The sequence below is a fragment of the uncultured Pseudokineococcus sp. genome (assembly GCF_947499845.1).
GTDB lineage: Bacteria > Actinomycetota > Actinomycetes > Actinomycetales > Quadrisphaeraceae > Pseudokineococcus.
The window spans coordinates 1-115,343 of sequence record NZ_CANMPM010000010.1 but is presented as its reverse complement, the minus strand read 5'-3'; the positions used below and the strand labels follow the sequence as shown (position 1 = coordinate 115,343).

Genomic DNA, 115,343 nt, shown 5'->3' with positions numbered 1-115,343 from the left:
CGCCTCGGGCTCTTCGCGTCCTTCACGATGGCCGTGACGATCTCCTTCCTCGGCGGCCGGCCCGCGATGATCTCGGCGGCCACCGGGGCGACGGCGCTCGTCGTCGCGCCGCTCGTGCGCGAGCAGGGCGTGGAGTACCTCTTCGCCGCCGTCATCCTCGGCGGCGTCGTGCAGGTGGTCCTCGGCGTGCTCGGCGTCGCACGGCTCATGCGCTTCATCCCGCGCAGCGTCATGGTCGGCTTCGTCAACGCCCTGGCGATCCTCATCTTCATGTCGCAGGTGCCCCAGCTCGTCGACGTGCCGTGGGCCGTCTACCCGCTCGTGGCCGTGGGCATCGCCGTCATCGTGCTGCTGCCGCGGCTGACCACCGCGGTGCCCTCGCCCCTCGTCGCGATCGTCGCGCTCACCGGCTTCGTCGTCCTCGCGTCCGTGACCGTGCCGGACGTCGGCGACCAGGGCGAGCTGCCCCAGGACCTGCCCTCGCTCCTCTTCCCCGACGTGCCGCTCTCCTGGGAGACGCTGCAGCTCGTCGCCCCGTACGCGCTGGGCGTCGCCGTCGTCGGGCTCCTCGAGTCGCTCATGACGGCGAAGCTCGTCGACGACGTCACCGACACCGGCTCCTCGAAGACCCGCGAGGCCTGGGGCCAGGGCGGCGCCAACATCGTCACCGGCTTCTTCGGCGGCCTCGGCGGCTGCGCGATGATCGGCCAGACGATGATCAACGTGAAGTCCTCCGGGGCCCGCACGCGGATCTCGACCTTCCTGGCCGGGGTCTTCCTCCTGCTGCTCGTCGTCGTCCTCGGCGACGTCGTCGCGGTGATCCCCATGGCCGCGCTCGTCGCCGTCATGGTCATGGTCTCGGTGGGGACCTTCGACTGGCACAGCGTCCGCCCCGCCACGCTGCGCCGGATGCCGCTGTCGGAGACCGCGGTGATGCTCTCGACCGTCGCCGTCACCGTGGCCACGCACAACCTCGCCTACGGCGTCGTCGTCGGCGTGCTCGTGGCCATGACGCTCTTCGCGCGCCGCGTCGCCCACCTCACGGAGGTCGTCGAGGTCGCCCAGCCGGACGAGGGCACCCGCGTCTACGCCGTCACCGGCCAGCTCTTCTTCGCGTCCAGCAACGACCTGGTGCACCAGTTCGACTACGTCGGCGACCCGCACGACGTCGTCATCGACCTGTCGGGCGCCAACGTCTGGGACGCCTCGACGGTGGCCACCCTCGACGCCATCGAGACGAAGTACGCCGCCCGCGGCAAGACGGTGCGCATCACCGGGCTCGACGAGCACTCGGCCCGCCGCCGCGACCGCCTCGCCGGCCACCTCGGCGGGGGGCACTGACGGTGGTCGGCGCTGCCGGGGCCGGGGCCGGCGGGGACGAGGGCGCGCGGCCGCTGCAGATCGGGCGCGTCGCCGAGATCACCGGCCTCTCGCTGCACACGCTGCGGCACTACGACGAGGTGGACCTCCTGCGGCCCTCGGCGCGCAGCGAGGGCGGCTTCCGGCTCTACACCGCCGGCGACGTCGACCGCCTCCTCGTCATCCGCCGGATGAAGCCGCTCGGCTTCTCCCTCGAGCAGATGCGCGAGCTGCTCGAGGTGGTGGACGCGCTGCCCTCGGCCACCGGGGCGCGGGAGGCGGCGCTGCGGGAGCGGCTCGCCGGCTTCACCGCCCTCGCCGAGGACGCGCGGCGGCGCATGGTCGAGCGCGTGGCCATGGCCGACGAGCTGCTCGAGCGGCTGCGGGCGCGCTGACGCGGGCTGCGACCCGTCGGACGACGGACGCGCTCGCCGGGACCGACGGACGGCGACCCACCCGACGCGGGGAGCCGCCGTCCGTCGGTCTCGCCGTCAGCGCGTGCGGAGCAGCTCCCCGACGGGCGAGCCGTCGAGGTTCTCCAGCAGGTCGGCGGGGTCGCGGTACACCGCCGCGGCGCCGGCGCCGAGCAGCTCCTCGCGCGAGCTGCCGCCGCAGGTGAGGGCGATGCACGGCATGCCGGCGGAGCCGGCGGACTCGACGTCCCACACCGTGTCCCCCACCGCGACGCAGCGGCTCGGGTCGAGGCCGTGGGCCTCGGCGGCCCGGCCGAAGATGTCCGGGGCCGGCTTGGCCGCCTCGACGTCGCCGGACGTGAGCACGCCGGTGAGCTCGTCGCCCGCGCCGACGGCGGGCAGCATCCAGTCGAGGTCGCTCTTGTCGCCGCTCGTCGCGAGGACGACGGCGAGGTCGCGCTGCGCGAGGGCGTCGATGAGGTCGGCGGCCCGCGGGAACGGCTCGACCTCCTCGCGCATCCGCCCGTACTGCTCGGAGTGCCCGCTCGTCACGGCCTCGACGAGGTCGTCGTCGACGGCGTCCGAGCCCGGGGAGCCGAGGCCGTCGCCGAGGACGCGGCGCACGAGCTCGGAGCTGCCGAGCCCGATCGCGCGGTGCAGCACCGCCATCGGCACGCCGTGGACGTCCTCGGCGCGCAAGGCCCGGGACCACGCGACGACGTGGAGGAAGTTCGTGTCGAGCAGGGTGCCGTCGACGTCGAGCAGGACGCCGGCGCCCGGGGAGTCGGCGGCGTCGTCGGCGGGTCGGTCGTCGGGGGAGCTGGGCACGGGGGGACCTCCTGGCGGTGGCGGGGCGCTCGCGGCGCCGCGACGGGCGCGGGGGCGGGGAGCCGCGGGACCTGCCGACCGTAGGCGCGCCGCGCCGCCGCCACCCGTCGGCAGCGGTCGCGGGCGACGACGTCGCCCCCTACCTTCGGACGTCCCCTCCGCCGGGGTGCTCGTCGTCCGGGCGCCGCGGCGGTCCGCCCGCAGCACTCGCGGCTGCGCCCACCCCGAGGAGCCCCCGTGGCCCACGAGACCTCCCCCGGCGAGCGCCCCGCGCGCCGCCCCGACGACCACCACGACGACCGGCCCGCCGACGACGTCCGCGGGCACGCGCACCGCGGCGGCACCGAGCCGCTGCCCCGCACCGCGGGCTCCGCCTACGACCAGCCGGGCGACGACCGGCGTGGCTACGACCGGGGCTACGAGGAGGGGCGGGCCGCCGCTCTGGGTGCCGGCGCCGCGACCGGCGAGCGCGTCGCGCAGCGCGAGGGCACGCGGTCGCCCAAGCCCGCGAAGACGAGCGCGGCGGCGACCTTCGCCCTCGTCTTCGGCCTGTCGTCGCTGCTGTCGGCCCTGACCCTGCTGCTCACGCCGCTCGCGCTGGTGCTCGGCATCATCGGCCTCGTGCTCGGCGTCGTCGGCATCTCGATGACCAGGCGCGTCGGCGTCACCGGCCGCGGTCTCGCCGTCGGCGGCCTCGTGCTGTCGGTGCTCGGCCTGGTGGTCAGCCTCGTGCTCATCATCGGCATCACGACCGTCCTCAACGACGACCAGGCCGTCCAGCGGCTGCAGGAGCAGGTGCAGCAGCTGCAGAGCCAGCTGCCCGAGGACCTGCAGCCGACGACCGGGAGCTGAGCCGGTCCGCCGAGACGGAGGCTGTGGTCACGACGGGGGGTCGGGCGTGACCACAGCCTCCATCTCGGCGACGACGGGACGCCTGCGCGGCGTCGTCCCCGGGCTCAGCGACCGGCGGCGAGCAGCGCCGCCACCGCGGCGGCCGACGGGTCCTCGGCCTCGTCGCCCGTGACGACGGCGGCCCGCAGGAGCATCGCCATGGCGACGGCGCCCGGGTCGGGGGTGCCGACGACGCGGTCGCCGAGGTAGGCGGCCCGGCCGCGGCGGGCCCGGACCTGCGCCGTCGCCGTCGCGCCGTCGGCCGCGGCGGTGGCCGCGGCGCCCAGCGAGCCGCCGTCGGCGAGAGCCCGCACCGCGGGGTCGAGGGCGTCGACGAGGGTGCGGTCGCCCACCTGCGCGCCGCCGACCCGCTGCACGGCCGCGACGCCCTGGCGCAGCCCGTCGGCCCACGCCGCGTCGCCGGCCGAGGTCTCGCCGCCGGCCCGCTCGGCGGCCGCCGCGAGCTCGGCGAGGAGCAGGCCCACGAGCGGGCCGCTCGTGCCGCCGACCTCGTCGAGGAACACCTCGCCGGCCGCCGCGAGCGCCTCGGCTCCCGTGCGGCCCTCCGCGGGGCCGTCGGCGTCGAGGCGGGCGACGACGCGGCGCAGGCCGCCGCGCACGTTGTCGCCGAAGTCCCCGTCGCCGGCCAGGCGGTCCAGGCGCGTGAGGTCGTCGTGCGAGGCCTCGACGTCGCCCGCCCAGCGGCGCAGGGCCCGCTCGGGCGCGGAGGCGCCCTGCGGCAGCGACCCGTCGGCGGGGGCCGCGCCGTCCACCGGCGCCGCGGCCGCCGGGGGCTCACCACCGGCGCCCGACCACGGCGCGGGCACGACCTCGGGCCCGCCGGGGCCGCCGCCCGAGAGCGCCGCCGAGGACGACGGCGCCCGCCACAGGTCGAGCCAGCCCTCCTCGAGCGCCGTCAGCGTCACCGAGAAGCCGTGCATGTCGAGGGCCGCCACGTAGGTGCCGACGAGCGCGCCGGCGACGGCGACCCCGCGCCGGTCGAGCGCCTCGGCCACCTCCTCCATCACCGCGTAGAGCTCGAGCTGCGTCGTCGCGCCGAGGCCGTTGACGACGACGAGCACGCCGTCGCCGGCCGCGCCGGACGCCTCGCCCGGCTCCACCGGCAGGGCGGCGAGGACCTGGTCGACGAGCTGCTCGACGAGCTCGGGCAGGGGCGGGCGCGCGACGGTGCGCTCCGCGCGCTCGCCGTGGATGCCGACGCCGAGCTCGAGCTCGTCGGGGCCCAGCGCGAAGGCGGGCTCGCCCGTCGCCGGGTCGGTCTGCGCCCGGGACGCGACCGCGAGGCTGCGGCTCGCCGCGACGACGCGGGTGCCGAGGTCCGCGAGGGCGTCGACGTCGGCCCCGGCGTCCGCCGCCGCGCCGAGCAGCTTCTCGACGACGACGGTGGCCGCGGTGCCCCGGCGTCCGGCGGCGTTGTCGGCGGAGTCGGTGGCGACGTCGTCGTCCACGAGCACCTCGCCGACGCGGACCCCCTCGAGGCGCAGGCGCTCCGCGGCGATGCGGAAGTTGATGACGTCGCCCGTGTAGTTCTTCACGACGAGCACGACGCCGTCCGGCCCCGCCGCCGCCCGGCCGGCCTCGAGGACCTGCCGGTTGTGCGGGGAGGTGAAGACCATGCCGGGCGCGGCGCCGTCGAGCAGGCCGGGGCCGAGGAGGCCGACGTGCAGCGGCTCGTGGCCGGCGCCGCCGCCCGAGACGAGGCCGGTGCGCCGGCCGGCGTGCCGGGTGCGGGCCAGCAGGTGCAGCGGCTCGGGCCGCAGCGCGACGAGGTCGGCGTGGGTCCGCGCGAAGCCGGCGGCGGCGCGGGCGACGGGCTCGTGCTCGGGGTGGGCGAACGGGGCGGCCACGGCTCCTCCTCCGCTGCGCGGCGTCGGCACCGCGCAGCGGGGCCGATCCTCCGCGCCGCGACTGACCGGGGGCAACCCGCCCCTCGGGGCGGAGCGGCGACGACTCGCCCTCCGGTGGGCCGCTCGGAGGGCGAACCGGCGGCGACTCGCCCTCCGGTGGGCCGCTCGGAGGGCGAACCGGCGACGACTCGCCCCCGGGGGCCGTGCGGACGGCGAACCGGCGACGACTCGCCCCGGGGGGCCGGCGTCGTCACGTGCCGGCAACGCGGGGACACGTCGGGGCAACACGGGCGCAGGAGCGTGCACCCGCCGTCCCGCCCGGGGCCGGCGGACGAGGAGGACGACGTGGACGAGCTCACGACCCAGCGGCTCGACGGGGCCGTCCGGCTGACCGACGGGCCGACCGGCGGACCGGCGAGCGGGCCGACGCCGGAGCAGGCGGCGGAGGTGCTCGCGCGCGGCCCGGGTCGGCGGGGCTTCGTCCGCGCCGCGGCGGGCATGGGCGCGGCCGCCGCCGCGGTGGTCGGCGGGACGGCCGCCCCGGCGCTCGCCGGCCCGCCCGGCGCCGCGGGCGGACCGGTCCAGGTGCTGCAGCCGCTGCGGCGGCCGCCGGCGCGGGAGACCTACGTGCCCTGCGACCCGGCCACCGCGCTGTGGGGGCGGCTGCCCACGCGGAGCACCGACCCGGTGGCGCGGGTGACGTCGGGGACGGTCCTGACCATGGACACCGTGTCCCACGAGGGCGTCCTCGAGGACCAGGGCAAGGACCCCCTCGGCTACTTCACGGGCTTCGGGGTGAGTCCGGACGCCGTGCTCCAGGACGCGATCGGGGTGGCGGCGCGGACCCCGCACGACGGCCCGGGGCCGCACGTCGTCACCGGCCCGGTGCACGTGCGGGGCGCCCGGCCCGGCGACGTCCTCAAGATCGACGTCCTCGAGCTCACCCCGCGCGTGCCCTACGGCGTCATCTCCAACCGCCACGGCAAGGGCGCCCTGCCCGGGGAGTACCCGGAGGCCTGGCGCGGCGACCCGTCGCTCGCCGAGTGGTTCAACCAGGGCGGCAACGTCAGCGTCTTCACCGAGGTGCAGAGCCGGCAGGGCCGCCTGGTCGGCGCCATGCCCGGCCCCGTGCCGGCGCGCTTCCCGCTGCGGCCCTTCCTCGGGATGATGGGCGTGGCCCGCGACACGACGGCCGTCGTCGACTCCGTGCCGCCCACGGACGCCGGCGGCAACATCGACGTCGCGGACGTCGGCGTCGGCGCCACCCTCTACCTGCCGGTGCGCGTGCCGGGCGCCCTCTTCTTCGTCGGCGACCCGCACATGGCGCAGGGCGACGGCGAGGTGGCGCTCACGGCGATGGAGGGCTCGCTGCGCGCCCGGCTCCGCCTGTCCGTCGTCCGCCCGGGCGACGGCGCCCCCCTCATCACCGCGGAGCAGCCCTTCGCGGAGACGCCCGAGCACTGGATCCCCATCGGCCTGTCCGACCAGGACGGCCCCGAGGGCGGCGGCAACGTCACGGACCTCGACGTCGCCATGCGCCAGGCCGTGCGCCACGCCCTGGCCTTCCTCACCGAGGAGCTGGGGATGCCGGGCCCCGTGGCCTACACCTACCTCTCGGCGGCCACGGACTTCGCCGTCTCGCAGGTCGTCGACCGCACGACGGGCGTCCACGCCCTCATCCGCAAGGCCGACTTCGGCCGCTGACGCACCACGAGCGCCCCCGGCCCGCCGTCGGACGCCCTCCCCCGGACGGGTCGCCGGGATGGCGGAGCGGCGCCGGGGGTGCTGGTGTGGGCACGACGGGCCGCTGCGGAGCGGCCCCCCGCCCGAGAGGCACCCCCATGGCGACGACCGCCCGCACCACCACGTCCGGCTCGCACGGCGCCCTTCGCGCCCTGCAGGTCACCGCCGCCCTCAGCGTGCTCGCCGTCGTCTGGCAGTTCGTCACCGCGGGCAGCCTCGTCCAGGACCCCTCCTGGCTCGGGCTGCACGGCGGCGGCGCGATCGTCCTCCACGTCACCTCCGGCCTGGCGGCGCTGGCGGCGCTGTGGTGGTGGCGCACCGGCGCGTCGCTGCGCCTCGGCGTCCTCGCCGTCGTGACCTTCGCCATCACGTTCCTCCAGGCGTGGAGCGGCGACCACGCCCCGCTCTCGGTGCACGTGCCGCTCTCGCTCACCGTCGTCGCCACGACGGCGTGGCTCCTCGTCGCCGCGCTCGTCGCCGGGCGACGCCGGGCCTGACCCGGCGCGTCCCGGTCCGGCGCCCGCACCGCGGACGACGACGGGGTGTGGCGCCCCACGTCGGGGCGGGAGAGGCTGCCCCGGTGGGACGGACCCGGACGAGACGGACCCTCCCTGCCGCGACCACCGCGGGCGTGCTCGTCCTCTACGGGCCGCTGAGCGGCCTCGCCTACATCCCCGTCTCGGTGGGCCTCGGCGAGGAGGTGGGGCTCACCGGCTCGCAGGTCGGCCTGACGGTCGGTGCGCACGCCCTCGCCGCCGCAGTCGGGAGCCTCCTGCTCGGCCCCCTGCTCGACGTCGTCCCGGTCCGGCGCGTGCTGCCGGCGGCCGTCCTCGTCAACGCCCTGGCCTCCCTGGCGCTGTGCCTCCCGCCGACGTACGGGCTGCTCCTCGGGGGCCGCCGGGCAACTCCTCGGCCATCGCCGCGACGTTCGAGGGCCACCGGATGGCCCTCGACGGGCGCGCCGCGCAGGCGCTCGCGACGTCGGCCATCGGCGCCTTCACCGGCGGCCTCATCGCGACGACGGTCGTCGCCTTCGGGGCGCCGGCCTTCGCGGACCTGGCCTCGGCGTTCGGTCCGGAGGAGTTCTTCGCCCTCACCGTCTTCGCCTTCGTCGCCACGGCCTTCGTCGTCGCCGACTCGGCGCTCAAGGGGCTGGCGGCGCTCGTCATCGGGTTCACGGTCGGCGTCATGGGCATCGACACCCTGACGGGGACGGTGCGCTTCACGCTCGGGGTGCCGCAGCTCCTCGACGGCATCGGGATCGTCGTCATCACCGTCGGCCTGCTGGCGCTCGGCGAGGTGCTCCAGGTCGCGTCCCGCTCGCGCTGGCAGAGCGGCGACCGGCTCGTCACGGTGAGGGGCCGCCCCTTCCTCTCGCGGGCGGAGTTCCGGGAGGCGCTGCCGGCGTGGCTGCGCGGCACGGCCTTCGGCGTCCCCTTCGGCGTCATCCCCGTCGGCGGGTCCGAGGTGCCGACCTTCCTCGCCTACGGCACCGAGCGGCGGCTCGACGCCCGGCGCCGGCGCCCGATGTTCGGCCGCGGCGCCATCCGCGGCGTCGCCGGCCCGGAGGCCGCCGGCAACGCCACCGCCGGCACGGCCATGGGCGCGCTGCTGGCGCTCGGCCTGCCGACGTCCGCCACGGCCGCCGTGCTCCTCGGCGCCTTCCAGCAGTTCGGCTTCCAGACCGGGCCGCTGCTCTTCGCCCGCTCGGGCGACCTCGTCTGGGCGCTCATCGCGAGCCTCTTCATCGGGCTCGTCGTGCTGCTCGTGCTCAACCTGCCCTTCGCCCCGGTGTGGGCGCAGCTCCTGCGCATCCCCCGGCAGTACCTCTACGCCGGCATCGCCGTCTTCGCGGGGCTGGGCATCTACGCCTCGGCGGGCTCCGTCGTCGACCTCGTGCTGCTGCTCCTGCTGGGGCTGCTCGGCTTCGTCATGCGCCGCCACGACGTCCCGCTGGCCCCGGTGCTCATCGCCGTCATCCTCGGCCCCCTCGCGGAGCTGAACCTCCGCCGGAGCCTGACGATCAGCCAGGGCGACCCGACGGTGCTCGTCTCCACGCCCATCACCGTCGTCATCTACGCGCTCCTCGTCGTCGCGCTCGTCGCGCAGGTGCGGCGGCGCCGCAGCGCGGACGTCTGAGGCTCGGCCACCGGGGGTCTCGACCGGTCTCTGCCGCCGTCTAGGGCTCGTCCCAGACGGCGGCAGAGGCGGTGATCGAGCGGTCGACGCGGCCGCCCCGGCTCAGAGCCCGACGCCGGCGCGACCCGGTGCGGCGAGCTCCTGCAGGCGCGCCCACGTCGCGTCGTCGACCGGGTGGCGCGCCAGCTCGAGCGTGCGCGCCACGCGTCCGGGCGCGGACATGCCCACGACGGTCGAGGCGACGCGCTCGTCGCGCAGCGAGAACTGGAGGGCGGCGGCGGCGAGGGGGACGCCGGCCTCCTCGCAGACCCGCTGCATCTCGCGCACGCGGGCGAGGACGTCCTCACCCGCGGGCCGGTAGCAGTAGGTGGGGACCTCGTCAGGGCCGCGCACGAGCATCCCGCCGCCGTACGGCGCCGCGTTGACGACGGCGACGCCCGCGGCCGCGGCGTCCGCGACGAGCGGCTCCGCGGAGGAGTCGACGAGGGTGAGCCGGTTGTGGGTGAGGACGACCTCGAAGACGCCCGTGGCGACGTAGCGGCGCAGCAGGTCCACGGGCCCGCCGGCGACGCCGAGGTGGCCGACGAGCCCCTCCTCGCGCAGGGCGACGAGCGCCTCGACGGGGCCGCCGGGGGCCGTGGCGTCCTCGAAGGAGATCCGCTCGGGGTCGTGGAGGTGCACGAGGTCGAAGCGCTCCTGCCCGAGGCGCTCGAGGCTCTCCTGCACCGAGCGGCGCACCCGGGCGCCGGAGAAGTCGTCGCCGCCGGGCAGCGGGTCGACCTTCGTCGCGAGCAGGACGCCGTCGGGCAGACCGCCCGCGCGCCGCAGCCCGAGGCTGAGGCGCCGCTCGCTCTCGCCGTCGCCGTACTGGTTCGAGGTGTCGAGGTGGGTGATGCCGCGGCGGAGCACCTCCTCGACCGTCGCGAGCGCCTCCTCCTCCGGGACGTCGTGCGCGGGCGGGATCGTCGTCCCGCCGAGCGAGCTCGTCCCGAGGGCCAGGGCGGTGGTGGTCAGGCCCGTGCGGCCCAGCGGGCGGGTCGCGAGGGGGTCGGTGGTGGTGGTCGGCACAGGGGCTCCGCATCCGTCGGGTCGGTCGGTCGGGTGGTCGGGCTGGGCGGGTCGTGCGGCGGGTCAATTCGTGCGGCGGGTCAGGTCGTGCGGCGGGTCAGGCGCAGGGTCACCACCTGGAACGGCCGCAGCCGCAGCGCCGCGCCGCCCCCCTCGTCGGGGTCGCCGCTCGCCAGCGCGCCGCGGACGTCGTCGGGCGCGGGGCGCTCGAGCAGGTCGACCTCGTCGACGCCCGCGACGGGGAAGGACGGGAGGAGGCGGGCGCGGGCGCGGCCGCCGAGCGCCTCGTAGAGCCGGACGACGACGTCACCGGACCGGTCGTCGGCGAGCTTGACCGCCTCGACGACGACGGCGCCCGGGGCGCTCTCGTCCTCCAGGCGGACGACCGGGGCGACGGCGCAGCCCCCGGCGACGCGCCGCTCCGGCAGGTTGAGGGCGTAGCCCTCCCGGACGGCGTCGGCCGTCCCGGCGCCGACGACGAGGGACGCGCGCAGCACGTGGGTCCCCTGGTCGGTGTCGGGGTCCGGGAAGCGCGGCGCGCGCAGGAGCGACAGGCGGACGGTCGACGTCGTGCCGCCGCCCTCGCGGGGGTGCCGGGTGACGTCGTGCCCGTAGGTGGCGTCGTTGACGACGGCGACGCCGTAGCCCGGCTCGCCGACGTGGACGAACCGGTGGGCGCAGACCTCGAAGCGGGCGGCGTCCCACGTCGTGTTGACGTGGGTGGCGCGCCGCAGGTGGCCGAACTGCGTCTCGAAGGCGGCCGAGTCGGTGTGCACGTCGAGCGGGAAGGCGAGCTTGAGGACCTTCTCGCGCTCGGCCCACCCCACCTCGCAGCGGACGTCGACGCGGGCCGCGCCGGGGACGAGCACGAGGTCCTGCACCGCGGTCGAGGCGCCGAAGGAGCGGCGCACCCGCACGCCGGCGGCGCCGTCGCCGGCGTCCGGCAGCAGCTCGACGGCGTCGGCGCCGACGAGGTCGCTCACGCGGTGGCGGTAGGAGGCGTCGAGGTCCCAGGAGTCCCAGGCGTTCGGGGCGTCGGGGTGCAGCTGGAGCAGCGCGCCCGCGCCCCCCGGGGCGAGGACCTCGCGGTCGGCAGCGAGGTCGCGCACGGAGGTGAGCAGCCCGCGGGCGTCCACGACGGCGCGGACCAGGCCGTTGTCGAGCACCCACCCGTCGCCGTCCCGCTCGGCCCGCGCGGGCGCCGCGCCGTCGTCGGGGACGCCGGCGCCCAGCGCGGGGACGCCGCGACGGGCGTGCGGGGCGGCGTTGAGGACGACGTCGCCGTCGCTCCCGTCACCCGGGAGCGCGTCCAGGGCGGACGCGACGAGGCCCTCGAGCTCCTCGGCGACGCGGGCGTAGGTCGCGCGCGCCTCGCGGTGCACCCAGGCGATGGACGAGCCGGGGAGGATGTCGTGAAACTGGTGCAGGAGCACCGTCCTCCACAGCCGGTCGAGGTCGTCGTGGGGGTAGGCGAAGGTCTCGTCGGCGAGCGCGGCCGCCGTCGACCACAGCTCGGCCTCCCGCAGGAGGTGCTCGCTGCGGCGGTTGCCCCGCTTGGTGGCCGCCTGCGAGGTGTAGGTGCCCCGGTGCATCTCGAGGTACAGCTCGCCCACCCACACGGGTCCGTCGGCGTCCTCGTCCTCGACCGCGGCGAAGAAGGCCGACGGCGCCTCGACGGCGACGCGGGGCGAGCCCTCGAGGTCGGCGGTGCGCCGCGCTCGCTGGAGCATCTCGCGGGTGGGGCCGCCGCCGCCGTCGCCGTACCCGAACGGCACGAGGGACCGGTTCGACCAGGCCGTGTCGCGGTGGTTGCGCTGGGCGTGGGCGAGCTCCGCGCCCGTCAGCTCGGCGTTGTACGTGTCGACGGGCGGGAAGTGGGTGAGGACGCGGGTGCCGTCGAGGCCCTCCCACCAGAAGGTGTGGTGCGGGAAGACGTCCGTCGTGTTCCAGCTGATCTTCTGCGTGAGGAACCACCGGGAGCCCGAGAGGCGCACGAGCTGGGGCAGCGCCGCCGAGTAGCCGAAGGAGTCCGGCAGCCAGACCTCCTGCGAGTCGACGCCGAAGCGCTCGAGGAAGTACCGCTTGCCGTGGACGAGCTGGCGCGCCATGGCCTCCGAGCCCGGCATGTTCGTGTCGGACTCGACCCACATGCCGCCGACCGGCACGAAGCGCCCGTCGCGCACCTTCTCCGCGACGCGGGCGAAGACCTCGGGGCGGTGCTCCTCGAGCCACGCGTACTGCTGCGCGGAGCTCATGGCGTGGACGAGGTCGCGTCCCTCGGGCGCGTCCATGAGGTCGACGACGTTCGACGCCGTCCGCGCGACCTTGCGCACCGTCTCCCGCAGCGGCCAGAGCCACGCCGAGTCGATGTGCGCGTGCCCGACGGCGGTGACGCGGTGCGCGCTGGCCGTCGCCGGCGCAACGAGCACCTGCGTCAGCTCCGCGCGGGCCGCGGCGGCCGAGCCGGCGACGTCCTGCAGGTCGAGGGCGTCGAGGGCGCGCTCCAGCGCGCGCGCCACCTGCCAGCCGCGCGGGTCGCCGTCGGCCAGCTCGGCGAGGAGGCCGCCCAGGACCTCGAGGTCCGCGACGAGCTCGTGGACGTCGGTCTCGAGGACGGCGACGTCGGCGCGGTCGAGCCGGTACAGCGGGGCGAAGGGCGCGGTGGACCGGTCGCCCAGCGCGGTCGGGCCGAAGCGGTCGCCCTCGTCGGGCAGCACGAGGGGGTTGGCCGCGGCCTCGACGAAGAGGTCGACGCGCTCGCCGCCCGCGGCGGGGTCGGCCACGGGCACCCAGCCGTTGCGGGGGTTGAGGCCCTTCACGGGCGTCCCGTCGGGGCGGTAGGCGAGGCCCTCGGCCTGGAAGCCCGGCGTCGCGCCCCGCCAGCCGAGGTCGACGACGAGCTCGACCCGGCGCCCGGCCGCCTCGGGGGGCACGTCACCGGTGAGGTGGAGCCAGGTGGTGCCCCACGCCGGGCCCCACGCGTCGCCCACGGCCATCGGCTCGTAGAGGGCGTCGACGGCGCGCGCCGGGCCGGGCAGGGCGGCGGCGGGGGCCACGGGCTCCCCCCGGCCAGGGCGCCCCTCCTCGTCGGCCACGTGCCAGGCCTCGACGTGCAGGGGCGCCACCGTGCGGTGCACGGCGGGACGCAGGCGGTGCTCGAGGGTGCGCGCCAGCCGGGCGCGGAGGAGGTCGCGGTCGTCGTGCACGGGGTCTCCGCTCGGGTCAGCCGGTGGGCGCGGTCGGCGGTGGTCGCGGTCGGTGGGGCGGTCGGCGGGGCGGTGGTCGGCGGGTCTCGGGGCCGGGTCGGGGTGGGGGCCGGTCCCCGGTGGGTCCGGTCGTCGGTGGTTCCCGTCGTCGGTGGGTCCGGTCGTCGGGGGGTCCGGTCGTCGGGGGGTCCGGCTCGGACATCAAGGCACACGCTGCCGCCGTGCGGTGGTGAGCGCACCGGCGGGTCGTCGACCACTGCGGCGGTCACAGCGGCCTGGCCGTCGATCGAGGTCTCTCGCCCCGTCTAGCGCCGTGTCGAGACGGACGCAGACGACGGCATCGGGCGCCGTCGACCGGTCGTCCACAGGCGGCCGCCGTCGACGGGCCGCTGTCGGTGGGGCGCGCTACCTTGGTGGTTGTTCGAACACGTGTTCGACTGTCGAGGAGGGGGGTGCCGTGGAGGCCACGGACGGCGAGCGCGCCCCCTCGGAGGACGGCCCGCCAGGCGCCACCGACCCGGCGCGTGACCGCGCCCGCGCCCTCGTCGACGGCATGGTCGTCGGGCAGGCGGAGCGAGCGCGGTCCTGGGCCGGGACCCTGCGGGCGGTCGCGGACCTCGTCGACGCCCTCTCCGCCCCCGACGGGCTCGCCGGGCCGCTCAGCGGCGGAGCCGAGGTCACGTCGGCGCTCACGGCCACCGGAGGCGCGCGCGCCGGGTCGCCCGCGGCCGCCCGAGCCCGCCACCGGGCTCGTCAGCGGGCGCGGGCGCAGGTCGTGCGCGCGCACGCCACGGGCGACCCCGTGGAGGCCGCCGTCGCCGAGGTGGCCCTGGCGATGCGCCTGACGACGGCGGCCGCCGCCCACCTCGTCGACCAGGCGCTGGCGCTCACCACCGACCTCACGGCCACCTACGCCGCGCTGGCGGCCGGGACCACGGACGAGGCCCGCGCGAAGGTGGTCGTCGACGGGACGGCGCACCTGCCCGCGGCGTCGGCGCGGCGGGTCGACGCGCTGCTGCAGCCCGCCGAGCTCGCCGGGCTGACGACGGCCGAGCTCCGCGCGCGGGTCCGGCACCTCGCCGCCGTGGTGGAGCCCGCCGAGCAGGCCGCCCGGAGCCGGGAGGGAGTCTGCGCCCGCGGCGTCCGCCTGCTGCCCCTGGGTGACGGGCTGGCCGAGCTGCGCGCCACCGGTCCCGCCCTCGACCTCGCCTGCGCCTTCGACGCCCTCACCGGTGCCGCCCGGAACCGTTCCGGCCCTCACGGGCGCACCGACCCGCACGCCGCCCAGGCCGCCGGGGTCGACCCGCTCGTCGTCGACCCGGCGTCGCTGCCCGACCGTCGCGGCGTGGACGCGCGGCGCTTCGACGCGCTCGTCGACGTCCTCGTGCGGCCGCCGGCGGGGGTCGCGGAGCCCGGTGCGACCGCCGGGCGCGCGACCGACGAGGACGCCGGCGCGGCGGGAGGTCGGCCGGCCGCTGACGACGACGCCGACGACCACTCCGCCGAGCGCACCGGCGCGCACGGCGGTCGCTGCCACGGGCCGCAGGTGGTCGTCGCGATGACGAGCCTGCTCGGCCTCGACGACGAGCCCGCGCAGCTGGCGGGCGTCGGGCCCGTCCCCGCCGCCCACCTCGCCGAGCACCTGCGCCACCACCCGTTCCGTCGGGCCTTCACCGACCCCGCCACCGGGCGTCTGGTCGCCCTGGACGGGCACCTCCTGCGCGTCTCCGGCGGGGCGGGCCGCCGGACCACGGCGACGGTGCCGCTGCCGGGACTGCAGAGGCTCCTCGCGGAGGGCTCGCCCGCGGACGCCGGCGCGGCCAGCGGCGGACCTGCGCCGAGCGGACCTGCGTCCATCGGGCCGAGCGACGGAGGCGCGCGTGACTGCGGGCCGGCCGCGAGCGACCCCCCGCCCGACACCTCACCGCCGGACGTCCCCGAGCCGTCGACTCCCCCGACCACCTCCGGTCCTCCCGGGCGTCGTCGCGGCGCACCGGCGCGTCCTCGCCCGGCCTGCCCCGTCGCCGCCGCCGGAGGCGGCCCGTACACGCCGAGCGCGGCCACGCAGCGGCACCTGCGTGCCACGCGGACCCGGTGCGCCTTCCCCGGCTGCCGCGTGCCGGCCGAGCGCTGCGACCTCGACCACGTGGAGCCCTACGCGACCGGCGGCCCCACGTGCCCGTGCAACCTCCACCCGCTGTGCCGACGCCACCACCTGGCCAAGCACCGCTTCGGTTGGCGGGTCCAGCGCCCTGCCGGTGGCGGCGGCCCGACCCGCTGGACGAGCCCGCTGGGGCAGACCGCCACCACGCGCGCCGAGCCGCTGCTGCCGCCCGCCATCCCTGCCGCCTCCGGTGCTCCTGCTGCCGGTGGGTCCTCGGGGAGCGAGACAGCCCGTCCGACCGAGGCGACCTACCCGGCGCACGACGCGGGCGCCGACGACGCGCGGTGGGCCCGCAGCTGCGTCGCCCGCGACCGAGAGGAGCTCGAGGAAGGTGAGCGCCGGCAGGAGGAGCGGCGGCAGGGTGAGCGCCAGCAGGAGGACGGCGGCGACCCGCGCCCCGACGGCCTCCGCGCCGAGCCGGCGCCACCGGACTCCTGGGGCGGCGGGGATCCGCCCTTCTGAGGCCGAAGCGCTCGACCCACCCGAGTGGACACGGCAGGTCCACCGCTCCGGACGAGGTCACCGGGCAGGACAAAGGTTATCCGGCAAGACGGAGGTCACCGGACAGGACAGAAGTCACCGGACAGGACGGAGGTCACCGGCGCGGCGGCCCGCCGCCTCACCCGTCGACGACGGCCTTGCCCGGGTTGAGGATGCCGAGGGGGTCGAAGGCGGCCTTCACGGCGGCGTGGACGTCCATCGACACGTCGCCGAGCTCCTCGCGCAGCCAGGCCCGCTTGAGCAGCCCGACGCCGTGCTCGCCCGTGAGCGTGCCGCCGAGACGCTGCGCCAGCGCGAAGACCTGGCAGGCGGCGTCCCAGGGCGCCCCGGACAGGACGTCCTCGCCCTCGGGCACGACGAGCACGGGGTGGAGGTTCCCGTCGCCGGCGTGCGCGAAGACGGCGATGCGCACGCCTGTCCGGCGGGAGACCTCCTCGACCCCCGTCACGGCGTCGGCGAGCCGGGAGCGCGGCACCGCGACGTCCTCGATGACGGCCTGGCCGAGCCGCTGCAACGACGGCAGGGCCTCGCGGCGCGCCGTCATGAGCTCGGCGGCGCGAGAGGGGTCGGTCGTCGTCTCCGCCTCGAGCGCCTCACCGGAGACGGCGGCGAGCACGGCCTCGGCCTCGGCGGCCGCACCGTCGCCGTCGGTCTGCGCGAGGAGCAGGGCGGCGCCGCGGGCGCGCAGGTCGGTGCCCCGGGCGGCGTCGACGGCCTCGAGCGTCGCCGCGTCGACGAGCTCGAGCACCGCGGGCTGGACGCCCGCGCGGGTCACCGCGACGGCGGCCCGGGCGGCGGCCGCGACGTCGGCGAAGAAGGCGCTCGTCGTCGCCTGCTGCCGGGGCCGCGGGCGAAGCCGCAGCGTCGCCTCGACGACGACGCCGAGCGTGCCCTCGGAGCCGACGAGCAGGGCGGTGAGGTCGTAGCCGGCGACGCCCTTCGTCGTCGCGCGGCCCGTGCGCAGCACGCGCCCGTCGGCGAGCACCACCTCCAGGCCGAGGACGGCCTCCCGGGTGGCGCCGTACTTGGCGCAGCGCAGGCCCCCGGCGTTGGTGGCGATGCTGCCGCCGACGCTCGCGAGGGCGGCGCTCGCCGGGTCGGGGGCGTACATCAGCCCGTGCTCGGCCGCGGCGGCGTCGAGGTCGGCGACGAGGACGCCCGGCTGCACGACGGCGACCTGGTCGTCGACGCGGAGGTCGAGCACGCGGTCCATGCCCGAGACGTCGAGGACCAGCTCACCGGTCGTCGCGGACGCCGCGCCGGCGAGACCCGTGCCGGCGCCGCGCGTCACGACCGGCGTGCGCTCCGCCGTCGCCCGCCGCAGGACGGCGACGACGTCCTCGGTGCTGCGCGCCCGCACCACCGCGTCGGGCAGGCCGGCGGGCCGGTGGCCCGACCAGTCCGTGGAGGCCGCCTCGCGGCTCGCGCGGTCCACCCGGACCTGCGGCGCCTCGCGCTCCTCGTGCACCGTCATGGCCGTCTCCTCGTCGTCCCGCCGGCTCGCACCGTCCCCCCACGGTGACATACCAGTGGTCTACCGTGCGGGGACGTCCTGCCGTCCAGCGGGGCCCGCGGGCGGACGGACGCCCCGCCGGTGGCCGTCCCGTCCGCCCGCACCGCCCAGCCCCCGGAGGAGCCCGTGCGCGCGATCGACGTCGCCTCCGCCGTCGAGGACCTGCTCGCCACCCTCAGCCCCGGGGAGCCGCTGCCGCCGGAGCGCGACCTGGCCGCCCGCATCGGCACGTCGCGGGTGACGCTGCGCCGGGTCGTCGACGACCTCGCGGCAGCTGGCCGGCTCGTCCGCCGGCAGGGCGCCGGGACCTTCGCGGCGGCGCCGAAGCTCGCCCAGCCGCTGCGCGTCACCTCCTTCAGCGCCGACATGGTGGCCCGCGGGATGCGGCCGGGCGCTCGCCTCGTGACGGCCCGCACGGAGCCGGCGGGTGCGGCGGTCGCGCAGCGGCTCGAGGTGGACCCGGCCACGGAGGTCCTGCGCGTGCGCCGTCTGCGCCTGGCCGACGACGAGCCGATGGCCCTGGAGGACCTGCACGTGCCGGCCGATCTCGTGCCGGGCCTCGTCGGCGAGGACCTCGTCGACACGTCGTTCTACGCCGTCCTCGCCCACCGGTACGGCGTCGAGGTGGCCTCGGGCGAGCAGCTCCTCGAGGTGACCGCGGCGAGCGCCGAGGAGTCCACGCTCCTCCAGGTGCCGCTGCACGCGCCGGCCTTCCTCATCGAGCGCACGACCCGTGACGCGGACGGCCGCCGCCTGGAGCTCGTGCGCTCCGTCTACCGCGGTGACCGCTACCGGATCGTCGCGCCGCTGGGCACGGCGTCGCCCACCGTCGCGCCCCCGGCCACGGGACGCACGAGCGCTCCCTCCTGAGAGGGGGAGCCGAGCACCCCGGCACCGCCCGACCGGCGCCGCCGCCGCCACGACCCACCGCCCACGACCGTCTGGAGCGCCATGACCGCCCACGCCGCACCGGTGGACGCCGCCGCCCTCGGCCGCCTGCCCACGGAGGCCGTCCGCCCCGAGCTCGCCGACCTCGACGTGCGCAGCACCCGTGAGGTGGTCGCGCTGCTCGCCGAGGCCGACGCGGAGGTCCCCGCCGTCGTGGCCGCCGCCGGCGACGCCGTGGCCGCGGCCGTCGACCTCGTCGTCGAGCGGACGGAGCGCGGGGGGCGGCTCCTCTACGTCGGGGCGGGCACGCCAGGACGCCTCGCCGTCGTCGACGCCGCCGAGCTGCCCCCGACGTACGGCACCGACCCCGGTCTCGTCGTCGCCGTCATGGCGGGCGGCCCGCAGGCCGTCTTCGGCGCCCGCGAGGGGGCGGAGGACGACGAGGCCGCCGGCGCCGCGGACGTGCGCGCCCACGACGTGGGGCCGGACGACGTCGTCGTCGGCATCACCGCGTCGGGGCGCACGCCCTACGTCCTCGGCGCCGTCGACGCCGCCCGCGCCGCGGGCGCCGGCACCGTGGGCGTCAGCAGCAACGCGGCAGCAGCGTTGAGCGCGCGGGTCGACGTGGCGGTCGAGGTGCCCACCGGGCCCGAGGTCGTCGCCGGCTCCACCCGCCTCAAGGCCGGCACGGCGCAGAAGCTCGTGCTCAACCAGCTCTCGACGGCGGTGATGGTCCGCCGCGGCCGCACCTACGGCAACCTCATGGTCGACGTCCGCGTGACCAACGCCAAGCTCGCCGAGCGCGTGCGGCGCATCGTCGCCCAGGCGACCGGGGCCGACGACGAGGACGTCGAGCGCGCCGTCACGGCCGCCGACGGCCACGCGGGCACGGCGGTCGTCGCCCTGCTCGGGGGCGTCGACGCCGAGCGGGCCCGGCAGCTGCTCGACGCCGCCGGGGGCCGGGTGCGGGCGGCGGTGGAGCGGGCGCGCGCCGGGGGATGGCGCTGACGCTGACGGCAGGGTCCCGGACCAGGTCGTCGACCGCCGTCTGCCGCTCTCTACGACCCCGACGAGAGAGCGGCAGACGGCGGTCGAGAGGTCACCCGGTGCGGACCCAGCCGTCCGCGACGAGAGCGCCCGGGTCCGCCTCGGCGTCGAGCAGGACGTCGCCGCGCGCCGCGACCCGCACGTCGTCGACGACCACGCCGCGGCCCTGGTAGAGGGCGTCCGTCGTGTACCGCCAGCGCACGAGCAGGTCGCCGTCCGAGGGCCCGGCGGGCAGCCGGCCCGTGACGTCCCACCACGTGCGGTGCCCGTGCGCGGCCAGCGCGCCGTCCCGCGCGTGGACCACGCGCCCGACGATCCCCTGCTCGGGCGCCGTCCGCGCCCGCAGGGGCACCCGCTGCCACGTGACGCCGCCGTCCGCGGAGGACTCGACGACGAGCGGGTCGGTGGCCTCGACGTCGACGAGGGCGGCGAAGGACAGCACGGCCCCGCGCGGCGGGCTGTCCACCGCCGTCGCCAGGACCTGCGTCGTGGCGTCGACCGGCTGCGTGGACCAGGCGTCGTCACCGACGCGCGGCGGCACGCGCAGCGCCTGCCCGAGGCCGCGGGCGAGGGCCCGCCGCGCCGGGTTCACCGAGCCGCCGTCCCGGCTGGGGTGCACCCGGTTCGTCAGCAGCACGGCGAACGAGCCCGACGCGAGGTCGAGCACCAGCGAGGTGCCGGTGAAGCCGGTGTGCCCCGCGGTCCGGGCGCTCGACAGCCCGTCCATGTACCAGCGCTGGTCGAGCTCGAAGCCGAGGCCGTGGGCGTCACCGGGGAACTCGGTGTTCTCGTCCGTCACGAGCCGGCGCACCGAGCTCTCGCGCAGGACCCGCGTGCCGTCGCCCGCCACGCCGCCGGAGAGCAGGGCCTGCGCCAGCCGCGCCATGTCCTCGGCCGTCGAGAACACGCCCGCGTGGCCGGCGACGCCGTCGAGCGACCACGCGTTCTCGTCGTGCACCTCCCCCCGGACGACGCCGCGCGGCGGCACGACCTGCAGCTCGGTGGCCGCGGCGCCCTCGACGGGCGCGCCCGGCGTGGCGTAGCCGGTGTCGTCCATGCCCAGCGGGGCCGTGATGGCGTCGCGGACGACCGTGTCGAGGCGCTCCCCCGTCACCTCCTCGACGAGCGCGCCGAGGCTGATCATCGACAGGTCGCTGTAGACGTAGGCCGTGCCCGGCTCGCTCTGCAGCGGCTGCTGCAGCGCTCCCCGGACCCGGCTGTCGCGATCCGGGTACAGGCTCCAGAGCGGCACGAAGGGCGCGAAGCCCGCGGTGTGCGTGAGCAGCTGCCGCACGGTCACGCGCGACTTCGCCTCGCCGCCGACCGCGAACTCGGGCAGGTAGCGGACCACGCGGGCGTCGAGGTCGACCCGCCCGGCCTCGACCTGCTGCATGACCGCGATGGAGGTGAAGAGCTTCGAGACCGAGGCCATGTCGAACCGCGTGGCCGTCGTCACGGGCACCTGCTCCGAGCCCGGCAGCTCGGTCGCCGTCGTCGCGCCCGGCTCGCCCGCGTACTGGACGGCCAGGCCGTGCGCCTCCTCCGCGACGACGACGCCCCGGTGCCCCACGAGGGCGACGGAGCCCGGGTACAGGCGTGCGTCCGCGGGGCCGTCGGCGGAGTGCTCGGCCACCTCTGCCAGCGCGTCCCGCAGCGGGGCCGGGTCGAGCCCGACCTCCTCGGGCGCCCCGCGGCGCAGCGACGTCGGTGGCAGGAAGCCGGCGAGGGGGACGTCGAAGCGTCCGGCCGGCGCCTCACCGCCGACCTCCCCGGCCCCGGGCGCGGGGGCCGCGGCGACGGCGGTGGACGGCAGGACGAGGGCGCAGGCGAGCACCGTCCCCAGCACCGCCGCGCGCCGGCCCCGCCGCACCGCGAGCGGCCGGCTCACGACAGCCCCCGCGGGTAGCGCAGGTAGGGCCGGCGCTGCGCCTCGAACGCCGCCAGCTCGGGCGCCCACGCCGCCGTGACCTCGGCGACCGAGGCGCCCGCGTCGACCATCTCGCGCAGCCGGCTCGAGCCCGACAGCTTGTCGACCCAGAAGGGTCGGGCCGGGTCGTAGGCGTCCTCCCGCCAGGCGAAGCCGTCGACGAGTCGACGGGCCTCCACGAGCATCGCCGTCGCGGCGGTGATCGCGTCGACGCCCCCGACCGGGTCGGTGACGTGCAGCTGCAGCCCGTGGCAGACCTCGCCGGCGTGCTTGGAGAAGGTCGGGGTGAAGGACGCCTCGCGGACGGCGAGGCCGTCGAGGTCGTACCCGGCCACGGCCTCCGGCCAGCGCCAGTCCGCGCCCGGCGACCCGACCGTCTGGAAGGGCGTCGTCGTGCCGCGGCCCTCGGACATGAGCGTGCCCTCGAACCAGCACGTGCCCGTGTAGGCGAGGGCGACGTCGGGCGTCGGCACGTTGGGGCTCGGCGGCACCCACGGCAGCCCGGTGTCCTCCCACGGCAGGCTGCCCCGCCAGCCGCGCATCGGCACGACCTCGAGGCGGTCCCCGAGGCGCGCCCCGCCGGTCTCCTCGGTGATGAGCTCGCCGTCGAGGAAGGCCGCCAGCTCGCCCACGGTCATCCCGTGCTGCTGGGCGATGCGCTGGTTGCCGACGAAGGTGCGGAACTCGTCGGTCATCATCGGGCCGCGGGCGTCGCCCCCGACGGGGTTCGGCCGGTCGAGGACGAGGAAGCGCCGCCCCGTCGTCGCCGCGGCGACCATGGCGTCGTACATCGTCCAGACGTAGGTGTAGAACCGGGCACCGACGTCCTGGATGTCGAAGACGACCGTCTCCACGTCCGCCTCGTCGTAGAGGCGCGCGAAGTCGTCGGCGCCCGCCCCGTACGCGTCGTAGACGGTGACGCCGGTGCGCTCGTCGACGGAGGTGTCCTCCGACTCGCCCGCCTGGGCGGCACCGCGGAAGCCGTGCTCGGGTCCCAGGACGGCGCGCAGGTCGACGGCGCCGCTCGCGGCCATGACGTCGACCTCGTGCCGCAGGTCGGCCAGCACGCCGGTCGGGTTGGTGATGACCCCGACCCGCTGGCCGGCGAGCGCGGCGAAGCCGTCCGCCGCGAGCCGGTCGGCGCCCGTCTGGACGCGGGGGCGCCGCCGGCCGGTGCCGGTGCGCACCGGCCGTCCCGGTGCCGAGGGGGCGCCGGAGGACGACGCCGGGAGCGCGCTCCCCAGCACCGCGGCGGGGGCCGCGGCCGCGCCGGCGCCGAGCGCGCCGAGGAAGGACCGGCGGCTGGCCGCGACGTGCTGCCGCCCGCTCATCGCGCCCCTCCCAGCGAGGTCGCGCCGTCGGCGCCGTAGGTCAGGCCCCACCCGAGGGGCAGCAGCACGCCGGAGCCGTCGGCGGCCGGCACGTCGACGGGCAGGCGGCCCGCCGGGGCGACGTCCCCGTGCAGCACGCGGGCGAGCGAGCGCATCGCCACCGGCGTCGTCGAGTAGGTGGCGAGCGAGGTCGTCACGCCGGGCAGGTGGGCGACGTCGTACGGGTCGCGGACGGCGACGTGGACGACGGGGGTGCCCGTCGCGACGAGCTCGGCGACGGCCCGGCGCTGGCGGTCGCCGCGCGGGGAGCTCCACGCCCCGTTCGTCAGGACGACGACCAGGTCGGCCTCCTCGGCCGCCGCGACGGCCGTGTCCAGCGCGGGGTCCGCCGGGCCGCCGCCGGGGTCGCCCGGGTCCGGCGGGTCGGTCGGGTCGGGCGCGGACGCGCCGACCTCCTGCACCTCGACGACGTCGCCGTGCTCGGAGAGCGCCGCGCCGAGCGCCGCGGCCGGGGCCGCGCCCCACCCGGTGACGAGGACGTCCCGCTGCTCGCCGCCCGCGAGGGGGAGCAGGCCGGCGTCGTCGCGCAGGAGCGTCGTGGTGCGGTCGGTGACCTCCTGCGCCACGGCCTGGTGCTCCGCCGAGCCGAGGGTCGACAGGACGGCGTCGACGTCCGTGGAGCTGTCGGCGACGACGCCGCGGTGCCACTTCAGGCGCAGCACGCGCTCGACGCTCTCGTCGAGGCGCTCCTCCGTGAGCCGACCGGACGCCACGGCCCCGAGCAGGGCGTCGACGGCGACCCGCGGCTGCGCCGGCATGAGCAGCACGTCGGCGCCCGCCTCGACGGCGCGGACGGCCACCTCGCCGTCGCCGAACATCGTCCGGACGCCCTCCATCTCGAGGGAGTCGGTGGTGATGACGCCCTCGAAGCCCATCTCCTCGCGCAGGACGCCGGTCATGATGGGCTCCGACAGGGTCGCCGGGACGCCCGAGGGGTCGAGCGACGGGACGACGATGTGCGCCGTCATCACCGCGTCGACGCCGGCCTCCACGGCGGCGCGGAAGGGCGGGGCGTCGAGCCGCTCCCACTCCTCGCGCGTGTGGTCGATGACGGGGAGACCGACGTGGCTGTCCGTCGCCGTGTCGCCGTGCCCCGGGAAGTGCTTGGCGGACGTCGCGACGCCGCCGTCCTCCTGGTAGCCGACGACCTGCGCGGCGACCATGTCGGCGACGAGCTGAGGGTCGGAGCCGAACGAGCGGACCCCGATGACGGGGTTGGCCGGGTCGACGTTGACGTCGGCGACCGGCGCGTAGTCCTGCGTGATGCCGACGGCCCTCAGCTCGGTGCCCGTGACGGCGGCCGCTCGGCGGGCGTCCTCGGGGCTGCGCCCCGCCCCCAGCGCCATGGCGCCCGGGAAGCCGGTCGCGGGCGGACCGAGACGGGCCACGAGACCGGTCTCCTGGTCGGTCGAGATCATCAGCGGCACGCGCCGGTTCGCGCCACGAGCCGCCTCCTGGAGCCCGTCGTTCAGCCGGGCCAGCTGCTCCGGCCCCTCGCGGAAGCTGTCGGTCCACGCGAAGTGGACGACTCCGCCGAGCGCGTACTCCTCGACGACCTCCGCGGGCGTCGCGACCCCGTACAGGGCGGTGTTCCGCGGGTCGGACGTGCGCGCGTCGCTGCCGTAGACGTAGCCGGTCATCATCTGGCCGACCTTCTGCGGCAGCGTCATCCGGTGCATGACGCGCTTGACGTAGACGTCCTCCCGGCTCGGGGCGTCGGCGGACGCGGCCGGCGCGGCGACGAGCGAGACGGGCAGCGCGGCGGACAGGGCCGTGGCGGCGCCGACGAGCGCGGCCGCCGCCGTCCGGCGGAGGCGGCGCGCCCGCGGCGGGGCACCGCCGGCGGAGGTGGCGGACGGACTGCTCACGAGAGCTCCCTCGGGGTCGACGGGCCCACCGGCGCCTCACGGCCCGGGACGCCCCTTCGCGCCGCCGGTAGACCAATGGACTATCGCCCTCGGGTGCATATCGGTCAAGACCCCCACCTCCGACGCGGCGGGGCGGGGCGGAGGCCTCGTCCGGCGGCGGCTGGGTGACGACGAGCAGACGCCTCGCCCGGCCGCCGTCGTCGGTGACGGGCTCAGGACGACGCGAGCACCGCCCGCGCGAAGCCGGCCGCGCGGGCCTGCAGCCCGGCGACGCGCTCGGCGCGCGCCGCCTCGAGGTCGAACCCCTCGTAGGGCAGGGGCGGGGTGCGGCGGACGTTGGCCGAGCACTCGAAGCCCTCGCACACGAGGGTCCCGACCGTGTCGCCGGCGCGCCCGGCCGCCCCGGCCCGGCGCGCCGAGCGCAGGACGACGTCGGCGGGCAGCTCGACGTCCTGGCACCACGCGCACTGGGCGCGCCGGCGCGGCGCGGCGGAGGCCTGCAGCAGGAGGAGGCCGACGGGCCGGGAGTCCACCGGGACGACGACGTACGAGCGCCGCGGCAGCCTCGCGTCGCGCCAGCCGAGGACGTCGAGGCGGTCCCAGTCGAGGGTCGCGAGCTCCGGCGGGGGGCTCATGTCGGCGAGCTCCTTGCGGGAGGCGCCGACGAAGCAGGAGCGGATCCGGTCAGGGGTCAGGGGGAGCACGGCATCACCGATCGGGAGGGCGCGGGCGCGGGCCCGCGGGCGTCGTCCGGGGGCGGGCCCCGCGGCGGCGCGCCGGACGCCCCGCTGTCGCGCGGGGGGCTGGGACGTCGGGTGCCGCGGAGCCGCTGCCGGTGCCCGCGCGGCCACGAGGGGCGGGGCGAGCACCGGGCGGCGGCTACCTGCTGCCGGCGGACGAGCCGCCGACCACCTCCGGGCGCCGCGGCGCCGTCCGGGACGAGTTGGTCACGCCCGGGACGGTACGCCGACGTCGACCTCCGGTCGACCGTGTTCCGGCCGCCGCCGCCCACGCCGGCCCTCGCTGCGTCGCCGGGCACCCGCGCCGCGCCGGCCATGTCCTGCCCGCCACGTCGGCCCTGGCCGGCCGACGGCGGTCGGGCCGGCCGGCCGCTCTGCGCGTCAGCCGTGAGGCGTCAGCCGTGGGGCGTCAGCTGTGGGCGTCGACGTACGCCTGCGGGTCCCGGTCGCTCGCGTCGACGCCGTGGCCGTCGGCGTGCTCCGCCTCGTAGACGGCGAAGGCGACCGCGAGGTCGTGGCGCTCCTGCGGCGTGGCGTGGTGGCGGAAGTCCGGCAGCGCCTCGCGCTCCTCCTCGCCCATGTGGTCGTCGTTGGCCTCGCGGGCCGCCTGGACGGCGTCCCACCACTCCTGGCTGCCGACCTCGTGCTCCCGCGCGGCCCGGACGCCCTTGCGGATGTCGTCGTGGTCGTCGACGGCGTCGAGGGTCTCGTCCTCGGCGCTGTCCTTGTCGCCCTCGCCCTTCCCGAGCTGCAGCAGCCGGGGGTAGAAGAGCTCCTCCTCCGCCTGGGCGTGGACCTCGAGCAGCACCTCGAGGCGGTGCCAGACGATCCCGAGCGCCCGGGCGTCGTCGCGGGGCACCTCGTCGAGGATCGCGAAGAGGCGCCGCTGCTCGTCGTGGTCGTGGAGGATGTAGTCGCAGATGTCCACGGGCGGAGGGTCGCACCGGTCCCCCGTGCCCCGCAGGGCGGGCGGCGCGACCCCTGGGGTACCCGGTGGGCGGCCCGGCGAGCAGCCCTCGGGTCAAACGTCGGGGGCCGGTCGGCGCCCGCGCCCGTACCCTCTGGCGCCCAGCCGGCCGCCGACGGGGCGGGCGGTCCAGCCCAGGAGGAGCCGTGGACCTCGAGCAGGACCCCGCCGACCAGGTGCCGAGCCCCGAGCCCGGCAGCGCCCGCGGCGGACGGGGACCCGCGACGCGCCGGCCGTCGGCGACCCGCCCCGTGGTCGCCCCTCTCGCCGGCGCCGTCCGACCCCTGGCCGACGTCCCCGACCGCGTCTTCGCGCAGGGCCTGCCCGGCTGCGGCGTCGCGCTCGACCCGGGCCGGGACGGACCGGTCGAGGCCGTCGCGCCCATCGGCGGACGGGTCGTCGTCATCTACGCGCACGCCTTCGTGGTGGCGGGCGACGACGGCGCCGCCGTCCTCGTGCACCTCGGCATCGGCACGGTGCAGCTGCGCGGCGAGGGCTTCGAGCTCCTCGTCGAGCAGGGCGAGGTGGTCGAGGCCGGCCAGCCGGTGGTCCGCTGGGACCCGGGTGCCGTGGAGCGCGGGGGCCGCTCGCCGCTCGTGCCCGTCATCGCGATGGACACCCCCGACGAGGCCCTCGCCGACCTCGCCCACGGCCACGTGGGTGCGGGCGACCGGCTCTGGACGTGGGTGCCGTAGGCGGAGGAGGCCGACAGCCCCGCGGCCGAGCCGCACGCGCGTCCCGGGCCGGCGCTCAGCGGGCGTAGCAGGACGTGCGGCCCACGCGCTGCGTCGGGGTGAAGCCCGCGCCGAGCAGGAGCTGCGCGCGCTCGACGACCCGCGTGGTCCGGTACGGCGGCTCGCCCTCCTCGGGGAAGAGCAGGCAGACCTGGTCGACGTCGAGGTCGTCGAGCGCAGCGACCACCTCGTCGCCCGGGGCGAAGACGACCTCGCCGTTCGCGAAGCGCACGAGCAGCAGCCGCTGCTCGTAGCGGAAGCCGGGCACGTCCCTCAGCTGGTCGAGGAAGTAGTCGCGCGGCGCGACGGTCTTCACGCGCGTGGTGAGCACGGTGAGGGTGATGGCGTCCTGCTCGGGCAGGAGCACCGTGTCGCCCGGCGCGGCGCGGGCGATGACGTCCTCGGCGACGACGACGGACCCCAGCCCGCGCTCGTACCGCGGCGGCCAGTCGAGGGACACGCCGTTGGCCGGGGACCAGATCGGCAGTCCGGCGGCGACGAGCGCGGCGGCCACGCCGGCGGGCAGGAGCAGGCGCCGTCGGCGGCCGCCGGCGGCGAGGCGAGCGCCGAGGACGCCGACGAGCGCGGCGACGGTGACGGCCCAGCTGATCCGCCACAGCGTCGGGCCGAGGCCGACGAGGTCGTACGCCAGCTGCGTGACCCCGGGCACGAAGGTCACCCCGACGACGAGGGCGAGCACGCCCGTCGTCACCCGCGCCGCCCGCGAGGGCACGAGCAGCGCCCCGAGCAGCACCGCCGCGACGCCGACGAGCCCGTAGACGCCGTCGCGGAAGATCTCGTGCCCGAACCAGGACGGGTCGAAGCGGAAGAGGCGGCGCTCGGCGAAGTCGTCGGCCGACCGGCCGCCCACGGCGAGGGTCACGGCGCCCGCGGCCAGCGGGTAGGCCGACGCCACGACGAAGCCCGTCGCCGCCGCGCGCCAGCGGCGGGCGACGAGGAGCGGGGCCACCCCGCCGAGGGCGAGCACCGGCACGAGGAAGATGCCCGTCGTCGACAGGCCCACCGCCGCGGTGCCGCCCGCGGCCAGGGCCGCCAGGTCGCGGCGCGCCGAGCGGCCCGTGGCCAGCGCGCGCTCGACGTGGCGCAGCAGCGCGACGAGGAGCAGCGGCACCAGCAGGCACAGCAGCACAACCTTGCCCTGCCACAGCCGGATGAGGAACAGGTTGCCCGGCGCCGCGTAGCCCGGCCCGCCGTCCCACAGGAGGAAGACGAGCGCGAGGCTCAGTGCCACCGCGACGAGCGGCGTCCGCCACGCCCGCAGCAGGCGCCACAGGGCGAGCACCGACAGCGCCGTCGCCACCGACGGCACGACGAGGTAGGCCACCGACGCCGCGGGCACGCCGAGCAGGTGGGCGAGCGTCCCCAGCAGCCCGTCGTAGGAGGCGACGGGCGGGAAGCTCGTCATGGGGAAGACCTCGTCGGAGAAGATCGTGTCGCGCAGCGGGAAGGTGCCCCGCTCGGCCGTCCACTGCGAGAGGTTGACGTAGTAGAGGTCGTCCGGGTTGGGCCACCGGGTCGCGCCGGCCAGCACCGCGAGCGCGGCCGCCCAGACGAGCGCGACGACGACGCCCGACCGGCCCGGCCGCGCCACCGCCCCCGCCGGCTCGTCCCCCGAGCGGGTCGCCCGCCGCAGCGCCCGGACAGCGGTGGCCGTCCCCGCCGCCGCGGCCGCCAGCCACAGCGCGGCCACGAGCGGCCACGGCGCGCGGACGGCCAGGAGGACGGCCTCGGCGAGCGCGAGGGCGACGACGAGGGCCGGGGCTCGCCCGCGCGCGCGGCGTCGACCCGGAGGACGCTCGTCGGCCCCGGCGACCGGCCCGCCGCTGCTGCCGGGGCCGACGGTGACCGTCGCGGTGGCGGCGCCGGGCGCGGGCACCGTGCGCCCGCTGCGGCGGGAGCGCGTCAGCCGCAGCGCGACGGCGACCCCGGCGAGCGCGAGCACCTCGAGCGCCACGGCGGCGCCGACGCCCCACCGCAGCAGGAGGCACAGGTGGTAGACGGGCGTCCACGTGGCCAGGAGCAGCACCGCGGCGTCCAGCACGCGGCCGACCCCTCGCTCGAGGCGCCCGGTCGCGGCCGGCGTCGCAGGACCCACGGGCTCGACCGGCGCAGCAGCGGGCGCCGTCCCCGCTGCCTGCGCCGCCTGCACCACGCGCCCACGCTAGGTGACGCCCGGTGGAGCGGCTGCGGGCGCCAGGGGCGACACGCCCCGGAGGCGCGCGCACCGCGAGCACCGGGGAGGCGGGCGGGGGCGGTGCGCCTAGGCTCCGCAGGTGCCCTGCGACCGGACGTCCACGCCGCCGTCCGCGGCGTCGTCGGGCGCCGGCTCCCGGGAGCGGGCGCTCGTCCCGCGGCTCGTGTCCGCCCACGGGGCGCGCCTGCTGCGGTACGCGGGCGGGTCCGGCGTCGCGACCGTCTGCAGCGCCGTCGCCTTCGCGCTCCTCTACGGCCCGCTCGGCGCGTCGACGACGACGTCCACCCTCCTCGGGTGGCTCGCCGGCGCGGTGCCGAACTACGTCATCAACCGCACCTGGGTGTGGCGCGTCGAGGGCCGGCCCAGCGTGCGCCGCGAGCTCGGCCCCTACGTGGCCGTCGTCCTGCTCACGCTCGCGCTGGCGTCCGGCGCCACGGCCCTCGCCGAGGCCCTGCTGGAGCGCGCCGGGGCCACGGACGCCGTGCGGGTCCTCGGCGTCAACGTCGCCTTCCTCGGCGTGTACGCCGTCATGGCGCTCGTGCGCTACGCCGTGCTGCACCAGCTGTTCCGCCGCCTGCCCGGGGCGCGCGGCCCCCGGTCGAGCCCCCCGCCCGACCAGAGTCGCAGCCCGAGCCAGAACCCGAGTCACAGCCCGAGTCACAGCCCGAGCGAGGAGACCCGATGACCGACGCCCCCGCCGGGCCGGCGGCCCGGCAGCCCGCGGACGCCCCGGACGAGGGCGCCGGCGCCTTCTCGCAGGCGACCGGGCGCACCCTCGAGGAGGGCTCGGGCGCGGGCCAGCCGAACTACAAGGCGTACCAGCTCGAGCTCATGCGCCCGCACGTCGGCCGCTCGCTGCTCGAGGTCGGCGCCGGGCTCGGCGAGCTGGCCGAGACCTTCGCGCGCGGCATGGACCTCGAGCGCCACGTCGTCACCGACGTCGACCCCGGGGCGGTGGCGCAGATCGCGCGGCGCTTCGCCGACCGCCCCGAGGTGGAGGCGCGGCGCCTGGACCTCGACGGCGAGCTGCCCGACCTCGGCGCGCCCGTCGCCACCGTGCTCGCCTCCAACGTGCTCGAGCACATCGAGGACGACGCCGGCGCCCTGCGGCGCCTCGCCCGCCTCGTCGAGCCGGGCGGCACCGTCGTCATGTTCGTGCCGGCGTACATGCAGCTCTACGGCGACTTCGACCGCCGCGTCGGGCACGTGCGCCGGTACACGCCGGCGACGCTGCGCGGCGCCTTCGAGCGCGCCGGGCTCGCGCCCCGCCTCGTCCGGCCGGTCAACCTCCTCGGCGGGGTCGCCTGGTGGGCGGCCGTGCGGCGCGGCGGGGTCGGGACGCCGAAGCCGGGCCTCGTGCGGGTCTACGACGGCGTCGTCGTGCCGGTGACCCGGCTGCTGGAGAAGGTCGTCACCCCGCCGTTCGGGCAGTCGGTGCTCGGCGTGGCCGAGGTGCTGCCGGGAGCCGCCGACCGCTGAGCGCGGGCGACGCGCCCCTCCAGGGGACCCGGCGCCTCAGGGAACCCGGCGCGGGCCCCGGTGCCGCAGGGCGCTGCCGGCGAGGACGGCGGCGACGGGCAGCAGCACGACCGCGGGCAGCTGGTACCGCCACACGAACTGGGTGGTGATGTCCGGCAGCACCGACAGGCCGAAGCCGACGAGGACGAGCAGCAGCACGAGGGGCCGCGCGGCACCGGCGCGCGGGGACAGGGCTCCGACCGCCCCGACGACGAGGCTCAGCAGGACGACCGGCCCCCACGTGTAGACGACCTTCTCGTAGGCCACGAGGAGGTCCGCCCACGGCTGGCGGGTCTGCTGCTGGACGCCGCCGTGGTCGGCGAAGCCGGGCTCGGTCCACGGCGTCGGCTCGCGGTCGACGTACGTGGAGAACTTCCACTTGAAGGTGGTGTTGTACTCGAAGCGGTCGGTGCGCAACGGGTCGAAGCCGAGGGCGACGTCGCGCAGCACGACCCGCGCGTAGTCCAGCGGCTGGGCGGCGAGCGCCTGGCGGGCGAAGTCCTGCAGCACCGCCTGCCGGTCCACGCCGGGCGGGACGACGAGCGACTGCACGCCGCTGCCGATCTCGTACCAGCCGTAGTCGGTGGGGTCGCGCCGCTCGCCCACCGGCTCGGGCGGGCACAGCACCCGCGCGTACGGCGCGAGCTCGATGCGGTCGCAGTCGACGAACGTCGTCGTGCGCATGTACGAGGAGACCCCGCCGATGCCGGACAGCCCGGGGCTGCCGTAGGTCCCGGCGAACCACGCGCTGTAGGCGCCCACGGGCACGACGAAACCGACGACGAGCAGCGCCACCGGCACGAGGCGCCGCCACCGCCCCGACGCCGCGAGCAGGCAGAAGAGGGCGCCGGCGAGGACGAGCGGCGTCCCGACCTGGCGGACGAGGACGGCGCAGCCCATGACGAGGCCGGCCGCGAGCGCGACGCCGGGCGAGGGCCGGCGCCGCCAGCCGAGGAGGACGACCGCCAGCACGAGGAGGTCGAGGAAGACGGCGTCGCTGAGCGGGCCGTGCTCGAGGACGAGCACCATCGCGTCGAGCAGCAGCGGGAGGACGCCGGCGGCGGCCCACCAGCGCCCCACGCCCCAGCGGCGCAGCAGCGCGTACAGGCCCGTGGCGGCCGCGAGCCCGAGCACGTGCTGGACGCCGACGAAGAGGGCGACGTCGTCCGCGACGAGCGAGAGCGGCAGGAGGAAGAGGAGGCCGTACCCGTCGGGGCGCTCGAGGCTCGGCTGCAGGTCGCCGAGGAAGCGCAGGTAGGACGGGGCGTCGCTCACCATCATCGCCGGCCAGAAGGCGACCGTGACGACGAGGCGCACGAGCAGCCCCAAGCCCAGGACGACGAGGAAGGGCGCGTGGTCGCCGAGGCGCGCCCGCCAGCGGCGCGACCCTCCTGCCCGGGCGGGCCCGGGCGACGGCGGCGCGGGGTGGGCGCTCGCCCGGCGGCCGGCGGTCGTCGTCACGGCACCAGGGTGCGGCATCGGCGGCCGGGACGGGTGCCGCGGGTCACGACCGGGTGACGCTCACGGCGCCGGAGCGGGGGCCGCGGGTGCGGCCCCGCCGGAGCCCCCCGGCGCGCGGCCCCGCAGCGCGGAGCCCCGCAGCGCGGGGGCCACCTCGTCGGCCGGGGTGAGCAGGCCCTCGCGCCACCACGTGCCGACGACGACGCGCGCGTACCGCGACCCGTACACGAGGTTGCGGCCCTTCTTGCTGGCGCCGGCGCTGCGCACGTGCATGGTCGCCGGGACCTCGCGCACGCGGTAGCCGTGCGAGAGCACCCCGAGCATGAGCTCGGACGACTGGTACTGCGGCTGGCGCAGCGTCACGACGCCGGTGAGGTCGGCGCGCATCGCGCGCAGCCCGAACGAGGTGTCGGTGACCCGCGTCCCGGACATCGCGCTGACGACCCACGCGAAGACGTGGACGCCCGTGCGGCGCACCCGGTCGCGCGTGTGCTGGTGCCCGAGGCGCCGCGAGCCGGACACGAAGTCGGCCTCGCCCTCGACGACGGGCCGCAGCAGGGCGGGGACGTCGCCGACGTCGTACTGGCCGTCGGCGTCGGTCGTCACGACGTAGCGGGCGCCGTGCTCGCGGGCCACGCGGTAGCCGAGACGCAGCGCGGCGCCCTGGCCGCGGTTGGCGGGGCAGGCGACGGCGAGCGCGCGGCCCGACGCGGCGACGGCCTCCGCCGTGCCGTCGGTGCTGCCGTCGTCGACGACGACGACCGCGGTCCGCAGGCCCAGCACCTCGGCGGGCAGGCCCGCGAGGACGGCGCCGATGCCCGGCGCCTCGTCGTAGGCCGCGATGACGATCGCCACGGGCGGCAGCTCGGGGACGCCCACCCGCGCGTGGAGGTCGGCGACGGCGGCGCGGTCGACGTCGTCGGGCGGCACCGGCCCGGAGCGGCGTCCGCGGCGCCCGCGCAGCAGGGCGGTGAGGCCCACGGCCCCGGCCGCCGGCAGCACCGCGAGCGCCGGCAGTACGACGGCTGGGGTGACGCCGTCGACGAGCGCGCCGGCGGCGAAGAGCAGCGGCACGACGGCGAGCACGAGCGCGGTGCGCCGCAGGCGCGAGGGACGCGCCCGGCCCAGGCCCGCTGCGGCGGCCAGGGCGAGGAGCAGGCCGAGGGCGGCCACGACGACCTCGGTCGTCACGAGCGGGCCCGTCCCCGACCCGGTCAGCGCGTCCGAGGCCCAGGGCCCCTGCAGCTGCCCGCCGACGTCGAGGGCGCCCTCGCGCGCCAGGGGCGCGAGGACGGCGAGCGGGCCCCGGCCGCCACCGGCCGACAGGCCGAGGAGCACGAGCGAGGCGGTCACCGCGGCCAGCAGAGCGCCGGCCGAGGCCAGCAGCCCGGCCGACGCCCGCCAGAGGACAGCGGCGAGCCCGGCGGCGACGACGAGGACGAGCAGGGGCTCGAGGAGCCCCCGTCCGCTCGCGGCCACCTGCGCGGGGCCGACGGCCGCGGGCAGCGCGGCGAGCGCGGCCAGCCACCGCCAGGCGCCCCACCGGACGGCGAGGTGGGCCACGAGGACCGCCGCGACGGCCCCCACCAGCCCGGCCACGACCTCCTCGAGCCGACCCTCGACGGCGGAGGGGGCGAGGACCCGGACGGCGATCGCCGCGGCGAGGAGCACGCCGAGCGGCCAGTCCCCCGCCAGCCGGCTCCGAGCGGGAGCCGCCCCGGCCTCGACGGGGCGGGCGCGGACCACCACCTCAGGCGACGTCGCCACGCGCGCCCCCACCGGCGCCCGCAGCAGCCCCGCCGTCGGCCCCGCCCCCGCCGTCGGGCCGGAAGTCGGGCCACACGGTCGCCATGCCCTCGGCGAGCGCGGTCGACGGCGCGTAGCCGAGGGAGCGCGCGCGGGAGACGTCGACGACGACGGCCGGCATCTCGCCCGGCCGGGCCGGCTGGTGGTCGACGGGGATCGGCGCGCCCGTGGCCTCGCGGGCGGCGGCGACCATCTCGTTGACGGTGTACGAGCGCGCCCCGCCGATGATCACCGGCCCCGACGGCCAGCCCAGGGCGGCCTGCGCGAGCGCGCGGGCGGCGTCGTGGACGTGCACGAGGTCGCGCCGCTGCTCGCCGTCGCCGTAGACGACGACGCCGCGGCCCTCGGCCGCCGCGCGCATGAGCCGCGGCACGAAGCTGTCCTTCGCGCGCATCCCGGGCCCGTAGACGTTCGTGAGCCGGACCACCGGCGCGCGCAGCCCGAAGGCGCCCGCGTACCCCGACAGGAGCATCTCGCCGGCGGCCTTCGTCGCGCCGTACGGCGTGAGGGGGCGCAGCGGCAGCGCCTCGGTGATGGTGCCGCGCCCGTCCGCGCCCGCGCCCACGTCGCCGACGACGGCGTTGGTCGACGCCAGCACGAAGGCGCCGACGCCGCGCTCGCGGCACAGCTCGAGCAGGCCCGCCGTCGCGACGACGTTGAGCTGCGTCGTCTCGGCCGGCTGCTCGACCGAGCCGAGCACGGACGTGATGGCGGCGAGGTGCACGACGGCGTCGAGCCCCGGCACGACCGCCCGCTCGCGGACGCCCGCGTCGCGCAGGTCCCCGAGGGTCGTGGGGACGTCCGGGTGCTCGGTGCGGTCGACCGCGCTCACCACGGCGCCCGCGGCGCGCAGCTCGCGGACGACGTGGCGGCCGACGAAGCCCGAGGCGCCCGTGACGAGGACGCGCGGCCCCCCGGCCGCCCCCGTCGCGGCGCTCACGAGCCGGACAAGCGCAGGGCGGGGGCCTCGTTGGCGGCGCGGCGCCAGTCGACGACGGGCTTCATGGCCTCGCGGTCCACCCGGTGCGCGTGCTCCTCGACGACCTTGAACATCGACGTCAGCAGCGTGTCGGAGAGCGTGTGCGGCTGGAGGCCGAGGGACTCCAGCGCCGTGTGGACGAAGCTGTAGTAGTGGTCCTCGATCTCCACGCGGGGGTTGTCGACGTGGACGACCTCGGCGACGCCGGGGTAGGCGGACCGCACCGTCTCGGCCATCTGCGAGAGGGAGAACTTCTCCGTCGCCTGGTTGAAGACGCGGAACTCGCCGCGGTCGGCCGGGTTCTCGCAGGCCAGGCGGATGCACTCGACGGTGTCGCGGATGTCGATCGTCGCGCGGGTCTGCGAGCCGCCGCCGTAGACCGTGAGCGGCTCGCCGAGCACGGCCTGGATGGCGAAGCGGTTGATGACCGTGCCGAAGACCGAGTCGTAGTCGAGCCGGGTGGCGAGGCGCGGGTCGAGCGCCGTCTCGTCGGTCTCCTGGCCGTACACGACTCCCTGGTTGAGGTCGGTGACGCGCAGACCCCAGATGCGGCAGCCGAACTCGAGGTTGTGCGAGTCGTGCACCTTGCTGAGGTGGTAGAAGCTGCCCGGCTTCTTGGGGAACATCATCCGGTCGGTGCGGCCCTTGTGGGTGACCTCGAGCCACCCCTCCTCGATCTCGATGTTCGGCTGGCCGTACTCGCCCATCGTGCCGAGCTTGACGACGTGCACGTCGCGGTCGAGCTCGCCGATCGCGTACATGAGGTTGAGGGTGCCGACGACGTTGTTGACCTGCGTGTGCACGGCGTGCTTGCGGTCGATCATCGAGTACGGCGCCGCCCGCTGCTCCGCGAAGTGCACGACGGCGTCGGGGGCGAACTCGCGCAGGACGGCGTAGAGGCCGTCGGCGTCGCAGAGGTCGGTCGTGTAGGAGGCGATGGCCTTCCCGCTGACCTCGCGCCAGGCGCGCACGCGGGTCGCCATCGACTCGATGGGGACGAGGCTGCCGGCGCCCAGCTCGTGGTCGTACTGGCGCCGCAGGCCGTTGTCGAGCACGCCGACGTCGTGACCGCGGGCGGACAGGTACATGGCCGTCGGCCACCCCAGGTAACCGTCTCCACCCAGGACCAGGATGCGCATCGGACTCCCTCTCGCGGGCCCCGCCCGCCGCTGAGCCGCGGACCGGCGCCGCGACGGGGCCGACGGTAGCCGCCGAGCGCCGCCGCGGGGGCGCCCGGGGCCGTACGGCGCGTCAGGGCGGGCTCGAGGCCGGCGCTCGAGGGCGGGCTCGAGGGCGGGCTCGAGGGCGGCGGGCCGGGCGGCGCGGTGGAGGCGCGCCGGTCGCGGAGCCGGGCGGGGGACGCCGCCGCGGCGGGTGGAGGAGCCGCCGCACCCGCCGCTCAAGGACCTCGACCCGCGTGCCGATGCACCGGCGGGGCCCTGGTCGGCCCCGCGCGGGGACCGGCCCCGCGGCGAGGGGGGGTGGCGCACATGGCTCGTCCGGCGGGGTGGCGCGAGGCGTCGGCCGACGTCGACGTCGACCGGCGCGACGACGCGCTGCGGACCGCGGGCGCCCTCGTCGTCTACGGCGCGCTCGCGGGCTCCGCGCGCGCCCACCCGGCGCTGCTGGAGCTCGCGTGGCCAGCCGGCGGCGTCGCGACGCTGTGGCTCCTGGGCTCGTGGGGGCGCCCGTCCCGCCTCGTCCGCGACGCCGGGCTGCTCCTGGGCACGACCGTCCTCGCCTACGCCGCGGTGGGCGCGTCGTCGGCGCGCGGCCTGGGCGTCGGCGCCATGGTGCTGCTCTCCTCGCTCGTGGCGGTCCTCGTCGTGCGCCGGCTGGTCCCGCCGACCGCCGCCGGTCGCGCCCCCCGCCTCGAGCGCCCCGCCGACCTCGGCGCCGTGCTGGCGGCGTCGGCGGCGAGCGGGCTCGTGCAGGCGCTCGTCGGCCCCAGCGTCGTCAGCGCCGCCGACGGCGAGCCGCTCCCCCTCGTCGTGTGGCCCTGGGGCCTGCGCGGCGCCGTGAGCACCTTCGTCGTCCTCGCCGTCGGCCTGCGGCTGGTCGCCGCCGCGGACGCCGCCCTGATGCGCTCGCGGGGCGCCCGCGGGCCGCGGCGCGCCGCCGCGGACCGGTCGACCCCGCGCGCACGGACGGGGGACGTCCTCGAGGCCGCGGCCGTCGTCACGGTCCTCGCCGCCGTCCACGCCGCGAGCGCCGCCACCGAGGACGTCGTCCTGCTCGGCCTCACCGTGCTGCCGCTCGCCGTCTGGGCCGGGCTCCGCCTGCCGACCACGTGGACGGCGGCGATCGTCCTCGCCGACGCGAGCGCGGTCGTCCTCCTCACCGCGCACGGCCTCGGCCCCGTCGAGCCGCTGCCGCCGGGACTGCGGACGGCGACGGCCCAGGTCCTCGTGGGCGTCGTCACCTTCGTCACCCTCGTGCTGGCCCTTCACCGCGACGACCTCGTCCGCGCCGGCGCCCGCGAGCGCCGCGCCCGCGAGCGCGCCCAGGAGCAGGCGGACCTCCTCGGCGGCGTGCTCGCCAGCGCCCAGGAGGGCGTCGTCGTCGTCGACGCCGCGGGGCGCGTCCTCCTCGACAACGACGCGGCGCGGGACCTGCTGGGCGTGCCCGCCGACGCCTCGCGGCGCGCGCAGGACGACGCCTTCGCCCTGCTCCACGTCGACGGGACGCCGGTCGCCGAGGACGAGATGCCGCTCGTCCGGGCCCTGCGCGGGATCCGGACCACCGGCGCCGAGCTGCTGCTGCGCCGCAGCGACGGGACGGCGCGGCGCGTCGTCGTCACCGCGCACCCCCTGCCGGGGCCGGCGGGCGCCCACGGCGCCGTCGCGACCCTCCACGACGTCACCCGCGAGCGCGAGGCCGCCCAGGCCCTCGCCGAGAGCGAGCGGCTGTGCCGCCGGGCCCTCGACGCCTCGCCCCTCGGCATGCTCGTCCTGCCGCTCGACGAGCGGCCGCGCCGCGTCCTGCGCACCAACCCCGCCCTCGAGCGGCTGCTGGCCCGCACCGACCTCCCCGGCGAGGACGTCGCCGACGTCGTCGACCCGACCGACCTGCCCCTGCTCGCCGCCGAGCTCGACGCGCTCGCCGACGGCGCCCCGCCCCGGCGCGTCGAGGTGCGCCTCCTCGGCCCCGGCGGGCGGCGCCTGCGCGCCTCGTGCACCGCCTCGGTCGTGCGGCAGGGCGACGGGCGCCGCGAGGCCGTGCTGCTGCTCGAGGACCTCACGGCCCGCCACGAGGCGGAGCGGGCGCTCGCCCACGCCGCCCGGCACGACCCCCTCACCGGGGCGCCGAACCGCCGGGTCCTCACCGAGCGCATGACCGCCCTCGTCGGCGGCGGCACCCGCGAGGGCGCCCGCGTCGGCGTCGTCTACCTCGACCTCGACGGCTTCAAGGACGTCAACGACGCCGAGGGCCACGCCGTCGGCGACGCCGTCCTCCGCGAGGCCGCGCGGCGCCTCGACGCCGCCGTCCGGCCCGGCGACACGGTGGCGCGCCTCGGCGGCGACGAGTTCGTCGTCGTGTGCCCCGACCTCTCCGCGGAGGCCGACCTCGCCGCCGTGGCCCAGCGCGTCGTCGACGCCCTGGGCGCCCCCTACGCGCCGCCGGCGCGCCGCCACCGCGTCACGGCCAGCGCCGGCACCGCGCTCGCCGGCCCCGGCGAGGACGCCGCGGCGCTGCTCGCCCGCGCCGACGCCGCCATGTACGCCGCCAAGCGCGCGGGCGGCGACCGGTGGTCCGACGGCACGCCGCCCGCCGACGACGTCCCCACGACCGAGACGGCCGTGCTCACCCCCGCGCAGCGGGCCGGCTGAGCACCCCCGCTGAGCGGGCCGGTGAGCTCCCCCGGGGAGCGGGTCGGCTGGGCGGGGCGGCCTCAGCCGCCCGTCGACCAGCCCGGCTCTGCGCCGCCCCGCATGCTCGCGTGGAAGGGCGAGGCCGCGTCCACCTCGCCGCGCGCCACGGTGGCGCCCGTGGCGGCCGAGGCGTAGAGCGCGGCCGCCAGCTCGAGCGTGCTGCGCGCCTCCGCCGTCGTCACGGGCGGCGGGCGTCCCTCGAGCAGGGCGCGGCGCACCTCGCGGTACTGGGCGGCGTGGCCCGACGGCCCGCCGCCCGCCGTCGCCGCCCACGCCGGGGCCAGCTCCTCCGCGCGGCCGGGGGCCGGCGTGAGGGTCCAGTCGTCGTCGTCGTAGCCGTAGAGGTGCTCCAGCTCGACCGTGCCGCGCTCGCAGTCCAGGCGCACCCGGCTCGTCTCGCGCGCGCAGAGCACCGAGCTGACGACGACGGCGAGCCCGCCGTCCTCCAGCTCCACCGTCGCCGTGGACACGTCCTCGGTCTCCGTCGGGCGCGCCCGGCGGGCCGCCCGCGCCGTCACCGAGCGCCACGGGCCCGCGAGGGACAGGAGCAGGTCCACCTGGTGGATGCCGTGGCCCATCGTCGGGCCCCCGCCCTCGGAGTCCCACCGGCCGCGCCACGGGACGGCGAAGTAGGCGTCGGGCCGGTACCAGAGCGTCTCGCACAGGGCGACGTCCACGCGGCCGAGGGCGCCGCGGCGGAGCATCTCGCGCACGCCCACGGCCCGGCCGCCGAAGCGGTGCTGCGCCACGGTCGCGCACCACCCGCGGCTGGCCGCCTCCGCGGCGGCGACCTCGTCGAGCTGGGCCAGGGACAGGGCCACCGGCTTCTCGACCAGCGCGGTCACGTCCCGCTCCAGGCAGGCCACCGCCTGCTCGGCGTGGAGCCACGGCGGCGAGCACAGGGCGACGACGTCGACGCCGCCGGCCCCCTGCAGCCGGTCGAGCATCTCCTCGAGCGACGCCGCGGCCACCGGCGCCCCCCAGCGCCCCGCGAAGTCGGCCACGCGGCCGGCGTCGGGGTCGGCGCATCCGACGAGCTCGAGGTCGTCCGCGGCGGCGACGGCCTCGGCGTGCAGCCCCGACACGCCACCGGTGCCGACGACGGCGACGCGCGTCCGCGCGGGCTCCTCGACCCCCGAGTTCCGCTGGTCAGCGGCCCGCTGCCCACCGCCGCGGGGCTCCGGGGCGTCCGTCCCCGCCGTCGTCGTGGTCGCCATCGCCGGACCTCCGCGTCCTCGTCGCCGTCACGTCCGCCGACCGCGGCGGAAAGCGCTTGCACACCGTAGTGCGAAGGCGGGGTCGTCGAGGCGGCGGCGTCGGGACGGCGGCGTCGGAGGGAGAGGACGCCGCGGTTCAGCCGTCGCCGTCGCGGGCCAGGACGAGGAGGGTGAGGTCGTCCGACCCCGCACCGCCGGTGTGCCGCTCGACGGCGGCGAGGACGGCGTCGGCCGTGCGCCCCGCCGTCCCCGGGCCGCGGCGGGCGGCGGGCGGGAGGGCGTCGAGCGCGGCGAGGAGGCCCTCCTCGCCGAGCATGCGCCGGGAGCCGTCCATCGCCTCGGTGACGCCGTCGGTGTAGAGGACGAGCTGGTCGCCGTGGCGCAGCGCCACCCGCTCCTCGTGGACGACCACCTCGGGCAGCAGCCCCAGCAGCGAGCCGTGGCGGCCCACGAGCCGCGGCGGCCCCTCCGCCGGCAGCAGCACTGGCCGCGGGTGGCCGGCGAGCGCGACGACGACCTCGTCCTCGGGGGCCTCCTCGCCGGCGACCCCGCCGTCGACCCCGCCGTCCGCCGCGGGCAGGGCGAGGAGCGCCAGCGTGGCGAAGCGGCCGTCCATCGCGTCGCGGACGACGCCGCCGACCTCGCGCAGGAGCGGCCCCGGGCGGCGCTCGCCCGCCGCCGCCCCGCGCAGGGCCCAGCGCAGGACGCCGGTCGTCGCCGCGGCGCGGGGACCGCGGCCGGAGACGTCGCCGATGAAGGCGTACCAGCCCCCGCCCGGGCGGGGGAGGACGTCGTAGACGTCGCCGCTGACCTCGCCGCGCGAGCCGTCCGGCCGGGTCGCCGGCGAGTAGCGCACCGCCGTCCGGTACCCGGCCAGCTGCGGCAGCGACGCGGGCACCAGGGTGCGCTGGAGCTGGTCGGCGATCTCGGCCTGCTCCGCGCTCAGCACGTCCCGGGCGCGCTCGGCCGCGACCTGCGCCGTGACGTCGCGCTGCACGGCGACGTAGTGGGTGACCCGCCCCTCGGCGTCGCGCAGCGGTGACAGCGACAGCTCGTTGGAGAAGACCGCGCCGTCCGCCCGCCGGTTCGGCAGGGTGACGACGCCGGAGGCCCCGGCCCCCAGCAGCGCGCGGATGCGGGCGGGCGCGTCCCCGACGTCCAGCCCGTCCTGGAGGAAGCGGCAGTTGCGCCCGAGCGCCTCGGCGGCCGGGTAGCCCGTCGTGCGCGTGAAGGCGGGGTTGACGTACACCAGCGGCTCGTCGGGCGCCGTGACGTCGGCCACGCACACCGCCTGGTCGACGGCCTCGAGCGCCGCGACGAGCAGCCCGTGGCCGCTCGCGGGGCCCACGGTCGCGCCGACGCCGACGCCGGCGGGCGCGCCGGGGCTCGGGCTGCGGGGCACGGAGGGCTCCTTCACACGGCGGGCGGGGGGCGGTCGCGGGGCGGCGAGGCCGTCGACGCTACCTGCGCGGCGGGCGGAGCGGCGGGCGAGGGCCGGTGGGGCGGCGCACCCGCGGCACCCGGCCGGGACGGCAGCAGCCCCGGACCACCGGTCCGGGGCTGCGTGCTCGCGGTGCGCGAGGGGGGAGTCGAACCCCCACGCCCTCTCGGGCACACGGACCTGAACCGTGCGCGTCTGCCTGTTCCGCCACTCGCGCGAGCGGGGTGAACGCTAGCACGTGGGCGCCCTCGGCCCCGCCGCCGCGGAGGCGGCGCCCCGCGGCGCGGGAGGGGGTGGCCGGGCCGAGCGGTCAGGGCCGGTCGGGCGACCCGGCCGGTGACGGCGGTCGGCGCGCCGACAGTGGTGCAAGCGCTTTCCAACGGCGGGCCCCCGGTGTGACCATGGGCGCGTGACCTCCCGCGCACCGCTGCCCGACCTCGACGGGGAGCGTCCGCTGCGCTCGGCCCTGCGGCTCCTGCGGCCCCACCGGCGGGGCGTCGCCGCTGCCGTCGCCTGCATGGCCGTCAAGGAGACGCCCGTGTGGCTCATGCCCGTCGTCACCGGGCGGGTCGTCGACGTGCTCGTGGCGGGCGGGCCCCTGCGCGAGCTGTGGCTGTGGACCGCCGTGGCGCTCGTGACCCTCGCCGTCAACTACCCCGGCATGGTGCAGTTCACCAGGCGGTACATGGGCGCGGTGCGCACGGTGGGCGCCGACCTGCGCAACGCCCTCACCGAGCGCCTGCAGACCCTGTCCATCGGCTTCCACACGCGCGTCAGCGCCGCCGTCGTCCAGACGAAGGTCGTGCGCGACGTCGAGAACGTCGAGCTCATGCTCGCCCAGATCGCCCACCCGCTGCTGTCGGCGGCGCTCGTCGTCGTCGGCGCGGTGGTCATGACGGCGGTCGCCGTGCCGCAGTTCCTGCCGGTGTACGCCCTCACCATCCCGCTGGCCGTGGGGCTGCGGTACGTGCTCGGCCGCCGCTCGCGGCTGCGCAACCAGGACCTGCGCCAGGAGGTCGAGCGCTTCTCCGCGCGCGTGGGCGAGATGGCCGTCCTCATGCCCATCACGCGCGCCCACGGGCTGGAGCGCACCGCGGCCGACCGCGTCGCGACGGGCGCGCTCGACGTGCGCGAGGCGGGCTTCCGCCTCGACATGCTCAACGGCCGCTTCGCGTCCGCGTCGTGGGTGTCCCTGCAGCTGCTCGGCGTCGTCTGCCTCGTGGCCGCGGCGTCGACGTCGCTCACCGGGCTGCTCGCCATCACCCCCGGCGAGGTCGTGCAGCTCTCCTCCTACTTCGCGCTCCTCACGGGCGCGATGACGAGCCTGCTCATGCTCCTGCCCGTGGGCGCCCGGGGCCTGGAGTCGGTCCGGTCGATCGCCGAGGTGCTCGCCGAGCCCGACCTGGAGGTCAACGAGGGCCGGCGGGCCGTCGGCGCCGTCGAGGGCCGGCTCGTGCTCGAGGGCGTCTCCTACCGCAACCCCGGCGCCGAGGAGGACGCGCTCTCCGCGGTCGACCTCGAGGTCCGCCCCGGGGAGGTCGTCGCCTTCGTCGGGCCGTCGGGCTCGGGCAAGTCGACGGTCCTCAACCTCGTGCTGGGCTTCCTGCGCCCGACGGCGGGCCGCCTGCTCGTCGACGGCGCCGACGCCGCCGGGCTCGACCTGCGCACCGTGCGCCGCCACGTCTCCGTCGTCCCGCAGGAGCCCGTGCTCTTCGAGGGGTCGGTGCGCGAGAACGTCACCTACGGCCTCGTCGACGTGCCCGACGAGCAGGTGCGGCGGGCGCTCGCCGACGCAGGCGCCGACGGCTTCGTCGACGCGCTCCCGCAGGGGTGGGACACGGTCGTCGGCCAGCGCGGCGCCCGCCTGTCCGGCGGTCAGCGCCAGCGCCTCGCCATCGCCCGGGCGCTCGTGCGCGACCCGCGCCTCCTCCTGCTCGACGAGGCCACGTCCGCGCTCGACCCGGAGGCCGAGGGGGTCGTCCAAGAGGCCCTGGGCCGCCTCATGCGGGGTCGCACGACCCTCGTCGTGGCCCACCGGCTCACCACCGTGCGGGCCGCCGACCGCATCGTCGTCCTCGAGGGCGGCCGGGTCCGCGAGGTCGGCCCCCGCGAGGAGCTGCTCGGCGCGGACGGCCGCTACGCCGCCCTCGAGCGCGCGCAGGGGCTCTGACCGCGGACCCGCCGCCGTCCGGGGCCGCCCCGCGTGGCCGCCCGGTGCCGTCGGACGTCGTCGCTAGGGTGGCGCGCCAGGCGACCGCCGCCGAGCAGGTGCGGCGGCGGACGGGCAGGAGGGAGGCCGGCGTGGGAGTCCTCGACCGCTTCGAGAAGCGCATCGAGCGCGCCGTCAACGGCGTCTTCGCCCGCGCCTTCAAGAGCGAGGTGCAGCCGGTCGAGCTCGCGAGCGCCCTGCGCCGGGAGACCGACACCTCCGCCCAGGTCCTCAGCCGCGAGCGCACGCTCGTCCCCAACGCCTTCACCGTGGCCCTCGGGCCCTCGGACCACGAGCGCATCGCCACGTGGGACGACGCCCTCGGCGAGGAGCTGGCCGACGCCGTCACCGAGCACGCCCGCACCCAGCACTACTCCTTCCTCGGCCCCGTCTCGGTGGCCTTCGAGCGCGACGACGACCTCGAGACGGGCGTCTTCACCGTCCGCAGCGCGCGGGTCAAGGGGTCCATCGCCCCCGCCACCGCGGCGACGGCGACGCCCGAGCACCCCGTGGTCGACGTCGACGGCACGCGCTACCAGCTCACGGGACGCTCGACCGTCATCGGGCGGGGCAGCGAGTCCGACGTCGTCGTCGACGACCCGGGCGTCTCGCGGCGGCACGTCGAGATCCGCCTCGACGGCGGCCGGGCGAGCGTGCGCGACCTCGGCTCGACCAACGGCACCTACGTCGACGGCCGCCGGGTCGACGCCGGCCCCCTCGTCGACGGCGCCGTGGTGAGCATCGGGCGCACCCGCATCACCTTCTCCAGCCGCGACCGCACCCGCCGCCGGGACGACGACGGCACCGGCACGACGGGGGCCGCCCGGTGAGCGAGCTCACCTACACCGTCCTGCGCCTCGGGCTGCTCGTGCTCCTGTGGGTGCTCGTGCTCGCCGTGGTCGGCGTCCTGCGGCGCGACGTCTTCGGCACCCGCGTCGTCGCGCGCCCGTCGGAGGGGCGACCCGCCGCGGCCGGCCGCCCGCCGCGGGCGGCGCGCGACGACCGACCGGCCCCGCCGCCGGAGGACCGCACCGTGCCGCGGCAGGTCGTCGTCGTCGAGGGTCCGCTGCGGGGGACGGGCCTGGCGCTCGGCTCCGCGCCCGTCCTCGTGGGCCGCTCCCCGGACTGCTCGCTCGTCCTCGAGGACGACTACGCCTCGGGGCGGCACCTGCGCCTCTTCCCGCGCGACGGGCGCTGGTGGGTCGAGGACCTGGGCTCGACGAACGGCACGCTGCTCGGCCGGGAGCCGCTGGGCGCGCCCGCGCCGGTCGAGGCGGGCGCGCAGCTGCGCATCGGCCGCACCGTCCTCGAGCTGCGGCGGTAGCGGCGTGGCCACCGCCCTGCGCTACGCCGCGCGCTCCGACGTCGGCCTCGTCCGGTCCTCGAACCAGGACTCGGCCTACGTGGGGCCGCACCTGCTCGTCGTCGCCGACGGCATGGGCGGGCACGCCGGCGGCGACGTCGCCTCCTCCATCGCGGTGGCCGAGCTGAGCCGGCTCGAGGGCGAGTCCCACGGCGCCGACGCCCTGGGCCACCTCGAGGAGGCCGTGCGGCGGGCCTCCGCCCGCCTGTCCGAGCGCGTGCGGGAGGAGCCGGCCCTCGCCGGCATGGGCACCACGGTCACGGCGCTGCTGCGCAGCGGGGACCGCCTGGCGCTGGCCCACATCGGCGACAGCCGCGCGTACGTGCTCCGCGACGGCGAGCTCGCCCAGGTCACGCACGACCACACGTTCGTCCAGCACCTCGTCGACGAGGGCCGCATCACCGCCGAGGAGGCCGAGCACCACCCGCAGCGGTCGGTGCTCCTGCGCGTCCTCGGCGACATCGACTCGAGCCAGGAGCTCGACACCTCGGTCCGCGAGGCGCGCACCGGCGACCGCTGGCTCCTGTGCTCTGACGGCCTGTCCGGGATGGTCGGGCACGCGACGCTGCGCGAGGCGCTCGCGGGCGTGCCCGACGTCGGCGAGTGCGCCGACCTCCTCGTGCAGCTCGCGCTGCGCGGCGGCGGCTCCGACAACGTCACCGTCGTCGTGGCCGACGTCGTCGACGTCGCCACCGCGCCGCCCGACCACACGGCCGTCGTCGGCGCCGCCGCCGCCGAGCACACGAGGCCGACCGGCGACGCGACGTCGCCCGCCGCCCGCGGGGCCGCCCTCGGCCGCCCGGCGCCCGCGGGGGACGACGGGCCCGGCGGGGCCGCCGGCGCCACGGGCGCGGCCGCGGGCGGGCGCCGTCGCGGCCCGTGGCCCCGCCTGCTCGCCGGCGCCGTCGTCCTCGCCGTCCTCGTCGCCGGCGTCCTCGCCGCGTGGCGCTGGAGCCAGGACCAGTACTTCGTCGGCGCCGACGCCGACGGCCGCGTCGCCGTCTTCCGCGGCCTCCCGCAGGACGTCGGGCCGGTGCGCCTGTCCTCCGTCGTCGAGGAGGCCGGGCTCGACCTCGGCGACCTGCGCCCTGTCTCCCGCGGCGCCGTCAGCGAGGGCATCACCGTCGACGACCTCGCCGCGGCCCGCCGGGTCGTCGCGACGCTGCTGGGCCAGGCGTGCCCGGCGCCCTCCCCCGAGCCCGAGCCGTCCCCCCAGCCGACGCCGTCCCCGACGACCGCGACCACCGCCGGCCCCACCACCTCGGCGCCCACGGCCGCACCGACCACGGGGGCGACCGCCTCCCCGGCGCCGTCGGCGACCGCTGCGGACGACGACGCCGGCGCCGAGGACGTGCCCGCGGGCTGCGCCGCCCTGGACGGGGAGGGCTGAGCCGTGGCCGTCGTCACCCAGCACGCCGCGCGCAGCCGCCGCGGCACGGAGCTGCTGCTCCTCGTCCTCGCCGTCGGCGTGGCCGTGCTCGCCTACGGCATGGTCGGCCTCGGGGTCGACGGGGAGTGGAGCGCGGGCCTGCCGCAGTACGGCGGGGGCCTCGCCGCGCTGGCGCTCGTCGTCCACGGCGTCCTGCGGTGGCGGGCGCCCTACGCCGACCCGGTGCTCCTGCCCGTGGCGGTCGCGCTCAACGGCCTCGGGCTGGCCGTCATCCACCGGCTCGACCTCGCCGAGGGCTCCGCGCAGGCGCCGCGGCAGCTGCTGTGGTCGGCCATCGGCGTCGTCGCGGCGACCGCGGTGGTCGTGGCGCTGCGCGACCACCGGCTCCTGCGCCGGTACACCTTCGTCGCCATGGCGGCGAGCCTCGTCCTGCTGCTCCTGCCGCTGCTGCCCGTGCTCGGCCGCACGATCAACGGGGCGCGGATCTGGATCGGCGTCGGCCCGCTCTCCTTCCAGCCCGGCGAGATCGCCAAGATCACCCTGGCGGTGTTCTTCGCCGGCTACCTCGTCACGGCCCGCGACACGCTCTCCCTCGCCGGGCGCCGCGTCCTCGGGCTACGGCTGCCCCGGGGCCGCGACCTCGGGCCGATCCTCGTCGCCTGGGCCGGCAGCGTCGGCGTCCTCGTCCTCCAGCGCGACCTCGGCACGTCGCTGCTCTTCTTCGGGCTCTTCGTCGCCGTGCTCTACCTCGCGACGGAGCGGGTCAGCTGGATCGCCATCGGCCTGGTCCTCTTCGCGGGCGGCGCGTACGTCGCCTACCAGCTCTTCGGCCACGTCCAGCAGCGCGTCTCCGGCTGGCTCGACCCCTTCGACCCGGAGGTCTACGACCGCGCCGCCGGCGGCAGCTACCAGCTCGTCCAGGGCCTGTTCGGCCTCGCCAACGGCGGCCTCACGGGCACGGGTCTCGGACGGGGCCGTCCCGACATCGTCCCCTTCGCCAACAGCGACTTCGTGCTCGCGAGCCTCGGGGAGGAGCTGGGGCTCGCCGGCCTCTTCGCCGTGCTCGCGCTCTACCTCGTCCTCGTCGAGCGCGGGCTGCGGACGGCCATCGGCGTGCGCGACGGCTTCGGCAAGCTCCTCGCCGGGGGCCTCGCCTTCACCGTCGCGCTGCAGTGCTTCGTCGTCGCCGGGGGCGTCCTGCGGGTCATCCCCCTCACCGGCCTCACCATGCCGTTCCTCGCCGCCGGCGGCTCCTCCCTGCTGACGAACTGGATCATCATCGGCCTCCTGCTGCGGATCTCCGACGCCGCCCGCCGCCCCGCCCCGACGCCGGCCCCGGCGCCCCCCGGGCCCGCGACGAGCGAGACGCAGATCGTGAGGACGGTGTGAACACCCCGCTGCGCCGCCTCTCCCTCGTCGTCGCCCTCCTCTTCGCCCTGCTGCTCGGCAGCGCCACCTGGGTGCAGTTCGTCGACGCGGGCGACCTGCGCGACGACCCGCGCAACTCCCGGACGCTGCTCGCCGAGCTCGGCCGCGACCGCGGGCCCATCACCGCCGCGACGGGCGAGGTCCTCGCCGAGTCGGTGCCGGCCGAGGGGCCCATCGCCTACCGCCGCACGTACCCCGGCGACCCGTCCGCCGCGACGTGGGCGCACGTCACGGGCTTCTACTCCGTCGTCTACGGGGCCACGGGCGTCGAGGACGCCCTCGGCTCCCTGCTGGCGGGCACGGCGGACGAGCTCTTCTACCGCCGCCTGTCCGACCTCGTCACCGGCCGCGAGCCCTCCGGCGCCTCCGTCGAGCTGACGCTGCAGCCCGAGGTCCAGGAGGCCGCGGCGGCGGCCCTCGGCGACCAGCGCGGCGCCGTCGTCGCGCTCGAGCCGAGCACGGGCCGGGTGCTGGCGATGGTCTCCTCGCCGTCCTACGACCCGGGCGAGCTGGCCTCCCTCGACACCGAGGAGGTGCGCCAGGCGTACGCGCGGCTGCTCGAGGACGACACCGACCCGCTGGTCAACCGGGCCGTCGCGGGCGACCTCTACCCGCCGGGGTCGGTGTTCAAGCTCGTGACGGCCGCGGCCGCCCTCGAGACGGGCGACTACACGCCCCAGTCGGTGCTGCCGGGCCCCGCCGAGCTGCCCCTGCCCCTGACGACGATCTCGCTGCCGAACGTCAGCGGCGAGGCCTGCGGTCCCGGCGACGAGGTGTCCCTCGCCGACGCGCTGCGCATCTCGTGCAACACCGCCTTCGGATCCCTCGGCCTCACGCTCCCCGACGGCGCCGTCGCCGACGAGGCGGCCGAGCTCGGCTTCGGCCGGGCCCTGCAGGTGCCGCTGCGGGTCACGCCGAGCACGTACCCCGAGGACCTCGACGAGCCCCAGCGCGCCCTCGCGGCCATCGGCCAGGGGAGCGTGCGCGTGACCCCGCTGCAGGTGGCCATGGTGAGCGCGGCCATCGCCAACGACGGCGTGCTCATGGCGCCGCAGATGGTCGCCTCGGTCAACGCCGAGGACCTGTCCGTCGTCGACGCGCCGGAGCCCCGCGAGCTGGGCCGCGCGATGTCGGAGGACACGGCCGCGGCGCTCACGCAGATGATGGAGCTCGTCGTCCAGGACGGGACGGGCACCGCGGCGCAGATCAGCGGCGTCGACGTCGCCGGCAAGTCGGGGACGGCGGAGGTGGGCGACACGGACGGCGACGGCTCCCCGGAGGACCCGCACGCGTGGTTCACGGCCTTCGCGCCGGCGCAGGACCCGCAGGTCGCGGTCGCGGTGGTCGTGGAGAACGGTGGTGACGCCGGCAGCGAGGCCTCCGGCGGCCGGACGGCGGCGCCGATCGCGCGCCAGGTGGTGGAAGCGGTGATCGGACGATGAGGCCCTCCGCGGGTGACGTGCTCGGGCGCTACGAGCTGGTCGACCGGGTCGCGGTCGGCGGCATGGGCGAGGTGTGGGCCGCGCGCGACGAGGTCCTGGGCCGCGAGGTCGCGGTGAAGATCCTCAAGGAGGAGTTCACCGGCGACCCCGGCTTCCTCGAGCGCTTCCGCGCCGAGGCCCGCCACTCCGCGGGGCTGTCGCACCCGAACATCGCCGGCGTCTACGACTACGGCGAGGTCGAGGGCTCGGCGTACCTCGTCATGGAGCTCGTGCCCGGTGCGCCCCTGTCCGACCTCATCGCCCGCGAGGGGCCGATGGACCCGCTGCGCGCCGTGCGCGTCATGGCCCAGGCCGCCTCGGGCCTGGGCGCGGCGCACGCCGCCGGCGTCGTCCACCGCGACGTCAAGCCGGGCAACCTCCTCATCACCCCCGACGGCGACGTCAAGGTCACCGACTTCGGCATCGCCCGGGCGGGCGACCAGGCGCCCCTGACGCGCACGGGCCAGGTCATGGGGACCGCCCAGTACCTGGCGCCGGAGCAGGCGATGGGGCGGCCCGCGCTGCCCGCCAGCGACGTCTACGCCCTCGGGGTCGTGGCCCACGAGATGCTCACGGGCGAGCGGCCCTTCACGGGCGACTCGCAGGTGGCCGTCGCGATGGCGCAGGTCAACGACGCGCCGCCGCCGCTGCCCGACCACGTGCCGGACGGCGTCCGCGAGCTCGTCGAGGTCTGCCTGCGCAAGGACCCGGCGCGCCGCCCCGCCGACGGCAGCCAGCTGGCCGCCGTGGCCGCGGCCCTCGGCCGCGGCGACGAGGCCGGGGCGCACCGGGCGCTCGTCGCCGCCGGCCTGCTCGGGGGCGCGGCGGCCGCCGCGACCACCACGGCGATGCCCGCGCAGGCCCCGACGACGGCCACCCGCGTCCAGGGCCCCGTCACCCCGCCGGTGCCCGCCGCGCCCGTGCCCGGCCCGCGGCCCGGGCAGCAGGAGCCGACCTCCGGGGGCGGGCGCTCGCGCACGCCGCTCGTCGTGCTGCTCGTCCTGCTGCTCGTGGGGGCCCTCGCCGGCCTCGTCTACGTGCTCTCGCAGGGCGACGGCGCGGAGCCCGACCCGGTGCCCTCCGCCTCGCCGTCGCCCAGCGCCTCGACGCCGAGCCCCTCGCCGTCCCCCACGGAGGAGACGGTCGAGGTCGACGCGGACGACTACGTCGGTCGGCCGCTGGACGACGTGCTCAGCGAGCTGCAGGACCTCGGCTTCCGCGTCAGCTCGCGGGCGCAGGCCACGAGCCAGGAGGACGCGCTCACGGTGCTCGACGTCAGCCCCGAGGGCGACCTGTCGACCGACCAGCAGCTCGTCGTCACCTACGCGGAGACCCCGGAGACGACGCCGGCGCCCGAGCCCGAGCCGGAGGAGACGACACCGGCGCCGCAGCCCACCGCGGAGGAGACGACGCCGGCGCCCGAGCCCGCGGAGACGACACCCACCGGGGACGGCACCGCGACGGACGCCGGAGCGGCGACCCCCGGCGGCCAGGGCGGCGGCACCGGGCAGGGCACCGACACCGGTGGCAGCGGCGGCCAGGGGGACGGCGGCGGCAACGGCGGCGGCCAGGGCAACGGCCAGGGCAACAGCGGCGGCCAGGGCCAGGGCCAGGGCCAGGGCCAGGGCCAGGGCCAGGGCCAGGGCCAGGGCCAGGGCCAGGGCCAGGGCCAGGGTGCCGCCGACGGCGCCGGGGTGGAGCGCGTGTCCTCCGGCCCCGGCGCCGCGGGCCAGGACGTGGCCGCGCAGGCGCGCGAGGGGGCGCAGGGCGCGGGCGAGGAGCGGGGCCGTGGCGGCGCGGAGGCCGCGGCGCCCGGCGGCGGGCGCGGTGCCCCGGTGCGCGCCGGGGCCGGCGTCGGCGGCCCGTGACGAGCAGCGACGAGGGCGGCCGGGACCGCCGCCCGACGGGTCGGGACGAGGGGGCGCAGGAGGATGAGCCGACCGCCGCCCTGCCCGTGACCCCCTCACCGGGCGGGGCCTCGGACGCGACAGCGGACGGGACGGACGAGGCCCCGACCGAGGCCCCGAGCGGGGCGCCGACCGAGGCCCGGACCGAGGCGACGACCAGGGCTCCTCGCGTCCTCGGCGGGCGCTACGAGCTGGGGCGCGTCCTGGGTCGCGGCGGGATGGCGGTCGTCCACGAGGCGCACGACCGCCTCCTCGGGCGCCAGGTCGCCGTCAAGCTGCTGCGCAGCGACCTCGCGGAGGACGGCGAGGTGCTGGCGCGCTTCCGCCGGGAGGCGCGCTCCGTCGCCGCGCTCAACCACCCCGCGGTGGTCGGCGTCCACGACGTCGGCGAGGAGCCGGGGCGCGACGGGGGCACCACCACCCCCTTCCTCGTCATGGAGCTCGTCCGCGGCGCCACCGTGCGCGACCTGCTCGACCAGCACCGCCCTCCCGACCAGCACCGCCCTCCCGACCAGCACCGCCCTCCCGACCAGCACCACCCTTCCGACGAGCGCCGACCTCCCCCGGGCACGAGCGTCGGCGAGCACCCCTCGGCCGGTGACGGGCGGGGCGGACGGGGTGAGCGCGACGGGCGGCCCGGCGTGGACCTCGAGACGGCCGTCGCCGTCACCACCGGCGTCCTCGGCGCCCTGGCCTACAGCCACCGGGCCGGCATCGTGCACCGCGACATCAAGCCCGCGAACGTCATGCTGACGCCCGAGGGCCAGGTCAAGGTCATGGACTTCGGCATCGCGCGGGCGCTCGCGGACGCCGGCGCGACGGCCACGCACACCTCCGCCGTGCTCGGCACGGCCCAGTACCTCTCGCCCGAGCAGGCGCGCGGCCGTCCGGTGGACGCCCGCACCGACCTCTACTCGACCGGCTGCCTGCTCTACGAGCTGCTCACGGGTCGACCGCCGTTCCAGGGTGACTCCGCCGTGTCCCTCGCCTACCAGCACGTCGGCGAGGTGCCCGACCCGCCGTCGGCCCACCGCGCCGGGCTGCCCCCGGCCCTGGACCGCGTCGTGCTCCGGGCTCTCGCCAAGGAGCCGGCGGACCGCTACCCCGACGCCGAGGCCTTCCGGCGCGACCTCGAGGACGCCGCGCGCGGGCTCGACGTCGCCGGCCCGGCCGCCGTGGCGGCGGCCAGCACGACCGTCGTCCCGCCGGTGCCGCCGCCCCCTCCCCCCTCCCCGGGCCCCGTGCCGCTCCCTCCCGTGCCGCTGGGGGACGAGGAGCCGGGGAAGGAGGAGGGGCGCCGCGGCCGCCGCGCCGTCGTCGTGCTCGCCGCCCTCGTGGCCCTGGCGCTCGTCGCGCTGGCGGCGGTGCTCGTGCCCCGCCTCACCGGTGACGACCCGGCGCCCACGGCGACCGTCCCCGACGTCGTCGGCAGCACGGCCGAGGCCGCACGGGCGGCCGTCGAGCGGGCGGGGCTCGCCTACGCCGAGGAGTCGGCGCCGTCGGAGGACGTGTCCGAGGGGCGCGTGGCCGAGCAGGACCCGGGCGCGGGCGGGACGGCCGCCCGCGGGAGCACCGTCACCGTCGTCGTCTCCACCGGCCCCACGGCCGTCGCCGTCCCCGCCCTCGCCGGGCGCACGGAGGGGCAGGCGGCCTCCGACCTCGCGGCGGCGGGGCTGCGCGTCGGCGACGTCGAGCGCCGACCCGACCCGAGCGCGCCCGAGGGCGTCGTCCTCACGAGCGACCCGTCGTCCGGGGCCAGCGCCGCGCCCGGCTCCGCGGTCGACCTCGTGGTCTCCGACGGCACCGTGGAGATCGAGGACTACCGGGGGCTGCCGCAGACCGAGGCGCAGCGGGCCCTCAGCGCGCTGCAGCTGCAGTCCGAGGTCCAGTTCGCCGAGAGCGACGCCGCCGAGGGCACCGTCGTGCGGCAGGACCCCGGTGCCGGGCCCGTGCCGCAGGGCTCCACGGTCGTCCTCGTCGTCGCGACGCCCCCGCCGCCCACGCCGACGACGCCTCCCGTGCCGACGCCGACCGAGGCCCCGACGACGGCCGAGCCGACCGAGGCGCCCACGACGGCGGAGCCCACCGAGGCGCCCACGACGCCCGAGCCCACCGAGGCGCCCACGACGCCCGAGCCGACGACGCCCGAGCCCACGGCCACGCAGACCCCGCCCGGGGGCTGATCCTCAGCGGTTGCCGAGCGGCGCTCCGCCGCGCACGAGCGGCCCTCCGCCCTACCGGCGCACGAGCGGCCCTCCGCCCTACCGGCGCACGAGCGGCCCTCCGCCCTACCGGCGCACGAGCGGCCCTCCGCCCTACCGGCGCACGAGCGGCGCCATGCCCTCCGAGCGGGCGGGCGCCCCCTCGTCACCGCACACCGCGAGCCAGTTGGCGAGCAGGCGGTGGCCCCCCTGCGTCAGCACCGACTCGGGGTGGAACTGGACGCCGTAGAGCGGCGCGTCCCGGTGCTCCAGCGCCATGACGACGCCGCCCGGCGTGCGGGCGGTGACGACGAGCTCGTCGGGCACCGTCGCGTCGACGACGGCCAGGGAGTGGTACCGGGTGGCCGTGAAGGGCGCCGGCAGCCCGTCGAGGACCCCCCGGCCGCCGTGGTGCACCTCGCTCGTGCGCCCGTGCATGAGCTCCTCGGCGTGCGTGACCACGGCGCCGTGCACCTCGGCGAGCACCTGGTGGCCGAGGCAGACCCCGAGCATGGGGGTCGACGTCGCCGCGCAGGCCCGCACGAGCTCCGGGCTCGACCCGGCGTCGGCGGGCGCCCCCGGCCCGGGCGACACGAGGACGCCGTCGACCTCCCCGACCGCGGACGCGCCGACCTCGTCGTTGCGGACGACCTCGCACTCCGCGCCCAGCTGCTGCAGGTACCCGACGATGGTCCACACGAAGCTGTCGTAGTTGTCGACGACGAGGATCCTGCTCGAGGACGAGCTCATGCGGGGCGCTCCGGGGTCCGGTGTCGGGGCCGACCCGGCCGGCCCGAGCACGATGGCGGCGGGCGGCTAGGACGGTGGTCGGTCTGCCGGTGGTGGTGCGGGTGCTGCCGGCACGGGTGCGGTCATCGGTGCAGCGACCTCGACCGTCCCGCTGTTCCAGGGTACGGAGGGCGCGACCGCGGGGAACACCCACCGGAAGCAGACGGCGACGACGGCGAGCGCCAGCGCGAGCGCCAGGAGGACGCGGACCGCGGTGGGGCCCGGCAGGCGGCGCCACAGGGCGCCGTAGACGCTCACGCGGCCCCGCCGGCGAGCTCGGCCGGCGCGCCGACGGCGCGGGGCACGAAGCGGTCGAGGGCGGCGTGCTGCACGTAGCGCTCCCGGGCCGACCCGATCGGGTGGCAGGCGGTCATGGTGAGGAGCCTCTCGACGGGGACGGCCGACGGGTCGCCGGGCACGGGCGCGACGACCTCGACCCGCGAGGGCGGCACGACCTCGGCCGTCGTGGCGCGGTACACGAACCAGCCCTCCGCCGTCTCGAGCACCACGGGGTCGCCGGGGCGCAGCTCGGCGATCTCGTGGAAGGGCCGGCCGTAGGTGTTGCGGTGCCCGGCCAGCGCCACGTTGCCGACCTCGCCGGGCAGCGCCGTCCCGGGGTAGTGGCCGACGCCCGCCTGGAGGTCGTCGACGGACGTGCCCTCCACGACCGGGCGCGGGTCCCAGTCCGGGCCGAAGCGGGGCACGTGGACGAGGGCGAAGGGGGCGCCCGGGGCCGGGTCGGCGAGCGCGGGCGGGACGGCGGACGCCGCGGCGACGGGGGGCGCGGGGCGCCCGTCGGCGAGGCTGCGCCAGTCGTCGACGAGCGTCGCCGTCGTGACCGCCTGCTCGCGCCCGGCGACGACGTCGGTCCACCACAGCTGCCAGGCGGTGAAGAGCAGGACGAGGACGCCGGCCGTGACGAGCAGCTCGCCGAGGAGCGCGGCGACGACGGCCGGGACCGACGGCCGCTCCCCGGGGGTGCTGCCGCGGGAGGTCCCGCCCACCACGACGACCGCTGCCGCCACGCGCGCCCCTCCCCGCCTCCCGTGATGCCCGCCGTCCGTGAGAGGACGGGGAGCCCCGCGGGGCGCCGTCCTCACCCGGACCATCGGCACGCCGGGTCGCCCGCTGGAGCCGAGGTCCCGGCCCGGTGGGACGGCCCGACGAGCGCGGAGCCGGCGACGGGGCGGCGGGTCAGGCGCTGGGCGGCACGCTCGCGTAGGACATGCGCAGCGAGCCGCCGTAGGCCGGCAGCTCGAGGTCGTCCTCGGAGACGTCGTAGACGAGGCCGAGGTCGCGCGCGGCCGCCCGGTACAGCTGGACCTGCGCGGAGGACTCCAGGGCGGCACGCAGCTCCTCGGGGTCGCCGACGGCCTCGATGCGGTACGGCGGCGGGTAGTAGCGGCCCTGGACGCGCAGGGTGCTGCCCACGCAGCGCACCGCCGTCGTGGCGATGACGCGCTGGTCCATGACGCCCATGGCCTCGGCGCCGCCCTGCCACAGGGCGTTGACCACGGCCTGCACGTCCTGGGAGTGGACGACGGTGTCCTGCAGGGCGTAGCCGGGGGCGAGCGCCGTCTCGCGGGGCGCGTCGGCGAGGACGACGACGAGGCCCTCCCCGGTCGCGGGAGCCGTCTGGCTCGCGACGGCGAGGGCGTCCGCCGCCGCGGAGCCGGCTCCCGGGGCCTCGTCGCCCGAGAGCTCGTCGACGCCGACGCGCAGGGCCGACACCTGCTCCTCGAGGACGGCGACCCGGTGGGACTCGTCGGCGACGACGGCGCGCAGGTCCTCGTCCTCCTGGCGGAGGTCGGTGCCGTCGGCGGTGTCGGCGCTCGTGGCGAACAGCAGGCCCGCGAGGCACAGCACCGCCGTCACGGCCGCGGTGCCCGCGCGCGAGCGCGCACGGGTGCCCCGGCGCCGTCCCTCCCGTGCCCTCGCCCCCACGGCCACTAGGCTACGCACCGCTCCGCCGCCCGCGCCGGGCGCCGCGGGAGGCGACCTCCGCCACCGGGCGCGGACGCGGGGGGCGAGCACGCCACCGCACCCGACCGCAGGAGCCCCCGATGCCGGAGTCCCGAGGCCGACGACGTCGCAAGAGCGCCCCCCGCACCCCCGAGGGCGCGGCCGCGCGCACCCCGGACGGCCCCGTGGGCGGCACCCGGACGGCGCGCCCCGCCGCCCCCAACCCCCGCTGGTACGTGCCGGTGATGCTCGGCCTCATGGTCCTGGGCCTGGCGTGGATCGTCGTCTGGTACGTCACCGAGAACCGCTTCCCCGTGCCCGGCATCGGCAGCTGGAACCTCGTGGCCGGCTTCGCCATCGTCCTCGTCGGCTTCCTCATGACGACTCGCTGGCGCTGAGCCGCTCGGTGGACGGCGGGCCGTCGGCCCGCTCCTCACGACCGCAGCGCTGGCGCGACCCAGGCCGCTGAGCAGCGGAACCACACGCGTGTGCTTCGTCCCCAGGAGTTCTCCACAGTGTGGAGAACCTCGCGGTCGTCCACAGGTGGCCGCCCGACGCTGTGCTCCGGCGGCTCCGGCGGCTCCGGCGGCTCCGGTCAGCGGGTCACGGGCGGTCGGCCGCCTCGACGCCGGTGGGCCGCTGTCGTCCGCGAGCCCGACGAGGTCGGGCAGGTCAGGCGGGCCGGAGCGCACCAGCCGCCCGCCGCGCAGGCGCAGGCGACGGGCCCCCTCGGCGAGGCACCGGCGCACGAGGGGGGTCGACGCGGTCGCGGCCGGCGAGGTCCAGCCGCACGCAGGGCCGCCGATCCTCCCGGCGCCGTCGTGACCGAGCCGACACCGGCGACGAGCCGTCCCCAGGGTGGGGACGACGCCTGTGGACAGAGGGGCGGACGGGCTCCGGGAGGGCGCGTCAGCCGCGGAGCAGGGTCGCGACGACGGCGAGGGCCACCCAGAGGACGGCCAGGCCGGCCAGGCCGGCGGCCTGCGCGGCGGGCCGGCGGGGGGCGCGCACGAGCAGGGCGGCGGCCGCGGCACCGGTCGCCAGGCCCCCGAGGTGGGCCTCCCAGGCGATGCCGGGGATGACGAAGGACAGCACGAGGTTGATGCCGAGGACCACGCCGATCTGGCCGACCGGCACGCGCATGCGGCGCTGCACGACGAGCAGGGCGCCGAAGAGGCCGAAGACGGCTCCCGAGGCGCCGACGGCGAAGTTCGTCGGCGTGTCGAAGACGGCCCACACGAGCTGGAACGCCACCGACCCGCCGAAGGCGCTCAGCAGGTACAGCGCGAGGAAGCGACCGCGGCCGAGGAGCTGCTCGAGCGGGGGACCGACGACGTACAGGACGTACATGTTGAGCAGCAGGTGCAGCGGCAGCAGGCCGCCCTGGGAGTGGAGGAACGCCGAGGTGAGGTAGCGCCAGGGCTCGGCGCCCGCGACGGGCGGGAAGAAGGCCAGGTAGTTGGTGACGACGCCACGGCTGGCGACCTGCAGGACGTACACGGCCACGCAGGCACCGATGAGCGTGAGGGTGACGACGGGCCGGCCACCGCGGGCCCGCCCCCCGAGGGCGGTGCGCACGGTGGGGGCCTCGCGCCGGGCCTGCGCGACGCAGTCGACGCACTGGACGCCGACGGGGGCCTCGCGCTGGCACTCCGGGCACGTCGGGCGCCCGCAGCGCTGGCACCGGACGTAGGACTCGCGGTCGGGGTGGCGGGGGCAGACGGGCACCCCGGCGCCCCCGCCGGGGCCGTGCTGGTCGCCCGCGCCGGGCCGGTCCGGCTCGCCGGGCGCACCCGGCGAGCCGGGACCGGCGGTGCTCACGCGGAGCGCTCGACCTCGACGCTGCGCAGGACGACGTCCTCGCGCGGGCGGTCGCCGGCGCCGGTGGGCACCGCGCCCAGGGCGTCCACGACGGCGCGGGACTCGTCGTCGGCGACGGCGCCGAAGATCGTGTGCTTGCCCTGCAGCCACGTCGTGGGCGCCAGGGTGATGAAGAACTGCGAGCCGTTGGTGCCCTTGCCGCCACGGGTACCCGCGTTGGCCATGGCGAGGACGTACGGCTGCGTGAAGTCGAGACCCGGGTGGATCTCGTCGTCGAAGGTGTAGCCGGGGCCGCCGGTGCCGGTGCCCAGCGGGTCGCCGCCCTGGATCATGAAGCCGCTGATGATGCGGTGGAAGACGACGTCGGAGTACAGGGGCTCGGAGGACGGCTTCCCCGTGCGGGGGTCGCTCCACTCCTGCTCCCCGGTGGCCAGGCCCACGAAGTTCTTGACGGTCTTCGGGGCGCGGTCCTCGTAGAGCTCGACGCGGATGTCACCGACGGACGTGTGCAGGGTCGCGAACATGCGGCGATCCTCCCACGGGGGCTCGCGCGCGACGATCGCCGTCCCCGAGCGGCGCGCGGGCCGCGTGGAGGGCAGGATGATCCACCGACACGTCCGCCGTCCGCGGCGGCGGCCGGACAGGACCGACTCGAGCACCAGCGGCCGGCGCCAGCACGGCCCGCGCACCACCGCAGCCACCTGCCACCGCCCTTCCCGGCGGTGGCCCTGACCCGCAAGGAGGACCGCGTGCACTTCGGGACGAAGACCCGCAGCGAGAAGGCGGCCAAGCAGCTGCGCGACCAGACGGCCGCGCTCAAGGACCGCGTCGGCCCGGCGGCCGACTCCGCGCGCAAGAGCGCCACGAACTACGCGGGCGCGGCCCGCGACTGGGCGACGCCCCACTACGAGCGCGCCCGCGACAAGAGCCTCGAGGTCACGGCGCCGCGCGTGGCCGCGGCGGCCGGCGGGCTCGTGCCGGCGGTCGACGCCGCGCACGACAAGCTCGTCGACGACCTGCTGCCCCGCATCGTCGAGTCCCTCAACGCCGCCGCCGGCGCGGCGTCGGACAAGGTCGACGAGGCCTACAAGCCCGTCAAGGGCTCGCTGAAGAAGCAGCAGAAGTCGCTGAAGAAGGTCGAGAAGAAGGCCAAGCGCAACCAGCGCAGCGGCGGGGTCGGCAAGGTCCTCCTCGTCCTCGGCGTCCTGGGCGCGGCCGGCGGCGCGGCCTACGCCGCGTGGCGCTCCTCGCAGCCCTCGCAGGACCCGTGGGCCGCGAGCACCGGCGGCTCGGCCTACTCCGGTGCCCCCGGCGGCGCGGCCACGTCGACGAGCACCACGGCGACGAGCGGCTCGACGTCCCCGGCCGACGCCGGCGACAAGGCCCGCTCCGCGACGGCGTCCGCCACCGCCTCGGTGAAGGAGGCGGCCGACAAGGCCGCCGACCAGGCCAAGAGCGCGGCGGACAAGAGCGCGAACACCGTGAAGGAGGGCGCCGACAAGGCGTCCGGCACGGCGCAGCAGAACATCGACAAGGGCCAGGCGAAGGCCGAGGAGAAGCAGGGCGGCAGCTCGTCCTGACCCCCGGCTCCAGCCCGACCGACGGCCCGCTCCCGACCGGGGGCGGGCCGTCGTGCGTCCGCCCCCGGGCGACGTGCGGCTCCGTCGCCCCGAGGCGCACCGCCGAGCCCGACGGCGACGTGTGGCCATGTCGCCCTCACCCCGCCGAGCCCGACGGCGACGTGTGGCCACGTCGCCCCTCCGACCACCCGGGCAGGACGACGTGTGGCCATGTCGCCCCCACGAGGCGCCCTCGGAGGGCGACATGGCCACACGTCGCCGTCATAGGGCACCGGTCGGCGGACGCGGAGACAGACGTGGGCCGGCACGGTGGTGGAGGCGGCGGGCGGGACGACGAGAGCCCCGGACCGCGGGGGTCCGGGGCTCTCGTCGGGCAGCCCTCGAGGGCTCGGGGTGGAGGCGAGGGGACTCGAACCCCTAACCCCCTGCTTGCAAAGCAGGTGCGCTACCAGTTGCGCCACGCCCCCGGGGGCGACCGGCGCAGGGGCGCCAGCGGTGGGCCTAAGAGGACTTGAACCTCTGGCCTCTTCCTTATCAGGGAAGCGCTCTAACCGACTGAGCTATAGGCCCGGGACGCCGCGGCGCCACCACCCGGAGGCGGTCGCGCCGTGCAGCCGGGAGGTTACCCCAGCACCGGGGGGAGGCGCGAACGGCGGGCGCCCCACCCCTCCGCGGTCCCCGGGTGGCCGGATCGCGGTGCCCGGACCAGCCACCCCGGTCGGTCGGCGTCAGTCGTCGGTCAGCGTGACGCGGAGCCCGCCGACGAGCGCGGAGGCGACGTTGTAGACGACCGCGCCCAGGGTGGAGAGCGCCGTGAGGAGCACGACGTCGACGACGGCCAGCACGGTGGCGGCCGAGACGACCTGGGAGAAGCCCACGTACGTCGTGACGTCGACGCTGCCCGTCCCCGTGAAGTCGCCGATGACGTTGTTGACGCTGTCGTAGACCCCGACCGCGTCGAGCACCGTCCACAGGGCTGCCGCGGCCACGACGACGGCGATGCCGATGACCACCGACAGGAGGAAGGAGAGCTTCAGGACCGACCACGGGTCGATGCGCGAGACGCTCAGCCGCACCCGCCGCTGGGTGCTGCCCGCGGGGGCGCCGGCGCGGCGCCCCTCCGCCGTCGTGGCGCCCGCGCCGCCCGCCGGGCGCTGCTGGCCCGCGCGGGCCTCGCCCGGCCTGCGCTGCTCACCGCCGTCGGCGCTGCGCTCCGCGGACGTCGCGCGAGCACCTCCGGCGGTCGACTGCTGGGTCCGCGCCTCGCTCGCGCTCACGCGCCACTCCCTCGGTCGTCGTCCGCCCCGTCGTCCCCGGCGCCGTCGTCGACGTCGCTCGCGGCGTCGTCGTCGGTCCCGCCGCCGGGGCCTGCCTCGACGGCGGACGCTACGCCATCACCACCGGCCGCACCGGCGTCCCCGCGCGCGGACCCCCCGGTGTCGCCGACCTGTGACCCTCCCGTGGAGGTGCCGTCGGACGGCGCCACGCCCTCGGCGTCAGCCGCCGCGACCTCGTCCTCGATGACCCGCTCGGCGTTGCGGGCGACGGCGATGATCGCGTCGCCGTCGTCCGGCGTCGCGAAGCGGACGCCCGTCGTGTCGCGCCCGGTCGGGCGCACCTCGTCGACCCGGCTGCGCACGATGCGCCCGCGGCCCATGACGACGAGCACCTCGTCGCCGTCCTCGACGAGCAGCGCCCCCACGAGGTCGCCGCCGCGCTCGGCCAGCCGCGCCACCTTGATGCCGTACCCGCCGCGGCCCTGGACCCGGTAGGCGTCCACCGGCGTCCGCTTGGCCGTGCCGTTCTCGACGACGACGAAGACCTCGCGCCGGCTGCCCTCGGGCACGACGCCGAGCGCGAGCAGGTCGTCGTCCTCCCGGAAGCGCATGCCCGTGACGCCGGACGTCGCCCGGCCCATCGGCCGCAGCGCCTCGTCGGTCGCCGTGAAGCGCAGCGACTGCCCCTTGCGGGACACGAGGAGGAGGTCGTCGGTCGCCTCGACGAGGACGGCCGAGACCAGCTCGTCCCCGCCGACCGCCACGGCCGCGGCGCCCTCGCCGTCACCGTCCGCGTCCCCGCCGTCGGCGGCGACGTCCAGCTCCGCCGTCTGGGCGCCCCGCAGGTTGATGGCGATGAGGCCGCCGGCGCGCGGGGAGTCGTAGTCGGACAGGCGGCTCTTCTTCACGAGGCCCCGCCGCGTGGCCAGCACGAGGTAGGGGGCCTGCTCGTAGTCGCGGATGTCGAGCACCTGGGCGATCTGCTCGCCCGGCGCGAAGGCCAGGAGGTTGGCCACGTGCTGGCCCCGACCGTCCCGCGAGCCCTCGGGGAGCTCGTGCGCCTTGGCGCGGTACACCCGGCCGAGGTTCGTGAAGAAGAGCAGCCAGTGGTGCGTCGTCGTCGTGAAGAAGTGCTCGACGACGTCGTCGCCCCGCAGCGCCGTCCCGCGCACGCCCTTGCCGCCGCGCCGCTGCGAGCGGTAGGCGTCGGTGCGCGTGCGCTTGGCGTACCCGCCGCGCGTGATGGTGACGACGACCTCCTCCTCGGGGATGAGGTCCTCGGCCGACATGTCCCCGTCGAAGGGGATGATCTCGGTGCGCCGGTCGTCGCCGTACTTCTCGATGATCTCCGCGAGCTCGGCCGAGACGATGTCGCGCTGGCGCTGCGGGCTCTCGAGGATCGCCCGGAACTCGGCGATCTGGAGCTCCAGCGCCGCGAGGTCGTCGACGATCCGCTGCCGCTCCAGGGCCGCGAGGCGCCGCAGCTGCATGTCGAGGATGGCGCGGGCCTGCAGCTCGTCGATGTCGAGCAGCTCGATGAGCCCGTCGCGCGCCACCTCGACCGTCGCCGCCGCCCGGATGAGGGCGATGACCTCGTCGAGCGCGTCGAGCGCCTTGACGAGCCCGCGCAGGATGTGGGCCCGCTCCTCGGCCTGCCGCAGCCGGTAGCGCGTGCGCCGGACGATGACCTCGATCTGGTGGTCGACCCAGTGCCGCACGAAGCCGTCGAGCGAGAGCGTGCGCGGCACCCCGTCGACGAGCGCCAGCATGTTGGCGCCGAAGCTCTGCTGCAGCGCCGTGTGCTTGTACAGGTTGTTGAGGACGACCTTCGCGACGGCGTCGCGCTTGAGCACGATGACGAGCCGCTGCCCGGTGCGGCCCGACGTCTCGTCGCGGATGTCGGCGATGCCGGCCATCCGCCCGTCCCGGACGAGCTCGGCGATCTTCTGCGCCAGGTCGTCGGGGTTGACCTGGTAGGGGAGCGCCTTCACGACGAGGCACGTGCGCCCGGCGATCTCCTCGACCTCGACGACCGCCCGCATCGTGATGGACCCGCGCCCGGTGCGGTACGCGTCCTCGATGCCCCGGCGCCCCGTGATGAGCGCCCCCGTCGGGAAGTCGGGGCCCTTGATGCGCTCGAGGAGCGCCTCGAGCAGCTCCTCGCGGCTGGCCGTGGGGTTCTCGAGGAACCACTGCACACCCGACCCGACCTCGCGGAGGTTGTGCGGTGGGATGTTCGTCGCCATGCCGACGGCGATGCCGGCGCTGCCGTTGACGAGCAGGTTGGGGAACCGGCTCGGCAGGATCACCGGCTCCTCGGTGCGCCCGTCGTAGTTCGGGCCCATGTCGACCGTGTCCTGGTCGATGTCGCGGACCATCTCCATGGCCAGCGGCGCCAGACGGCACTCCGTGTACCGCATCGCCGCGGCCGGGTCGTTGCCGGGCGACCCGAAGTTCCCCTGCCCCTGCACGAGCGGGTACCGCAGCGTCCAGTCCTGCGCGAGCCGCACGAGGGTGTCGTAGATCGAGCTGTCGCCGTGAGGGTGGTACTGCCCCATGACGTCGCCGACCACGCGGCTGCACTTGTTGAACCCGCGGTCGGGCCGGTACCCGCCGTCGTACATGGCGTAGAGCACCCGCCGGTGCACGGGCTTCAGCCCGTCCCGCACCTCGGGCAGCGCGCGCCCGACGATCACGCTCATCGCGTAGTCGAGGTAGCTGCGCTGCATCTCGAGCTGCAGGTCGACCGGCTCGATGCGGTCGGTCTCCGGGCCCGGGGGCGTCGTCTCGCTCACGTCAGTCCTTCGTCGAGGAGGCGGTGCACGTGCTGGGGCACCGTCGGGGTCTGTGCTGCGGCTGGGTGCGCTGCGGTCGCCGTCGTCCGGGCGGGGGGCGTGGGGCGCACCGTCGTCGTGGCCGGGGGCGCGAGGCGGCTGCCTCCCCTCGCGCTCGGGGAGGTCACCACCCCCGTGGTCGCGTCGAGACCGCCCTCGGCGAGCCGGCCGCTCCGGCTCCCGCCCGCCGACGACGTCCGCGCCCGGTCATCCGACCGCGGCGCCGGAGCCACGAGGGAGGACGCCTGCGGCCGGGCGACGTGCACGAGCGCCGGGGGGCGGACCCGCCGGGGGCACGTCAGGCGAGCATCCGTGCTGGGCAGCAGCCCAGCGCGGGTGCGTAGCCAGTGCCCTCGGCGGGTCCGGCGCCCGGCGCCCCCAGCCGAGAGGCACCCGGCCCCGAGCAGACGTTCCACGTGAACCGGCACCGTCAGATGTCCAGGAAGCGGACGTCCTTGGCGTTGCGCTGGATGAAGGAGCGGCGCGACTCGACGTCCTCCCCCATGAGGATGCTGAAGATCTCGTCCGCGCCCGCGGCCTCGCCGATGGTGACCTGGCGGAGGGTGCGGGTGTCGGGGTCCATCGTCGTGTCCCAGAGCTCGGAGTAGTCCATCTCGCCGAGGCCCTTGTAGCGCTGGACGCCGTTGTCCTTGGGGAGGCGGCGGCCGGCGGCGATGCCCTCCTTGGTCATGGCGTCGCGCTCGCGGTCGGAGTAGACGTACTGGTGCTCGCCCTGGGTCCACTTGAGGCGGTAGAGCGGGGGCTGGGCGAGGTAGACGTGGCCGCCCTCGATGAGGGGCCGCATGTAGCGGAAGAGGAGGGTCAGCAGGAGGGTCGCGATGTGCTGGCCGTCGACGTCGGCGTCGGCCATGAGGACGACCTTGTGGTAGCGGAGCTTGGCGATGTCGAAGTCCTCGCCGATGCCGGTGCCGAAGGCCGTGATGAGGGCCTGGACCTCCTTGTTGCCGAGCGCGCGGTCGAGGCGGGCCTTCTCGACGTTGAGGATCTTGCCGCGGATGGGGAGGATCGCCTGGGTCTCGGGGTTGCGGCCGCGGACGGCGGAGCCGCCGGCGGAGTCGCCCTCGACGACGAAGATCTCCGAGCGGGCCGGGTCCTTCGACTGGCAGTCGCGGAGCTTGCCGGGCATGCCGCCGGACTCGAGCAGGCCCTTGCGGCGGGTGGCCTCGCGGGCCTTGCGGGCGGCCATGCGGGCGGCGGAGGCCTGGATGGACTTGCGGATGACCTCGCGGGCCGCGCCCGGGTTCCGCTCCAGCCAGTCGCCGAGCTCCGTGTTGACCACCTGCTGGACGAAGGTGCGGGCGATGGTGTTGCCGAGCTTCGTCTTCGTCTGGCCCTCGAACTGGGGCTCGCCGAGCTTGACGGAGATGACGGCGGTGAGGCCCTCGCGGATGTCGTCGCCCGTGAGGTTGTCGTCCTTCTCGCGCAGCAGGTTCTTCGTGCGCGCGTAGCGGTTGACGAGCGAGGTCAGCGCGGAGCGGAAGCCCTCCTCGTGGGTGCCGCCCTCGTGGGTGTTGATGGTGTTCGCGTAGGTGTGGACGCTCTCGGAGTAGGCGCCCGTCCACTGCATGGCGATCTCGACGTCGATCTGGCGCTCGGCGTCCTCGCTCTCGAAGGAGATGACCTCGTCGTGGACGACGTCGACCTTCTTCGAGGCGTTGAGGTGGGTGACGTAGTCGACGAGGCCGCCGTCGTAGCGGTAGGTGACGCCGCGGCGGGCGCCGTCGTCGGCGACGTCGGTGCCCTCGGCGCCGCTGGGCGCGTCGGGGCCGGTCTCGCCGGCCTCCTCGCCCTCGTCGGCGCCCCCGCCGTCGCCCCGCCCGTCGCGCTGGTCGGCGAGGCTGATGGTCAGGCCCTTGTTGAGGAAGGCCATCTGCTGGAAGCGGCCGCGCAGCGTCTCGTAGTCGAAGACGGTGGTCTCGAAGACCTCGTCGCTCGGCCAGAAGACGACGGTCGTGCCGGTCTCGTCGGTCTGCTCGCCGCGCTCGAGGGGAGCCTGGGGGACGCCGAGGCGGTAGCTCTGGCGCCAGACGTGGCCCTGGCGGCGGACGGCGACGTCGAGGCGCTCGGAGAGCGCGTTGACGACGGAGACGCCGACGCCGTGCAGGCCGCCGGAGACGGCGTACCCGCCGCCGCCGAACTTGCCGCCGGCGTGGAGCACGGTGAGGACGACCTCGACGGCCGAGCGGCCCTCTCCTGCGTGGACGTCGACGGGGATGCCGCGGCCGTCGTCGGTGACCGAGACGCCGCCGTCGGCGCGCAGGACGACCTCGATGTGGGAGCAGTAGCCGGCGAGCGCCTCGTCGACGGCGTTGTCGACGACCTCGTAGACGAGGTGGTGCAGACCGCGCTCGCCGGTGGAGCCGATGTACATGCCGGGGCGCTTGCGGACGGCCTCGAGGCCCTCGAGGACGGTGATGGCGTCCGCGCCGTAGCTGCCCTCGCTCACCTGGGAGGCCAGCGAGCGGGCGTCCTCGGGACGGGTGCTGGGGTCCAGGCCGTCGCCGTCCTGGCTGACGGGGGCGACGTGCTCGGCGTCGGCGACGTCGTCGCGCTCGAGCCGCTCGCGGTCCTGGACGCCCGCGTCCGGGCCGGTGGCGGCGCCCTCGTGGGCGGGGGTGCCGTGCGGGGCGGGAGCTCCCGGGGCCGACGGCGCGGCCGTGGGGTCGGTCTCCCAGGTGGGGTCGGGCGCGCCCTCAGGTCCGGTGCTCGTCACGAGGCGGGGGTCCCTCCGCGGAGTGCTGCGCAGGCGCCGGCGCGCGCGTGCGCGAGAGCCCTGCTGATCACGACGAGTCTACCCCGCGAGGAGCCGCCGTCCGGGACGCCGGACCGCGATGACGCCCCTCAGCGGCGCGCTGAGCGGGTCGGGGGCCGGTCTGGACGGGGGGTACGCGGTCGGCGCGCGCGCCCGTCGGACGGCCGAGGACGGGGACCGGGGGGACACGTCGGGGCGGGAGCGCGTGGAGGACGGCGGGCTGGTGGGACGTGCCGCTGTGAGGGCGGGTCGCCCCGCCTACCGTGGGTGCGCACCGGGCGGTCGCTGCGCCCGCCCACCGCCCCGCGCAGGAGGAGGACGCCGTGAGCCGTCCGACCGGTCCCGTCGACGGCGTCCGCCGCGCGCTCGCGACGGTCGACGGCGCGCAGCGGCGGGGCGTCGCGGTGCTGGCCGTCGTCGCCGCCGCACTCGGGGCGGCCGTCCTCGGGGTGGGCGTCGGGGCGCTGGCCGGCGGCCAGCCGGTCGGCGCGGCGCTCGCGGCGGCGCCCGCGCTGCTGCTCCTCGCCCTCGCGGGGACGGTGCTGGCCGCGCTGCGCCCACCCCCGGCGCGCCCCACCGGTGAACCCACCGGTCCTGCCGCCGGGAGCGGCCCGGTCCGCTGACCGACCCTCACCCGTAGGTGTCGCGCGGTCCTCGGCCGCCGGGCGCCCGGCGGGGCCCGCGCCGCCACGAGGGGGCGCCGGGGCCGCGGACCTGCAGCTTGACGACGACGCCGGCGCCGAGCTCCTCGTCGAGGCGGCGGGCGATGACCGGCTCGAGCAGCCGCAGCTGGGTCGCCCACGCCGTCGAGTCGGCGCGGACGACGAGGACGCCGTCCGCGAACCGCTCGGGCGTCGCGTGGGCCGCCACCTCGGGGCCGACGACCTGCTCCCACCGGCCGACGACGCCGCCGACGGCGACGGGCGCCGACCAGCCCAGCTCGCCGACGAGCCGGTCGACGCTGCGGCCCACCGTCTGGGGGTCGCGGTCGTCCGGCCCGGCGCCGGACATCGCCGTGCCGCGGCGGCGGCGCTCCTCGCGGCGCCGCTGGTCCGAGCTCTTCCCGCCGCTGCCGGGGGCCCCCGGCAGGACGCCGCGGGCGCGGGCCGCCGCCCGCGCGCGGCCCAGCGCCGCGCGCACGGCGTCCGCGGACGGGTCCGCGGAGAGCGCGGCGTCGCCGTCGGCCGGCGGGTCGGGAGGACCGCCGGGGCCCCCGGGGGGCTCGGGGGGCTCGGGCTCGCCGGGACGCTCAGCCACGCCCGTCCCTCCCACCGGGGGAGCCCTGCGCGGCGGAGCCCTCGTCGGCGGAGCCCTCCTGAGCGGCCTCCTCGGGCACGGACCCCTCGTCGGCGGCGGGACCGCCGTCGGCGACGGCGTCCTCGGCCCGTCCGCCGTCGGGCGGCAGCTGCAGGGCGCCGGCGCGCACGTGCACGCGGCGCCCGGTGAGCTGAGGGGGCACGTCCTCGGGCACGGCCGCGGTGAGGAGGACCTGCTCGGCGCCCGCCACCAGCTCGGCCAGCCGGGAGCGCCGGCGCGCGTCGAGCTCGGCGAAGACGTCGTCGAGGACGAGCACGGGCTCGCGCTCGGACGGCGTCCCCGGCCCCTCGCTGCGCAGCAGCTCGTAGGCGCCCAGCCGCAGCGCGAGCGCGTAGGACCACGACTCCCCGTGGCTGGCGTACCCCCGCGCGGGCAGCCCGCGCAGGGAGAGCACGACGTCGTCGCGGTGCGGGCCCACGAGCGTCAGCCCCCGCTCGACCTCACGGCGGCGCAACTGCTCCATCGCCTCGACGAGCTGGGCGGCCAGGACGTCCCGCGGTGCGGCGCCCGCCTCCCGGGCCGCCTCGGAGGACAGGTCCTCCTCGCCCTCGCCGCGGTGCTCGGCGAGCGAGCCGCGGTAGGCGAGCCGGACGACGTCGGCGGCGCCGCCCTCCGCCGCGGCGCCCGCGCCCGTCCCGCCGGGCGCCGTCTCCGCGACGGCGTCGTAGGCGCGCGCGACGTACGGCGCGAGCCGCGCCAGGAGGTAGCGCCGCGCGGACAGCAGGTCGGCGCCCAGGGCCGCCAGCTGGTGGTCCCACACCTCGATGCCGGGCAGCGGGCCCGCGCCGCGGCGCGCCGCGCTCGTCGCGCCCGCCGAGCGCAGCAGGGCGTTGCGCTGCTTCAGCGCCCGGTCGTACTCGGCGCGGACGCCGGCCAGGCGCGGGGCGAGGAGCACGAGGAGGTCGTCGGCGAAGCGGCGCCGGCCCTCGGGGTCGCCCTTGACGAGGGCGAGGTCCTCCGGCGCGAAGAGCACGGTGCGCAGCGTGCCGACGAGCTCGCGCGCCCGCGGCAGGGCCGAGCGCCCCAGCCGCGCCCGGTTCGCGCGCCCCGGGTTGATCTCGACCTCCGCGAGCAGCGGGCGGCCGTCGCGCACCACGCTCGCGCGCACGACCGCCCGCTCGGCGCCCGCCCGCACGAGCGGGGCGTCGTTCGCGACGCGGTGGCTCGACAGGGAGGCGACGTAGCCGAGCGCCTCGACGAGGTTCGTCTTCCCCTGGCCGTTGGGGCCGACGAGCGCCGTCACCCCGGGCTCGAGCGGGAGCTCGGCGCGCTCGTAGTTGCGGAAGTCGGCGAGCGACAGGTGCGCCACGTGCACCGCGCCGACCTCCGTCCTCCGTCCCCGTCCCCGTCCTCGTCCCGCTCCGAGGCCGCCCGTCCGGGAGGACGGGCGGCCTCGGTGGGCGAGGGCTAGGCGGAGTGGTCCACGTCCGAGCCGCCCGACGTCGGCCCGGCCTTCGCGGCGTCGGTCTCGTCCCCGGTCTCGGGCAGCTCGCTCTCGGGGGTGTCCCCGCCGCCCGAGCTCGGGCCGGCGGTGTGGACGGCGTGCCCGCCGAACTGGTTGCGCAGCGCCGCCACGGCCTTCATGGCGGGGGAGTCCGCCTGGCGCGAGGTGAAGCGGGCGAAGAGCGCCGCGGACATCACCGGCGCGGGGACGGCGTTCTCGACCGCCTCCTGGACCGTCCAGCGGCCCTCGCCCGAGTCGTCGACGTAGCCCTGCAGCTTCTCCAGCGCCGGGTCCTCCTCGAGGGCCCGCACCAGGAGGTCGAGCAGCCACGAGCGCACGACGGTGCCGCGCGTCCAGGCCTTGAAGCACCCGGTCTCGTCCGTGACGATCCCCTTGGCGAGCAGCAGCTCGAAGCCCTCGGCGTAGGCCTGCATGAGGCCGTACTCGATGCCGTTGTGGACCATCTTCGCGTAGTGGCCCGCGCCGACGAGGCCGGCGTGGACGAAGCCCTCCTCGCGGGGGCCCTCGGGACGCAGCGCGTCGAAGACGGGCATCATCCGCGCCACGTCGTCCTCGGCGCCGCCGCACATGAGGCCGTACCCGGCCTCGAGGCCCCACACGCCGCCGGAGACGCCGCAGTCGACGAACCGGACGCCCCGCGCGGCGAGCTGCTGGGCGTGCTCCTCGTCGGCCGTCCACTTGGAGTTGCCGCCGTCGACGACGAGGTCGCCCTCCTCGAGGAGGCCGGCGAGCTCGGTGATGACCGAGTGCGTGACGTCCCCGGCCGGGACCATCACCCAGACCGCGCGCGGCGTCGGCAGCGCCTCGACGAGCGCGGCCAGGCTGTCGACGTCCGTGGCGTCCGGGTCCCGGTCGTAGCCGGTGACCTGCAGGCCGGCCTCGCGCAGGCGGTCCCGCATCCCGCCGCCCATGCGCCCGAGGCCCACCATCCCCAGGTGCTGGACCGGGCTGGCGCTCCCCGTGGTCGCGCTCGTGCTCGTGTCGGTGCTCATGCCGCTCCTCCCCACCGCTCCCGCGGTGCTGCCTGGACGTCCCGGGCGGCGGCCGCCCGCGTGCGCCGGCCGCGCACGGCCCCCAGCGTGGTGCCGCGCCGCCGCTCGCGCCGCTCGGCTCCCCCGCGGGGGAGGCTCAGCCGGCCATCCGGACGGGCATGAGCAGGTACCGGTAGCCCGGGTCGTCGTCGCCCTCGGGCTCCTGCTGGCCCGTGAGGACCGCCGGCTTCGTCGGCTGGGTGAAGGACAGGCGCACGTGCGGCGTCGGCAGCGCCCCCAGCCCGTCGAGGAGGAACGCCGGGTTGAAGGCGATCTCCAGCGGCTCGCCGTCGAGCGTCGCCGGCAGGGCCTCGCTCGCCTGCGCGTCGTCCCCGGCGCCGGCCTCGAGGACCACCTGGCCCTCGGTGAAAGACAGCCGCACCGGGGTGTTGCGCTCCGCCACGAGCGACACGCGCCGCACCGCGTCGACGAGCTCCTCGCGCCCGACGACGGCGCGCACGGCCGACTCGGCCGGGAACAGCGAGCGCACCTTCGGGTACTCGCCGTCGACGAGCAGCGACGTCGTGCGCCGGCCCCCCGCCTCGAAGCCGATCATCGCCGTGCCCGTGCCGCTCGTGCCGTCGGACAGCGCGACGACGACGTCCCCCCCGCCCGAGCCGAGCGAGCGCGCCACCTCCGAGAGCGTGCGGGCGCGGACGAGCGCCGTCGTGGACGCCCCCGGCGTCGCGGGGGACCACGCCAGCTCGCGCATCGCGAGCCGGTAGCGGTCCGTGGCCAGCAGCGTCAGCCGGTCGCCCTCGATCTCCATGCGGACGCCGGTGAGGATCGGCAGCGTCTCGTCGCGGCTCGCGGCGACGACGACCTGGCCCACCGCCTGCGTCAGCACGTCGCCCGCCACCACGCCGCTGGACGCGGGCATCTCCGGCAGCGCCGGGTACTCCTCGACGGGCATCGTCAGCAGCTGGAAGCGGCTGGCGCCGCACGTCAGCGTCACCTTCGAGCCCTCGCTCACGACCTCCACCGGCCGGCTCGGCAGGCTCCGCGCGATGTCGGCCAGCAGGCGCCCCGACACGAGCGCCCGGCCCGCGTCCTCGACCTCCGCGGCCACCTCGACGCGCCCCGAGACCTCGTAGTCGAAGCCCGCGAACGACAGCGTCCCGCTCGCGTCGGCGTCGAGCACCAGACCGGCGAGCACCGGCACCGGCGGACGGGTGGGGAGGGAGCGCGCGGTCCACGTGACCGCCTCCGCGAGCACGTCGCGCTCGACCCTGAACCTCACGGCGACCGACCCCTCCCGGCGCCCCCGCGCTGCTCGCTGCAGGGGTGCGTCCGCTGGTGCGGCCCGGCGGACGCGCGGGCGCGGTCGCCGACCCTACGGCAGACGCGGCTCGCGGCGAGGGCCCGCTCCACCGTCCCCTCCCGGGTCGCACCAGCGACGGCGCGTCGCTCCCGGGCTCGCCCACCTCCCGCGTCGCCGGCCTCGAGGCGCTCGTCCCCAGACAGGCCCTCCACCAGCTGTGCGCGGATCTCCTCTTCACCGGGGAGGCTCGTCCTCGTCATCGGTGCTGTGGACGCTGTGGAGGACGGGACGGCGCCGCAGGTCACGTCGCGTGTCGCCCTCGGGACGCCGTGGGGGCGCCCGTCCGCCGGGTCGACCCGGGGGTGTGCACGCCGGTGCGGCCCCGGCTCTCCGTCCACGGGGGTGTGGACGCGCACGGGGGGATCTCCACAGATGTCCACAGGGTTGTGCACACCTGTGGGGAGGCGCTTGCCGGGGCCGCGGCGTCGTCGTGACCGTCGTCCGGGTGATCTGTGGCCGGGTGTCTCGTGGCCGGGTGTCTCGTGGCCGGGTGTCTCGTGGCCGGGTGTCTCGTGGCCGGGTGTCTCGTGGCTGGGTGTCTCGTGGCTGGGTGGGTGGGCGCGGGTGGCGTGCGGGGCACTGGCTACGCCCCCTCGCTGGGGCTGGCGCCCAGCACGGGCGCTCGCCCGACGTGCCCCGCACGCCACCCGCCCCCACCTGCGCGGACGTCACCGGCCGTCGTGGCGGTGGGCCTGCCGCGCTGGTCCGTGCCCGGGGCCTGGGTGGCTGGTCCGTCGTGGCTGGACCGGTGGGCGCGGGCGCCGCCCGGGGCACTGGCTACGCTCCCTCGCTGGGGCTGGCGCCCAGCACGGGCGCACGCCTGACGTGCCCCGGACACCACCCGCCCCCACCTGGGCGGACGTCACCGCCACGCGCGGCGCCCTCGCAGGCGCAGCCCCGTCCGGGCGAGCGTGTCCCGGTCGCGGCCTCGTGGGCTGCTGCCCCCGGGGGCGGTCAGGAGCGGTGCTGCTGCTTGATCCGGTTGGTGAGCTCGGTGACCTGGTTGAAGGTCGAGCGGCGCTCCGCCATCTGCTCGCGGATCTTGCGGTTGGCGTGCATGACCGTGGTGTGGTCGCGACCGCCGAACGCCTGCCCGATCTTGGGCAGGGAGAGGTCGGTGAGCTCACGGCACAGGTACATGGCCGTCTGGCGGGCCGTCACGAGGGTGCGCGAGCGCGAGGCGCCGGCGAGGTCCTCCATCGTGACGCCGAAGTAGTCGGAGGCCTGCGCCATGATCGTCGCGACGGTGACGACGCCGGTGCCCGTGTCGGTCAGCAGGTCCTTGAGCACCACCTCGGCGAGCGGCAGGTCCACGCCCTGGCGGTTGAGGTTGGCGAAGGCCGTCACGCGGATGAGGGCGCCCTCGAGCTCGCGGATGTTCGTCGAGATCTTGCTCGCGATGAACTCGAGGACGTCGTCCGGCGCCTGCAGCTCGTCGCCCGCGGCCTTCTTGCGCAGGATGGCGATGCGCGTCTCGAGGTCGGGCGGCTGGACGTCGGTGATGAGCCCCCACTCGAAGCGCGAGCGCATGCGCTCCTCGAAGCCCGACAGCTGCTTGGGCGGCAGGTCGCTCGTGACGACGACCTGCTTGTCCGCGTTGTGCAGCGTGTTGAAGGTGTGGAAGAACTCCTCCTGCGTCTGCACCTTGTTCGACAGGAACTGGATGTCGTCGATGAGCAGGACGTCGACGTCGCGGTACCGGCGCTGGAAGGCCGACGCCTTGTCGTCGCGGATGGAGTTGATGAAGTCGTTGGTGAACTCCTCCGAGTTCACGTACCGCACGCGCACGCCCTGGTAGAGCTTGGCGGCGTAGTCGCCGATGGCGTGCAGCAGGTGCGTCTTGCCGAGCCCCGACTCCCCGTAGACGAAGAGCGGGTTGTACGCCTTCGCCGGCGCCTCGGCCACGGCCACGGCCGCCGCGTGGGCGAAGCGGTTGGAGGCGCCGATGACGAAGCTGTCGAACGTGTACTTGGGGTTGAGCCGAGTGGGCTCGCTCGGACGGCCCGGGTCGCGCGGGCGCACCCCGACGGGCGGCGGCAGCTCGTCGACCGCCCGCTCCAGGCCCCCCGTCGCGGCGGTGCCCTCGTCGTCGTCCGTGGGCGAGGTCCCGTCGACCCCGGCCTCGACGCTGCCGTCGGCCGGGCCGTCGAGGGCGTCGACGTCGAGCGAGGGGTCGACCGTGATGGCCAGCCGGACCGGGCGGCCCAGCTCCTCGCCGAGGACGCCGACGACGACGTCGCGGACCCGCTGCTCGAGGACGCTCTTCGTGAGGTCGTCGCGCACGACCAGCAGCAGCGTCCCGTCGAGCAGGCCGAGGGGTCGCGTGTGGCGCAGGAAGCCCAGGTTCGAGGCGGTGATGCGCTCGTCGCCGCGGAAGCGCTGCATCGCCCGCGACCAGGCCAGGGGCAGGTCGGGCTGCTCGCCGCCGTCGGTGCTCACGCGCCCTCTCCCCGTCCGGCGCCCGCGCCGCTCGTGCGTCCCGCCCCGGTCGGGGCGGCCAGCGCCCCCGGTCGGGGGCCGTGCAGCCCCGCGACGAGGGCGCGCCCGAGCCGGACGGCGCGGTCCACAGAGTTGTCCACACCTGTGGGTAGCACACCGGGACCCGGTCGGGGCCACGCACCCCCGGGTCGGCCCCCGCCTCCGGCCCCGGTGCGACCGACGGTCGCCGGGGTGGATCCGGCACGACCGGCCGGGCCCTCGACGGACCGGCGGCGTGTCGGTCCGCGGACACTACCCCCACGAGGGGGACGATCGGGAGCCTCGTCGCGCAGGAGGTCGGGAGGACTCGCGGCGCCCCCGCAGGACGGGGCCGCGCGCGGGCGCCGGAGGCGCTGTCACCCCGCAGCGCGCCGGTGGTTTGACCGGGGGCTCGGCGCGCCCGTACCGTGCTGCGGTCTGAGCCCGGCCCACCAGTGACGCCGTCCGCCCCACCGGGGTGGCGCGCGGGAGCGCCGGAGCGCTGACCAGAGACCTCCGTGCGCTGGCCGGCAGCGCGCCAGACCCCCGTGGAGCAGACGTGAGCAAGCGCACCTTCCAGCCGAACACCCGCCGTCGGTCCAAGACCCACGGCTTCCGCCTGCGCATGCGCACCCGCGCCGGTCGCGCCATCCTCGCCGCCCGCCGCCGCAAGGGCCGCGGCGAGCTCTCCGCCTGAGCCGGCCGTGCTGCCGGCCGGTCGTCGTGTGCGCACCGCGGACGCCTTCGGGCGCGCGGTGCGCGGCGGCGCCCGGGCCGGCCGCCCGACCCTCGTCGTCCACGTCCTGATCCCCTCCGGGGCGGCGGCGGACGACGCCACCCCGTCTCCGCGTCCCGCGGCGGCGGGGTTCGTCGTCTCCCGGGCGGTCGGCGGCGCCGTCGTCCGCAACCGCGTGCGCCGTCGCCTGCGGCACCTCGTGGCCGACCGCCTCGAGGGCCTGCCCGCCGGGACCGAGCTGGTCGTCAGGGCCCTGCCGCCCTCGGCGGGGGCCACCTCCGCCGACCTGGCGCTCGACCTCGACGACGCCCTGCGCCGCGCTCGCCGTGGCGGCCGGTCCGGGGCCGGTCGTCCTGGTGGACCTCGGTCGGGTGGGTCTCGGTCGGGTGCTGGTCGGTCGGCTCCGCGGCCCGCGGGCGTGGGCGCGTGAGCGCCCCCGTGACCGACGGCGTTCGGGCCGGAACCGAGGGCTCCTCGGCCCCCCGCGGCAGCGCCGTGCGCGGGGCGGCGGACCCGCGCACGTGGCCGCGCCGCGTCCTCGTGCTCCTCGTCCGGACGTGGCAGCTGGTCGTCTCGCCCTGGTACCCGCCGGTCTGCCGCTTCTACCCGTCGTGCTCGTCCTACGCCGTGCAGGCGCTGGACCGCCACGGCGCGGCGCGCGGGGGGTGGCTCGCCGCTCGGCGCCTCCTGCGGTGCCACCCCTGGAACCCCGGCGGGGTCGACCACGTCCCACCGGTGGGCGGCCGCGCCGAGGACCCGCCGGGCGGGGCGCCCCCCGCCTGAGAGACCCGCCGGCGCCCCCCGCCGGAGCGCACGACGGACCGGCACCACCCACGCCCACCACGGCAGGAGCCCATGCTCGAGATCCTCCGCCCCATCGAGTACGTCGTCGCCTGGATCATGGTGACGGCGCACGACCTGCTCACCTCGGCCGGCATGGACCCCACGTCCGGCTGGACGTGGGCGCTCTCGATCGTGGCCCTCGTCGTCGTGATCCGCGTCGTCCTGATCCCGCTGTTCGTCAAGCAGATCAAGGCCTCGCGCGGCATGCAGATCGTCGCGCCCGAGGTGCGCAAGATCCAGCAGAAGTACAAGGGGAAGACCGACCCCGCCTCCCGGCAGAAGATGACCGAGGAGACGATGGCGGCCTACAAGAAGGCCGGCACCAACCCCTTCGCGTCCTGCCTGCCGATCCTGCTGCAGATGCCGATCTTCTTCGCGCTGTTCCAGGTGCTCAACGGCCTCAGCGCCATCGCCGCGGGCGACCGCGAACCCATCGGCCGCATGACGCAGGACGTGGCGGCGCAGGCCGAGGCCTCCAGCCTGCTGGGCGCGCCCCTGTCGTCGACCTTCCTCGGCAGCGACGACCTGGTCACCAAGCTCGTGACCGTGCTGCTCATCGTGCTGATGTCGGTGACGACCTTCACGACCCAGCGCCAGCTGATGACGAAGAACATGCCGGCGTCCATGGCCGACAACCCCATGGCGCAGCAGCAGAAGATCATCATGTACGTCCTGCCGCTGGTCTTCGCCGTCACGGGCGTCAACTTCCCCATCGGCGTGCTCCTGTACTGGCTCACGACGAACGTGTGGTCGATGGCCCAGCAGTTCTACGTCATCCGCAACATGCCCGCCCCGGGCTCGGCCGCCGAGGCGAAGCTCCTCGAGCGGAAGGCGCGCAAGCAGGGCACCACCGTCGAGGACCTGACCAAGGGCACCGCCACCGGGCCGGCCGCCGCCGGCGACGCACCGCGCGGGCAGCGCGTGCAGCCCCGGCGCAAGGACCGCCAGCGGCGCCCCGGCGAGCCGGCCGCGGGTGAGAAGCCCGCCGGCGGCACGGACGGCGGTGAGAGGAGCGGTGGCCAGAAGAAGGATGGCCCCGAGGAGGACGCCCAAAAGAGCGGTGACGGGGAGGGCGACGCCGACGGCGACGCCGCGGGCCCGGACGCCGCCCCCGCGGCGCGCCGGGACGGCGCCGGAGCCGCGGGCGCAGCCCCGGGAGGGGCGAACGGCACGGGCGCGGCGCACGCGCCGGGGCGCCGTCGCCCGACGGGCAGCGCCAGCCGGAACGGCCAGCGGGGCCGGCAGGGCTCGCGGCCGGCGGCGAAGCGGCCCTCGCGCGGGAGCTGACGCCCCCGCCCGGGCCGGCCACGACCGCCCCCGGACGGCGCAGGCGGTCCGGGAGTGCGGTCCACGGGACGGCTCCCGACGGGCGACCGGTGAGGGCCGACGGGACGGTGGACCGCGAGGTGGCGACCGCCGCGTCGATGTCCGACCGACCGGGGCACGACCGACCGGGGCAGGACCAACCGGGGCAGGACCCACGACGGTCCCCCGACGACTGCGGCGACCGCCGCGCGGTGGAGGAGGCAGCATGACGACTCAGGGCTCGACGGACGGCGCCGTGGTGGACGCGTCGGCAGCGGAGGCGGGCGAGGGCACCCACCCCGGCACCGGCGAGGAGGCGCCCACGCGCCGCGCGCGCCTGGAGGAGGAGGGCGACGTCGCCGCCGACTACCTCGAGGAGCTCCTCGACATCGCCGATCTCGACGGCGACCTCGACATCGACGTCGAGGACGGCCGCGCGTCGGTCTCGGTGCTCGAGGACGACGCCGCGCCGGGCTCCCTGCGCCGCCTCGTCGGCGACGACGGTCGCGTGCTCGAGGCGCTGCAGGAGCTGACGCGCCTGGCCGTCCAGGCCCGCACGGGCGAGCGGAGCCGCCTCGTGCTCGACGTCGCCGGCTACCGCGCCCAGCGGCGCGTCGTCCTCACCGGCCTGGCGAACGAGGCGGTCGAGCAGGTCCGCGCCGGCGGCGAGGCCGTGCACCTGGAGCCCATGAACCCGTACGAGCGCAAGATCGTCCACGACGCCGTCGCGGAGGCCGGCCTGCGCTCGGAGTCCGAGGGCGTCGCCGCCGACCGCCACGTCGTCGTCACGGCGGCGTCCTGACCGCCCCGCCGCCGGAGGACGCGGCCCCGGAGCACCTCGTCGACCGGCGCCCGCGGGGCGCCGTGGAGCTGCCCGACGAGCCGGAGGTCGCGGCGCAGGTGCTCGGACCGGGCCTCGAGGGGGCCAGGGTGCTCGTCCGCGAGCTGGCCGGCGAGGGCGTCGTCCGGGGCGTCATCGGCCCCCGGGAGGTGCCCCGGCTCTGGAGCCGCCACGTCCTCAACTGCGCCGTCGTCGCCGAGCTGGTGCCCGAGGACGCGGTGGTGCTGGACGTCGGCAGCGGTGCCGGCCTGCCGGGGCTCGTGCTGGCCCTCGCCCGGCCGGACCTCGAGCTGGTGCTCGTCGACTCCGCCCTGCGCCGCGTGCGCTGGTTGGAGCACGCCGTCGAGGTGCTCGACGCGGCGGTACCGGGCCCCGACCTCCGCGTGCGGGTGGTCCGTGCGCGGGCCGAGGAGCTCGCCGGCCACGAGGAGGCGGACGTCGTCACCTCCCGCGCGGTCGCCCCGCTCGACCGCCTGGCGCGCTGGTGCGCGCCCCTGGTGGCGCCGGGCGGACAGCTGCTGGCGGTCAAGGGCGGCACGGCGGCGGACGAGGTCGCCGCGCACGGCGGCGCCCTCGTCCGCGCCGGTCTCCTCGACCCCGAGGTGCTCACCTGCGGCGACGGCCTGCTGGACGAGGTCACCACCGTCGTCCGAGCTAGGGTCGGGGCCCGCAGCGCGCGGGCGCGCCGCCGCAGCTGACCCTCGGTCGTCGGCGCGGGGGCGCTGCCCGCGATCGACGAGAGAGGGAGGCGGGCGCGGGTGCGCACCACGACGGCACCGGGCTGGCCCGGCCGGCAGGTCGAGCAGGTCGATGGGGCCCTCGGGTGGCCGGCCGTTCCACGTGGAACTGAGGTCGTGAGCGTGCCGACGCCGCCGCACGGCCGCGAGGTGCCGGAGCCGTCCGCGGGTCCGGCGTCCGACGCGGAGGGCTCCCGGGGCACCGAGGCGGTGGCCACGGGCGAGGCCGATCCGGGTGACGCCGACCCGACGGAGGACGTGGGCGACGCACCCGTCGTCGAGCCGGCGTCGGAGCACGAGCCGGAGGCCGACGCGGAGGCGGGGGCGGGCGCGGCGGTCGCACCGGCCGCCGACGCGGCGCAGGACGCGCCCTCGCCCGCCCCGGACGCACCCGCCCCGACGCCCGTGGAGGACGACGTCGACACGCCCGCGAGCCCTGAGGACCCCGCCCCGACCGGGCCGGCGGCGCACGGGCGTCCCCCTGCCGACGTGACCGACGTCCCCCTCGTCGCGCCGAGCACCGGCGACCCCGCGGTCGCTCGCGCCGAGCTCCACCACGTCGTCGTCGACGCCGGCCGGTCCGAGGACCCGACCGATGGCTCCGGCGGTGACCCCGACGGGCCCGCAGCGCCGGAGGACGCGGACGTCCCCGCCCCGACCTCTTCGCGGGCCTCCTCCGCGTCCTCCTCCCGGGCCTCGGCCTCGCCCCCGGTGCCGGCCGCGTCCGACGGCGGCGTGGCGGTGGTCGCCGCCGGGGACGACGCGCAGAGGGCCGAGGTCGCCGGGTCGCTGCCCGAGGTGGACGACTCCACGCCGCTCGCCCGGGAGGTGGCCGACGACGCCCGACGGAGGATCGCCCTGGCCGGGCGCCCGCTCGCGCCGCCGCCGCGGACGCGGGTTCTCACCGTGGCCAACCAGAAGGGCGGCGTCGGCAAGACGACGACGACGGTCAACCTCGCAGCGGCCCTGGCGCAGGCCGGGCTCCGCGTCGTCGTCCTCGACAGCGACCCGCAGGGCAACGCCTCGACGGCCCTGGGGGTCGAGCACCACGCCGAGGTGCCGGGCCTCTACGACGTGCTCGTCGAGGAGGTGCCGCTGGAGGACGTCCTGCAGCCGTGCCCCGACGTCCCCGGCCTGCTGTGCGCCCCCGCGACGATCGACCTGGCCGGCGCGGAGATCGAGCTCGTCTCGATGGTCGCCCGCGAGACGCGGCTGCGGGTCGCCGTGCGCGGCTACCTCGAGCGCTGCGAGGCGCGCGGGGAGCCCCGCCCCGACTACGTCTTCGTCGACTGCCCGCCGAGCCTCGGCCTGCTCACCCTCAACGCCTTCGTGTGCGCCGAGGAGGTGCTCATCCCGATCCAGTGCGAGTACTACGCGCTGGAGGGGCTGAGCCAGCTCCTCAAGAACATCGACATGATCACGCGGCACCTCAACCCGGAGCTGCACGTCTCGTCCATCCTCCTGACGATGTACGACGCGCGGACGCGGCTGGCCGCGCAGGTGGCCGAGGAGGTGCGGGAGCACTTCCCCCGCTCGGTGCTGCGGACGACGGTCCCGCGCTCCGTCCGCGTGTCGGAGGCGCCGTCCTACGGGCAGACCGTGATGACCTACGACCCTGGGTCCAGCGGGGCCCTGTCGTACCTCGCCGCGGCGCAGGAGCTGGCCGAGCGGCCGACCCCGGCGACCGCGGCGGGCGGCACCTCCACGAGCCGGCGCTGAGCCGCCGCGGTGCCGCCGCGGCCGGGGACGGTCGTCGCTCCGGCGGCGACCGGCCCGGGCCGGGGCGCGAGGACGACGAGCATCAGCGACGAGCAGGACGGGCAGCAGCATGACGGAACGACGACGCGGTCTGGGGCGCGGCCTCGGCGCGCTCATCCCCTCCGGACCGGAGGGCGAGCGTCCCCGCGACGTGTTCTGGCCCGCCGCCGAGCGCGATGAGGTGGCGGCGCGCGTCGAGGGCGCCGATGGCAGCACCCCCGCGAGCGCGCAGCCGACGGCCGGGGCGTCGGACGCCGACGCGCGTTCCACGTGGAACAGCGAGGGGACGGGCGCGCGTGACGACGGGACACTCGTCGAGGTGCCCGGGATCCGGCTCGCCGAGGTGCCGGTCGGCGCCGTGCGGCCGAACCCCCGCCAGCCGCGGCAGGTCTTCGACGAGGACGAGCTGGCCGAGCTCGAGCAGTCCATCCGCGAGGTCGGGGTGCTGCAGCCCGTCGTCGTCCGGCCCGTGCCGGCCGGCGAGGCAGCCGCGGAGGGCGTCCTCTACGAGCTCGTCATGGGCGAGCGCCGGTGGCGGGCGAGCCGTCGCGCCGGGCTCGACGTCGTGCCGGCCATCGTGCGCGGCACCGAGGACGACGTCCTGCTCCGCGACGCGCTGCTCGAGAACCTCCACCGCAGCCAGCTCAACCCCCTCGAGGAGGCGGCCGCCTACGGCCAGCTGCTCGAGGACTTCGGCTGCACGCACGAGGAGCTGGCGCGCCGCATCGGCCGCTCCCGTCCCCAGATCTCCAACACGCTGCGGCTCCTCAAGCTGCCGCCGCTCGTCCAGCGCCGCGTCGCCGCCGGCGTCCTCTCGGCGGGCCACGCCCGCGCGCTGCTCGGCCTCCCGGACGCGGCGGCCATGGAGCGCCTGGCCCAGCGCGTGGTCGCCGAGGGGCTCTCCGTCCGCTCTACGGAGGAGGCGGTGGCGGCGGGCGACGCCGTCCCCGGGCCGCGGCGCTCCGCCGCCCCGGCCGCACGCGACGAGCGGGCCGACGCCGTCGCGACGGCCCTGTCCGAGCGGCTGGAGACGCGCGTCACCGTGAACGTCGGACGCCGCAAGGGCCGCCTCACCGTCGAGTTCGCCGGCCGCGAGGACCTCGAGCGCATCCTCGGCGTGCTCGCCCTCGAGGGCGTCCCCTCCGCGGACGGCGGCGGCGCGGCGTGACCCGGGCGGCGGGGGGTGGGCGGGCCGGGGCGCGGAGGGTCCCCGTGGCGGGCGAGCGCGCCCGTCGCCGTCGCACGACGGCCGCGGCGGTCGGTCTCGGCCTCTCGCTCGGCGCCTCCGCGGCCTTCCTCGGCGCCCTCCTGCAGCCGCGCCGGCGCGGCGCGGGCTACGACCCGCGACGACCGCGCTGACCGTGGGCGCCGTGATCGCGACGCCGCACGCGTTCCACGTGGAACGCGGCGTGCGGCGACGGGGGGTGGTCCGGCCGTGAGCCGGTCGATCAGCGCGCTGTCCCTCGAGCACGTGGCCGCGCTCCCTGACCCGTGCCGCTCCTGCGTGCGCTGGGAGCTCGACGCCCCGGCGGCGGACGCCGCGCGGCGGTCGGGCGACCCGGCCTTCGAGAAGGAGGCGTGGTTGTCGAGGACGCTCCTCGAGTGGGGGTCGTGCGGGCGCGTCGTCCACGTCGACCGGGAGCTCGCGGCGTTCGTGACGTACGCCCCGCCGCACCTCGTCCCGCGCTCGCTCCAGTACCCCACGTCCCCCGTCAGCGCCGACGCGGTGCTCCTCATGACGGCGGGCGTGCTGCCCGGCCACCGCGGGGGCGGCCTCGGGCGGATGCTCGTCCAGGCGGCGGCGAAGGACCTGACCCGCCGCGGCGTGCGGGCGGTCGAGGCCTTCGCCGAGGCCGGCGGCGAGGAGGGGACGGCTGCCGACGCGCCGCCACCGGGCTCCCCCCGGAAGAGCCTCGACGTCCCCGCCGCCCGCCTCGGCGGCGGGTGCCACGTGCCGGCGGGCTTCCTCCTCGAGGTCGGCTTCGAGGTGGTGCGAGACCATCCGCGCTGGCCTCGCCTGCGCCTGGAGCTGCGGACGGCGCTCGCCTGGCGCGAGGACGTCGAGCGGGCGCTCGACCGCATCCTCGCCGACCTGCGCGTACCGGCTCTGGGCTGAGCCCGGCGGGGCGAGCCGCACCGGCGCCCGCGCGTCCCGCGGGCGCGGGTCCCCTGGACGGTCCGGGGTGGTGCCCCCGCTCTCGTCGGCGTCGACGAGGCGAGGACCCACAGGGAGGCGCACGACGCCGTGGGAGCGGGTCAGGAGGGGCGCGACCGCGTCAGCGCGGGGCGACCCGGCGACGGGGGCCTCAGGCGCCGGCACCGACGACGGGCAGCAGGCCGGTCGGCACGTCGTCCTCCTCCTCGAGGAAGAAGCGGTGCAGGGCCACCGCCAGGGCCTCGGCGCAGCGGTCCCGGAAGGCCGGGTCACGGACGAGCGCGGCGTCGTCGGACGAGGTGAGGTAGCCGACCTCGACGCGGACGGCAGGCATCCGCGTCATCCGGAGCAGGTCGGTGTTCCACGTGTGCGTCCGGCAGTCGACCAGACCGGTGCGCGCGAGGAGCTCGCGGTGCACGAGCCCGGCGAGACGCGCGCCCTCCGTCGAGCGAGCGGTGGCCGAGCCCCACGAGAAGGTCGCGAGACCGGAGGCGGCGGCCGGCGGGAGGGCCTGCCCGGCGTCCAGGCCGGCGGGGACGAGCGCGTCGCAGTGGAGCGACAGGACGACGTCCGCGGCCACCGACTCGGCCAGCTCGGCGCGCTCCTCCGCGGACGGCCGCTGGTCGGCGCCTCGGGAGAGGACGGCGGTGGTGCCGGAGGCGGCCAGACGGCCCTCGAGGCGCTGGGCGAGGTCGAGGACGACCTCGGCCTCCTCCAAGCCGTGCCCGACCGCGCCGCGGTCCGCGCCGCCGTGGGCCGGGTCGAGGAGCACCACGCGGCCGCTGGCCCGCCGCCGGGCCTGCGCGGTCCGCTCGAGGTCGCGCAGGCCGCTCGCGTCCCCCCCGCCGACGGACCGGTCCAGGCGGCGCAGGGCGGCCAGCGTCTCGGGGCCCAGGACGCCGTCGACGGCGGTGCCGCTGCTGCGCTGCAGCTCGCGCACGCCCGCCTCGGTGCGCGGCCCGTAGCGCCCGTCCCGGCGGTCGTCGAGCAGGCCGAGCTGCAGCAGGCGGTCCTGGAGGGCCGTGACGTCGTCGCCGTGCAGCAGGTGGCCGGGGACGAAGCGCAGGACGCGGTCCCCGAGCCGCCAGCGGGCGCCGTCGAGGGCCCGGGAGGTCTGCGGCCCGACGACGCCGTCGGCCCGCAGCCCCCGCTCCTGCTGGAAGGCCCGGACGACCCGCTCGAGCGCCTCGTCGAAGACGTCCTCCTCCGGGTCGGCCCCGGCGGGTGCGCCGGCGCGCGCCAGCTCCTCGCGGAGGCCGACCACGCGCGGTCCGGTGTCGCCGCGGCGCAGCAGGTGCGGGGGGACGGGCACGGGTCCTCCAGGGTGTCGAGCCGGGATGTCGAGCCGGGGGCGTCGGTCCGGCGGGCGGTCGGGCGGGTGCGCGGGTCGAGCGGGTGCCCGTGGGACGGGGGCGGTCGGCGGCCGGCCCGGAGGGTGTCGTACCACGACGGGCGGGGCCGGGTGCCCCGGCGGACGACGACGGCCCCCGGCCGGAGGGCCGGGGGCCGTCGGTGGTGCGGGTGCGCTCAGGCGAGGAAGTCGGACAGCTCGCGCACGAGGGTCGGCTTCGGCTTGGCGCCGACGACGGACTTCACGAGCTCGCCGCCCGAGTACACGTTGAGCGTGGGGATCGAGGTGATGCCGTAGCTCGCCGCGATGCGCGGGTTCTCGTCGGTGTTGACCTTGACCACGTCGATCTTGTCGGCGTACTCGGTCGCCAGCTCCTCGAGGATCGGGGAGACCTGGCGGCACGGGCCGCACCAGGGGGCCCAGAAGTCGACCAGGACGGGCTTGCCGGCCTGGAGGACCTCGGCGTCGAACGTGGCGTCGGTGACGGTCTTCGTGCTCACGGGTGCTCCTGCTCTCCTGCGGTGGGGTGCTGCGGGGGGTCGGCCGGGGGCCGGGGTCAGGGGCGGTTGCCCGCCGTGCCGGCCATCTCCGGCTTCTCCTCGGTGAGGGCGGCGTCGGGCGTCGGGCCGCCCGCGTCGCCGAGCTCGGCGAGGTAGCGCTCGGCGTCGAGGGCTGCGGCGCACCCGCTGCCCGCGGCGGTGATGGCCTGCATGTACTCGTGGTCGATGACGTCGCCGCAGGCGAAGACGCCCGGCAGGTTGGTGCGCGACGAGCGGCCGTCCACGTCGATGCAGCCGTGGTCGTTGATGCGCACCTGGTCGCGGACCAGCTCGACGCGCGGGTCGTGGCCGATGGCGACGAAGAGCCCCGTCACGTCCATGTCGCGCTCGGAGCCGTCGGTCGTGCTGCGCACCCGCAGGCCCGTGACCTTGTCCTGCCCGAGCACGTCCACGACCTCGGTGTCCCACGCGAAGCGCATCTTCTCGTTGGCGAAGACGCGGTCCTGCATGACCTTGGAGGCGCGCAGCTCGTCGCGGCGGTGGACGAGGGTGACCGACCGCGCGAAGCGCGTGAGGAAGGTGGCCTCCTCGACGGCCGAGTCGCCGCCGCCGACGACCGCGATGTCCTGGTCCTTGAAGAAGAAGCCGTCGCAGGTCGCGCACCAGCTGACGCCGCGGCCCGAGAGCCGCTTCTCGTTCTCCAGGCCGATCTCGCGGTAGGCCGACCCGAGCGCCAGGACGACGGTGCGGGCGCGGTGCACCGCGCCGCTGCCGAGCACGACCGTCTTGACGTCGCCCTCGAGGTGCATCTCCGCGGCGTCGTCGAAGACGACCTCCGCGCCGAAGCGCTCGGCCTGCGCCTGCATCTTGTCCATGAGGTCGGGCCCCATGAGCCCGTCGGGGAAGCCCGGGAAGTTCTCGATCTCCGTGGTGTTCATGAGCGCCCCGCCGGCGGTCACGGAGCCCGCCACGACGAGCGGCTGCAGGTTGGCCCGGGCCGCGTAGATGGCGGCCGTGTACCCCGCCGGGCCGCTGCCCACGATGATCACGTTGCGGACGTCGTCGGTCACGCTGGCTGCGCTCCTCGCTGCTGGTGTGCTCGCTGGTCGGACGGGGCCCCGGTGGTGCGTCGGACGCCGGCGCCGGGCGGAGGCCGCCCGCGCTCATGCTCCCAGCACCCCGGCCCCGTCGGGGCCGCCGGAGGTCCTGCTCGGTCGACGCGTCCAACGCCGCGCGGGGCCGCGGCTGTTCCCGCGCCACGAGGCCCCCCGCGGTGGCCCTGCTCGTCCGGTGGCACAGCCGCTCCCGTCGTCAGCGCGGGACGACCTCGTAGTGCAGCAGCGCGTCGTCGCCCCCGCGGCACCCGAGGCGGACCACCCAGACGGCCAGCGGCGCGGACGCGGGGTCCCCGGCGTCCGTCCCGCCGGTCGCCGGCCCGTCGAGCACGAGGACGTCGGCGGCGCGTCCCTCCCACCGCGCCGTGTCCACCGCGAGGACCCGTGCGTCCGGCCGCCCCAGCGCCGCCAGGCAGGGCTCGAGCTCGTCGGCCCGCGCGAGCCCGCTGGGGGCCGTCGGTGCTGCGTCGCCGCCTCTCGCCGGCGCCGCGTCGCCCCCCTCGGCCCCCGCTCCGGTGCCGCCCTCCGCCGGGGCGCTGTCGGCCCGCCCGGCGTCCGGCCGTCCGCCGGTCGCGTCGTCGCCGGAGGTGTCACCACCGGGCCCGGCGGGGTCGTCGAGCGACGACGCCGAGCGGTCGGGCGCGGCTCCGGAGGCCGTCGTCGGCGCCGCCAGCACGGCGCGGACCTGCGCGCCCAGGGTTCCGAGGCCGTAGTCGGTGCCCGAGGCCATCACCAGCGGCTCGGCGGCGGCGGGGGCGGCAGCGAGGTCCGACCCGGCCGGGGCCCCGCGCTCCTGGAGGGGGCGCACCTGGAGGGCGACGGCCGTGCCGAGGCCGCCGACGACGACCGCGGAGGCGGCGAGGGTCAGGACGGCGCGGCGGCGGCGGGAGCGGGCGGCGCGGCGCTCCCGGGCGGCGTCGTCGGCCACGGCGCGGGCGATGCGGTCCGCCAGGTCGTCGGGCGGGGGAGGTGCGCCCGCCCCCTGGCGGCGCAGGAGGCCCCGCACGGCCCGCATGTCGGCGAGGACGCCCTGGCAGCGTGAGCAGCCCAGGACGTGCGCCGCCGTGAGCGCCTCGGGCGGGGGCGCGCCGTCCGCGCGCTCGCGGCGCTCCCGCACCGCGACGAGGTCGGCGTCGAGGAGCGCGTCGACCTCCTCCTCCGTGGGGTGGGCGCTCGGGCGGGCCTCCGACGACGTGCCGGGGCTCTCGCGCGGCTGCTCCTGCGCCTGCCCTCCGGGGCCGTGGACGTCCGCGGCAGGCTCGTCGCCGTCCCTCGGGGCCCGCGAGACGTCACCGGGGACGTCGCCCGGGGCGCCGTGGGGGACGTCGTCGGAGAGGCCGTCGGGGCGCTCGTCGTCGTCCGACGGGTCGGCGGGGAGGGGCCGGTCGCTCACGGCACCTCCTCGGGGTCGCGGGGGTCTCGATCAGGCGGACGGGGGTCGTGCGGGGCGGGGTCGTGCGGGGCGGCGTCGGGGGCCACCCGGTCGCGGACGCCGGTCCCGGCGGGCTCCTCCCGACGGGAGGCCGCCCCGCCCTCTCGGACGTCGCGCCGGCCGGTGCGGTTCCCCCCGGTACCGCTCCCGGCCCCGCCGGCCGCGGCGCCCGACCCCGACGGCCCCGAGGGGCGCGCAGGAGCCGCGGGGGCGCGGGGGTCGAGGCCGCGCTCGCGCAGGAGCGCGGCGAGCGCCGTCCGTCCGCGGGCGCACCGCGACTTCACCGTGCCCACCGCGACGCCGAGGACTCCGGCGGCCTCCGCCACGGGCAGGTCGTGCAGGTCCACGAGGACGAGGGCGGCGCGCTGGTGGTCGGGCAGGCGGTCGAGCGCGGCGCGGACGTCGACCTCGAGGTCCACGTCCGCCGCCGCGTCACCGCGGGCGGCCAGCCGCTCGACGGCGCCGCGCGGGGCGTCCCCGCCGCCGGGCGCCGGCGCGTCCAGGGGCACGGTCCGCCGCACCCGCGCCCGCCGCAGCCGGTCGAGGCTGGCGTTGACGACGATCCGGTGCAGCCAGGTGGTGACGGCCGCCTCGCCCCGGAAGCGGTCGGCGCCCCGCAGCGCCGAGACGAAGGCGTCCTGCACGGCGTCGGCCGCCTCCTCCCGGTCCCCCAGCACACCGAGCGCCACGGCCCACAGCCGCGGGCCGTGGCGGCGCACCAGCTCGGCGAAGGCGTCGGGCTCCCCCCGCACGTGGGCGCGCAGGAGGGCCGCGTCGTCCTGGTCCCTGACGTCCTGGCCCGCCGCGCCGGGTCCGCCCTCGTCGCGCGGCCCCGGGGGGCCGAGCGCGCCGGGGCGCACCGCGCTCACCGCACCTGGACGGAGGACATCTCCACGCGGAAGCCGTCCCCGACGTCGGGCAGGCGCGTGAACCACAGCATCAGGTACGGCGTCTGGACGGGCTGCGGCAGCGCGACGTCGGTGGTCCCGCCCGTGAGGTCGACGGTGGCGACGACCTGGGATCCGTCGAGGTCGGGGCCCGGTGCGGTGCGGACCTCGACCGTCCCGCCGGAGCCCGCGGTCGTCAGGGCCACGCCGCTCACCGTGGAGCCCTCGCCGAGCTGCAGGGCGTAGCCGAAGCCCTCCTTGAGGTTGCCGAGCTCCTCCGTCGTGTAGGTCGAGGAGGTCCAGGCCGTGGCCGGGTCCCCGTCCAGCGCGGCGCCGACCGAGTCGTCGCCCTCCTCGCCGTCGCCCAGGGGGTCGATCGACTGCGCGCCCACGACCTGGGGGGGTGCCGGCGCGGGAGCCGGCTCCGGCGAGGGCTGCTGGCCGTCCGCGGCCGGCGCCGAAGCGCTCGGCGCGGGGGACGACGTCGCCCCGGGCGCGGGCGCCGCGTCCCCGCCGCCGCCGAGGTCGCGCAGGACGCCGAGCGCGAGCCAGGCCGCCACCACCACGGCGACGAGGACGAGCACGAGGACGACGGCGGTCTGGGCCCGCGCCGGCCGCTCGGGCGGCTCGGCCGCGAGGGCGTCGCCCCCGCGGGGCACGCCGCCAGCCCCGTCCCCGCCGGAGAGCCCGGCGCCGCCGGCCCCGACGGAGCCCGCCCCCGGGCGGGCGGGTCGGCCCGAGCGGCCCGGGCGGGCCGACCGGGCCCCGGGCAGCGCGGAGGCGCCCGGCGCGGCGGCCGAGGCCGTCATCGCCCCGGTCGCACCGCCGCCGGCGACCACCGCGGGCGCGACCGTGCCGGAGCCGGCCAGCGCCGCCGCCGGCTCGCGCACGGCGGCCACCTCGCGGGTGCGCTCCTCCTCCGTCCGCACGTCCTGGACCTCCTCCTCGCTCGCCCCGCCGTCACCGCCGCCGGCCCACGGGACGACGCCGTCGGGCCGCGGCCCGGGCGCCGGCTCGTCGGGGCGCCGGGCGCCGGGCACGCCCCCGGCGACGAGGCGCCCGAGGCCCGCGCGCTGCGCGCCACCGGCGGGCCGCCCGTCGCCGTAGGGGGAGACCCAGGGGGCCAGCTGCTCGGCGAGCTCGCCGGGCGTGCGCGGGCCGTCCTCGTGCGGGCCGAGCGTGACGGCGCAGAGGACGTCGAGGTCGGCGGGGACGCCGTCGACGAGGTCGCCGGGCGGCACCGGGCCGTCCTCCGCGCGGGGCGCCAGCGGCAGCGGCGGGGCGTCGGCGTCCTCCAGCGCGTCACCGGCGCCGGCGGGCTCCTCGGCGCGCAGGGGGCCGGGCCAGCGGCCCGTCAGCGCGGCGTGCAGCAGCGCCACGAGGCCCACCGCGTCGGCCCGCGCGGCGACGGCGGGGTCGACGTCGCCGTCCCGGCCGTCACCGGCCCGCCCCCCGCCGCGGGGGTCCTCGCCGCGGTGGTCGTCACTGCGGTGGCCGGCCGCGGCGGCGCCGGGGGACACGTCCTCGACGACGGCGGCGTGCACCTCGACGCCGGCCACGACGACGCCGCCGTCGGCCGCGCGCAGCAGCGAGGAGGGCGTGAGGCGGCGGTGGTGCAGGCCTAGCGCGCGGGCGCGCTCGAGGGCCTGCGCGGCCTCGCCGACGAGGGTGCGCGCGAGCGCCGGCGGCAGGGGCCCACGGCGGTGCACGAGCGCGGCGAGGGTCTCGCCCGGGACCACGGCGGTGACGACGTAGGCCCAGCCGGCGTCCTCGCCGACGTCGAGGACCCGCAGCACCCGGGCGTCGTCCACGAGGGCCGCGCGGCGGGCCGCGTCGACGACGAGCTCGGCGCCCCCGGCGACGAGCAGGAGGTCGACGGGGCGGTCGAGGACGACGTCGTGGCACCGCCACGTGCGGGCCCCCCGGCGCCCGGCCGGCCGGCCGTCCTCGGCGTCCCGGCCGCCTCCCACGGGCCGCACCAGCCGGTAGCGCCCTCCGAGCACGCCGCCCTCGACGAGCGGGCTGCCTGCCTCCACCGCGTGCCACCTCCGTCGTCCGCGCGGGTCGTGCCCGCGCCCGGGGCCGCCGACGGCCCCTCGCCCCCGCTGCTCCCCGCCGGCGCCAGGGTAGGCGGCGCGGGGCGACCCGTCCGTGAGGCGCGTCCGCGGACGAGGGGCCTCAGCGGCGGCGGACCTGCGCGAGGACGTCGTCGAGCTCGCGCACCCGCGTGGCCCGGAGCATGAGGACGTAGACGCCGACGACGACGGCGCCCGCGACGAGGACGACGGCGAGCGCGGTGGGCCGGCTCGTGATGCCGGACAGGAGCGCCTGGACGCCGCTGCTGGCGCCCCAGCCGGCGAGCCCGGCGACGACGGCCGACAGGAGCACGCGCACGTGCAGGCGCAGGACGCGGGCGCCGTCGAAGGAGCCCGTCCGTCGGTGCAGGAGCACGAGGGCGGTGGCGAGGCCCGCCACGTTGCCGACGCTCTGCGAGACGCCGAGGCCCACCACCACGAGCTCCGCCGGCACCACGAGCGCCACGACGACGTTGAGCACGACCGACACGACGCCGGCCACGACGACGCCGATGAACGGCCGCTTGCCGTCCTCGCGGGCGTAGAAGCCGCGCTGGACGAGGTAGAGGGCGCTGTAGAAGGGCAGACCCAGCGCCATCGCGCCCGCCGTCGCGCCGATGACGTCGCCGCCGCCCGGGCCGAAGAGCAGGACGCCGACGGGCGCGCCGAGCACCACCAGCCCCGTCGCGGACAGGACCGAGACGACGCCGAGGAGCCGCAGGCCGAGGGACATGTCCGCCCGCGCGCCGTCGACGTCACCGGAGGTGATGCGCCCCGAGAGGCGGGTGAAGAGGGCCGTCACGACGGACACGGCGACGAGCGAGTGCGGCAGGACGTACAGCAGGTAGGCGTACCCGAGCACGGCCGGGCCGGGCAGCACGACGCCCTCCGGCACGGGCTCCCCGGCCCCCTGCGAGCCGTAGACCGCCACCTGCACGGTGACGAGGTACCCGGCCTGGGAGACGAGGATGCCGGCGAAGGTCCACAGCGCCACCGTCCCGGCGCTGCGCAGGCCCACGCCGCGGACGCCGAAGCGCGGGGTCCACGTGAAACCGAGCCGGCGCAGCGGCACGAGCAGCACGAGCGCCTGGGCGACGACGCCGAGCGTCGCCGTCCCCGCCAGAACGGCGACCTGCGTGGGGTCGAGGGTGTCGAGCCCCGTCGTCTCGTCCGCGCGCCCGAAGAGGCCGATGAAGACCGCGAGCCCCGCGATGGAGACGACGTTGTTGACGACGGGCGCCCACATGTAGGGGCCGAAGCTGCCGCGGGCGTTGAGGACCTGCCCGAGCACCGTGTAGAGGCCGTAGAAGAAGAGCTGCGGCAGGACCCACAGGGCGATGGCCGTGGCGAGGCGCAGCTCGTCCGGGCCCCACGCCGACGCGTAGGCGCGCACGAGGAGCGGCGCGGCCACCATGCACAGGGCCGTGACCGCGGCGAGCCCCGTGACGATGAGGGTGACGAGCCGGTCGACGAAGGCCGCGCCCCCGTCGGGGTCGCGGGAGGCGCGCACGATCTGCGGCACGAGCACGGCGTTGAGCACGCCGCCGGCGATGAGCAGGTAGACGATGTTCGGGAGCCGGTTGGCGACGTCGAAGGCGTCGGCGCCCGTGCCGACGGCGCCGATCGCCACGACGAGCACGACCGAGCGCACGAGGCCGAGCGCGCGGCTCGCGGCGGTGCCCGCCGCCATGACGGTGCTCGAGCGCAGGAGCGAGCGGACGCCGGCGGGGCCGCGCCCGCCGCCGGTGGTGCCGCCGGCGCCGCTCGTGCTGGCTGCGGCGTCGGGACCGGCGTCGGGCGGGGGCGCGGCGCCCCCGGCGGGGCTCGTGCTGGGCGTGCTCATGGGGACTCCTCGACGGGGGCGCCCGTGCGGGCGGCTCCACCGGCCCGGCGGGCGGGAGGGGCGCCGGGTCGGCGGGGGCGGGTCTGCGGGTCGTCGGCCGGGTGGGGCTCGGGGGTGTCGGACCCCGGGGGCGGGCGGCCCGGTGGTGACGTGCGGGAGGGAGGGGTGCCGGCGCCCGGGCCGGCGGGCGGACCCGCTGCGGCGCGGGGCTCGGCGGTCGCACCCGGCGGGGGCCCCGCACCGGCCGCGACGACCGGCTCGGACGACCGCGGCCCCTCGCCGGGGGGTCGCCGTCGCACGCGGCGGACGCTGCGCACGAGGCCGGCGAGCAGGACGAGGCCGCCGAGGGCGGCCACCCCGGCGGTGCCCCACTCGGCCCACTCCAGCCGGACGCGCACGGGCACGGCCACCTGCGGGCCGAGGGCGCCGCCGTCGGGGGAGCGCAGCTGCAGCAGCAGGCGCGCGTCGCCGCCGCCCACCGCCTCGACGGGTACGAGCACCTGCGTGCGGGAGGCCGCCGCGACGGTCGTCGCCACGTCGTCGCGCACCCGCACGCGGGGGGAGGAGGACGCGGCCGCGACGACGACGCGCACGTCCTGCCCGAGGTCGTTGGCGACCGTCACCGGCACGGAGGCCTGCGAGCCGACGACGGTGACGGCTCCGCCCTGCAGCAGCTGCACGCCGCCGGAGAGGGCGGCGACGTCGTCGACGACTGCTCCCGCCGCGGCGGCCCAGCCGTCGTCGCCCCGGTGCGCCAGCGCCGCGGCCGCGACGAGCGAGCGGCGCGCCGCGGTGAGCGGTGCGCCGTCTGTGAGGGTGCCGTCGAGGGCGTCGGTCGTGGCGAGGGCGCCCGCGACGGCCGTCAGCACGCCCGGGTCCAGCGGCGGCGGCGGTGCGCCGTCCGCGCGGTCGGGCAGGGCCCCCTCCCGCCCCGACCCGGCTGCCGCGTCGGCGTCGCCGGGCCCGCCCGGAAGGTCGGTCGCGGGCGCCGCCCGGGTCCAGGGCGCGTCGAGGAGGGCGCCGAGCGCGCGGGTCGCGGCCCCGGGGTCGACGTCCCAGCCGCGCGGCGCCACGACGAGGGCCCCCGCCGGGCCGCCCGAGCGGTCGGGCGCGCCGCCCCGGGCGAGCACGGCCGTCTCGGCCAGGAGGCGGGCGGCGGCCCGCGGGTCGTCCTCGCCCCGGGTGGCGGCCCGCTCGAGCAGCGTCGTGAGGTCCGCGTCGGCGACGAGGCCGGTGAGCGCCCCCTGCTCGCCGCCGTCCGCCGTGCCGGCGCCCGGGTCGAGGGGCACAGCGGCCGCGCCGTCGGACGTCCCGCCGCCGGGAGGGGCGAGGAGGGCGGCGACCGCGCCCCGCCCCGCCGCCAGGGCGGCCCCGCGCTCGCCCAGCTCGCCGCGGGCCGGCCAGACGACGTCGGTGCGCACGCCCGCGCCGGCCTCGCCGCCCGCCGGCGGGTCCTCCTGCTGGGGGTCCGTCTGCTGGGGGGACCCGACGAGCCCGGCGCGCGCCAGGGAGGCGCGTCCCTGCCGGAGCCCGGCGGCCCACAGCGACGGCTGCTCGGCGGCGGCCACGGAGAGCAGGTCGACGTCGCCGCGCGGCAGCGCCAGGACCTCGTGGTCGGGAGCGGCGGCGAGGAGGTCCGCGCGCCACGCGGCCACGCTCGCGGTCGGCTCCGCCGCGGTCACGGCGCGGGGCGCGCCCGCGGGGGGTGCGGCGGCGCCGTCGGGGGCAGCCGTCGTCGCGGCCCCGCCCGCCGCGTCGCCCGCCGCGTCGTCCGCGCCCGGCTGCCCCGGCTCGGCGCCGGCGTCGGCGCCGTCGGACCCCTGGTCCGCGGACGGCTCGCCCGTCCCGGGGTCCGACGAGTCGAGCAGGAGCGGGTCGAGCGCCCAGGTGGTCCCGGGGACCGCAGCCACCTCGAGCAGCCGCCCCAGGAGCCCCTCGCGCGAGCCCTCCGAGCCGCCGTCGACGAGGTCGGCCATCTCCGCGTCGGGGACGAGCGCCGTCCCCACGTCGGGCGCGGCGCCCGTCAGCGGCACGACGACGCCGACGCGGGCCGGGTCGTCCACGTCCGGCACCGCGGCGCCGTCCGCCACCGGGTACCAGACGACGAGGCCCCGGTCGGCGGACAGGCGCGAGCCCCGGGCGTCGACGACGTCCACCGCGACGCCGCGGGGGCCCCAGGAGGCGTCGTCACCGGGCAACCCGAGCCCGTCCGCCGGCAGGCGCAGGACCAGGTCGCGCGAGCGGCCGGGGGCCAGGGGCTGCAGCAGGGGCTCACCCAGGAGGACCTCACCGGCCGCCGCGTCGTCGGGCGCCCCGCTCCACGCGCCCAGCGCGTCGCGCGTGCGCAGCAGGTCGGGCTGCAGCCGCAGCTCCGCCGTCAGGCCCTCGACGGGCTCGTCGGTGCCGTTGGTCACCCGGACGCCGACGGCGAGGACGTCGTCGGGTCGCAGCGGCGCGCTGGTCAGCGCCGTGATGTCGACGTCGACCGCGTCCGGGGCGTCCTCGGCGGCAGGGGCCTCGGCCGGCCGCTGGGGGGCGGGCGCCTGCTGCTCGAGGCCCTGGGCCTCGACGTCCTTGGCGCCGGGGTCCTGTGTGCCGGGGTCCTGGGTGCCGGACGGGCCCGGCTGCTGCGTCGGCGGGAGGGTCGGGACGGCGCCGGCGCGCGCGGCGGGCGCCCACCCCAGCGCTCCCGCCGCCCCGGCGGCGAGGGCGACGAGGGCCACGGCGGCGCGACCGCGCCGCGCCTCAGCCACCGTCGCCGAGGAGGTCCCCGGCCGCCCGGGCGATGCGGCGCTCGTTCGGGAAGGCCAGGCGGCGCTCCAGCTCGGGAGCCGGCACCCACGCCGCCTCGACGGCCTCCGCGTCCGGGTCGCCCTCCACGCCGAGCCGGCCCCCGGTGGCGCGCAGGAGGAAGTGGTGCACGGTCTTGTGGATGCGGCGGCCCTCGGCGGTGAACCAGTAGTCGATGGTGCCGAGGGGGCGCACCGGGTCGCCGACGATGCCGGTCTCCTCGGCGATCTCGCGGACGGCGGCCTCGACGGGCGTCTCCTCGCCCTCGAGGTGCCCCTTGGGCAGGCACCACTCGAGCCGGCCGGCGCGGTTGACGCGCGCGATGAGGGCCACCTGCGCGACGCCGTCGGCCTCGCGGACGACGAGGCCGCCGGCCGACGTCTCCTCCACCGTGGCACCGCGGGCGCGCGGCCCACGGGACCGGGGCGCCCGCCCGTGCTCGCGCGGCCCGCTGCGGCCCGGCAGCGGCCGCTCGTGCGCCGACCCGGCGGCGCGGCTCCCGACGGGGGCCTCGGCGCGCGCCGCGTCGTCCGCCTCGACGACGGGGTGCCCCCCGCCCCCGGACGAGGTCGCGCCGCCCCCGTCGCGGGGGGCCCGGAGGCCGTCGTCCTCCCGCGGCGCACGCGCCCGCGGCAGCGGACGGCCAGGCGGGACGGGCATGCCAGCACTGTAACGACGGCCCCTGCGCCGGACCGGGGCGCGACGGGGGTGCCCGACCAGTCGTGACCGCTTCGGAACACACGGACCGGCCGGACCGGCGGGCCGCCACCCGCCCCGTGCTGACCACCCGCCGCCCACCCCGGGACGCCCGGGCGGGCGGCCGGGCGGGCGGCCGGGCGGCGAGGCCGTGGGGGCGCGCGGGGTCTGGCACCCTCGGCGCGTGCCCGACGCCTCCGACGACGCCCGACCCGAGGCCCGGCCGCAGGCCCCGACCGAGGCTCCCCCGGGCTCGTCCTCCGAGGGCGCCGGCGGCGTGGCCGCCGCCGTGGCGGGCGCGCGCGACGAGGCCGTGGCCGCCCTCCTGGCCTTCGCGCCGGACGCCGTGGAGCTGGGGCGCCGCTTCGCCGCCGAGGGCCACGAGCTCGCGCTCGTCGGCGGGCCGGTCCGTGACGCGCTGCTGGGGCGGCTCACCGGGCCGGCCGACGTCGACCTCGACCTCGCCACGAGCGCCCGCCCCGGGGCGACGGCGCGGCTGCTCGCGGCGTGGGGCGACGCCACGTGGGACGTGGGCGCGGCCTTCGGCACCGTCGGCGCGCGCCGGGGCGACGTCGTCGTCGAGGTGACGACCTACCGCAGCGACCTCTACGACCGGCAGAGCCGCAAGCCCGTCGTCGAGTTCGGCGACTCGCTCGAGGACGACCTCGTGCGCCGCGACTTCACGGTCAACGCCATGGCGGTGCGCCTGCCCGACGGCGCCTTCGTCGACCCGTGCGACGGGCTGCGCGACCTCGCGCACCGGGCGCTGCACACGCCGCGCTCGCCGGAGGACTCCTTCGCCGACGACCCGCTGCGGATGATGCGCGCCGCCCGCTTCGCCTCCACCCTCGGGCTGCGGGTGGCCCCCGCGGTCGTCGAGGCGATGACCGAGCGGGCCGGCACCGTCGCCATGGTCTCGGCCGAGCGCGTGCGGGTGGAGCTGGAGAAGCTGCTCCTCGGCGCATCGCCCCGCGAGGGGCTCGAGCTGCTCGTCGGGACCGGCCTGGCCGAGCACGTGCTGCCCGAGCTGCCCGCCCTGCAGCTGGAGATCGACGAGCACCACCGCCACAAGGACGTCTACGAGCACACGCTGACGGTGCTCGAGCAGGCGATCGCCCTCGAGGACCCGGCCGGCGCGGACGGCGAGGGCGCGGTCCCGGGCCCCGACCTCGTCCTGCGGCTCGCGGCGCTGCTGCACGACGTCGGCAAGCCCGCGACGCGGCGCTTCGAGCCCGGCGGCGGCGTGAGCTTCCACCACCACGAGGTCGTCGGCGCCAAGATGACGGCGCGGCGCCTGAAGGCCCTGCGCTTCGACTCGGCGACGACGAAGCAGGTGGCGCGCCTCGTCGAGCTGCACCTGCGCTTCCACGGGTACGCGGGCGGGGAGTGGACCGACTCGGCGGTGCGCCGCTACGTCACCGACGCCGGGCCGCTGCTGAGCCGCCTGCACCGGCTGACCCGCTCGGACTCGACGACCCGCAACCGCCGCAAGGCGGCCCGGCTCGCGGCGGCCTACGCCTCCCTCGAGCACCGCATCGTCGAGCTGCAGGAGGCCGAGGAGCTCGCCGCGGTGCGCCCCGACCTCGACGGCGGCCAGATCATGGCGGCGCTCGGCGTCCCGCCCGGCCCCGTCGTCGGCCGCGCCTACCGGCACCTGCTCGAGCTGCGCCTCGACCGCGGGCCGCTGGGCGAGGAGGCGGCCCGCGAGGCGCTGCTCGCGTGGTGGGCCGAGCAGCCGGAGGCGGTCGGGAGCTGACCCGGCGGGCGCGGCGCCGTCGCGCCGGCCGGGCGCCGTCAGCCCTGCGCGTCGCCGGGGGCGGCGCCTGCCGCTGGCGCGCGGTGCCGTCGCCCGCCCATGAGCGCGGACGCGGCCACGAGGAGCGCCGCGAGCGGCACCAGCAGGCCCGCCACGGCGGCGTCCGACGGCCCGAGCGGCAGGACGAGCGCCGCCACGAGGGCGCCGAGGACGAAGCACCCGTTGAAGACGGCGTCGTGGACGGCGACGACGCGGCCCCGGTGCTCCTCGTCGACGGCCCGCAGCACGACGGCGTCCACGCAGATCTTCAGCCCCTGCCCGCCGAGGCCGAGCAGGGCACCGCCCCCGACGAGGGCGGCGACGGCGACGGCGCCGACCGGCAGGGCCGCGGCGAGCGCCGCCGCGGCCAGCGCCCCGAGCGCGAGGCAGGCCGCGCCCCAGGGGCGCGGGCCCCAGCGCGCGGCGGCGCTCGGCGTCACCGCGACGGCGACCGCGACGCCGACGGACACCCCGCCGAGGACGAGGCCGGTGAGCGCGAGGGCGGCGTCCGCGTCGTCCACGGGGGCCAGCCGCGTGCGGGCGAGGACGACGACGAGCACGAGCAGGACGCCGTAGGCCGCCCGCGACGCCCCCAGCGCGACGACGGCGCGGGCGGCGGCGGGCCGAGCGGCGAGGTGGCGGAGGCCGTCGCGCAGCTCCCGCAGGGCGCCGGCCGGCCCCCGCGCGGCCCGGGGGCCGGTCGTCGGGGGCCCGCCCCCGCCGAGCTCGGCGGGCCGCAGGCGCGCGGCCGCCCCGGCGGACGCGGCGACGAGGGCGGCGGCGAGCACGAGCACGAGGCCGTCGGCGCCTGCGCCGCCGGCCCCGAGCCGCACCGCCGTGCCGGCCCCGGCGCCGAGGGCCAGCGCCAGCGTGCCGACTGTCGGGACGACGGCGCTGGCGAGGACGAGGTCGCGGCCGGCGACGACGGCGGGCAGCCCCGCGCCCAGGGCCGCGAGGACGAGGCGGTTGACGGACAGGACGACGAGGACGGCCGGCACGAGTAGCGCGTCCGAGACGGCCGGGCCGGCGAGGACCACGCCCGCCGTCGCGAGGACGGCGAGCGCCCGTAGCGCGCCGGCGCCGACGAGCACGGAGCGGCGCCGCCAGCGGTCCAGCAGCGTGCCGACGAGCGGCCCGACGAGCGTGTACGGCAGCAGGACCAGGGCGAGCAGGCCCGCGACCGCGAGCGACGTCGGCGCGCGCTCGGGCGAGAAGAGCAGGAGCCCCGCCAGGCCGAGCTGGAAGGCCCCGTCCCCCGACTGGGACAGGAGGCGGACGACGAGCAGCCGCCGCAGGCCGCGCCCGCGCACCAGCCGCGGCAGCGCGGCGAGCCCGGCCGTGGCCCGCCCCCGCCCCCTCCCCCTCGCCGCGTCCGGCGGCTCGCCCCGGGGCGGGGCCGGGGTCGCGTCCACGACGCCATGGTCCCCCTCGGCCCCGGCGGCGAGGTGCGGTCGTGTCGCCCCGGGCGCGCCGGGTGGGCGATGTGTGGCCATGTCGCCCCTTGGGCGTCGGGGGGTGGGCGATGTGTGGCCATGTCGCCCCTCGGGGGGGCGGGGGGTGGGCGATGTGTGGCCATGTCGCCCTGTGAGCCGCCGGGGCCTGCGGGATGACGGCGCGCCCGAGGGGCGTTGTCGATGCCGCCCGGACGCGCGGGTCCCGGGACGACCGGGGCTCGCCGTCAGCGTCCGCCCAGGCTGGGTGCGCATACTCTCGGGCGCCGGCGGGTCGCGACGAGCGCCGCCGGGGGCCGGGGCACCGCGCTCGAGCGCGGTGAGGACACGGCGCTCAAGCACCCGAGCGCCCGTGCCGATCACCCTGACGGGTGACGGCCCCGCACGACGGGACCGGCGTCGACCGGTCCGGCACGACGAGGACGCCCCGTCACGGGGTCGTCCACGAGGACGGCGCCGCCGTCCCCCGCCGGCCCCGGCCCGGGCCGACCAGGCACGCGACCGGTGCCGACGACGGACGACCGAGGGACGACCACCTGTGGCAGCAGCCCCCCGACCCACCTCCCGCCCCGCCCGACGCCCCGCGCCGCGGCGGCGCCGCTCCACCGGCCGCCGCGTCCTGCTGGTGCTCCTCGCCCTCCTCCTCGGGGGCGCGGTGCTCGGCGGGGCGGCGTTCGCCTACGGCTACGCGACGACGGACGTCCCGGAGCCGACCGAGCTGGGGCAGAAGGCGACGACGACCGTCTACTACGCGGACGGGACGACGGTGCTCGGCACCTTCGCCGACGTCAACCGCACGCCGGTGACGACGGACGCGATCCCGCAGGACATGAGGGACGCGATCATCGCGGCGGAGGACCGGAGCTTCTACGAGAACCGCGGGGTCTCGCCCACGGGCATCGCCCGCGCCTTCGTCTCGAACCTCCGGGGCAACGCCACGCAGGGCGGCTCGACGATCACCCAGCAGTACGTGAAGAACTACTACACGGGCGACGACACGCAGTCGCTGCAGCGCAAGGTCCGCGAGGCCTTCATCGCCCTCAAGGTCGACAACGAGCTCGACAAGGACCAGATCCTCACCGACTACCTCAACACCATCTACTTCGGCCGGGGCGCCTACGGGGTGCAGGAGGCGGCGCAGGCCTACTTCGGCGTCGACGTCGGCCAGCTGACCACGGCGCAGGCCGCGCTCCTCGCCGGGATCGTCCCGGCGCCGTCGGCCTACGACCCCGCGGTCGACCCGGAGGCGGCCGAGCGCCGCTGGGAGTACGTCGTCGACGGCATGGTCGAGACGGGCGCCGTCACGCAGGCCGAGCGCGACGGCCTCGAGCTCCCCGAGACAGTCCAGCAGCAGGACGAGCAGACCTACGCCGGCCCCACCGGCCACCTCCTGCAGGCCGTGCGCGACGAGCTGACGACCCGCGGCGGGTTCACCGAGGACGAGCTCGACGGCGGGGGGCTGTCCATCACGACGACCTTCGACGCCGGCATGCAGGCGGCCGCGGTCGCGGCGATGCAGGACCCGGAGGCCTTCCCGTCGGAAGGCCGGCCGGAGGACGTCGCCGCCGCCCTGGTGTCGATCGATCCCGCCGACGGCTCCGTCCGGGCCATGTACGGCGGGCCGGACTACCTGCAGCGCCAGCTCAACATGGCGACCCAGGAGAACGTGCAGGCCGGCTCCATCTTCAAGCCCTTCACCCTCGTCGCCGCGCTCGAGGACGGCATCTCGCTGCGCACGCGCTTCCCCGGCTACAGCCCGCAGTACTTCGACGAGTACCGCGACGGCAAGGGGGAGCGGGTGCGGGTCGGCAACTTCGGGGGCGAGAGCCACGGGCGCCAGAGCCTCGTCGAGGCGACGGTCGACTCCACCAACACGATCTTCGTGCCGCTCAACATCGAGGTGGGCGCCGAGGCGACGGCCGACGTCGCGGAGCGGGCGGGCCTGCCGGCGGACACGGAGGAGCTCGAGCCGCCGGTGCTGAGCAACGTCCTCGGGACCCCCTCGCCCAAGGTCGTCGACATGGCGCGGGCGTACGCCACCTTCGCCGCGCAGGGCGTGCGCACGACGCCGCACGTCGTCAGCGCCGTCACGCAGGACGGCGAGGAGGTCTTCCGCGCCCAGACGGGCGGCGAGCGCGTCTTCGACGAGGCCGTCATGGCGGACACGACGTACGCGCTCTCGCAGGTCGTGGAGGAGGGGTCCGTGCGCCGGACCATCGACCTCGGCCGTCCGGCGGCGGGCAAGACGGGGACGACGGACGAGGCGCGGTCGGCGTGGTTCGCCGGCTACACCCCCCAGCTCGCCACGGTCGTGTCCGTCTTCACGACCAAGCCGGGCAGCGAGGGCGGCATGGAGCCCTGGTCGGACGACGTCAGCTCCGTCACCGGCTCCTCCTACCCCACCCGCATCTGGCAGGCCTACATGGCCACGGCCACCGCCGGGATGCCGGTCGTCGACTTCCCCGAGCGCGCCGACATCGGCTCGACGAGCACCTCGCGGTCGCGCAGCAGCTCCTCCGAGCGCGAGCGCGACAGCTCGTCGGGGTCGTCCTCGCGCCCGGCGCCCGCGCCCGCCCCGGCGCCCGAGCCGACGTCCGAGCCCTCCGCCGCGCCCACCACCGCGGCGCCGGAGCCCACGCAGGCGCCCGCGCCGACGGCGACGACGCCCGCAGAGCCCGAGCCCGCCCCTGAGCCCACGCAGCAGCCGGAGGCCCCGCGTCCCACGGCGACGCGGCCGCCCGCGCCGCAGGAGCCGTCGCCGCCGCCGGTGACGCCCTCCACGGGGGAGGCCGGTGCCGCGGGCGAGGTGGCCCGGCCGGGCGACGGGCCGCAGACCCCACCGGCCCCGGGCCCCGGCAGCGACGCCTCTCGAGCGGACGGCTGACCCGCGCGCACCCGCGCCTGCGAGGATCACCCGCGTGAGCCCGCAGGACGACGTCGTCGCGCGCCGGGCCCCGCACCGGGGCGACCCGGTGGAGGGGCGCGCGTCCGTGGGGGCGCGCGCGTCGGACGACGACGGCGCGGCGGTCGTGCTGCCCACCCACGACGACGCCGTGGTGGCCGCGGCCTCGCCCGTCCTCGGAGGGCCGGCGGGACGGCGCGTGCGCACGGGCCGGCGGCCCCTGCGGGGAGCCCTCGCGGCGGGCAGCGCCCTCGGCCTCGTCGTGCTGGCGGCGGCCGTGCTGCTGCGCGAGCACTGCCGGGAGACGCTGTGGGCCTCGCCCGGCGTCTACACCCACGCCTGCTACAGCGACGTGCCGGCCCTCTTCGCCACCGCGTCCCTGGACCAGGTGGTGCCCTACCTCGAGCGCTTCTCCGAGGACGCGCCGCTGACGGCGCCCCTCGGCGTGGGCTGGCTCCTGTGGGGCCTCGGGCGCCTCGTCGGCGCGGAGGGCGCCGACGGGCCGCGCGACGTCTTCGACGCCTCCGTCGTCCTCGGCGCGGTGGCGCTCGTCGTCCTCGTCGCCGGGGTGGCCCACCTGTCGGGGCGCCGCCCCTACGACGCCGTCCTCGTGGGCGCCTCGCCGGTCGTCCTGGCGTGCGCCCTCGTCGGCGTCCAGCTCCTGCCCGCCGCCCTGGCGGTGGGCGCCCTGTGGGCCTCCTCGCGGGGGCGCGCGCTCGCGGCGGGGATGCTGCTGGGGCTGGCGGCGCTCGTCGCGCCGCCGGTCGGGCTCGCGGTCGGCGGGGCCCTGCTGCTCGTGCGCTGGCGCCGCCGGCGCGACGACGCGGCGGCCCGCGCCGAGCGGCCGGAGGCGGGCGCGGCGGCCGGCCCGGGCGACGACATCGACGGCGACGAGGACGACGAGGTGCGCCAGCCGCTCGTCGCCCCGGAGGTCCGCACGGCGCTCGTCGCCCTGCTCGTGTGGGTGGTGGGCGGGCTGCCGGTCCTCCTGCGCAGCCCCGAGGTCTGGGCCGGCGCGGTGACGGCGCGCGTCACGGCCGGCCCCGGCTACGGCTCGGCCTGGCTGCTCGGCGACCTCGCCGGGGCCCCGCCCGCCGACGTCACGACGACGGCGGGCTCGGTGCTGCTCACGGCCGCGGGGGTCGCCGGGACCGCCGTCCTCGCGCTGCGGGCGCCCCGGGCCCCTCGCGTGCCCGTCCTCGCCCTCCTGCTGCTGCTCGCCGTCCTCGCGCCCGCCCCGGCCCTCCCGCCCCAGGCGGCCGTGCTCGTCCTGCCCCTCGCCGTCCTCGCGCTGCCGCGCTGGCGGCTCCTGCTCGTCTGGGGCGCGGTCGAGGCGGCGGCGGCCACGGGCACCTGGCTCTACCTCTACGGCCTCTCCGTGCCCGACCGCGGGCTGCCGCCGTGGGCCTACGCCGTGCTCGTCGTCGCCCGGCTCGGGATGCTGGTCGTGCTGGCCCGCGGCGCCGTCCTCGCGTCGCTCGAGCCGGAGCACGACGTCGTCCGGGCGCCCCGCGCGGCGCCGCACCTGGGCGCCGACGACCCGGCGCGCCCGCCCGAGCACGAGGTCGCGGGCGCAGCGCCGGGCGACCCCGCCTGAGGCGGCGGCCGGAGCCGCTCCGCCGGGCCGCTACCCTGGTGCCCGACCGGCCCCGCGGCACCCGTGCGCCCTGAGCGCGGGAGGCCCGGGTCCGCGACGCAGACACCCTCCTGCCACGGAGAGACCGTGGCCGCGAAGACCACAGGAGGTGGGGTACTCGCATGCGTCACTACGAGATGATGATCATCCTGGACGCCGAGCTCGAGGAGCGCACCGTCGCCCCGTCGCTCGACAAGTTCCTCGACGTCGTCCGCCGCGGCGGCGGCTCGATCGACAAGGTCGACATCTGGGGCAAGCGCCGGCTGGCCTACGAGATCGGCAAGAAGGCCGAGGGCATCTACGCGGTCGTCGACATGAAGGCCGAGCCCGACGTCGCCAAGGAGCTGGACCGCCAGCTCAACCTCAACGAGTCGGTCCTGCGGACCAAGCTCGTCCGCCCCGAGCTCCACTGACCCCTCGCCGCCCGGTCGGGCGGGGGTGTGCACGGCGCCTGCGCGTCGTCAGCCCCCGGCCCTAGCCTCCGGGCGACCGAGCGGCCCGCCCCCCGGCGGTCCGCGCCCACCCGGGCACCGTCCACCCCGCGAGGAGGAGCCATGGCAGGCGAGACCCAGATCACCCTGGTCGGGAATTTGACCGCCGACCCCGAGCTGCGCTTCACCCCCTCGGGGGCGGCCGTGGCCAACTTCACCGTCGCCTCCACGCCCCGGCAGTTCGACCGCCAGAGCAACGAGTGGAAGGACGGCGAGACGCTGTTCATGCGCTGCTCCATCTGGCGCGAGGCGGCGGAGAACGTCGCCGAGTCGCTCGGCAAGGGCCAGCGCGTCATCGTCACCGGCCGCCTCGTCTCCCGGTCCTTCCAGACCAAGGAGGGCGAGAACCGCACCGTCAACGAGCTGCAGGCCGACGAGGTCGGCCCGTCGCTGCGCTACGCCACGGCCAAGGCCCAGCGCACGCAGCGCGGCGGCGGCGGCGGTGGTGGCGGCTTCGGCGGCGGCGGTGGCCAGCAGGGCGGCGGCTACGGCGGCGGCCAGCAGCAGGGCGGCGGCCAGCAGTCCGGCGGCTACGGCCAGGACGACCCGTGGGCCACCGGCCCGTCCTCCGGCGGCGGGCAGCAGCCCTCCGGCGGCGGCTGGGGCGGCGGCCAGAGCGACGAGCCGCCCTTCTAGCCCGACGTCCGCGACCCACCACCTCGGTCGCGCGCGGCACCGGCCCGCCGGTGCCGCTCCCCGCGGCGGCGCGCACGCGCCGCCGCCGGCCCTCGGGACCACCCGGTCCCGTCGGCCCTCCCCACCCCCATCCCGGGCCCTCGGCAGGACCCGGGCTCCAGACGAGGAGCTCCACGATGGCCAAGCCGGCTCTCCGCAAGCCGAAGAAGAAGTCGAACCCGCTCAAGGCGGCGAAGATCAGCTACGTCGACTACAAGGACACCGCGCTGCTGCGGAAGTTCATCTCCGACCGGGGCAAGATCCGCGCCCGCCGGGTGACGGGCGTCTCCGTCCAGCAGCAGCGCCAGGTGGCCAAGGCGATCAAGAACGCCCGCGAGATGGCGCTGCTGCCCTACAGCAGCTCCGCGCGCTGAGGAAGGGGCACGAGATGAAGCTCATCCTGACGCAGGAGGTCTCCGGCCTCGGCGAGCCCGGCGAGGTCGTCGAGGTCAAGGACGGCTACGGGCGCAACTACCTGCTCCCGCGCAGCCTGGCGACGCCCTGGACCAAGGGCGGCCAGAAGCAGGTCGACGACATCCGCCGTGCGCGCCGCGCCCGCGAGATCGCGTCGGTCGAGGAGGCGCAGAGCGTGCGCGCCACCCTGCAGGAGCAGCCCGTGCGCCTGTCCGCCAACGCGGGCCAGGGCGGTCGCCTCTTCGGCGCCATCACCCCGGCCGACGTGGCCGAGGCCGTCCGCGCCGCCACCGGCAAGGACGTCGACCGCCGCAAGGTCGAGATCGGCCAGCCGATCAAGTCCCTCGGCAGCTACACGGTCACCGTCCGGCTCCACCCGGACGTGCAGGCCAGCGTCGACGTCGAGGTCGTCCCCTCGGCCTGACGCGCCGCACCAGCACCACCGACGACGGCCCCCTCGCCCCCGCGGCGAGGGGGCCGTCGTCGTCCGCCGGCCCTCGCACCTCGTCGCCAGAGCACCGGCCCGCGGTCCCCCCGGGCACTTCGTCGTCACCGTGCCGGGGCGGCGGGCGCTGACCGGGCACTTCGTCGTCACTCTGCCCGCCAGGAGCTCTCCTTCCCGACACTTCGTCGTCAGGGTGCACGGCGGGGGCCTCTACGGGGGCGCTCCGTCGTCAGAGCACCCGGCCGGGGGCGCTCAGCGGACGGCGCCCGTCACGGCCCAGGCGTCACCGCGGGCGCGGTGCCAGAGCGTGACGCCGCGGACGGCCATGAAGCCGCCGGCGAAGGCGACCCAGAGCCAGACGAGCCCCGCCGCGCTCTCCGGCGCCCACGTGACGACGGCGACGACGAGGGGCGCGTAGGCGAGCAGCCCCACGAGCCCGGCGAGCGCGAGGTAGCGCCCGTCGCCGGCGCCGATGAGGACGCCGTCGAGGACGAAGACGTACGCCGCCAGCGGCTGGGCCAGGGCGACGACGACGAGCGCGGCGGCGATCGCCGTCCGGACGCCGTCGTCCGGCGAGAAGAGCGGGGCCACGAGGTCGCGCCCGGCGAGGACGACGACGCCGCTGAGGACGCCGAGGACCGCGCCCCAGCCGACGAGGCGCCGCAGGACGTCGCGGGTCGCGCCGACGTCCCCCGCCCCGAGCGTGCGTCCGGTGATCGCCTGCCCGGCGATGGCGAGGGCGTCGAGGCCCAGCGCCAGGGCCGACCAGATCGTCACGACGACCTGGTGGGCCGCCAGGGCCGTGTCGCCGGAGCGGGCGGCCGCCGCGGTCGTCAGCAGGAGGGTGGCGCGCAGCGTGAGGGTCCGGGCGAGCAGCGGCAGGCCGTCGCGCGCCGAGCGCAGCACGCCCGCACCCCCGGGGGCCAGGGGGACGCCGTGGCGCCGCGCGCCCCGGACGACGACGACCACGAGCGCCGCGGCCATGCCGAGCTGGGCCACCGCCGTCCCCAGGCCGCTGCCGGCGATGCCGAGGGCGGGGAAGGGCCCGGGGCCGAGGACGAGGACCACGTTGAGCGGCACGTTGACGAGCGCCCCGCTGACGGTGACCACGAGCGGCGTCCGCGTGTCCTGCAGCCCTCGCAGCACCCCGGTGGCGGCCAGGACGACGAGCATGGCCGGCAGGCCCGGCAGCGAGGCGCGCAGGTACGTCGCGGCGGCGTCGGCGACCTCGGGGCTCGTCCCCAGCGCGAGGGCGAGGTCCCGGGCCAGCGGCCACGCCGCGGCAGCGGTGACGAGGCCGAGCACGAGGGCCAGCCACATCCCGTCCACGCCCTGGCGCAGGGCCGCGGGGAGGTCGTCCGCCCCGAGGCGGCGGGCCACCGCGGCCGTCGTGGCGTAGGCGAGGAAGACGAACACGCCGACGGCCGTCGTCAGGACCGTCCCGGCGGCGCCCAGGCCGGCGAGCGGGACGACGCCGAGCGAGCCGACGACCGCCGAGTCCGCCAGGAGGAACAGCGGTTCGGCGACGAGCGCGGCGAAGGCCGGGACGGCGAGGCGCGCGACCTCCCGGTCGAGCGCTCGCGGCCGGAGGGCGGAGGGCAGTCGCGGCACGGGCGAGATGGTCGCAGCCGTGGACGCATCGCCCTCTAGCACGCTGCGCCAATCGCTAGTACGGTGTGCTACGACCGCAGGACGCAGACGAGGAGGACGACGTGGGGCTCGAAGAGGTCCAGGCGCGGGTGGAGGCCACCGACGCGGTGTGGCAGTGGGTGGTGCTGCTCGTCGGAGGGGCGATCCCCTTCGTCGAGAGCTACGGCGCGACAGCGGTGGGCGTCGTCGTCGGCGTCCCGTTCGCCATCGCCCTGGTGGCGGCGGTGGCGGGCAACGTCCTCAGCATGGTGCTCGTCGTCACCGCCGGGGACGCGGTGCGCCGGCGCCTGCGCTCGCGGCGGGAGCCGCGCCCGCCGTCGCCGCGGACCGAGAAGCTGCGCCGCCGGTTCGACCGCTTCGGGGTCCCCGGCGTGAGCCTGCTCGGGCAGACGGTGCTCCCCAGCCAGATCACCTCGGGCGCCCTCGTCGCCTTCGGCGCCGACCGGCGCCAGGTGGTGCTGTGGCAGGTCGTGTCCATCGTGCTCTGGGGCCTCGCCTTCGGCGGGCTGGCGACGGCGGGCCTCTACGCCGTCGAGGGCTGACGGTGGACGGCGCCCGGGACGCGGACGACGTGACCGCCGGGGGGCGGGGCGCCGGAGGACCCCTCGCCGCGGACCCGGCCGGGGGCGCCCCGGCCGGCGTGCGCAGCGCGGTCGACCGCCGCGAGCAGCTGCTGCGCGCCGCCGAGGAGCTCGTCGCCGAGGCCGGCTACGCGGCGGTGTCCGTGCGCGCCGTCGCGCAGCGCGCCGGACTCGGCGCCAGCACGCTGCGCTACTGGTTCCCGCGCCAGGAGGACCTCCTCGTCGCGGTGGCCCGGCGGGCCGTGGACCCCCACCTCGACGACCGGCGCATCGCGGAGCGGGACGTGCCGGCCGCGGACCGCCTCGCCGAGTGCGTCGCCCAGCTCCTCCCGGCGGACGACGCGCAGCTCCACCTGCTCGAGCCGTGGGCGGCGCTGCTCACCGACGCCGTCGGCCCACGCGCCACGCCGCTGGGCCGGGCCCTGCTCGAGGGCGGCGTGCAGGCGACGGCGGAGCGGGTCCGCACGTGGGTGGACCGCCTCGTGGACGAGGGGGCCCTCGACGCGGGGCGCGCGGCGACCGCCGTGACGGCGCTCCTCACCCGCGCGGACGGCCTGGCCCTGGGGCTGCTCAGCGGCACGGTGCCGGACGTGGCGACCGCCCACGCCGTCCTGCGGGCCGACGTCGACGCCCTCCTCCGAGCGGCCCCCTGACCTCCGCCGTCGGGCGACCCTCCGTGACGCCGGTCGGTCCGCCCACCGCGCCCGCAGCGCGCCACGAGCGCGCCAGGACCGCGCCGCCCGGACCGGACGGACACCGCGCGTCCGAGGCGTGGACACATGCTCGTCACGTCGGCGTCCACACCCGGTGCACGACGTCGGTGCTGGTCACGGGCCGTGCGCGGACGTGGCGGGCGGCGACCGTCCACACCTCTGTCCACGGCCTGTGGACGCCGCGCCGAGCCTGTCCACAGGTGTTCACAGCGCTGTGCACAGGGGGTGTGCGTGCGCGGTTCGACGGCTGTCGGTGGCCGCCCCTAGCGTCCGGCGGGCGGACCTCCCGGAGGCCCGCGCAGCCCGGTGCCGGAGACGGTCGGCGCGGGGCACCGAGGTGGGAGAGGGCGGGTGGGCGCATGAGCCTGGCGGAGGTCGACAGGTTCGAGACGTCCGGTCCGCCGTCGGAGGACCTGGGGCGCACGCCGCCGCAGGACGTCGCCGCGGAGCAGAGCGTCCTCGGCGGCATGATGCTCAGCAAGGACGCCATCGCCGACGTCGTCGAGGTGCTCCGCAGCACCGACTTCTACCGGCCGAACCACGAGAGCGTCTTCGAGGCCATCACCGACCTCTACGGGCGGGGCGAGCCCGCCGACGCCGTCACGGTGGCCGCCGAGCTCAACCGCCGGGGCGACCTCGGCCGGGTCGGCGGCGCGGCCTACCTGCACACCCTCATCGCGTCGGTCCCCACGGCGGCCAACGCGGGCTACTACGCCGAGATCGTGCGCGAGCGCGCCGTGCTGCGGCGCCTCGTCGAGGCCGGCACCCGCATCGTGCAGATGGGCTACGCCGCGGGCGGGGGCGACGTCGACGGCATCGTCGACTCCGCGCAGGCGGAGGTCTACAAGGTCACCGAGCGGCGCAGCAGCGAGGACTACCTGCCCATCGCCGACATCATCGAGGGCACGATCGACGAGATCGAGGCCTCGAGCCACCGCGGCGAGGGCATGGTGGGCGTGCCGACGGGCTTCGCGGACCTCGACCAGCTGACCAACGGCCTCCACGCCGGCCAGATGATCGTCATCGCCGCGAGGCCAGCGATCGGGAAATCGACTGTGGGATTAGATATTGCGCGTTCTGCGGCGATAAAGAATGGCTTGCCCGCGGTCGTCTTCTCGCTCGAGATGAGCCGCAACGAGATCACCATGCGCTTGCTGTCGGCCGAGGCGACGGTCTCGCTGCAGCACATGCGCAAGGGCACGATGCGCGAGGAGGACTGGACGCGCCTCGCCCGCACCATGGGCAAGGTCAGCGAGGCGCCGCTGTTCATCGACGACTCGCCCAACATGTCGCTCATGGAGATCCGGTCGAAGTGCCGCCGGCTCAAGCAGCGGCACGGGCTCAAGCTCGTCGTCATCGACTACCTGCAGCTCATGAGCTCCGGCAAGCGCGTGGAGAGCCGCCAGCAGGAGGTCTCGGAGTTCTCCCGCGCGCTCAAGCTCCTCGCCAAGGAGCTCGAGGTGCCCGTCATCGCCATCTCGCAGCTCAACCGCGGACCCGAGCAGCGCACCGACAAGCGGCCCGCGATGTCCGACCTGCGCGAGTCGGGCTCGATCGAGCAGGACGCCGACATGGTGATCCTCCTGCACCGCGAGGACGCCTACGAGCGCGAGTCCCCGCGCGCCGGCGAGGCCGACCTCATCGTCGCCAAGCACCGCAACGGGCCCACCGACACCATCACCGTCGCCTTCCAGGGCCACTACTCGCGCTTCGTCGACATGGCCCAGGGCGGCTGAGAGACGGAGGGCGCGGCCCTCTCGGGGCGAGCGGCGGCGCCGGCGACCCGCTCGGCGCACGAGTGGGCGGGCGGTGCGGGCGGGGAGCACCCGAGGCCGGACGGATGCACGAGCGGGCGGGGCACGCGCGCGGGGAGCACCCCAGGCCCGGAGGGATGCACGAGCGGTCGGGGCCGTGTGCGCGGAGTGCACGTCAGGCCGGCGCCCGGACCCCAGCGGCACCCGGCCGCAGAGCGCCGAGCCAGTGCCGGAGCGCGCGCGACCCCGCCCGCGGACCCGACCGGACGCGCGGACCCGACCGGACGCGCGGACCCGACCGGACGCGCGGACCCGACCGGACGCGCGGTGGGCTCAGTCCCGCACGGGCAGCCGCCGCCGGACGGCGACGAGCGCTCCCGTCACCGCCCGCACCGGGGCGGTGCCGAGCCAGCGCCGGTAGTCGGCGATCGCCGCGTTCCACGGCCCGTCGCCGTACGTGGGGTAGGGGTGGGTGCGCGCGACGAGGGCGCTGGTCGTCGTCCCGTCGACGACGGCGGCGGTGAGCTCGGCGAGCACCTCGCCGGCGCGGGGGCCGACGACGGTGGCGCCGCGCACCCGGCCGCGGCGGTCGACGACGACGCGCGTGAAGCCCTCGGTGCGGCCCTCGGCGACGGCGCGGTCCACGTGGTCGTGCGCCTGGTGCAGCACGCGCCGTCCCGGCCGTGCGCCCGTCGTGGGCTCGCCGACGGCGGCGAGCTCGGGGTCGGTGAAGGTGACGCGGGGGACCACGGGGCTGGGGCGACGGGGCAGGCCGAGCACCGCGGCGACGGCGGCGTCGGACCCGCGCACGCCTGCCGTGTGGGTGTAGGTGTCCTCGCCCGTGACGTCACCGGCGGCCCACACGCGCGGGCTGGTCGTCCGCAGCCCGTCGAGGACGAGCTGCCCGTCGTCGCCCACCTCGACGCCGGCCGCGCGCAGCCCGAGGCCCTCGAGCCGGGGACGGCGCGGGCCGGCGAGCAGCAGGCGGTCGTAGGGGACCTCGGTGCCGTCGGCGAGGACGAGCGCCCCCGCGCCGCCGGCGCCGGGCTGGACGGAGGAGGCCCGGGCGCCGGTGCGCACGTCGACGCCGTCGGCGCGCAGGGCGTCCGCGACGACGGCCGCGGCGTCGGCGTCCTCGCCGGGCAGGAGGCGGGGGCCGGCCTCGACGAGGACGACGCGCGACCCGAGCCGGGCGAAGGCCTGGGCCATCTCGGCGCCCGTGGTGCCCCCGCCGACGACGGCGAGGCGGTCGGGGAGCTCGTCGAGGTCCCAGACGTCGTCGGGCACGAGGGGTGCGGCGCCGTCGGTGCCGGGCAGCGTGAGGACGGCCGGCTGCGAGCCGGTGGCCAGGAGGGCGCGCGCGAAGCGCACCTCCCGGCCGTCCACCGCGGCGGTGGTCGGGCCGGTGAAGAGCACGGTGCCCCGGACGGCGCGGACCCCGGCGGCCTCGAGCGCCTCCGGGGCGTCGACCGGCCGGATCTCCTCGACCGCCGCTCGCACGTGCGCCATGACGGCGGGGAAGTCGACGGAGACCTCGGCCCGCACGCCCAGACGGTGCGCACGGCGCGCGTCCGCGGCCGCGGCGGCGGCCGCGAGCAGCGCCTTGGACGGCAGGCAGCCGGACCACAGGCACTCCCCGCCCGTGCGGTCGCGCTCGACGAGCAGCACCCGGGCTCCCAGGGCCGCGGCCGTCTGCGCGCCCACGAGCCCCGCCGTCCCGCCGCCGACGACGAGGAGGTCCCACGCGGTCGCCGCGTCGGCGTCGTCGAGCCGCGAGCCCGCCGGCCACGTCCGCGCGGCGGGGTCGGGCTCGTCCCGGGGCACGTCGAACGGGTCGTCGTCGGGGCGCACGGACGGTGACGTCACGCTCGCTCTCCCTCCGGGCGCCGCGGCGCCGTCGTCGCTCCCGTCGACGGGAGGTCGAGGGGCGTCCACGAGTCGGGACGTCAGTCTCGCGGACGACCCCCCGGAGCGCTCGTCGTGACGGCGCGGGCGCCGGGCGGCAGGCTGGGGCCCTCTTCCCGCTGACCTCACCCACGGCGTCGGGAGGCATCGGCCGTGCGTGCGGCACCGACCCGAGGAGGCGCCCGTGGCCGCACCGGACGCCGGGCGCACGCGCTACGCCCTCCTCGGCCGCTGGTACGACCTCGTCTCCGCCGAGCCGCTGTACGCCCCCGGCCGCGAGGTGGCGGTGGAGATGATCCACGTGGAACCGGGCGCGAGGGTCCTGGTCGTCGGCTGCGGCACCGGCCCGGACCTGCCGGCCCTCCTCGCCGCCGCCGGGCCCCACGGCGTCGTGCTCGGGCTGGACGCGAGCGCGAGCATGCTCGGCGCCGCGCGCCGACGCGCCGCCCGCCTCGGCCCCGACCGCGTCCGCCTCCTGCTCGCCGACGCGCAGCGGGTGCCGGCCGCGCGCCTGCGGGACGTCCTCGGCGGGCCCGCCGACGCGGTGCTGGCGCCCTACAGCCTCTCGCTCATGCCGGACTGGCGGGGGGCGTGGGCCACGGCCCTCGCGGCGGCCCGGCCCGGTGCCCGCGCGGCCGTCGTCGACACGACGGTGGCGCGGGGGACGCTGCCGGTGCGCCTGGCGTCGCGGGCCGCGTGCGCGCTCGGGGGCGTGGACGTCGCGGCGCGCCCCTGGCGGGCCGTCGAGGAGGAGCTCGAGGACGTCGGGGCGGCGACCCTGGCCCGCGGCCACGTCGAGGTGCGGGCCGGTGCGGTGCCACGCCGGTCGTAGCGCGGGCGCGGCCCGCCGGCTGATCCCGGTGGGCCGCCCCGTCGGGCAGGATGACGGGCGGCCGACGAGCGAGGAGGGCCGATGACGACGCCGACGTCGCCCCCGGGCTCCCCGGCCCCGGAGGGCCCCAGCCCGCGCGAGCGGCTCGCCGGCCTCGCCCGCCGCGTGCTCGCGGCCGACGGCGTGCGGCTCCACGGCGACCTCGCGGCCCTGCGCGCCGACGCGCTGCTCGCGCCCGCCGTCGACGGACCCCTCGTCGTCACCGACGCCGTCCTCGACGCGCGGACCGCCGCGGCGCCCGAGGTCCTGGCGGGCGACGTCGGCGCCCTGCTCGCCGTCCCGCTCCTGGCGGGCGACCGACCGGTGGGGGCGCTCGCCGTCCACAGCGCGTCACCGCGGCCGTGGACCGAGGACGAGGTGGCGGTGCTCGTCGAGCTGGCGGCCGCCGTCGTCACCGAGGGCGAGCGCGGGGACCTCGCCGACGAGCTCGAGAGCAGCCGCCTGCGCTGGGGCCTCGCCATCGAGGCCGCCGGCGTCGGCGGCTTCGACCTCGACGTGGCGACGTCGCACCTCGAGTGGGACGACCGCCTCATCGCCATCTTCGGCTACGACCCGGCCACCTTCGGCCGCTCCCTCGCCGACTTCGAGGCTCGCCTGCACCCGGAGGACCGCGACCGCGTCATGGCGGACGTGACGGCGGCGGTCGAGGCGGTCGGCGACTTCGCCTCGGAGTACCGCATCGTGCTCCCCGGCGGGGTGGTGCGGTGGATCTCCGCGCGCGGCCGGGCGCTGCACGGCGGTGACGGGCGCCTGCGCCTCCTCGGCGCCGCCTACGACGTCACCGACGTCCAGTCGGCCGAGGCGGGCGTGCGGCGCGTGCTCGAGTCCATGTCCGCGGCCTTCTACTCCGTCGACCGGGAGTGGCGCTTCACCTACGTCAACGCCGAGGCCGAGCGGCTCCTCGGGCGCCGGCGCGACGAGCTCCTCGGCCGGGTCGTCTGGAACCTCTTCCCGGCCGCCGCCGAGCCGGGGAGCCCCTTCGACGTCGAGTACCGACGCGCTGTCGCCGAGGGGCGTCCGCGCACCTTCGAGGCGTACTACCCGGCACCGCTCGACGGCTGGTACGAGGTGCGCGCCTTCCCCGTCGACGACGGGCTGTCGGTGTACTTCACCGACGTCACCGAGCGCCGCGCCCTGCAGGAGCGGGAGGTCCAGGAGGCGGCGCGGCGCGAGGTGCTCTCCCGCGTCAGCGCCGAGCTCGCCGCGACGCTGGACCCCGAGGCGGCGGTGGCGCGCCTGGCCCGCCTCGTCGTGCCGCTGCTCGCCGACTGGTCCGTCGTCACCCTCGTGCGCGACGACGGCCGCCTGCAGGACGTCGGCTGGTGGCACGCCGAGGAGGACCTCCGGCCCCTCGTCGAGGTCTACGCCCGCCACCGGCTCGAGGCGCTCGACGACGCGAGCTACCTCGACCGCGCCCTCGCGGTCGGGCAGCTGGTCGAGGTGCCCGAGCCGGCGCACGTGTCCATCGCGCGGGTCCTGCGGCCGGGCCGTGCGGCGGAGGTCCTGGCGACCCTGGCGCCGCGCTGGGCGACGATCGTGCCGCTCGTGGCGCGGGGGCGGACGCTCGGCGTCCTCACCGTCTTCCGCGGCGCCGGGCGCGAGGGTCCGGGCGAGGAGGACATGGCGGTGGCCCGGCAGCTCGCGGAGCGCGCCGGCGTCGGCCTCGACAACGCGCGGCTCTACCGGGCCCAGCTGTCGCTGGCGGAGGAGCTGCAGCGCAGCCTCCTCACGGCGCCGCCGGCGCCCGACCACACCGAGATCGCCGTGCGCTACGTGCCGGCCGCGGAGGCCGCGCGCGTGGGCGGCGACTGGTACGACGCCTTCCTCCAGCGCAGCGGCGACACCGTCGTCGTCATCGGCGACGTCGTCGGCCACGACACGGCCGCGGCCGCGGCGATGGGCCAGCTGCGCGGACTGCTGCGCGGCATCGCCTTCCACCACGGCGCCGGCCCGGCGGAGACCCTGGCCGGCCTCGACGCGGCGATGGAGGGCCTCCTGCTGGAGACGACGGCGACCGCCGTCGTCGTGCGCGTCGAGCAGACGCCGGACATGCGCGCCGAGGGCCTGACCCGCCTGCGGTGGTCCAACGCGGGGCACCCGCCGCCCATGCTCGCGACGCCCGACGGCGAGGTGCACCAGCTGCTGGCGGCCCGCACCGACCTGCTGCTCGGGATCCTGCCCGACACCCGGCGCCACGAGGGCACCGCCGTCGTCGACCGCGGCAGCACCCTGCTGCTCTACACCGACGGCCTCGTCGAGCGCCGCGACCAGGGCCTGCAGGAGGGCCTGGCGCGCCTGCGGCGCGAGCTGTCCGACGTCGCGCACCTGCCGCTCGAGGAGGTGCTCGACGAGCTCCTCGAGCGGCTGCGCCCGGAGGCGAGCCACGACGACGTCGCGCTCCTCGCCGTCCGCCTGCACCCGCAGGACGGCCCCCGCCCGGCCGAGGCGGGCCCGGAGGTCGTGCCGCCCGAGGTGCCGCCGGACCTGCCGGCCTGACGCCCGCCCCGCTCCTGCGGCACCGGCTCGCCGGGGGGGTGTCCCTATGAGGTTGGTCAAGCCGCGCGGGCGGGGCGGGGCTCGTAGAGGGTGGCGTTGCGGAGCATGG

The 115,343-nt window shown here is 77.6% G+C and carries 89 protein-coding genes, 3 tRNA genes and 1 pseudogene (1 of these 93 running past the window's edge); 47 read left to right on the top strand and 46 right to left on the bottom strand.

All coding sequences use genetic code 11. The features are described from left to right. Window positions 1-1,341 carry the 3' portion of a SulP family inorganic anion transporter gene (locus Q0789_RS11070; RefSeq protein ID WP_298805105.1) on the top strand. Its footprint begins 342 nt before the window's first position, so the window shows 1,341 of its 1,683 coding nt (coding positions 343-1,683); its start codon lies off the left edge, out of view; it ends in the stop codon at window positions 1,339-1,341. Window positions 1,342-1,343: 2 nt separating this feature from the next. Then, the gene (locus tag Q0789_RS11065) at window positions 1,344-1,754 is read left to right on the top strand and encodes a MerR family transcriptional regulator (protein WP_298805103.1); all 411 of its coding nucleotides are present in this window, start codon (window positions 1,344-1,346) and stop codon (window positions 1,752-1,754) included. A 96-nt stretch (window positions 1,755-1,850) separates the two neighbouring features. Here Q0789_RS11065 and Q0789_RS11060 read toward each other — a convergent pair whose 3' ends face one another. Then, window positions 1,851-2,600, bottom strand: a complete 750-nt coding sequence (locus Q0789_RS11060; protein WP_298805101.1) for an HAD family hydrolase — start codon at window positions 2,598-2,600, stop codon at window positions 1,851-1,853. 237 nt (window positions 2,601-2,837) lie between these two features. Here Q0789_RS11060 and Q0789_RS11055 point away from each other — a divergent pair, with 237 nt between their 5' ends. After that, complete coding sequence (locus tag Q0789_RS11055) at window positions 2,838-3,452, top strand: hypothetical protein (RefSeq protein WP_298805099.1); 615 nt, start codon at window positions 2,838-2,840, stop codon at window positions 3,450-3,452. Window positions 3,453-3,556: 104 nt separating this feature from the next. Here Q0789_RS11055 and Q0789_RS11050 read toward each other — a convergent pair whose 3' ends face one another. Beyond that, window positions 3,557-5,359, bottom strand: coding sequence for a dihydroxyacetone kinase family protein (locus Q0789_RS11050; RefSeq protein WP_298805097.1), 1,803 nt, complete (start codon window positions 5,357-5,359; stop codon window positions 3,557-3,559). 345 nt (window positions 5,360-5,704) lie between these two features. Between Q0789_RS11050 and Q0789_RS11045 the strand changes: the two genes are divergently transcribed. The 4 genes and pseudogenes from Q0789_RS11045 to Q0789_RS11035 all read left to right on the top strand — a co-directional run bounded on the left by Q0789_RS11045 (window position 5,705) and on the right by Q0789_RS11035 (window position 9,241). After that, window positions 5,705-7,063, top strand: a complete 1,359-nt coding sequence (locus Q0789_RS11045) for an acetamidase/formamidase family protein (protein ID WP_298805094.1) — start codon at window positions 5,705-5,707, stop codon at window positions 7,061-7,063. 137 nt (window positions 7,064-7,200) lie between these two features. Then, on the top strand, window positions 7,201-7,599 hold the full coding sequence (locus Q0789_RS11040; protein ID WP_298805092.1) for a hypothetical protein: 399 nt from the start codon (window positions 7,201-7,203) through the stop codon (window positions 7,597-7,599). After that, window positions 7,485-7,940, top strand: a pseudogene (locus tag Q0789_RS16735) (hypothetical protein); the annotation flags it as partial. The gene Q0789_RS11040 and the pseudogene Q0789_RS16735, both read left to right, overlap by 115 nt. A gap of 20 nt (window positions 7,941-7,960) precedes the next feature. Then, entirely contained in the window at window positions 7,961-9,241 is a 1,281-nt protein-coding gene (locus tag Q0789_RS11035) for a tripartite tricarboxylate transporter permease (protein WP_298805091.1), read from the top strand. Window positions 9,242-9,343: 102 nt separating this feature from the next. Here the strand turns inward: Q0789_RS11035 and Q0789_RS11030 are convergent, their stop codons facing one another. Then, window positions 9,344-10,309, bottom strand: coding sequence for an aldo/keto reductase (locus Q0789_RS11030; RefSeq protein WP_298805089.1), 966 nt, complete (start codon window positions 10,307-10,309; stop codon window positions 9,344-9,346). 80 nt (window positions 10,310-10,389) lie between these two features. After that, window positions 10,390-13,515, bottom strand: a complete 3,126-nt coding sequence (locus Q0789_RS11025; RefSeq protein ID WP_298805087.1) for a glycoside hydrolase family 38 C-terminal domain-containing protein — start codon at window positions 13,513-13,515, stop codon at window positions 10,390-10,392. A 457-nt stretch (window positions 13,516-13,972) separates the two neighbouring features. Here Q0789_RS11025 and Q0789_RS11020 point away from each other — a divergent pair, with 457 nt between their 5' ends. Then, entirely contained in the window at window positions 13,973-16,141 is a 2,169-nt protein-coding gene (locus Q0789_RS11020; RefSeq protein WP_298805085.1) for an HNH endonuclease signature motif containing protein, read from the top strand. Between the two features lie 157 nt (window positions 16,142-16,298). Here Q0789_RS11020 and Q0789_RS11015 read toward each other — a convergent pair whose 3' ends face one another. After that, window positions 16,299-17,654 (bottom strand): FAD-linked oxidase C-terminal domain-containing protein, encoded by a 1,356-nt coding sequence (locus Q0789_RS11015; protein ID WP_298805083.1) that lies wholly within the window; start codon window positions 17,652-17,654, stop codon window positions 16,299-16,301. Between the two features lie 165 nt (window positions 17,655-17,819). On the opposite strand from Q0789_RS11015, the gene Q0789_RS11010 reads away from it, so the two are divergent. Both Q0789_RS11010 and murQ read left to right on the top strand, forming a co-directional pair. After that, window positions 17,820-18,563 (top strand): GntR family transcriptional regulator, encoded by a 744-nt coding sequence (locus Q0789_RS11010; protein WP_298805081.1) that lies wholly within the window; start codon window positions 17,820-17,822, stop codon window positions 18,561-18,563. 81 nt (window positions 18,564-18,644) lie between these two features. Beyond that, window positions 18,645-19,589, top strand: a complete 945-nt coding sequence (gene murQ / locus Q0789_RS11005) for an N-acetylmuramic acid 6-phosphate etherase (protein ID WP_298805079.1) — start codon at window positions 18,645-18,647, stop codon at window positions 19,587-19,589. Between the two features lie 91 nt (window positions 19,590-19,680). On the opposite strand, the gene Q0789_RS11000 is transcribed toward murQ, so the two are convergent. From Q0789_RS11000 to Q0789_RS10980, 5 genes are all read right to left on the bottom strand, one after another. Beyond that, window positions 19,681-21,516, bottom strand: a complete 1,836-nt coding sequence (locus tag Q0789_RS11000; RefSeq protein WP_298805077.1) for a serine hydrolase domain-containing protein — start codon at window positions 21,514-21,516, stop codon at window positions 19,681-19,683. Beyond that, the gene (locus tag Q0789_RS10995; protein ID WP_298805075.1) at window positions 21,513-22,886 is read right to left on the bottom strand and encodes a DUF1343 domain-containing protein; all 1,374 of its coding nucleotides are present in this window, start codon (window positions 22,884-22,886) and stop codon (window positions 21,513-21,515) included. Before Q0789_RS10995 ends, Q0789_RS11000 begins: the two co-directional genes overlap by 4 nt. Beyond that, window positions 22,883-24,814, bottom strand: coding sequence for a glycoside hydrolase family 3 protein (locus tag Q0789_RS10990; protein ID WP_298805073.1), 1,932 nt, complete (start codon window positions 24,812-24,814; stop codon window positions 22,883-22,885). Before Q0789_RS10990 ends, Q0789_RS10995 begins: the two co-directional genes overlap by 4 nt. Window positions 24,815-25,026: 212 nt before the next feature. Next, on the bottom strand, window positions 25,027-25,518 hold the full coding sequence (locus Q0789_RS10985) for an FBP domain-containing protein (RefSeq protein ID WP_298805071.1): 492 nt from the start codon (window positions 25,516-25,518) through the stop codon (window positions 25,027-25,029). A gap of 445 nt (window positions 25,519-25,963) precedes the next feature. Further along, window positions 25,964-26,482 carry a hemerythrin domain-containing protein gene (locus Q0789_RS10980; protein WP_298805069.1) on the bottom strand — a complete coding sequence of 173 codons (519 nt, stop codon included), beginning with the start codon at window positions 26,480-26,482 and terminating at the stop codon, window positions 25,964-25,966. Window positions 26,483-26,667: 185 nt separating this feature from the next. On the opposite strand from Q0789_RS10980, the gene Q0789_RS10975 reads away from it, so the two are divergent. Continuing rightward, window positions 26,668-27,216, top strand: a complete 549-nt coding sequence (locus tag Q0789_RS10975) for a PTS glucose transporter subunit IIA (protein ID WP_298805067.1) — start codon at window positions 26,668-26,670, stop codon at window positions 27,214-27,216. Between the two features lie 55 nt (window positions 27,217-27,271). Here the strand turns inward: Q0789_RS10975 and Q0789_RS10970 are convergent, their stop codons facing one another. Further along, window positions 27,272-29,428: a DUF6077 domain-containing protein gene (locus tag Q0789_RS10970; RefSeq protein WP_298805065.1), complete on the bottom strand. Its 2,157-nt coding sequence runs from the start codon at window positions 29,426-29,428 to the stop codon at window positions 27,272-27,274. A 121-nt stretch (window positions 29,429-29,549) separates the two neighbouring features. Between Q0789_RS10970 and Q0789_RS10965 the strand changes: the two genes are divergently transcribed. Continuing rightward, window positions 29,550-30,155, top strand: a complete 606-nt coding sequence (locus Q0789_RS10965) for a GtrA family protein (RefSeq protein WP_298805063.1) — start codon at window positions 29,550-29,552, stop codon at window positions 30,153-30,155. After that, window positions 30,152-30,949, top strand: a complete 798-nt coding sequence (locus Q0789_RS10960) for a bifunctional 2-polyprenyl-6-hydroxyphenol methylase/3-demethylubiquinol 3-O-methyltransferase UbiG (protein ID WP_298805062.1) — start codon at window positions 30,152-30,154, stop codon at window positions 30,947-30,949. Before Q0789_RS10965 ends, Q0789_RS10960 begins: the two co-directional genes overlap by 4 nt. Window positions 30,950-30,985: 36 nt before the next feature. On the opposite strand, the gene Q0789_RS10955 is transcribed toward Q0789_RS10960, so the two are convergent. From Q0789_RS10955 to Q0789_RS10940, 4 genes are read right to left on the bottom strand one after another with little or no spacing between them, the layout of a single operon-like run. Further along, the gene (locus Q0789_RS10955) at window positions 30,986-32,449 is read right to left on the bottom strand and encodes a hypothetical protein (protein WP_298805060.1); all 1,464 of its coding nucleotides are present in this window, start codon (window positions 32,447-32,449) and stop codon (window positions 30,986-30,988) included. A gap of 60 nt (window positions 32,450-32,509) precedes the next feature. Then, window positions 32,510-34,216 (bottom strand): glycosyltransferase family 2 protein, encoded by a 1,707-nt coding sequence (locus tag Q0789_RS10950; RefSeq protein ID WP_298805058.1) that lies wholly within the window; start codon window positions 34,214-34,216, stop codon window positions 32,510-32,512. Further along, window positions 34,200-35,195 (bottom strand): NAD(P)-dependent oxidoreductase, encoded by a 996-nt coding sequence (locus tag Q0789_RS10945; protein WP_298805056.1) that lies wholly within the window; start codon window positions 35,193-35,195, stop codon window positions 34,200-34,202. The genes Q0789_RS10950 and Q0789_RS10945 overlap by 17 nt, the downstream gene beginning before the upstream one ends. Then, complete coding sequence (locus Q0789_RS10940; RefSeq protein ID WP_298805054.1) at window positions 35,192-36,373, bottom strand: NAD-dependent epimerase/dehydratase family protein; 1,182 nt, start codon at window positions 36,371-36,373, stop codon at window positions 35,192-35,194. Before Q0789_RS10940 ends, Q0789_RS10945 begins: the two co-directional genes overlap by 4 nt. Window positions 36,374-36,724: 351 nt before the next feature. Between Q0789_RS10940 and Q0789_RS10935 the strand changes: the two genes are divergently transcribed. Next, window positions 36,725-39,064, top strand: coding sequence for a diguanylate cyclase (locus tag Q0789_RS10935; RefSeq protein WP_298805052.1), 2,340 nt, complete (start codon window positions 36,725-36,727; stop codon window positions 39,062-39,064). Between the two features lie 62 nt (window positions 39,065-39,126). Here Q0789_RS10935 and Q0789_RS10930 read toward each other — a convergent pair whose 3' ends face one another. From Q0789_RS10930 to Q0789_RS10920, 3 genes are all read right to left on the bottom strand, one after another. After that, entirely contained in the window at window positions 39,127-40,323 is a 1,197-nt protein-coding gene (locus Q0789_RS10930; RefSeq protein ID WP_298805050.1) for a Gfo/Idh/MocA family oxidoreductase, read from the bottom strand. A gap of 136 nt (window positions 40,324-40,459) precedes the next feature. Further along, window positions 40,460-41,725 carry a SpoIIE family protein phosphatase gene (locus tag Q0789_RS10925; protein WP_298805048.1) on the bottom strand — a complete coding sequence of 422 codons (1,266 nt, stop codon included), beginning with the start codon at window positions 41,723-41,725 and terminating at the stop codon, window positions 40,460-40,462. Between the two features lie 172 nt (window positions 41,726-41,897). Then, window positions 41,898-41,981, bottom strand: a tRNA-Leu gene (locus tag Q0789_RS10920). A gap of 192 nt (window positions 41,982-42,173) precedes the next feature. Between Q0789_RS10920 and Q0789_RS10915 the strand changes: the two genes are divergently transcribed. The 8 genes from Q0789_RS10915 (at window position 42,174) to Q0789_RS10880 (ending at window position 53,725) form a co-directional block, all read left to right on the top strand. Beyond that, on the top strand, window positions 42,174-43,934 hold the full coding sequence (locus Q0789_RS10915; RefSeq protein WP_298805046.1) for an ABC transporter ATP-binding protein: 1,761 nt from the start codon (window positions 42,174-42,176) through the stop codon (window positions 43,932-43,934). Between the two features lie 131 nt (window positions 43,935-44,065). Further along, window positions 44,066-44,803 carry a DUF3662 and FHA domain-containing protein gene (locus tag Q0789_RS10910; protein ID WP_171202821.1) on the top strand — a complete coding sequence of 246 codons (738 nt, stop codon included), beginning with the start codon at window positions 44,066-44,068 and terminating at the stop codon, window positions 44,801-44,803. Beyond that, entirely contained in the window at window positions 44,800-45,297 is a 498-nt protein-coding gene (locus tag Q0789_RS10905; RefSeq protein WP_298805043.1) for an FHA domain-containing protein, read from the top strand. Before Q0789_RS10910 ends, Q0789_RS10905 begins: the two co-directional genes overlap by 4 nt. A 4-nt stretch (window positions 45,298-45,301) precedes the next feature. After that, window positions 45,302-46,726: a PP2C family serine/threonine-protein phosphatase gene (locus Q0789_RS10900; protein ID WP_298805042.1), complete on the top strand. Its 1,425-nt coding sequence runs from the start codon at window positions 45,302-45,304 to the stop codon at window positions 46,724-46,726. Between the two features lie 3 nt (window positions 46,727-46,729). Next, a complete protein-coding gene (locus Q0789_RS10895; RefSeq protein WP_298805040.1) occupies window positions 46,730-48,115 on the top strand; it encodes an FtsW/RodA/SpoVE family cell cycle protein in 1,386 nt (461 codons plus the stop codon). Beyond that, on the top strand, window positions 48,112-49,596 hold the full coding sequence (locus Q0789_RS10890) for a penicillin-binding protein 2 (protein ID WP_298805038.1): 1,485 nt from the start codon (window positions 48,112-48,114) through the stop codon (window positions 49,594-49,596). Before Q0789_RS10895 ends, Q0789_RS10890 begins: the two co-directional genes overlap by 4 nt. Further along, window positions 49,593-51,503, top strand: coding sequence for a serine/threonine-protein kinase (locus Q0789_RS10885; protein ID WP_298805036.1), 1,911 nt, complete (start codon window positions 49,593-49,595; stop codon window positions 51,501-51,503). Before Q0789_RS10890 ends, Q0789_RS10885 begins: the two co-directional genes overlap by 4 nt. Next, on the top strand, window positions 51,500-53,725 hold the full coding sequence (locus tag Q0789_RS10880) for a PASTA domain-containing protein (protein WP_298805034.1): 2,226 nt from the start codon (window positions 51,500-51,502) through the stop codon (window positions 53,723-53,725). The genes Q0789_RS10885 and Q0789_RS10880 overlap by 4 nt, the downstream gene beginning before the upstream one ends. 132 nt (window positions 53,726-53,857) lie before the next feature. On the opposite strand, the gene Q0789_RS10875 is transcribed toward Q0789_RS10880, so the two are convergent. The 4 genes from Q0789_RS10875 to Q0789_RS10860 form a co-directional block, all read right to left on the bottom strand. Further along, on the bottom strand, window positions 53,858-54,493 hold the full coding sequence (locus Q0789_RS10875) for an aminodeoxychorismate/anthranilate synthase component II (protein WP_298805031.1): 636 nt from the start codon (window positions 54,491-54,493) through the stop codon (window positions 53,858-53,860). Window positions 54,494-54,559: 66 nt separating this feature from the next. Further along, the gene (locus tag Q0789_RS10870) at window positions 54,560-54,790 is read right to left on the bottom strand and encodes a hypothetical protein (protein ID WP_298805028.1); all 231 of its coding nucleotides are present in this window, start codon (window positions 54,788-54,790) and stop codon (window positions 54,560-54,562) included. Continuing rightward, on the bottom strand, window positions 54,787-55,557 hold the full coding sequence (locus tag Q0789_RS10865; protein WP_298805026.1) for a class E sortase: 771 nt from the start codon (window positions 55,555-55,557) through the stop codon (window positions 54,787-54,789). Before Q0789_RS10865 ends, Q0789_RS10870 begins: the two co-directional genes overlap by 4 nt. 169 nt (window positions 55,558-55,726) lie before the next feature. Then, window positions 55,727-56,476, bottom strand: coding sequence for a DUF881 domain-containing protein (locus tag Q0789_RS10860; RefSeq protein ID WP_298805024.1), 750 nt, complete (start codon window positions 56,474-56,476; stop codon window positions 55,727-55,729). Window positions 56,477-56,595: 119 nt separating this feature from the next. On the opposite strand from Q0789_RS10860, the gene Q0789_RS10855 reads away from it, so the two are divergent. After that, entirely contained in the window at window positions 56,596-56,892 is a 297-nt protein-coding gene (locus Q0789_RS10855; RefSeq protein WP_298805022.1) for a cell division protein CrgA, read from the top strand. Between the two features lie 511 nt (window positions 56,893-57,403). Here the strand turns inward: Q0789_RS10855 and Q0789_RS10850 are convergent. Together Q0789_RS10850 and Q0789_RS10845 are read right to left on the bottom strand one after the other, a co-directional pair. Next, on the bottom strand, window positions 57,404-58,315 hold the full coding sequence (locus tag Q0789_RS10850) for a rhomboid family intramembrane serine protease (RefSeq protein ID WP_298805020.1): 912 nt from the start codon (window positions 58,313-58,315) through the stop codon (window positions 57,404-57,406). Next, a complete protein-coding gene (locus tag Q0789_RS10845; protein WP_171202352.1) occupies window positions 58,312-58,839 on the bottom strand; it encodes a peptidylprolyl isomerase in 528 nt (175 codons plus the stop codon). Before Q0789_RS10845 ends, Q0789_RS10850 begins: the two co-directional genes overlap by 4 nt. 225 nt (window positions 58,840-59,064) lie before the next feature. Between Q0789_RS10845 and Q0789_RS10840 the strand changes: the two genes are divergently transcribed. Continuing rightward, window positions 59,065-59,895 (top strand): hypothetical protein, encoded by an 831-nt coding sequence (locus Q0789_RS10840; protein ID WP_298805016.1) that lies wholly within the window; start codon window positions 59,065-59,067, stop codon window positions 59,893-59,895. Between the two features lie 394 nt (window positions 59,896-60,289). On the opposite strand, the gene Q0789_RS10835 is transcribed toward Q0789_RS10840, so the two are convergent. The 5 genes from Q0789_RS10835 to gyrB all read right to left on the bottom strand — a co-directional run bounded on the left by Q0789_RS10835 (window position 60,290) and on the right by gyrB (window position 66,485). After that, window positions 60,290-60,362, bottom strand: a tRNA-Ala gene (locus Q0789_RS10835). A 29-nt stretch (window positions 60,363-60,391) separates the two neighbouring features. Continuing rightward, a tRNA-Ile gene (locus tag Q0789_RS10830) sits at window positions 60,392-60,465 on the bottom strand. Between the two features lie 158 nt (window positions 60,466-60,623). Beyond that, on the bottom strand, window positions 60,624-61,172 hold the full coding sequence (locus Q0789_RS10825) for a DUF3566 domain-containing protein (RefSeq protein ID WP_298805014.1): 549 nt from the start codon (window positions 61,170-61,172) through the stop codon (window positions 60,624-60,626). Continuing rightward, window positions 61,169-63,901 (bottom strand): DNA gyrase subunit A, encoded by a 2,733-nt coding sequence (gyrA, locus tag Q0789_RS10820; RefSeq protein ID WP_366917723.1) that lies wholly within the window; start codon window positions 63,899-63,901, stop codon window positions 61,169-61,171. Before gyrA ends, Q0789_RS10825 begins: the two co-directional genes overlap by 4 nt. 535 nt (window positions 63,902-64,436) lie before the next feature. Then, the gene (gyrB, locus tag Q0789_RS10815; protein ID WP_366917722.1) at window positions 64,437-66,485 is read right to left on the bottom strand and encodes a DNA topoisomerase (ATP-hydrolyzing) subunit B; all 2,049 of its coding nucleotides are present in this window, start codon (window positions 66,483-66,485) and stop codon (window positions 64,437-64,439) included. Between the two features lie 617 nt (window positions 66,486-67,102). On the opposite strand from gyrB, the gene Q0789_RS10810 reads away from it, so the two are divergent. Beyond that, window positions 67,103-67,402: a hypothetical protein gene (locus Q0789_RS10810; RefSeq protein WP_298805009.1), complete on the top strand. Its 300-nt coding sequence runs from the start codon at window positions 67,103-67,105 to the stop codon at window positions 67,400-67,402. Window positions 67,403-67,409: 7 nt separating this feature from the next. Here the strand turns inward: Q0789_RS10810 and Q0789_RS10805 are convergent, their stop codons facing one another. From Q0789_RS10805 to dnaA, 5 genes are all read right to left on the bottom strand, one after another. Then, window positions 67,410-68,036 carry a DUF721 domain-containing protein gene (locus Q0789_RS10805; RefSeq protein WP_298805007.1) on the bottom strand — a complete coding sequence of 209 codons (627 nt, stop codon included), beginning with the start codon at window positions 68,034-68,036 and terminating at the stop codon, window positions 67,410-67,412. Then, entirely contained in the window at window positions 68,029-69,411 is a 1,383-nt protein-coding gene (gene recF, locus Q0789_RS10800; RefSeq protein WP_298805005.1) for a DNA replication/repair protein RecF, read from the bottom strand. Before recF ends, Q0789_RS10805 begins: the two co-directional genes overlap by 8 nt. Window positions 69,412-69,503: 92 nt before the next feature. Next, window positions 69,504-70,553 (bottom strand): phosphogluconate dehydrogenase (NAD(+)-dependent, decarboxylating), encoded by a 1,050-nt coding sequence (gnd, locus tag Q0789_RS10795; protein ID WP_298805003.1) that lies wholly within the window; start codon window positions 70,551-70,553, stop codon window positions 69,504-69,506. Window positions 70,554-70,689: 136 nt separating this feature from the next. Further along, complete coding sequence (dnaN, locus tag Q0789_RS10790; protein WP_298805001.1) at window positions 70,690-71,832, bottom strand: DNA polymerase III subunit beta; 1,143 nt, start codon at window positions 71,830-71,832, stop codon at window positions 70,690-70,692. Between the two features lie 1,035 nt (window positions 71,833-72,867). Beyond that, window positions 72,868-74,298, bottom strand: a complete 1,431-nt coding sequence (gene dnaA, locus Q0789_RS10785; protein ID WP_366917721.1) for a chromosomal replication initiator protein DnaA — start codon at window positions 74,296-74,298, stop codon at window positions 72,868-72,870. Between the two features lie 631 nt (window positions 74,299-74,929). Here dnaA and rpmH point away from each other — a divergent pair. The 10 genes from rpmH to Q0789_RS10735 all read left to right on the top strand — a co-directional run bounded on the left by rpmH (window position 74,930) and on the right by Q0789_RS10735 (window position 82,706). Further along, entirely contained in the window at window positions 74,930-75,067 is a 138-nt protein-coding gene (gene rpmH / locus Q0789_RS10780; protein WP_298804998.1) for a 50S ribosomal protein L34, read from the top strand. Window positions 75,068-75,074: 7 nt separating this feature from the next. Continuing rightward, a complete protein-coding gene (gene rnpA, locus Q0789_RS10775; RefSeq protein ID WP_298804996.1) occupies window positions 75,075-75,536 on the top strand; it encodes a ribonuclease P protein component in 462 nt (153 codons plus the stop codon). Window positions 75,537-75,601: 65 nt separating this feature from the next. Next, on the top strand, window positions 75,602-75,889 hold the full coding sequence (gene yidD, locus Q0789_RS10770) for a membrane protein insertion efficiency factor YidD (RefSeq protein ID WP_366917720.1): 288 nt from the start codon (window positions 75,602-75,604) through the stop codon (window positions 75,887-75,889). A gap of 72 nt (window positions 75,890-75,961) precedes the next feature. Then, window positions 75,962-77,236, top strand: coding sequence for a membrane protein insertase YidC (yidC, locus tag Q0789_RS10765; protein WP_298804992.1), 1,275 nt, complete (start codon window positions 75,962-75,964; stop codon window positions 77,234-77,236). 244 nt (window positions 77,237-77,480) lie between these two features. Continuing rightward, complete coding sequence (locus Q0789_RS10760; protein ID WP_298804990.1) at window positions 77,481-78,056, top strand: R3H domain-containing nucleic acid-binding protein; 576 nt, start codon at window positions 77,481-77,483, stop codon at window positions 78,054-78,056. Between the two features lie 98 nt (window positions 78,057-78,154). Further along, window positions 78,155-78,793 (top strand): 16S rRNA (guanine(527)-N(7))-methyltransferase RsmG, encoded by a 639-nt coding sequence (gene rsmG, locus Q0789_RS10755; RefSeq protein ID WP_366917719.1) that lies wholly within the window; start codon window positions 78,155-78,157, stop codon window positions 78,791-78,793. A 780-nt stretch (window positions 78,794-79,573) separates the two neighbouring features. Further along, a complete protein-coding gene (locus Q0789_RS10750; protein ID WP_366917718.1) occupies window positions 79,574-80,551 on the top strand; it encodes a ParA family protein in 978 nt (325 codons plus the stop codon). A gap of 109 nt (window positions 80,552-80,660) precedes the next feature. Beyond that, entirely contained in the window at window positions 80,661-81,758 is a 1,098-nt protein-coding gene (locus Q0789_RS10745) for a ParB/RepB/Spo0J family partition protein (RefSeq protein WP_298804987.1), read from the top strand. Between the two features lie 44 nt (window positions 81,759-81,802). Then, window positions 81,803-81,949, top strand: a complete 147-nt coding sequence (locus tag Q0789_RS10740; protein ID WP_298804985.1) for a hypothetical protein — start codon at window positions 81,803-81,805, stop codon at window positions 81,947-81,949. Window positions 81,950-82,025: 76 nt separating this feature from the next. Continuing rightward, window positions 82,026-82,706: a GNAT family N-acetyltransferase gene (locus tag Q0789_RS10735; protein ID WP_298804984.1), complete on the top strand. Its 681-nt coding sequence runs from the start codon at window positions 82,026-82,028 to the stop codon at window positions 82,704-82,706. Window positions 82,707-82,896: 190 nt separating this feature from the next. On the opposite strand, the gene Q0789_RS10730 is transcribed toward Q0789_RS10735, so the two are convergent. From Q0789_RS10730 to Q0789_RS10690, 9 genes are all read right to left on the bottom strand, one after another. After that, complete coding sequence (locus Q0789_RS10730) at window positions 82,897-84,057, bottom strand: N-acetylmuramoyl-L-alanine amidase (protein WP_298804982.1); 1,161 nt, start codon at window positions 84,055-84,057, stop codon at window positions 82,897-82,899. Window positions 84,058-84,272: 215 nt separating this feature from the next. Beyond that, a complete protein-coding gene (gene trxA, locus Q0789_RS10725; RefSeq protein WP_298804980.1) occupies window positions 84,273-84,596 on the bottom strand; it encodes a thioredoxin in 324 nt (107 codons plus the stop codon). 56 nt (window positions 84,597-84,652) lie between these two features. Then, the gene (trxB, locus tag Q0789_RS10720) at window positions 84,653-85,666 is read right to left on the bottom strand and encodes a thioredoxin-disulfide reductase (RefSeq protein ID WP_298804978.1); all 1,014 of its coding nucleotides are present in this window, start codon (window positions 85,664-85,666) and stop codon (window positions 84,653-84,655) included. A gap of 241 nt (window positions 85,667-85,907) precedes the next feature. Beyond that, window positions 85,908-87,104: a hypothetical protein gene (locus tag Q0789_RS10715; protein WP_298804975.1), complete on the bottom strand. Its 1,197-nt coding sequence runs from the start codon at window positions 87,102-87,104 to the stop codon at window positions 85,908-85,910. Beyond that, on the bottom strand, window positions 87,101-87,907 hold the full coding sequence (sigM, locus tag Q0789_RS10710) for an RNA polymerase sigma factor SigM (protein WP_366917717.1): 807 nt from the start codon (window positions 87,905-87,907) through the stop codon (window positions 87,101-87,103). Before sigM ends, Q0789_RS10715 begins: the two co-directional genes overlap by 4 nt. Window positions 87,908-88,008: 101 nt before the next feature. Then, window positions 88,009-90,066, bottom strand: coding sequence for a hypothetical protein (locus Q0789_RS10705; RefSeq protein ID WP_298804971.1), 2,058 nt, complete (start codon window positions 90,064-90,066; stop codon window positions 88,009-88,011). Window positions 90,067-90,208: 142 nt separating this feature from the next. Continuing rightward, window positions 90,209-91,948 carry a murein biosynthesis integral membrane protein MurJ gene (murJ, locus tag Q0789_RS10700; RefSeq protein ID WP_298804969.1) on the bottom strand — a complete coding sequence of 580 codons (1,740 nt, stop codon included), beginning with the start codon at window positions 91,946-91,948 and terminating at the stop codon, window positions 90,209-90,211. Then, window positions 91,945-94,701, bottom strand: coding sequence for a DUF6049 family protein (locus Q0789_RS10695; RefSeq protein WP_298804968.1), 2,757 nt, complete (start codon window positions 94,699-94,701; stop codon window positions 91,945-91,947). The genes murJ and Q0789_RS10695 overlap by 4 nt, the downstream gene beginning before the upstream one ends. Further along, window positions 94,694-95,398: an NUDIX hydrolase gene (locus tag Q0789_RS10690; RefSeq protein ID WP_298804967.1), complete on the bottom strand. Its 705-nt coding sequence runs from the start codon at window positions 95,396-95,398 to the stop codon at window positions 94,694-94,696. Before Q0789_RS10690 ends, Q0789_RS10695 begins: the two co-directional genes overlap by 8 nt. Before the next feature lie 325 nt (window positions 95,399-95,723). Here Q0789_RS10690 and Q0789_RS10685 point away from each other — a divergent pair, with 325 nt between their 5' ends. Next, entirely contained in the window at window positions 95,724-97,190 is a 1,467-nt protein-coding gene (locus Q0789_RS10685) for a CCA tRNA nucleotidyltransferase (protein ID WP_366917716.1), read from the top strand. 38 nt (window positions 97,191-97,228) lie between these two features. Here the strand turns inward: Q0789_RS10685 and Q0789_RS10680 are convergent, their stop codons facing one another. Beyond that, window positions 97,229-98,641, bottom strand: a complete 1,413-nt coding sequence (locus Q0789_RS10680) for a hypothetical protein (protein WP_298804962.1) — start codon at window positions 98,639-98,641, stop codon at window positions 97,229-97,231. Window positions 98,642-99,218: 577 nt separating this feature from the next. Between Q0789_RS10680 and Q0789_RS10675 the strand changes: the two genes are divergently transcribed. From Q0789_RS10675 to rplI, 6 genes are all read left to right on the top strand, one after another. Continuing rightward, window positions 99,219-101,564, top strand: a complete 2,346-nt coding sequence (locus Q0789_RS10675; protein WP_298804960.1) for a transglycosylase domain-containing protein — start codon at window positions 99,219-99,221, stop codon at window positions 101,562-101,564. A 34-nt stretch (window positions 101,565-101,598) separates the two neighbouring features. Continuing rightward, window positions 101,599-103,179: a hypothetical protein gene (locus Q0789_RS10670; RefSeq protein ID WP_298804958.1), complete on the top strand. Its 1,581-nt coding sequence runs from the start codon at window positions 101,599-101,601 to the stop codon at window positions 103,177-103,179. Window positions 103,180-103,340: 161 nt separating this feature from the next. After that, on the top strand, window positions 103,341-103,631 hold the full coding sequence (rpsF, locus tag Q0789_RS10665) for a 30S ribosomal protein S6 (RefSeq protein ID WP_171203111.1): 291 nt from the start codon (window positions 103,341-103,343) through the stop codon (window positions 103,629-103,631). A gap of 141 nt (window positions 103,632-103,772) precedes the next feature. Next, window positions 103,773-104,345: a single-stranded DNA-binding protein gene (locus Q0789_RS10660; protein WP_298804955.1), complete on the top strand. Its 573-nt coding sequence runs from the start codon at window positions 103,773-103,775 to the stop codon at window positions 104,343-104,345. 176 nt (window positions 104,346-104,521) lie between these two features. Then, a complete protein-coding gene (gene rpsR, locus Q0789_RS10655; RefSeq protein WP_171203113.1) occupies window positions 104,522-104,758 on the top strand; it encodes a 30S ribosomal protein S18 in 237 nt (78 codons plus the stop codon). A 14-nt stretch (window positions 104,759-104,772) separates the two neighbouring features. After that, window positions 104,773-105,222, top strand: a complete 450-nt coding sequence (gene rplI / locus Q0789_RS10650) for a 50S ribosomal protein L9 (RefSeq protein ID WP_298804954.1) — start codon at window positions 104,773-104,775, stop codon at window positions 105,220-105,222. Between the two features lie 273 nt (window positions 105,223-105,495). Here rplI and Q0789_RS10645 read toward each other — a convergent pair whose 3' ends face one another. Continuing rightward, the gene (locus Q0789_RS10645) at window positions 105,496-106,854 is read right to left on the bottom strand and encodes an MATE family efflux transporter (protein ID WP_298804952.1); all 1,359 of its coding nucleotides are present in this window, start codon (window positions 106,852-106,854) and stop codon (window positions 105,496-105,498) included. A 101-nt stretch (window positions 106,855-106,955) separates the two neighbouring features. Here Q0789_RS10645 and Q0789_RS10640 point away from each other — a divergent pair, with 101 nt between their 5' ends. The 3 genes from Q0789_RS10640 (at window position 106,956) to dnaB (ending at window position 109,923) form a co-directional block, all read left to right on the top strand. Next, complete coding sequence (locus tag Q0789_RS10640) at window positions 106,956-107,435, top strand: hypothetical protein (protein ID WP_298804950.1); 480 nt, start codon at window positions 106,956-106,958, stop codon at window positions 107,433-107,435. 29 nt (window positions 107,436-107,464) lie between these two features. Continuing rightward, window positions 107,465-108,127: a TetR/AcrR family transcriptional regulator gene (locus tag Q0789_RS10635; protein WP_298804948.1), complete on the top strand. Its 663-nt coding sequence runs from the start codon at window positions 107,465-107,467 to the stop codon at window positions 108,125-108,127. A gap of 419 nt (window positions 108,128-108,546) precedes the next feature. Beyond that, entirely contained in the window at window positions 108,547-109,923 is a 1,377-nt protein-coding gene (gene dnaB, locus Q0789_RS10630) for a replicative DNA helicase (RefSeq protein WP_298804946.1), read from the top strand. Window positions 109,924-110,274: 351 nt separating this feature from the next. On the opposite strand, the gene Q0789_RS10625 is transcribed toward dnaB, so the two are convergent. Then, complete coding sequence (locus tag Q0789_RS10625; RefSeq protein ID WP_298804944.1) at window positions 110,275-111,807, bottom strand: FAD-dependent oxidoreductase; 1,533 nt, start codon at window positions 111,805-111,807, stop codon at window positions 110,275-110,277. 223 nt (window positions 111,808-112,030) lie between these two features. Here Q0789_RS10625 and Q0789_RS10620 point away from each other — a divergent pair, with 223 nt between their 5' ends. Next, window positions 112,031-112,678 (top strand): methyltransferase domain-containing protein, encoded by a 648-nt coding sequence (locus Q0789_RS10620; RefSeq protein ID WP_298804942.1) that lies wholly within the window; start codon window positions 112,031-112,033, stop codon window positions 112,676-112,678. 81 nt (window positions 112,679-112,759) lie between these two features. Beyond that, the gene (locus tag Q0789_RS10615; RefSeq protein WP_298804940.1) at window positions 112,760-115,234 is read left to right on the top strand and encodes a SpoIIE family protein phosphatase; all 2,475 of its coding nucleotides are present in this window, start codon (window positions 112,760-112,762) and stop codon (window positions 115,232-115,234) included. Window positions 115,235-115,343 lie beyond the last annotated feature (109 nt).

Bases quoted from the DNA above. Each gene is read 5' to 3' on its own strand.
- Q0789_RS10930 (WP_298805050.1), bottom strand. From the start codon at position 40,323: ATGGCGACCACGACGACGGCGGGGACGGACGCCCCGGAGCCCCGCGGC.
- Q0789_RS10940 (WP_298805054.1), bottom strand. From the start codon at position 36,373: ATGCGCATCCTGGTCCTGGGTGGAGACGGTTACCTGGGGTGGCCGACG.
- Q0789_RS10885 (WP_298805036.1), top strand. From the start codon at position 49,593: ATGAGGCCCTCCGCGGGTGACGTGCTCGGGCGCTACGAGCTGGTCGAC.
- Q0789_RS10660 (WP_298804955.1), top strand. From the start codon at position 103,773: ATGGCAGGCGAGACCCAGATCACCCTGGTCGGGAATTTGACCGCCGAC.
- Q0789_RS11040 (WP_298805092.1), top strand. From the start codon at position 7,201: ATGGCGACGACCGCCCGCACCACCACGTCCGGCTCGCACGGCGCCCTT.
- Q0789_RS10845 (WP_171202352.1), bottom strand. From the start codon at position 58,839: ATGTTCGCGACCCTGCACACGTCCGTCGGTGACATCCGCGTCGAGCTC.
- Q0789_RS10995 (WP_298805075.1), bottom strand. From the start codon at position 22,886: ATGAGCGGGCGGCAGCACGTCGCGGCCAGCCGCCGGTCCTTCCTCGGC.
- Q0789_RS10855 (WP_298805022.1), top strand. From the start codon at position 56,596: ATGCCGGAGTCCCGAGGCCGACGACGTCGCAAGAGCGCCCCCCGCACC.
- Q0789_RS10960 (WP_298805062.1), top strand. From the start codon at position 30,152: ATGACCGACGCCCCCGCCGGGCCGGCGGCCCGGCAGCCCGCGGACGCC.
- Q0789_RS10690 (WP_298804967.1), bottom strand. From the start codon at position 95,398: ATGCCCGTCCCGCCTGGCCGTCCGCTGCCGCGGGCGCGTGCGCCGCGG.
- murQ (WP_298805079.1), top strand. From the start codon at position 18,645: ATGACCGCCCACGCCGCACCGGTGGACGCCGCCGCCCTCGGCCGCCTG.
- murJ (WP_298804969.1), bottom strand. From the start codon at position 91,948: ATGAGCACGCCCAGCACGAGCCCCGCCGGGGGCGCCGCGCCCCCGCCC.
- gnd (WP_298805003.1), bottom strand. From the start codon at position 70,553: ATGAGCACCGACACGAGCACGAGCGCGACCACGGGGAGCGCCAGCCCG.
- Q0789_RS10760 (WP_298804990.1), top strand. From the start codon at position 77,481: ATGACGACTCAGGGCTCGACGGACGGCGCCGTGGTGGACGCGTCGGCA.
- gyrA (WP_366917723.1), bottom strand. From the start codon at position 63,901: ATGCAGCGCAGCTACCTCGACTACGCGATGAGCGTGATCGTCGGGCGC.
- rpsF (WP_171203111.1), top strand. From the start codon at position 103,341: ATGCGTCACTACGAGATGATGATCATCCTGGACGCCGAGCTCGAGGAG.
- rplI (WP_298804954.1), top strand. From the start codon at position 104,773: ATGAAGCTCATCCTGACGCAGGAGGTCTCCGGCCTCGGCGAGCCCGGC.
- Q0789_RS11015 (WP_298805083.1), bottom strand. From the start codon at position 17,654: ATGACGGTGCACGAGGAGCGCGAGGCGCCGCAGGTCCGGGTGGACCGC.
- Q0789_RS10875 (WP_298805031.1), bottom strand. From the start codon at position 54,493: ATGAGCTCGTCCTCGAGCAGGATCCTCGTCGTCGACAACTACGACAGC.
- yidC (WP_298804992.1), top strand. From the start codon at position 75,962: ATGCTCGAGATCCTCCGCCCCATCGAGTACGTCGTCGCCTGGATCATG.
- dnaA (WP_366917721.1), bottom strand. From the start codon at position 74,298: ATGCAGCGCTTCCGCGGCGACGAGCGCATCACCGCCTCGAACCTGGGC.
- dnaB (WP_298804946.1), top strand. From the start codon at position 108,547: ATGAGCCTGGCGGAGGTCGACAGGTTCGAGACGTCCGGTCCGCCGTCG.
- Q0789_RS10935 (WP_298805052.1), top strand. From the start codon at position 36,725: ATGGCTCGTCCGGCGGGGTGGCGCGAGGCGTCGGCCGACGTCGACGTC.
- Q0789_RS10615 (WP_298804940.1), top strand. From the start codon at position 112,760: ATGACGACGCCGACGTCGCCCCCGGGCTCCCCGGCCCCGGAGGGCCCC.
- Q0789_RS10745 (WP_298804987.1), top strand. From the start codon at position 80,661: ATGACGGAACGACGACGCGGTCTGGGGCGCGGCCTCGGCGCGCTCATC.
- rpsR (WP_171203113.1), top strand. From the start codon at position 104,522: ATGGCCAAGCCGGCTCTCCGCAAGCCGAAGAAGAAGTCGAACCCGCTC.